General features: G+C 40.3%; 90 protein-coding genes, 9 tRNA genes, 3 rRNA genes and 1 pseudogene (1 of these 103 running past the window's edge). 42 read left to right on the top strand and 61 right to left on the bottom strand.

Going from position 1 to position 115343, the window contains the following annotated elements; genetic code table 11:
• The 3 genes in view from HWV01_RS00520 to HWV01_RS00510 are tightly spaced (at most 8 nt apart) and all read right to left on the bottom strand, a layout consistent with a single transcriptional unit that may run on beyond the window.
• Window positions 1-194, bottom strand: partial view of a DUF494 family protein gene (locus HWV01_RS00520; protein WP_211673614.1) — the beginning only. It extends 283 nt beyond the left edge of the window; the window shows 194 of its 477 coding nt (coding positions 1-194); it begins with the start codon at window positions 192-194; its stop codon lies off the left edge, out of view.
• Window positions 194-1300, bottom strand: a complete 1107-nt coding sequence (gene dprA, locus HWV01_RS00515; RefSeq protein WP_211673613.1) for a DNA-processing protein DprA — start codon at window positions 1298-1300, stop codon at window positions 194-196. The genes HWV01_RS00520 and dprA overlap by 1 nt, the downstream gene beginning before the upstream one ends.
• An 8-nt stretch (window positions 1301-1308) precedes the next feature.
• Window positions 1309-2400, bottom strand: a complete 1092-nt coding sequence (locus HWV01_RS00510; RefSeq protein ID WP_211673612.1) for a LysM peptidoglycan-binding domain-containing protein — start codon at window positions 2398-2400, stop codon at window positions 1309-1311.
• A 105-nt stretch (window positions 2401-2505) separates the two neighbouring features.
• Here HWV01_RS00510 and def point away from each other — a divergent pair, with 105 nt between their 5' ends.
• The 5 genes from def to HWV01_RS00485 all read left to right on the top strand — a co-directional run bounded on the left by def (window position 2506) and on the right by HWV01_RS00485 (window position 8313).
• A complete protein-coding gene (gene def / locus HWV01_RS00505) occupies window positions 2506-3009 on the top strand; it encodes a peptide deformylase (protein WP_211673611.1) in 504 nt (167 codons plus the stop codon).
• A 22-nt stretch (window positions 3010-3031) separates the two neighbouring features.
• The gene (gene fmt, locus HWV01_RS00500) at window positions 3032-3985 is read left to right on the top strand and encodes a methionyl-tRNA formyltransferase (protein WP_211673610.1); all 954 of its coding nucleotides are present in this window, start codon (window positions 3032-3034) and stop codon (window positions 3983-3985) included.
• A 51-nt stretch (window positions 3986-4036) separates the two neighbouring features.
• A complete protein-coding gene (gene rsmB, locus HWV01_RS00495; RefSeq protein ID WP_211673609.1) occupies window positions 4037-5332 on the top strand; it encodes a 16S rRNA (cytosine(967)-C(5))-methyltransferase RsmB in 1296 nt (431 codons plus the stop codon).
• Between the two features lie 138 nt (window positions 5333-5470).
• Window positions 5471-6847 carry a Trk system potassium transporter TrkA gene (trkA, locus tag HWV01_RS00490; RefSeq protein WP_211673608.1) on the top strand — a complete coding sequence of 459 codons (1377 nt, stop codon included), beginning with the start codon at window positions 5471-5473 and terminating at the stop codon, window positions 6845-6847.
• 20 nt (window positions 6848-6867) lie between these two features.
• Window positions 6868-8313, top strand: coding sequence for a TrkH family potassium uptake protein (locus HWV01_RS00485; protein ID WP_211673607.1), 1446 nt, complete (start codon window positions 6868-6870; stop codon window positions 8311-8313).
• A gap of 20 nt (window positions 8314-8333) precedes the next feature.
• On the opposite strand, the gene rmuC is transcribed toward HWV01_RS00485, so the two are convergent.
• Window positions 8334-9692 carry a DNA recombination protein RmuC gene (gene rmuC, locus HWV01_RS00480; RefSeq protein ID WP_211673606.1) on the bottom strand — a complete coding sequence of 453 codons (1359 nt, stop codon included), beginning with the start codon at window positions 9690-9692 and terminating at the stop codon, window positions 8334-8336.
• An 8-nt stretch (window positions 9693-9700) separates the two neighbouring features.
• Window positions 9701-9937 carry a hypothetical protein gene (locus HWV01_RS00475; protein WP_211673605.1) on the bottom strand — a complete coding sequence of 79 codons (237 nt, stop codon included), beginning with the start codon at window positions 9935-9937 and terminating at the stop codon, window positions 9701-9703.
• Window positions 9938-10224: 287 nt separating this feature from the next.
• Here HWV01_RS00475 and HWV01_RS00470 point away from each other — a divergent pair, with 287 nt between their 5' ends.
• Both HWV01_RS00470 and HWV01_RS00465 read left to right on the top strand, forming a co-directional pair.
• Window positions 10225-10605: a TraR/DksA C4-type zinc finger protein gene (locus tag HWV01_RS00470; RefSeq protein ID WP_211673604.1), complete on the top strand. Its 381-nt coding sequence runs from the start codon at window positions 10225-10227 to the stop codon at window positions 10603-10605.
• 153 nt (window positions 10606-10758) lie between these two features.
• Complete coding sequence (locus HWV01_RS00465; protein WP_211673603.1) at window positions 10759-11268, top strand: CreA family protein; 510 nt, start codon at window positions 10759-10761, stop codon at window positions 11266-11268.
• A 58-nt stretch (window positions 11269-11326) separates the two neighbouring features.
• Here the strand turns inward: HWV01_RS00465 and HWV01_RS00460 are convergent, their stop codons facing one another.
• Both HWV01_RS00460 and HWV01_RS00455 read right to left on the bottom strand, forming a co-directional pair.
• Complete coding sequence (locus HWV01_RS00460) at window positions 11327-12046, bottom strand: hypothetical protein (RefSeq protein WP_211673602.1); 720 nt, start codon at window positions 12044-12046, stop codon at window positions 11327-11329.
• Window positions 12047-12207: 161 nt separating this feature from the next.
• Entirely contained in the window at window positions 12208-12447 is a 240-nt protein-coding gene (locus HWV01_RS00455) for a hypothetical protein (RefSeq protein WP_211673601.1), read from the bottom strand.
• 372 nt (window positions 12448-12819) lie between these two features.
• Here HWV01_RS00455 and HWV01_RS00445 point away from each other — a divergent pair.
• A pseudogene (locus HWV01_RS00445) lies at window positions 12820-13380 on the top strand (HDOD domain-containing protein).
• A gap of 70 nt (window positions 13381-13450) precedes the next feature.
• Here HWV01_RS00445 and HWV01_RS00440 read toward each other — a convergent pair.
• The 6 genes from HWV01_RS00440 to HWV01_RS00415 form a co-directional block, all read right to left on the bottom strand.
• Window positions 13451-13527 (bottom strand) — tRNA-Pro (locus HWV01_RS00440).
• Window positions 13528-13531: 4 nt separating this feature from the next.
• A tRNA-Leu gene (locus tag HWV01_RS00435) sits at window positions 13532-13616 on the bottom strand.
• Between the two features lie 79 nt (window positions 13617-13695).
• Window positions 13696-13771: transfer RNA gene (locus HWV01_RS00430), tRNA-His, on the bottom strand.
• 5 nt (window positions 13772-13776) lie between these two features.
• Window positions 13777-13853: transfer RNA gene (locus HWV01_RS00425), tRNA-Pro, on the bottom strand.
• 211 nt (window positions 13854-14064) lie between these two features.
• Window positions 14065-14140, bottom strand: a tRNA-His gene (locus HWV01_RS00420).
• A 40-nt stretch (window positions 14141-14180) separates the two neighbouring features.
• Window positions 14181-14257, bottom strand: a tRNA-Arg gene (locus tag HWV01_RS00415).
• A gap of 261 nt (window positions 14258-14518) precedes the next feature.
• On the opposite strand from HWV01_RS00415, the gene HWV01_RS00410 reads away from it, so the two are divergent.
• Entirely contained in the window at window positions 14519-14938 is a 420-nt protein-coding gene (locus tag HWV01_RS00410) for a cytochrome c5 family protein (protein ID WP_211673599.1), read from the top strand.
• Between the two features lie 174 nt (window positions 14939-15112).
• Window positions 15113-16447, top strand: a complete 1335-nt coding sequence (locus HWV01_RS00405; protein ID WP_211673598.1) for a GGDEF domain-containing phosphodiesterase — start codon at window positions 15113-15115, stop codon at window positions 16445-16447.
• A 30-nt stretch (window positions 16448-16477) separates the two neighbouring features.
• Here HWV01_RS00405 and rep read toward each other — a convergent pair whose 3' ends face one another.
• From rep to rpmB, 3 genes are all read right to left on the bottom strand, one after another.
• On the bottom strand, window positions 16478-18493 hold the full coding sequence (rep, locus tag HWV01_RS00400; protein WP_211673597.1) for a DNA helicase Rep: 2016 nt from the start codon (window positions 18491-18493) through the stop codon (window positions 16478-16480).
• A 124-nt stretch (window positions 18494-18617) separates the two neighbouring features.
• Window positions 18618-18773 carry a 50S ribosomal protein L33 gene (gene rpmG, locus HWV01_RS00395; RefSeq protein ID WP_045108636.1) on the bottom strand — a complete coding sequence of 52 codons (156 nt, stop codon included), beginning with the start codon at window positions 18771-18773 and terminating at the stop codon, window positions 18618-18620.
• An 11-nt stretch (window positions 18774-18784) separates the two neighbouring features.
• Window positions 18785-19021, bottom strand: a complete 237-nt coding sequence (gene rpmB, locus HWV01_RS00390) for a 50S ribosomal protein L28 (protein ID WP_006030956.1) — start codon at window positions 19019-19021, stop codon at window positions 18785-18787.
• 348 nt (window positions 19022-19369) lie between these two features.
• On the opposite strand from rpmB, the gene HWV01_RS00385 reads away from it, so the two are divergent.
• Together HWV01_RS00385 and csdE are read left to right on the top strand one after the other, a co-directional pair.
• A complete protein-coding gene (locus HWV01_RS00385; RefSeq protein WP_211673596.1) occupies window positions 19370-20590 on the top strand; it encodes a cysteine desulfurase in 1221 nt (406 codons plus the stop codon).
• Between the two features lie 68 nt (window positions 20591-20658).
• Complete coding sequence (gene csdE / locus HWV01_RS00380) at window positions 20659-21084, top strand: cysteine desulfurase sulfur acceptor subunit CsdE (protein ID WP_211673595.1); 426 nt, start codon at window positions 20659-20661, stop codon at window positions 21082-21084.
• Between the two features lie 59 nt (window positions 21085-21143).
• Here csdE and HWV01_RS00375 read toward each other — a convergent pair whose 3' ends face one another.
• On the bottom strand, window positions 21144-22355 hold the full coding sequence (locus HWV01_RS00375) for an acetyl-CoA C-acetyltransferase (protein ID WP_211673594.1): 1212 nt from the start codon (window positions 22353-22355) through the stop codon (window positions 21144-21146).
• 272 nt (window positions 22356-22627) lie between these two features.
• The gene (tcdA, locus tag HWV01_RS00370) at window positions 22628-23416 is read right to left on the bottom strand and encodes a tRNA cyclic N6-threonylcarbamoyladenosine(37) synthase TcdA (protein WP_211673593.1); all 789 of its coding nucleotides are present in this window, start codon (window positions 23414-23416) and stop codon (window positions 22628-22630) included.
• 617 nt (window positions 23417-24033) lie between these two features.
• Between tcdA and HWV01_RS00365 the strand changes: the two genes are divergently transcribed.
• The 9 genes from HWV01_RS00365 (at window position 24034) to HWV01_RS00325 (ending at window position 34562) form a co-directional block, all read left to right on the top strand.
• Window positions 24034-25479, top strand: coding sequence for a YfcC family protein (locus HWV01_RS00365; protein ID WP_211673592.1), 1446 nt, complete (start codon window positions 24034-24036; stop codon window positions 25477-25479).
• Window positions 25480-26252: 773 nt separating this feature from the next.
• Window positions 26253-27473: an arginine deiminase gene (arcA, locus tag HWV01_RS00360; protein ID WP_211673591.1), complete on the top strand. Its 1221-nt coding sequence runs from the start codon at window positions 26253-26255 to the stop codon at window positions 27471-27473.
• Window positions 27474-27500: 27 nt separating this feature from the next.
• Window positions 27501-28412 (top strand): carbamate kinase, encoded by a 912-nt coding sequence (arcC, locus tag HWV01_RS00355; protein WP_211673590.1) that lies wholly within the window; start codon window positions 27501-27503, stop codon window positions 28410-28412.
• Window positions 28413-28491: 79 nt separating this feature from the next.
• The gene (argF, locus tag HWV01_RS00350) at window positions 28492-29496 is read left to right on the top strand and encodes an ornithine carbamoyltransferase (RefSeq protein ID WP_211673589.1); all 1005 of its coding nucleotides are present in this window, start codon (window positions 28492-28494) and stop codon (window positions 29494-29496) included.
• Between the two features lie 289 nt (window positions 29497-29785).
• On the top strand, window positions 29786-30715 hold the full coding sequence (gene pyrB, locus HWV01_RS00345; protein WP_211673588.1) for an aspartate carbamoyltransferase: 930 nt from the start codon (window positions 29786-29788) through the stop codon (window positions 30713-30715).
• A gap of 15 nt (window positions 30716-30730) precedes the next feature.
• Entirely contained in the window at window positions 30731-31195 is a 465-nt protein-coding gene (pyrI, locus tag HWV01_RS00340) for an aspartate carbamoyltransferase regulatory subunit (RefSeq protein WP_211673587.1), read from the top strand.
• A 153-nt stretch (window positions 31196-31348) separates the two neighbouring features.
• A complete protein-coding gene (locus HWV01_RS00335; protein ID WP_211673586.1) occupies window positions 31349-31828 on the top strand; it encodes an arginine repressor in 480 nt (159 codons plus the stop codon).
• Window positions 31829-31927: 99 nt separating this feature from the next.
• Window positions 31928-32677: a glutathione S-transferase N-terminal domain-containing protein gene (locus HWV01_RS00330; RefSeq protein WP_211673585.1), complete on the top strand. Its 750-nt coding sequence runs from the start codon at window positions 31928-31930 to the stop codon at window positions 32675-32677.
• A 646-nt stretch (window positions 32678-33323) separates the two neighbouring features.
• Window positions 33324-34562 carry a RidA family protein gene (locus HWV01_RS00325; RefSeq protein WP_211673584.1) on the top strand — a complete coding sequence of 413 codons (1239 nt, stop codon included), beginning with the start codon at window positions 33324-33326 and terminating at the stop codon, window positions 34560-34562.
• 316 nt (window positions 34563-34878) lie between these two features.
• Here the strand turns inward: HWV01_RS00325 and ilvC are convergent, their stop codons facing one another.
• A complete protein-coding gene (gene ilvC, locus HWV01_RS00320) occupies window positions 34879-36354 on the bottom strand; it encodes a ketol-acid reductoisomerase (protein ID WP_211673583.1) in 1476 nt (491 codons plus the stop codon).
• 352 nt (window positions 36355-36706) lie between these two features.
• On the opposite strand from ilvC, the gene ilvY reads away from it, so the two are divergent.
• The 3 genes from ilvY (at window position 36707) to HWV01_RS00305 (ending at window position 38607) form a co-directional block, all read left to right on the top strand.
• The gene (ilvY, locus tag HWV01_RS00315; RefSeq protein ID WP_211673582.1) at window positions 36707-37585 is read left to right on the top strand and encodes an HTH-type transcriptional activator IlvY; all 879 of its coding nucleotides are present in this window, start codon (window positions 36707-36709) and stop codon (window positions 37583-37585) included.
• A gap of 89 nt (window positions 37586-37674) precedes the next feature.
• Window positions 37675-38286, top strand: a complete 612-nt coding sequence (locus HWV01_RS00310) for an LA_2272 family surface repeat-containing protein (protein WP_211673581.1) — start codon at window positions 37675-37677, stop codon at window positions 38284-38286.
• A gap of 84 nt (window positions 38287-38370) precedes the next feature.
• On the top strand, window positions 38371-38607 hold the full coding sequence (locus HWV01_RS00305; protein WP_067050897.1) for an accessory factor UbiK family protein: 237 nt from the start codon (window positions 38371-38373) through the stop codon (window positions 38605-38607).
• Window positions 38608-38703: 96 nt separating this feature from the next.
• Here HWV01_RS00305 and HWV01_RS00300 read toward each other — a convergent pair whose 3' ends face one another.
• The 11 genes from HWV01_RS00300 to ilvG all read right to left on the bottom strand — a co-directional run bounded on the left by HWV01_RS00300 (window position 38704) and on the right by ilvG (window position 52883).
• Complete coding sequence (locus HWV01_RS00300; RefSeq protein ID WP_211673580.1) at window positions 38704-39780, bottom strand: potassium channel family protein; 1077 nt, start codon at window positions 39778-39780, stop codon at window positions 38704-38706.
• 6 nt (window positions 39781-39786) lie between these two features.
• Window positions 39787-40653, bottom strand: a complete 867-nt coding sequence (locus HWV01_RS00295; protein ID WP_211673579.1) for an alpha/beta fold hydrolase — start codon at window positions 40651-40653, stop codon at window positions 39787-39789.
• A 151-nt stretch (window positions 40654-40804) separates the two neighbouring features.
• The gene (locus tag HWV01_RS00290; protein ID WP_211673578.1) at window positions 40805-41647 is read right to left on the bottom strand and encodes a 23S rRNA (adenine(2030)-N(6))-methyltransferase RlmJ; all 843 of its coding nucleotides are present in this window, start codon (window positions 41645-41647) and stop codon (window positions 40805-40807) included.
• A 330-nt stretch (window positions 41648-41977) separates the two neighbouring features.
• Complete coding sequence (ilvA, locus tag HWV01_RS00285; protein ID WP_211673577.1) at window positions 41978-43543, bottom strand: threonine ammonia-lyase, biosynthetic; 1566 nt, start codon at window positions 43541-43543, stop codon at window positions 41978-41980.
• A gap of 163 nt (window positions 43544-43706) precedes the next feature.
• Entirely contained in the window at window positions 43707-44990 is a 1284-nt protein-coding gene (locus HWV01_RS00280; RefSeq protein ID WP_211673576.1) for a dicarboxylate/amino acid:cation symporter, read from the bottom strand.
• A 497-nt stretch (window positions 44991-45487) separates the two neighbouring features.
• Window positions 45488-46486: a glucosaminidase domain-containing protein gene (locus tag HWV01_RS00275; protein WP_211673575.1), complete on the bottom strand. Its 999-nt coding sequence runs from the start codon at window positions 46484-46486 to the stop codon at window positions 45488-45490.
• Between the two features lie 62 nt (window positions 46487-46548).
• Entirely contained in the window at window positions 46549-47664 is a 1116-nt protein-coding gene (gene ald, locus HWV01_RS00270) for an alanine dehydrogenase (protein ID WP_211673574.1), read from the bottom strand.
• Window positions 47665-47945: 281 nt separating this feature from the next.
• Complete coding sequence (ilvD, locus tag HWV01_RS00265) at window positions 47946-49793, bottom strand: dihydroxy-acid dehydratase (protein WP_211673573.1); 1848 nt, start codon at window positions 49791-49793, stop codon at window positions 47946-47948.
• A 143-nt stretch (window positions 49794-49936) separates the two neighbouring features.
• The gene (locus HWV01_RS00260; protein ID WP_211673572.1) at window positions 49937-50866 is read right to left on the bottom strand and encodes a branched-chain amino acid transaminase; all 930 of its coding nucleotides are present in this window, start codon (window positions 50864-50866) and stop codon (window positions 49937-49939) included.
• A gap of 114 nt (window positions 50867-50980) precedes the next feature.
• The gene (ilvM, locus tag HWV01_RS00255) at window positions 50981-51238 is read right to left on the bottom strand and encodes an acetolactate synthase 2 small subunit (protein WP_305793994.1); all 258 of its coding nucleotides are present in this window, start codon (window positions 51236-51238) and stop codon (window positions 50981-50983) included.
• Window positions 51225-52883 carry an acetolactate synthase 2 catalytic subunit gene (gene ilvG, locus HWV01_RS00250; protein WP_211673571.1) on the bottom strand — a complete coding sequence of 553 codons (1659 nt, stop codon included), beginning with the start codon at window positions 52881-52883 and terminating at the stop codon, window positions 51225-51227. Before ilvG ends, ilvM begins: the two co-directional genes overlap by 14 nt.
• 498 nt (window positions 52884-53381) lie before the next feature.
• On the opposite strand from ilvG, the gene HWV01_RS00245 reads away from it, so the two are divergent.
• The 3 genes from HWV01_RS00245 to HWV01_RS00235 all read left to right on the top strand — a co-directional run bounded on the left by HWV01_RS00245 (window position 53382) and on the right by HWV01_RS00235 (window position 57989).
• Window positions 53382-54899, top strand: a complete 1518-nt coding sequence (locus HWV01_RS00245; protein WP_211673570.1) for a YifB family Mg chelatase-like AAA ATPase — start codon at window positions 53382-53384, stop codon at window positions 54897-54899.
• 74 nt (window positions 54900-54973) lie between these two features.
• Window positions 54974-55876 (top strand): acyltransferase, encoded by a 903-nt coding sequence (locus HWV01_RS00240; RefSeq protein ID WP_211673569.1) that lies wholly within the window; start codon window positions 54974-54976, stop codon window positions 55874-55876.
• A gap of 451 nt (window positions 55877-56327) precedes the next feature.
• Window positions 56328-57989, top strand: a complete 1662-nt coding sequence (locus HWV01_RS00235; protein ID WP_211673568.1) for an AMP-binding protein — start codon at window positions 56328-56330, stop codon at window positions 57987-57989.
• Window positions 57990-58060: 71 nt separating this feature from the next.
• On the opposite strand, the gene HWV01_RS00230 is transcribed toward HWV01_RS00235, so the two are convergent.
• The 8 genes from HWV01_RS00230 to HWV01_RS00195 all read right to left on the bottom strand — a co-directional run bounded on the left by HWV01_RS00230 (window position 58061) and on the right by HWV01_RS00195 (window position 68626).
• Window positions 58061-58684 carry a thiol:disulfide interchange protein DsbA/DsbL gene (locus HWV01_RS00230; RefSeq protein WP_211673567.1) on the bottom strand — a complete coding sequence of 208 codons (624 nt, stop codon included), beginning with the start codon at window positions 58682-58684 and terminating at the stop codon, window positions 58061-58063.
• A 51-nt stretch (window positions 58685-58735) separates the two neighbouring features.
• Window positions 58736-59725 carry a serine/threonine protein kinase gene (locus HWV01_RS00225; protein ID WP_211673566.1) on the bottom strand — a complete coding sequence of 330 codons (990 nt, stop codon included), beginning with the start codon at window positions 59723-59725 and terminating at the stop codon, window positions 58736-58738.
• A gap of 160 nt (window positions 59726-59885) precedes the next feature.
• Complete coding sequence (gene ccoG, locus HWV01_RS00220) at window positions 59886-61292, bottom strand: cytochrome c oxidase accessory protein CcoG (RefSeq protein WP_211673565.1); 1407 nt, start codon at window positions 61290-61292, stop codon at window positions 59886-59888.
• A 303-nt stretch (window positions 61293-61595) separates the two neighbouring features.
• Window positions 61596-63023 (bottom strand): PLP-dependent aminotransferase family protein, encoded by a 1428-nt coding sequence (locus tag HWV01_RS00215; protein WP_211673564.1) that lies wholly within the window; start codon window positions 63021-63023, stop codon window positions 61596-61598.
• A 172-nt stretch (window positions 63024-63195) separates the two neighbouring features.
• The gene (locus HWV01_RS00210) at window positions 63196-65349 is read right to left on the bottom strand and encodes an FAD-dependent oxidoreductase (RefSeq protein WP_211673563.1); all 2154 of its coding nucleotides are present in this window, start codon (window positions 65347-65349) and stop codon (window positions 63196-63198) included.
• A gap of 183 nt (window positions 65350-65532) precedes the next feature.
• A complete protein-coding gene (locus tag HWV01_RS00205; protein ID WP_211673562.1) occupies window positions 65533-66246 on the bottom strand; it encodes a metallophosphoesterase in 714 nt (237 codons plus the stop codon).
• Window positions 66247-67054: 808 nt separating this feature from the next.
• Complete coding sequence (locus HWV01_RS00200; RefSeq protein ID WP_211673561.1) at window positions 67055-67654, bottom strand: Yip1 family protein; 600 nt, start codon at window positions 67652-67654, stop codon at window positions 67055-67057.
• Window positions 67655-67741: 87 nt separating this feature from the next.
• Complete coding sequence (locus HWV01_RS00195; protein WP_211673560.1) at window positions 67742-68626, bottom strand: LysR family transcriptional regulator; 885 nt, start codon at window positions 68624-68626, stop codon at window positions 67742-67744.
• Window positions 68627-68756: 130 nt separating this feature from the next.
• Between HWV01_RS00195 and HWV01_RS00190 the strand changes: the two genes are divergently transcribed.
• The 3 genes from HWV01_RS00190 to lysS all read left to right on the top strand — a co-directional run bounded on the left by HWV01_RS00190 (window position 68757) and on the right by lysS (window position 70993).
• Window positions 68757-69089, top strand: a complete 333-nt coding sequence (locus HWV01_RS00190; RefSeq protein ID WP_211673559.1) for a multidrug efflux SMR transporter — start codon at window positions 68757-68759, stop codon at window positions 69087-69089.
• Window positions 69076-69414 carry an SMR family transporter gene (locus HWV01_RS00185; RefSeq protein ID WP_249185407.1) on the top strand — a complete coding sequence of 113 codons (339 nt, stop codon included), beginning with the start codon at window positions 69076-69078 and terminating at the stop codon, window positions 69412-69414. The genes HWV01_RS00190 and HWV01_RS00185 overlap by 14 nt, the downstream gene beginning before the upstream one ends.
• Before the next feature lie 67 nt (window positions 69415-69481).
• The gene (gene lysS, locus HWV01_RS00180) at window positions 69482-70993 is read left to right on the top strand and encodes a lysine--tRNA ligase (protein ID WP_211673558.1); all 1512 of its coding nucleotides are present in this window, start codon (window positions 69482-69484) and stop codon (window positions 70991-70993) included.
• A 66-nt stretch (window positions 70994-71059) separates the two neighbouring features.
• On the opposite strand, the gene pdxY is transcribed toward lysS, so the two are convergent.
• The 13 genes from pdxY to HWV01_RS00115 all read right to left on the bottom strand — a co-directional run bounded on the left by pdxY (window position 71060) and on the right by HWV01_RS00115 (window position 86561).
• On the bottom strand, window positions 71060-71920 hold the full coding sequence (gene pdxY / locus HWV01_RS00175) for a pyridoxal kinase PdxY (RefSeq protein ID WP_211673557.1): 861 nt from the start codon (window positions 71918-71920) through the stop codon (window positions 71060-71062).
• Between the two features lie 98 nt (window positions 71921-72018).
• Entirely contained in the window at window positions 72019-74154 is a 2136-nt protein-coding gene (gene cadA / locus HWV01_RS00170; RefSeq protein ID WP_211673556.1) for a lysine decarboxylase, read from the bottom strand.
• Between the two features lie 102 nt (window positions 74155-74256).
• Window positions 74257-75582 (bottom strand): cadaverine/lysine antiporter, encoded by a 1326-nt coding sequence (gene cadB / locus HWV01_RS00165; protein ID WP_211673555.1) that lies wholly within the window; start codon window positions 75580-75582, stop codon window positions 74257-74259.
• Window positions 75583-76107: 525 nt separating this feature from the next.
• On the bottom strand, window positions 76108-77703 hold the full coding sequence (gene cadC, locus HWV01_RS00160; RefSeq protein ID WP_211673554.1) for a lysine decarboxylation/transport transcriptional activator CadC: 1596 nt from the start codon (window positions 77701-77703) through the stop codon (window positions 76108-76110).
• A 460-nt stretch (window positions 77704-78163) separates the two neighbouring features.
• Window positions 78164-78240 (bottom strand) — tRNA-Asp (locus tag HWV01_RS00155).
• A 60-nt stretch (window positions 78241-78300) separates the two neighbouring features.
• Window positions 78301-78416, bottom strand: a 5S ribosomal RNA gene (gene rrf / locus HWV01_RS00150).
• 125 nt (window positions 78417-78541) lie between these two features.
• A 23S ribosomal RNA gene (locus HWV01_RS00145) occupies window positions 78542-81433 on the bottom strand.
• A 220-nt stretch (window positions 81434-81653) separates the two neighbouring features.
• Window positions 81654-81729 (bottom strand) — tRNA-Ala (locus tag HWV01_RS00140).
• 24 nt (window positions 81730-81753) lie between these two features.
• Window positions 81754-81830 (bottom strand) — tRNA-Ile (locus HWV01_RS00135).
• Between the two features lie 77 nt (window positions 81831-81907).
• Window positions 81908-83452: ribosomal RNA gene (locus HWV01_RS00130) — 16S ribosomal RNA — on the bottom strand.
• The 16S, 23S and 5S rRNA genes sit together here with 3 tRNA genes alongside, the layout of an rRNA operon.
• Window positions 83453-83931: 479 nt before the next feature.
• On the bottom strand, window positions 83932-84447 hold the full coding sequence (gene hemG / locus HWV01_RS00125; RefSeq protein ID WP_211673553.1) for a menaquinone-dependent protoporphyrinogen IX dehydrogenase: 516 nt from the start codon (window positions 84445-84447) through the stop codon (window positions 83932-83934).
• Window positions 84448-84461: 14 nt separating this feature from the next.
• Window positions 84462-85919 carry a TrkH family potassium uptake protein gene (locus HWV01_RS00120; RefSeq protein ID WP_211673552.1) on the bottom strand — a complete coding sequence of 486 codons (1458 nt, stop codon included), beginning with the start codon at window positions 85917-85919 and terminating at the stop codon, window positions 84462-84464.
• Between the two features lie 21 nt (window positions 85920-85940).
• Entirely contained in the window at window positions 85941-86561 is a 621-nt protein-coding gene (locus HWV01_RS00115) for a YigZ family protein (RefSeq protein WP_211673551.1), read from the bottom strand.
• A 497-nt stretch (window positions 86562-87058) separates the two neighbouring features.
• Between HWV01_RS00115 and fadB the strand changes: the two genes are divergently transcribed.
• The 6 genes from fadB (at window position 87059) to yccS (ending at window position 96213) form a co-directional block, all read left to right on the top strand.
• Entirely contained in the window at window positions 87059-89203 is a 2145-nt protein-coding gene (gene fadB / locus HWV01_RS00110) for a fatty acid oxidation complex subunit alpha FadB (protein WP_211673550.1), read from the top strand.
• 21 nt (window positions 89204-89224) lie between these two features.
• Entirely contained in the window at window positions 89225-90394 is a 1170-nt protein-coding gene (gene fadA / locus HWV01_RS00105) for an acetyl-CoA C-acyltransferase FadA (protein WP_211673549.1), read from the top strand.
• A 158-nt stretch (window positions 90395-90552) separates the two neighbouring features.
• On the top strand, window positions 90553-91266 hold the full coding sequence (locus HWV01_RS00100; protein WP_211673548.1) for a response regulator: 714 nt from the start codon (window positions 90553-90555) through the stop codon (window positions 91264-91266).
• Window positions 91256-92719: an ATP-binding protein gene (locus tag HWV01_RS00095; RefSeq protein WP_211673547.1), complete on the top strand. Its 1464-nt coding sequence runs from the start codon at window positions 91256-91258 to the stop codon at window positions 92717-92719. Before HWV01_RS00100 ends, HWV01_RS00095 begins: the two co-directional genes overlap by 11 nt.
• 2 nt (window positions 92720-92721) lie before the next feature.
• Complete coding sequence (locus HWV01_RS00090; RefSeq protein WP_211673546.1) at window positions 92722-93990, top strand: ABC transporter substrate-binding protein; 1269 nt, start codon at window positions 92722-92724, stop codon at window positions 93988-93990.
• 45 nt (window positions 93991-94035) lie between these two features.
• Window positions 94036-96213 (top strand): YccS family putative transporter, encoded by a 2178-nt coding sequence (yccS, locus tag HWV01_RS00085; RefSeq protein ID WP_211673545.1) that lies wholly within the window; start codon window positions 94036-94038, stop codon window positions 96211-96213.
• A 6-nt stretch (window positions 96214-96219) separates the two neighbouring features.
• On the opposite strand, the gene HWV01_RS00080 is transcribed toward yccS, so the two are convergent.
• Entirely contained in the window at window positions 96220-98070 is a 1851-nt protein-coding gene (locus tag HWV01_RS00080) for a beta-ketoacyl synthase (RefSeq protein ID WP_211673544.1), read from the bottom strand.
• A 190-nt stretch (window positions 98071-98260) separates the two neighbouring features.
• On the opposite strand from HWV01_RS00080, the gene HWV01_RS00075 reads away from it, so the two are divergent.
• Both HWV01_RS00075 and HWV01_RS00070 read left to right on the top strand, forming a co-directional pair.
• Window positions 98261-99238 carry a GlxA family transcriptional regulator gene (locus tag HWV01_RS00075; protein ID WP_211673543.1) on the top strand — a complete coding sequence of 326 codons (978 nt, stop codon included), beginning with the start codon at window positions 98261-98263 and terminating at the stop codon, window positions 99236-99238.
• 64 nt (window positions 99239-99302) lie between these two features.
• A complete protein-coding gene (locus HWV01_RS00070; RefSeq protein WP_211673542.1) occupies window positions 99303-99497 on the top strand; it encodes a (2Fe-2S)-binding protein in 195 nt (64 codons plus the stop codon).
• On the opposite strand, the gene bfr (HWV01_RS00065) is transcribed toward HWV01_RS00070, so the two are convergent.
• The 3 genes from bfr (HWV01_RS00065) to HWV01_RS00055 form a co-directional block, all read right to left on the bottom strand.
• Complete coding sequence (gene bfr, locus HWV01_RS00065; protein WP_045112324.1) at window positions 99494-99961, bottom strand: bacterioferritin; 468 nt, start codon at window positions 99959-99961, stop codon at window positions 99494-99496. The two genes, HWV01_RS00070 and bfr (HWV01_RS00065), sit on opposite strands and share 4 nt — an antisense overlap.
• Before the next feature lie 40 nt (window positions 99962-100001).
• Window positions 100002-100475, bottom strand: coding sequence for a bacterioferritin (bfr, locus tag HWV01_RS00060; RefSeq protein WP_045112325.1), 474 nt, complete (start codon window positions 100473-100475; stop codon window positions 100002-100004).
• Between the two features lie 119 nt (window positions 100476-100594).
• Entirely contained in the window at window positions 100595-100798 is a 204-nt protein-coding gene (locus HWV01_RS00055; protein WP_211673541.1) for a hypothetical protein, read from the bottom strand.
• 153 nt (window positions 100799-100951) lie between these two features.
• Here HWV01_RS00055 and tusA point away from each other — a divergent pair, with 153 nt between their 5' ends.
• From tusA to glyS, 3 genes are all read left to right on the top strand, one after another.
• The gene (gene tusA, locus HWV01_RS00050; protein WP_211673540.1) at window positions 100952-101200 is read left to right on the top strand and encodes a sulfurtransferase TusA; all 249 of its coding nucleotides are present in this window, start codon (window positions 100952-100954) and stop codon (window positions 101198-101200) included.
• A 204-nt stretch (window positions 101201-101404) separates the two neighbouring features.
• Complete coding sequence (gene glyQ, locus HWV01_RS00045; RefSeq protein WP_045112710.1) at window positions 101405-102316, top strand: glycine--tRNA ligase subunit alpha; 912 nt, start codon at window positions 101405-101407, stop codon at window positions 102314-102316.
• A gap of 8 nt (window positions 102317-102324) precedes the next feature.
• Window positions 102325-104397 (top strand): glycine--tRNA ligase subunit beta, encoded by a 2073-nt coding sequence (gene glyS / locus HWV01_RS00040; RefSeq protein WP_211673539.1) that lies wholly within the window; start codon window positions 102325-102327, stop codon window positions 104395-104397.
• Between the two features lie 148 nt (window positions 104398-104545).
• On the opposite strand, the gene HWV01_RS00035 is transcribed toward glyS, so the two are convergent.
• On the bottom strand, window positions 104546-105955 hold the full coding sequence (locus tag HWV01_RS00035) for a hypothetical protein (protein ID WP_211673538.1): 1410 nt from the start codon (window positions 105953-105955) through the stop codon (window positions 104546-104548).
• Between the two features lie 5 nt (window positions 105956-105960).
• Window positions 105961-107580 carry an AAA family ATPase gene (locus tag HWV01_RS00030; RefSeq protein ID WP_211673537.1) on the bottom strand — a complete coding sequence of 540 codons (1620 nt, stop codon included), beginning with the start codon at window positions 107578-107580 and terminating at the stop codon, window positions 105961-105963.
• Window positions 107581-107914: 334 nt separating this feature from the next.
• Between HWV01_RS00030 and HWV01_RS00025 the strand changes: the two genes are divergently transcribed.
• On the top strand, window positions 107915-109192 hold the full coding sequence (locus HWV01_RS00025; RefSeq protein WP_211673536.1) for a valine--pyruvate transaminase: 1278 nt from the start codon (window positions 107915-107917) through the stop codon (window positions 109190-109192).
• Between the two features lie 119 nt (window positions 109193-109311).
• Here HWV01_RS00025 and gyrB read toward each other — a convergent pair whose 3' ends face one another.
• Genes gyrB through dnaA form a run of 4 tightly spaced genes read right to left on the bottom strand, consistent with a single transcriptional unit; the run spans window position 109312 to window position 115343 of the window.
• Entirely contained in the window at window positions 109312-111729 is a 2418-nt protein-coding gene (gene gyrB / locus HWV01_RS00020) for a DNA topoisomerase (ATP-hydrolyzing) subunit B (RefSeq protein WP_211673535.1), read from the bottom strand.
• Between the two features lie 23 nt (window positions 111730-111752).
• Window positions 111753-112838 carry a DNA replication/repair protein RecF gene (gene recF, locus HWV01_RS00015; RefSeq protein WP_211673534.1) on the bottom strand — a complete coding sequence of 362 codons (1086 nt, stop codon included), beginning with the start codon at window positions 112836-112838 and terminating at the stop codon, window positions 111753-111755.
• Window positions 112839-112844: 6 nt separating this feature from the next.
• Window positions 112845-113945 (bottom strand): DNA polymerase III subunit beta, encoded by a 1101-nt coding sequence (dnaN, locus tag HWV01_RS00010; RefSeq protein WP_211673533.1) that lies wholly within the window; start codon window positions 113943-113945, stop codon window positions 112845-112847.
• A gap of 15 nt (window positions 113946-113960) precedes the next feature.
• On the bottom strand, window positions 113961-115343 hold the full coding sequence (gene dnaA, locus HWV01_RS00005; protein WP_045112335.1) for a chromosomal replication initiator protein DnaA: 1383 nt from the start codon (window positions 115341-115343) through the stop codon (window positions 113961-113963).

The raw sequence follows: 115343 nt of genomic DNA, 5'->3' as shown, positions 1-115343 counted from the left end.
ACTTGCAGATGAGTTTGAACCCCACCACTTCGTAATTCGACTAAGTTTTCAATCCATGTAATTGCTTTATGAATTTCAGCTTCAGCAAAACCAACCTTAATTAACTCACCGAGTAAGTCATCTCGATCAACTAAGAACTCAGATTCATTTTGTTCATAAAAGTTTTCGAAAAGATAAATAAGTATATCTAGCATTAGCCCCTCCGTTGCGATCTCACATAACCACCGGGCACAACACTCACCCAATTATCAAGTTCAAGTTCAATTAAACTCGTTAATACTTGGCTAACAGGTTGTTGGCTGTGCTCAGCAATAATATCTGCTGTCGTTACTTCATAACCGACACTATCTAAGATAATTTGATTTGGCAATGAAACAGTCTCAGGAACAGCACTGAATAGGTCTGTTTGCTCAGAATTCGTACTTACATTTATATATGTGAGTTCATCGGTAATATCACTAATTTGAGTAATTAGCTTTGCCCCTTGTTGGATCAAATAATGACAACCTGCTGCCATCGGATTATCAATGGCGCCAGGCAAAGCAAAGACTTCACGGCCTTGCTCTACGGCATAACGAGCTGAAATTAATGACCCGCTGTTTAATGCAGCCTCAATGACCACAACACCAAGTGAGAGGCCACTAACAATGCGATTACGACGGGGAAAGTGTTCCGGTCTCGCTTGAGTAAAAGGGCTAAACTCGGAAACTAACGCCCCCTGTTCCCTAATCTGTTGTGCTAATTTCTGATGACGCTTAGGATAAATATTGGCTAAACCAGTACCTAAAACTGCAATAGTATGCCCTTTCGCTGCTAATGCACTACGATGACATTCACTATCAACACCAATCGCAAGACCACTGGTAACCACTAGTCCTTCTTGCACTAATTCGACGGCAAAACTATGTGCATGCCGCTTGCCATAATAACTTGGATCTCGAGTACCAACCATGGCGATTTGTGGTTTCGATAATAACTCAACATTACCTTCTACATACAAAAGTAAGGGTGGAGAACCAATATTTTTTAATGTCAGTGGATAATCATTTGAGGTAATAGGGATAAGATAACGTTCAGGTTGATCCGCAAGCCAATTTAAGGTGTTCTCAATAGCCAGCCAATCAGGGTTTAGAATGCTCTGTTGCTGCGCTGTATCCAAACCAAGTGATTGTAGATACAGAACAGAACCAGTAAATAATCTAGTTAACGATGTTTTTTTCAATAACCTTAGCGCCCTACTACCACCAATTTGGGGGACGTCGTATAGTGCTAACCAATATTTATCTTGCTCATTAACCATTATTTATCTCATAAGTTGCTTACCTTATCATTCAGTTTAATCACTTGTGAGCTATGTGTAATAAGTGCAAGGCTGACTTTGTCGTAAACTTTGAACACCATCATTTCTCCGATCCGTTCATCTGGGAGCTGTAACTCATTTTTGTCAGAAAAAAGTTTATCATATTGATTAATTTGATCGTCATAATTAAAGTCAAGGTCTTGTTCACGACGAATTATCGTCTTACCGCGTTTTAATACCGCAAAAACATCGCCAGCACCTACACTATCACGCCAACCTCGATTAATGATCACCACATCGTTTTTACCAATAGTATTGTATTTTTCATCCGCAGCGACAATGACACCATCACTCGCTAATTGAAAATTACGCGGCTGAAAATACACCGGTAAGCGATCTTGCTCCGGCATAGGGAGTAATCGATCACCTTTACGCGCCTCTTTCGCACTTTTTAAAATTGATAATTTCGCTGGAATCGTTTCCGTTCCAGTATTCACAACGCGAGCAATGGCTATAAACTCCACTTCGTTACCTAATTTTTCATTAGTAACAGGGTCGATATAAATACGACCGCGGCGATAAATACCATATTGACCCGGTTTTAAAGAACTGGATGCAAAAATACTATGGCCAACAATGAATGTCGTATTACCGTCATTATTGCCTAAGATCACAGGGGCATGTTTTAATTTTTCATCCGCTGCGACATAATCACGACTTAAAAAAGAATTAATCAATTTTAACGGTATAGTCGGTATTGCTCGACTGCCTTTTAATTCAGGTCGCGCTTTAGGAGAAACTTTTAAGATACGCTTGCGCATATGATTACGTACTAAGCGAGGTTGGCCATCAACAAAGATTAATTGTAGTTTATCGCCGGGATAGATAAGATGCGGATCATCTAAAGCAGGATTAGCATCCCATAATTGTGGCCACAGCCACGGGCTTTGCAAATATTTGCTCGAAATATCCCAAAGCGTATCACCTTCTTTGACGATGTATTCAGTGGGGTATTGGTTTTTTAAGTTTAAGCTATCAGCATGCGCTAAAAAAGGTAAAATAGCGGCTAAAGCAAAGATCAAACGACGTTTTATGGACATATCCTTTCCTAATTGTTGTTTGAACGCTTATATTTATAGTGATTATTGTAACGTTTTACGTCAAAATTAAGCGTTATTTGAATCCATTCAAAATAAGAAAGTACCATGGCTATATTAGAAGTTTTACATTTTCCTGATGATCGATTAAAAAAAATTGCTCAACCTGTGCAGGAAATCACACCAGCGACACAAATCATCATCGATGACATGCTCGAAACCATGTATGCAGAAGAAGGTATTGGTTTAGCCGCTGTACAAGTTAATATTTTACAACGTATTGTCGTTATCGATGTGTCAGGAACACGCGATGAGCCTCTAATCCTTATCAATCCAGTCCTCACCAACAAATTCGGTGAGACAGGTATTGAAGAAGGTTGCCTATCGGTACCAGAATCACGCGCTTTTGTGCCACGCGCAGAAAGTGTAACAGTGACAGCATTAGACCGTGATGGTGATGAGTTTACACTAGAAGCCCATGATTTATTAGCGATTTGTTTACAGCACGAAGTGGACCACCTAAACGGTAAACTCTTTATTGACTATCTATCACCGCTAAAACAGCAAAGAATTCGGAAAAAGCTCGAAAAGCTAGCTCGTAAAGATAAATAAGAATACAAAATAGGAATTAACCTTGACCAAACCATTACGCATTATTTTTGCCGGCACCCCTGATTTTGCCGCAAAACACCTCTCTGCATTACTAAATTCAGAGCATAAAGTGATCGCGGTATATAGCCAGCCAGATCGCCCCGCAGGTCGCGGAAAAAAATTAAAACCAAGTGACGTAAAACAACTCGCAGTTAGCCATGACATTCCTGTTTATCAGCCTGTTAGTTTACGAAATGAAGAAGCACAACAAGAATTGGCAGCCCTAAACGCCGATTTGATGGTCGTTGTTGCTTACGGTTTGATCCTGCCACAAGTCGCGTTAGATACACCGCGCTTAGGTTGTATCAATGTGCATGGTTCACTATTACCAAGATGGCGTGGAGCAGCACCAATCCAACGTGCAATCTGGGCCGGAGATGCTGAGACAGGCGTCACTATCATGCAAATGGATATCGGTTTAGATACAGGAGCCATGCTACACAAAGTAACTTGCCCAATCGCGGATAATGAAACCAGTGCCAGTTTATATGACAAACTTGCCGAGCTTGGCCCACAAGGTCTATTGGAAACATTAACGCAGATCAGTAACAATACCGCAGTAGCTGAAGTGCAAGATGATGAACAAGCAAACTATGCGGCGAAACTGAGTAAAGAAGAAGCAAACATCGATTGGACACAATCAGCTGTTGCTATCGAACGTCAAATCCGCGCATTTAATCCTTGGCCTGTGAGTTACACACAAATTGCCGAGCAAAATGTGAAAGTTTGGCAAGCAAATGCGAGTGAAGATGTGACAGACGCACAGCCTGGCACGGTTCTAACCGCAACAAAACAAGGCATTCAAGTGGCAACAGGGAATGGCATATTAACGTTATTAAACCTGCAACTTGCGGGCAAAAAAGCCATGCCAGTTCAAGATATACTAAATGCTCGTAAAGAGTGGTTTACTGTTGGCCAATTACTAAATTCTATTTAATACCTATGACCGCTTAATAGTATTAAGCGGTTTTACCTCGGATACATATATATGAAAACCAGAGCTAGCGCTGCAAAAGTACTTTACCAAGTTGTTGATAGAGGTCAGTCATTGACGACAGCCTTACCAATTGCTCAGCAATTATTACCAGCCAAGGATCGTGCTTTACTACAGGAGATCTGTTACGGCGTATTGCGCTGGTTACCACGTCTTGAATTTATTAGTCGCCAATTAATGAGCAAACCATTAACGGGCAAGCAAAGACCCGTGCATTTCTTAATTCTGGTTGGCTTATATCAATTAAAATTCATGCGTATTCCAGCACATGCTGCAGTAGCTGAAACCGTAAACGCGATTAAGGTATTAAAATCACATAAACTCAGTGGGCTGGTGAACGCTATTTTACGTAATTACCAGCGCCAACAAGATGATCTAGAAAGCCAAGCTGACGGTAATGACGCGTGTAAATTCGGTCACCCAGGCTGGTTAATAAAACGCATTAAAGCCGCTTATCCAGATCAATGGCAAGATGTATTAATGGCCAACAATGAACGTCCGCCAATGTGGATACGAGTTAATCAGCAACATCATAATCAAGCTGATTATCGAACATTGTTAGCAACGGACGACATCACCGCAGATATCGTAGATAGTGCGGATTCAGCATTACGTTTAGAGAAGCCGACTGATGTTTACAAACTAGCTGGTTTTGCAGAAGGTCATAGCTCAGTACAAGATGGCGCGGCGCAATTTGCGGCGCAATTCTTAGATGCACAACCAGGCGAATTGATTCTTGATGCTTGTGCAGCTCCAGGTGGTAAAACAGCGCACATTTTAGAGCGCCAACCAGCATTAAAGCATCTCGTTGCAGTTGATTTTGATGCTACCCGTTTGAGTCGGGTACAAGAAAACTTAACCCGTATGCAATTAGAAGCAGAGCTTATCCACGGCGATGCGAGTAAGCCAGAAGATTGGTGGCAGGGTGATAAGTTTGATCGCATTTTATTAGATGCACCTTGTAGTGCAACGGGCGTTATTCGTCGTCATCCCGATATCAAATGGTTACGTCGTGATAGCGACATTGCACCATTAGTCCAATTACAGTCTGAAATTTTAGATGCCATGTGGCAGCAACTTAAACCTGGCGGCACATTATTATATGCTACCTGCTCTATTCTACCGGCAGAAAACAGCGAACAAATCAGTTCGTTTGTTGATCGAACTCCCGATGCAACGCTGATCCCATTAACAGCCGACAGCGACAATCCAGCATCAAGCTGGCAGATCCTACCCAATACCCAAGGCATGGATGGCTTTTTCTACGCGAAGTTACAAAAAAAAGCATAAGTGAATAGTCTCTATAGCCAACTGATTGATTAGTATCATTTGGCTATAAACCATTGGCGTTATTCAACTTTAGCTTAAATAAGCGTAGAATAGTATTATCAAAACAGATCACGACAATTTTATTTGGTGCGAGGTTAAATGAAAATTATCATTATCGGGGCAGGCCAAGTCGGCGGCACGCTGGCTGAAAACTTAGTAGGTGAGAATAATGACATTACTATTATCGACCGCGATGGCGACAGCTTAAGAAACTTACAAGATAAATTTGACCTGCGCGTTGTTGAAGGCCACGGCGCCAATCCAGACGTACTACGTGAAGCTGGCGCACAAGATGCAGATATGTTGGTGGCAGTGACCAACAATGATGAAACCAATATGATCGCTTGTCAGATCGCTTACACCATGTTCAATACCCCAAATAAAATAGCTCGGATCAGAAATGAATCCTATCTTAATAACAAAGAAACCCTGTTTAATAATGGCGCTATTGCAGTGGACCATTTGATCGCACCTGAGCAGCTAGTGACCGACTATATTAAACGCCTCATCGATTATCCGGGGGCATTACAGGTCGTTAACTTTGCCAATAACAAAGTGGGTCTCGTGGCAGTAAAAGCCTACTATGGCGGTCCATTAGTCGGTAATGCGTTAGCGGCATTACGTGAACATATGCCCAATGTGGAAGCCCGCGTTGCTGCTATCTTCCGCCAAGGCAAACCGATCCGCCCACTGGGTACAACGATTATTGAAGCCGATGACGAAGTATTTTTTGTTTCTGCAAGTAATAATATTCGCGCCGTGATGAGTGAATTGCAAAAACTGGAAAAACCGTATCGTCGTATTATTATTGCCGGTGGCGGTAATATTGGCGCTGCATTAGCGGGTCGTTTAGAGCGTGATTACTCAGTCAAATTGATTGAGCGTAATATCACCCGTGCCGAAAAACTATCAGAAATGCTTAATAATACCATCGTATTCTGCGGTGATGCCTCCGATCAGGAACTGCTCAGTGAAGAACACATAGACCAAACAGACGTATTTATCGCCGTCACCAATGATGACGAAGCCAATATTATGTCTGCCATGTTAGCCAAACGGATGGGGGCGAAAAAAGCCATGGTGCTGATCCAGCGCGGTGCTTATGTGGACCTAGTGCAGGGCGGCACTATCGATATTGCCATTTCACCACAACAGGCCACTATCTCTGCGTTATTAACTCATGTTCGTCGTGCTGATATCGCCAATGTCTACTCATTGCGCCGTGGTGCCGCAGAGGCGATTGAAGCAATAGCCCATGGTGATAAATTAACATCGCGCGTTGTCGGTCGAACTGTAGGGAGTTTAAAACTACCAACAGGTACCACCATTGGTGCAATTGTACGTAATGACGCAGTGCTAATTGCTCATGATAACACCGTGATTGAACAAGATGATCACGTAGTGATGTTCCTGGTTGATAAAAAGTTCATCCCTGATGTAGAGAAACTTTTTCAACCCAGTCCATTCTTCTTATAACATGCAAAGAAACTTGTTTAATGGTTAACTTCAAACCCGTATTGTTCATGGCAAGTGTGGTGTTACGCGCGCTTGCTTTATTTATGATTGCACCTTTGGTACTGGCTTTGTCTACCGATGGCCATGGCGCGCCTGAATTTTTCAAATCTATTATTATCACCACCATCGCATCCGGTTTATTCTGGCATAAAGGCCGCTCAAACGTTTTCCGTCTTGGTATACGTGAAATGTTTTTACTGACCACGTGTGTGTGGATAATAGCCTCCGCATTTGCCGCCCTGCCGCTCATGTTGATCCAACATATTAGCTATACCGATGCCTATTTCGAAACCATGTCAGGTATTACCACCACAGGTTCAACCGTACTCTCAAATTTAGATACAACGGCACACAGTGTATTGCTATGGCGCTCGATTTTACAGTGGTTAGGTGGCGTAGGTTTCGTGGTTATGGGGGTAGCAGTCCTACCTTACTTAAACGTCGGCGGTATGCGTCTATTCCAAACAGAGTCATCTGACTGGTCTGATAAAAACACCACCAAAACCCAGCATACAGCGGCTTACGTTATGTACGTCTATTTAAGCTTAACCATACTTTGTTATTTTGGTTACTTAGCTGCTGACATGACGAGTTTTGAAGCCCTCAATCATGCAATGACAACCCTATCGACAGGCGGCTATTCGACCTCAGATCAATCAATGGCACACTTCTCGAACGCAGCGCAATGGAATGGTACCTTCTTTATGTTTTTAGGGGGGTTACCATTTTTACTCTTGATCAGTGCAATTCATCGTCGCGATATCAAAGTACTTATCAATGATGCGCAGATTATCGGTTTTGGAAAGCTAATACTCGTAATGACAATAATGATGTCGTTATACTTGTGGCAAAAAGATGTTTTTGATCTGACCGACGCGATCAGAATTAGTATGTTTAACATAGTATCAATAGTAACATCGACTGGTTTTGGTTTAACAGATTTCGGCACATGGGGTGAATTTACAACAGTCTTGTTTGCTGGCTTGATGTTTACTGGTGCTTGTTCTGGCTCAACATCTGGAGGGATAAAAATATTTCGATTTCAAATCGCCTTCACCTTATTCCGTAAGCAGATGTCACAATTAGTCCATCCGTCAGGAGTATTTAGACAGCACTATAATGGACGTAATGTAAATGATGTTATTGTACGATCTGTGGTTGCTTTTGGTAGTGCATTTATTGCTACAGTTTCGATACTGGCAGCCATACTCAGCATAATAGGGTTAGACCCGATCACCAGTATTACCGGTGCAATCACCGCTGTGGCTAATGTGGGTCCAGGATTGGGCCCTGTCATTGGCCCATCAGGTAACTTTGCTAGTTTACCTGATACCGCAAAATGGGCGCTTAGCTTAGGCATGTTGATGGGGCGATTAGAGATCATGACAGTATTAGTGCTCGTAACCCCTGCATTTTGGAAAAGTTAAAGTATAAGAGTGCTAACTGATTATTCTAATAAGTTAGCACTGCTTTTCTCAATTAACTCAACAGGTAATGGTTTTTTAACTTCGACGCCCAGCTCTACAAACTGCTGCGCTTGTTTAATTAAATTGCCCTTACCTGAACTTAAACGTTTCATCGCTGAATCATAACTATCTTGTGCTTTATCTAACGCTGTTCCCATGTCTTGCATATCATGACTAAATAAACGCAGCTTTTCATAGATCCTGCCAGCACGTTCTGCGATTAATTGTGCATTCTGGTTCTGACGTTCGTAACGCCATAAATTATCAATGGTACGTAATGCAACTAACAAATTGGTTGGACTCACTAACATGATATTATTATCCAGTGCATACTTCATTAAACTTGGGTCAGCTTCTAATGCCGCTATAAATGCCGGTTCTACCGCCACAAACATCAGTACATAATCTAACGTTTTTAAGCCTTGTAACAAGTGGTAATCTTTACGCCCAAGTTCACGAATATGCCCACGAATAGAGGTTACATGCTCCTGTAACGCTTGTTTACGTGTCACTTCATCGTCAGCATTAAAGTAACGCTCGTAAGCCGTTAATGACACCTTAGAATCAACCACAACATCTTTATCTTGTGGTAGATGAACAATCACATCAGGCTGAAAGCGTTTGCCATGTTCATTATTCAAGCTTACCTGAACATCATATTCATGTCCTTCCCGTAAACCAGATTCAGATAAGATCCGCGCTAAAATAACTTCGCCCCAATTACCTTGCTGTTTATTGTCCCCTTTCAGGGCTTTAGTTAAATTAGCCGTTTCGCTAGACATCAATTGATAAACTTGCTGCAAACGAGCAACTTCAGATTGTAAGCTGTGGCGCTCTTTCGCTTCGTTAGAGTAAACATCTTGCACTTGCTGTTTAAATCCTTCGAGCTGCGTTTTTAATGGCGCTAAAAGCAATTCCACACTAGACTTGTTTAGTTCTTTGAAATTGTCGGTTTTACTATCAAAAATTTTATTTGCGAGGTTTTCGAACTGCTGTTGTAAGCGTTGTTCAGATTGTGCTTGCAGTGCCAGTTTTTCTTCGCTAGCCTGGCGTTCAGCCTGTAAACGAATGTCACTTTCACGTAATCGTGACATTAATTTAATTAACTGGTTGTTTTGCGATTCTAATTTTAATTTATTAGCATCATGCTCTTTCTGCAATTGGTCATTAGCATAATTAACGTTATCTAATTGTTGTTCTAATAACTCAACTTCATGATTTAAAGTTTGCATCGATAAGTTGGCTTGCTGAGTTTTACGGATTGCAACGAAGCCAAAAATAATCGCGATACAGCTAACGACAATATACGGAAATATGGGTAACAGAGAATCAAAAGTCATAAGATACATTAACTACGAAAAAAAGAGCTGTGTGACAAGGCGCGATCAAAATAAAACCATACTGCAAGGCAGCCAAGGTAAATAAAGAAAATGATCCACTTATGATAATTAACACCGCTGTCAATGGTGGTAAATGGTACATCACCAATCACACTGTATAACCAAAGAGTCAGCGGAAATAATGCGAAAACCAAAAGTTTCCACATGATCTTTAACGTCGGACGGTGTACAGTTATCGCTTTCATTAACATAGTCCTAAATATCAGCGTAAATAATACTGAAAAGAGATGATGATGTTAGCCTAACCTGCTCAAGATTAAAACTAATCCATTAAGGTTAATCATAATCAGTGCACATTTCATCAAAATAATACGGATTAATTCATTATCCCCCTTGAAACGAGAAAAATTACCCCAACTTGTAATTTTCAGTTATTTTTTGTCAAAATAGGGTTAATCACTCTATATCACGGGCAATTAAAATGTCTATTATGCTAATTAATTATAATCCGAATACGAAATAGGTAATATATATGAGCGATTTTATGAATGAAGGCCAAGTTGCCTATTTCAAAGAAAAACTAGAAACAGAGCAACAAGAGATTTTATCTCGTATTGAAAGCCAATCCACTGACGTCGTAATCTCTGATAGCAATGAAATGGCTGATGAGATAGATCGTGCGGCGATGGAAGAAGCGCATCGTCTTGAATTAAACCGTATTCATCACGATAAACTACACATCAAAAAGATCATCAAAGCACTGCGTCGTATCGACAGTGGCGATTATGGCTATTGTGATACCTGTGGTGACGAAATATCGATTAAACGCTTACAAGCACGTCCTGAATCACGCCTATGCTTAGAGTGTCAGTCAACGAAAGAATTTACTGACCACAGCTTATACCGCCGCTAGTCCTAAGCCCAATCTAATAGCCAACTCTGGTCGTTATCAATAAAATGATCACAGATGGAAAGCAATAATAAACCGATGTTATTGCTTTCCTCATTTATCGTTCCGTATTAATCTGTAATCTCTTTTCACCCAAACCGCCATAGGAATACAGCGATGTTAAAGCTATTGCCAGTCAATTTTAAAAGAATCAGTTTATTGTCACTACTTGTCACCAGTGTTGCATTAAGCGGTTGTAGTGATGATGAATCAGGTAAAATTAGTCTGGGTTTATTCACCACTAAAGATATTAAAATCAACACATTCGTAGATCCAAAGATACCAGGCGTCACTTGCCATGTTAGCCATATTGAAGCTAATTTGGATTTTTCTGATCCGTCAGATATGGGGATTGCATGTCGCCAAACAGGTGAAATTACAGCTGCTATGCTAGCAACAGTTGATATCTCAAAAAGCGGTGAAGTGATCTTTAAGCAATCAAAGAGTATCTTATTTAAATCACTCAAAATCCGTCGTATTTATGATGCTGATAGCCAAAGTCTATTGTATGTGTCGTACTCGACAAAAGAGATTAATGGTAGCTACAAGCATTCATTATCCACCGTACCACTGTGGGCAACCAAAGCATGGCAGCAGCCAACAGCTCTTAAATCACAAGTAAATTAAAAACAATAAAGCCACTGTTGTCAGTGGCTTTACTCGTCAATAGGATAATCTACTAGGGCTAAAATGCAGTTATAACACCCATCCCTATCACTTCAGAAAATAGCAACAATACCGTTGTCAGCGACACTAAATTAGCTGTGTACTCTTGTTTTGTATAGAGAGGAATAGTCCAAATAGCTAACGCCAATAATAAAATAACAGCTCGGTAAATGACGAACTCTTGGATCACCGTCATCTGACTTGAATCGGCATTAAGCGCTGCGACAATCAATAACCCAAGCATCAGTAGTACACTACTCGCGATACCAACAACGGGTAAAATAACATTAAATGCTTGTAATCTATGCTTTGCACGCAACAAGATCACATGCGCAAATACAGCCCCTAGTAGCACGGCTTCTAACAGTAATAACGGCTGCTGCTGTTGCCACAGAACTAATAACCCAGTGATGACAGCAAGCGCAATTGGTAATCGTAACCAAGTACTTGGAATTGCACGTTTACCTTCTAAGCGAGACTGAATTAAATTTTGTATAATACCGATAAATACCGCAATGCCACCAATAATCAAAGTCGGCGCTGTCGCATAGTCTTCAATGCCGATCATTAACCCAAGCGCTAATACAGCCCAAATTGAGATCATATTTTCAGTAATACGCTTACGCTGGCCAGGACACACTTCACCTTTTACTAATACTAATGCTAGGAAACAAGCTGCCGCTATTGGCATCATTACAATGATTGGATAAATTTGTTGGTAGAAACTGATTTCAGTCACGCGAAAACCCTTAGTAATACTAGATTCAATTAAGTTAGGTGCGAGAGTATATCAGTGTCACCTCAAGGTGGTAATCAATAATTAAATGAAAATGCTATTTTGCCAAGGTAATAAAAACAAAAAAAAGCCCATCACTAAAGAATGGGCTTCACCTACTTATTTTAAACTTTTTTACCATGTTCTTGCTCTGAAATTAATGGTTCAACACCTAATATACGAGAGAGCAAATCGACTTCATTCAAACTCTCATCACTAAGTTGTACATTCACTAGCAGCGATTCAAATCGACTCTGCTGTAATACTTCCGAAATTCCCGTCATACCACCGGCTGTTTTCAACAACGATGAAATAACCGTATTCGCCCCAGTTTCCCTTTTTTCTATATCTAGTTTCCCATCCATAACTCCCCCTCATAGCTCCCTAACTATCCCTGGTTTCTATCCCTTAGAAATATATTCCAGTCATATAAAACCACATTCACTTACTCAGGGAAATAACCAAATAATGAGTTTGAGAGGTAAAACGGATAAATGACCAAGTGTCTTATCAGCACTGAGAATAAATGTGAACTCTGCGCTAATAAAATATATTATATTAATTCTTTAGCATTAACTTCATTCTAATCATCGCTATATATCCAAAATCACAATGACAGGGAGTCACAGTGTGAACGTCGAATATTTATTCTCGAAACTGAAACAGCCACCCGTTATACCGCAATTATTACAAGAAATGATGACAAGCTTTAATCAAACAAATATCGGCTCGATAAGATAGCCAGCAGCCTAACGAATAGTTTTAAGCATGAAAATAATTTTGATATCTGTGAATTTTGGCGTAATTCTTTTCAAGTCGCGCAAATAGCCAAAGCTATAGCTAGCAAAATCCACTTGGATCAAGAAATCATTTTTACGTGAAGTTTAATGCATAACATTGGGGAGTTACTGATCCAAAGTGCATTACCAGAAGAAGCGAGTCTAATCGCTCTCAGTCAAGCACAGGGACAAAGCCGTATTGAAGCCCAACGCGCTATTCTCAGTTTTGATTTTACTGATGTAGGCCTTGAGTTCGCAAGACAATGGCATTTTACTGACGCCTTTGCAAATGTAATACACCAACAACTCGATCCTCTCTCATGTGAGAAAATTTCAAATGAAGCAGTGCTTATTCGCCTTGCCGTCTTTGTCAATTTTGCAACCAATGCAGGCGTGCCAGCACAGATGATCATACACCGCTTTCCACAAGCGCTTGCGCAACATTTAAATATCGACCCAGAAGTGTTACTTATGCAACTCAAAGCGGTACAGCAGCAAGGTAACGAATTGACAGAATGATTAATGCAGGACGTAGCGTAGAGTTTCAGAAACGAAAAAAGCCTGCTCATTGAGCAGGCTTTTCGAATAGTGGTCGGTGATAGAGGATTCGAACCTCTGACCCCCTGGTCCCAAACCAGGTGCGCTACCAAGCTGCGCTAATCACCGAACATGGTGCGGAAGGAGAGACTTGAACTCTCACACCTTGCGATACTAGAACCTAAATCTAGCGCGTCTACCAATTCCGCCACTTCCGCACAATTTTTCTACTTGCTAGCAGGTAACTCTAACAAGGGTGATAACTCAATTCTAAAAGAATATCTATGTTATCGAATATGGGGCGACTGAAGGGATTTGAACCCTCGACAACCGGAATCACAATCCGGGGCTCTACCAACTGAGCTACAACCGCCATAGTGGTCGGTGATAGAGGATTCGAACCTCTGACCCCCTGGTCCCAAACCAGGTGCGCTACCAAGCTGCGCTAATCACCGAACATGCTCATTAGAATGCATCATTCTTAACAAGTGTGCGCATTATAGATATTGTGTGTAAGTCTGCAAGTCTTTTTAACCAAAAAACGATTTTTTTATCATTTTCAATTAAATCGGAATAAAAACAAACAGTGCCAGTGCAAAAAACAATCAGAACAAATTAATTAACTTACTGAACTGTATTTACCTGTGCATGTTCAACTAAATGCAATGGGGCGACTGATGGGATTTGAACCCACGACAACCGGAATCACAATCCGGGGCTCTACCAACTGAGCTACAACCGCCATTAACCATTTAATTGCACAACCACTATAATAACTATAATGGTGCGTCCGAGAGGAGTCGAACCTCCGACCTCACCCTCCGGAGGGGCGCGCTCTATCCAACTGAGCTACGGACGCATGAGCAATATACTACGTCCAACGGCGAACCTCGTCTAGGCAAATCAGTTAATTCAACATGAATATGTTGCATAATTACAACGCCTGTATCTTTTATAACCAACTAAAAGCACTATCGAACTGAGGAAAATGCAACAAACACTGTTACAACTATTTAACCTAAGGCTTGGTAAGGATATAATGATTCGCAGTAGTAGGGATTTATTATAACAAAAGTCAACCATAGACTGACAATACCATTATTAGGGAGCTAAAAAGAGCATGTATAAATTACGAAATATTCTAATCACTTTATCAGCATCATTGCTATTTGCATTTACCGTAAACGCAAGTCACAACTCTGCGGAATCAGTTGCAGAAAGAATTGCCCCTGTAGGTCAAGTATACTTACCAGGTGAACTGGCTCCAGTAGTTGCGAAAAGCACTACACCTGCAGAGCCACGCTCAGGTGAACAAATTTATACAACTACTTGTAGCATGTGTCACGGCAGTGGCCTTGCTGGTGCTCCGATTAAAGGTAATGCGGATCAATGGGGACCTCGAATTGCAAAAGGTAAAGACACGCTTTATCGCCATGCAGTCGAAGGCTTAAATGGCGTAATGCCTCCACGTGGTACTTGCGCAACGTGTTCTGATGACGAATTACAAGCTGCCGTTGATTACATGATCCAAGGCCTGTAACACAAAAGATAAATAATGTTATAACAACGGGATGACCTTAATTATCCGATTATAACCCAGTCGTTCTTCGATAAAGCCACTCATTTTTTAGTGGCTTTTTTTTGACCCTCAGTTATCCACTGCTAGACTTTATCACTATAAGACTTAGTTTTTTCGTTATTAAAGACCATTAGGATGTCGACAGTGAACAAGGATCGTCTATCAAACCAGCACCAGCCAAGCAGCGCCAAACTTATCGGTCTCGCGCTATCGAGTTCATTACGGACACAGCGAGCCTTATTTTTAACACAGCTAAAATCAGCCTCACAACAACTACAACAAACCCAACAAAGTTTTGTATTATTACTGATTAAAATTGATAACATAGCTGATGTAGAACAAAATTTTGGTAGTGAACTCAGCAATAAACTCATTACAATTATTCGTCACCATTTACAATTATTAACCTCTAGTAACGACTGCTTGGTTAACTTACAAGGCGATGAGTTTGCCTTATTAAAGACGGATATAGTAGATGCGGATAGCGCTATCAGTCTCGCTAAAAAGATCCAATCACAGTTCCGTTTTAGCTTTCAGGTAAGTAACTATAAAATTCTCTGCAGCTGCAGTATTGGAATTAGTTTACAGCAGGCCCCCCACTCTGTGAGTCAAGTATTGAAAGACGCAGATATCGCCCTGAAAATGGCGCAGCAGCAAGGTCTCGGTCAATACCATCTATCGACAGCGTTACCCGTACCAGCTGAAAATACCATGGCTATATTGCAACAAGAAAAACTCACTCGCGCTATTATTAACAATGATATTCTGCCGTATTACCAACCTATTATTCAGCTTAACAGTAATCAATTAGTCGGTTTCGAAGTCATAGCCCATTGGCAAGAAGAGCATCAAGACAACAGTTTTATATCTTTCGCCGAACGTACCGATATTATTATCACTCTTGATTTACACATTATGTATCAAGCCTGCTTACAATTAAAAAAGTGGCATGATTCGCATCCTAATAATCAACAAATCATGTTAGCAATGAACTTATCCGTCAAACATCTCATTCTTGAAGGCGCTATTGAACATTTAATTTTTATTATTCAACAACAACAGATCCCACCACATCGTCTAGTATTTGAATTCAGAGAACATGAGTTTATGGCTCACAATGAATTTGCCATACGCGCGTTAGAAAAATTACGCCAAATAGGGGTGCAAGTAGGATTAGATAACTTTTGTACAGGCTTTAGTTCTTTGAATGAATTTTTCAAATATCCGATCGACTTTGTAAAGATAGACAGCAGTTTTACCAATCGTATGCTTATGTCTAAAAAAGATCTGTCGTTGATTCGCGTAATTAGAGATATTAGCCACGATATGGGCTTTAAAGTCATTGTTGAAGGAATTAGCAATCCTCAGCAGCATGCTAAATTAATCGAGCTTGGCTGTGAATTTGGTCAAGGCAGTTATATTGCTCAGCCAATGGACTATACGCAGGTTGATCGCTTATTAGAACTCTAATAAGCGATCTTTTATTTAGACTGTCCTCAGCTACTTGTTAAAAAGGGCTCTTAAGTTTGCAACTCCACGTTTGCCTTTCTCTTGCTTTTCAACGGGCGAGTCTGGTTTTTTACGTAGGTCCCATTCCAGATCATCTTGCGGCAATTCAAGCAAGAAGCGACTTGGCTCGGGTTTCACGACTTCACCAAATTGACGGCGCTCTTTGCATAACATCATGAACAATACTTTTTGTGCTCGAGTGATCCCCACATAGGCTAAACGACGTTCTTCTTCGACGTTTGGATCGTCATCAATGGAACTTTGATGCGGTAAAATTCCCTCTTCCATACCGACCATGAATACATAAGGATACTCCAGCCCTTTCGAAGCATGGTAAGTCATTAGCTGTACTTGATCGGAGTCATCTTCTTCTTCATTGCGTTCGAGCATGTCACGTAACGTTAAGCGGGTAACCACTTGTGCCAACGTCATCTCTTCATCGAGATCATCCCCTTTGAGCATTTCTGTAACCCAACGATATAACTCTGATACGTTCTTCATGCGCATTTCAGCGGCTTTAGCACTAGGACTGGTCTCATACAACCAGTCTTCATAATGTATATCACGTACCATATCACGCACAGCATCGATACTATCACTACGCTGTTCTTGATCCGCTAACTCAACTAGCCAACGGGTAAAGCCACGAACGGCAAGTAAACCACGTCCAGTGAGGGTTTGTTCTAAGCCCATTTCAAAGCTGGCAGCAAACAAACTGATATTACGCATGTTGGCGTAATTACCTAACTTTTCTAATGTTGTCGGACCAATCTCACGACGTGGTACATTCACCACACGTAAAAATGCATTATCATCATCTGGATTCACTAACAAACGCAGATAAGCCATCATGTCTTTGATTTCAGCACGTGAGAAAAATGATGTACCGCCGCTGATTTTATACGGTATACGGTTGGTCATTAAGGCTTTTTCAAATAACCGTGATTGATGGTTACCACGGTATAATATCGCATAATTTTTATATTCACTGCGTGCCATAAATTTATGTGCTAATAGTTCTGATACTACTTTTTCCGCTTCATGTTCTTCATTTTTGGTGGTAAACACTTTAATCGGATCGCCATACCCAAGTTCACTGAATAAGCGCTTATTAAACTCATGCGGATTGTTATCAATTAAAATATTTGCAGCTTTAAGAATTCGTTGCGTCGAGCGATAGTTTTGCTCTAGCTTTACCACTTTCAAACCAGGAAAATCTTTTTGCAATAACGTGAGATTTTCAGGACGCGCACCACGCCACGAATAGATAGACTGATCATCGTCACCTACAACGGTGAATTTAGCACGCTGGCCTACAATTAGTTTCACCAACTCATATTGACTGGTATTGGTATCTTGATACTCATCCACTAATAAATAGCGGATCTTATTTTGCCAGCGTTCGCGTACTTCGTCGTTTAGTCGTAACAACAAAGTTGGCATCATGATTAGATCATCAAAATCTAAGGCGTTATACGCTTTCATATGGCGCATATAATCGTCATAGCACTGGGCAAATAATTTATCTTGGGGCATTTGCGCACGGGCAGTTGCTTGTGGCGGTAATACCAACTCATTTTTCCAATTCGAAATAGCGCTACGTAATAGGTCGATAAGCTCTTTATCTTCTTCGAGCGTCTCTTGAGTGAGCTCTTTTAATAAGGCGAGCTGGTCTTGATCATCAAACAGTGTGAATGCTTGTTTAATGCCTAAATTTTTATATTCTTTACGAATAATATTTAAACCTAAGGTATGGAACGTCGATACCATTAAGCCTTTTGCTTCTTTTTTACCTAATGTTTGAGCAATACGCTCTTTCATCTCACGCGCCGCTTTGTTGGTAAAAGTTACCGCAGCAATATTCTTGGCCTGATAACTGCAATTTTGCACTAGGTGAGCAATTTTGGTGGTAATAACACGTGTTTTACCACTGCCTGCACCAGCGAGTACTAGGCAAGGGCCAGAAATATATTTAACAGCTTCATCCTGACGGGGATTCATTTTCATAGCGACAACACCAGACTAAAACATTAAGAAAAGAAGTAGATATTAGATTGTAGCAAAATTAACATAAAAAAATGCCAGTTATAAATAACTGGCATTTTTTATACATTGAATACGCAATCAAGAATTACTTGATTTTGCCTTCTTTGTACATAACGTGCTTACGAATAACAGGATCAAATTTTTTGATTTCCATTTTTTCAGGCATGTTTTTTTTGTTTTTATCAGTGGTATAGAAGTGACCTGTACCAGCAGATGAATTCAGACGAATTTTATCGCGCATAATATAGCTCCTTAAACCTTCTCACCACGGGCACGCATTTCAGCAAGAACTGAATCGATACCCTTTTTATCAATAATACGCATACCTTTACAAGTAAGACGTAATTTTACAAAGCGGTTTTCGCTCTCAACCCAAAAACGGTGTGTATGTAGGTTTGGCAAGAAACGGCGACGAGTGCGGTTTTTTGCGTGAGAAACGTTGTTACCAACAGCTGGTTTTTTACCAGTAACTTGGCATACTTTTGACATAGTGTGCTCCAATAACTTCAAATATAAGTGTCTACATAGTCGCATTTGAAGCTACTAGGTATACTTTTAATGCTCGGTTTATACAGTAAACCCAGACATAAATCAATAATAGTGCAAAATATCACCACCTTTAAACACACAAAAGTAGTGCTAAAAACAAGCATTAACGGTTACTTTTTAATCCAAAGTGAAATAAAACAGTTTAAAACACAAAAAAAAGGCCAAAAAAAAGCAATAAAAATTAAATCATAATAATTGCAAAAAGTATTTCAATTCGCCTAAATGTACAAATGCGAAACCCTTTTTTTCAGGTTATAATCCCCACACCTTGATAGTGAGTTTACACCAATGCTTAACGATATAGAATTAACCGACCTTAGACAACAGTTTCCCGTATTATCCCAACAAGTGAATGATCACCCATTAATTTATTTAGATAATGCAGCGACAAGTCAAAAGCCCTTGTGTGTTCTCGAGGCGATTAATACCTATTATCGAGACATTAACGCAAATGTACATCGCGCTTCACATGCACTCAGCGCGCAAGCAACATCCGCGTATGAAAATGCCCGTGATATCTGCGCGCAATTTATTAATGCAAATAGCAGTAAAGAAATCATTTGGACCCGTGGCACTACAGAAGCGATCAACTTAATCGCGAACTGCTTAACAACAAAATTTCAAGCTGGGGATGAGATTATCATTTCAACCCTAGAGCACCACGCTAATATTGTGCCTTGGCAGATGCTAGCACAGCGTACAGGGGCGATTCTTAAAGTCATTCCTCTATTGCCATCAACAGATATCGATATGCAGGCTTACAAGTTGTTATTAAGCGATAAAACCAAACTTGTTGCCGTTAGCCATGTATCTAATGCGATTGGCACAGTGAATCCCATTGAAGAGATCATTGCTTTAGCCAAACAAACTAACGCAAAGGTATTAATCGATGGTGCCCAAGCTATTTCACATTGGGACGTAGACGTACAAGCACTCGGTTGTGATTTTTATGTATTCTCTGGGCATAAAATGTATGGTCCCACCGGTATCGGCGTGCTCTGGGGTAAAGAAACGTTGCTTAATCAGCTGCCGCCTTGGCAAGGCGGTGGTGAAATGATTAAAGCCGTCAGCTTTGAACATACAACTTATAACGAATTACCGTTTAAGTTTGAAGCGGGTACACCGAATATTGCCGGGACAATCAGCCTTGCGCGCGCCATGACTTTTCTAAAGAGTTACGATCGGCAAGCGCTGGCAGATCACGAAGCTGAACTACTAGCCTACACCACGGCACAACTCGAAAAAATGCCACGCATTAAGATTATTGGTTCACCTCAACATCGTGCAGGTGGCATCAGCTTCACTATGGGAGACGCCCATAATGGTGATGTGGGTATGCTGTTAGATTTACAAGGCATAGCAGTACGTACCGGTCATCACTGTGCACAACCTTTGATGCAGAGCCTTAACTTATCCGGTACCATTCGTGTGTCACTCGCCATTTATAACACAAAAGCAGAAATAGACTTCTTCATTACAGCATTGAATGAACTGCAAGATTTACTCTAATATCAATAAATAAAAAATTAACTTTATCCCACGAGACTTTATGTCTGGTTGGTAATACAGGAATGATCATGACCGATTTCTCGTCGAGCCCATTTGGTAACGAAATTACCAGTAGCGATGTAATGACTTTATTAACCGCACAAAATGGTTGGCAAAATAAATACCGTCAATTAATTTTGCTAGGTAACAAGATTCCAGCGTTAACAGATGACTATAAAGTAGCAGAAAATCAAATTAAAGGCTGTGAAAGTCAGGCTTGGTTAGCGTTTAGTTGTGACAATGATGAACGACTATGGTTTGGTCTGGATTCAGATGCGCGTATTGTTAAAGGTTTAATGGCGGCATTATTAGCAGCCGTTAATGGTAAAACGCGCGTTGAAATCGCAGCATTTAATATTGATGACTATTTTGCACAGCTTGGTTTTATGCAACAACTTAGCCCTTCTCGTGGCAATGGTTTAAAAGCGGTGATCGCAGCGATCCAAGCTGCCTAATAAACAAGAATATAAGTGGTGTATTGATTAACACCACTTATATATCAACTGATGTCCTACTATTTCTGCAGGTTTTTAACAATCAACGCAGTTCCCATGCCCCCACCAATACACAGTGATGCCAAACCGTAATCAACACCACGTTTTTGCATTTCATGTAATAGCGTCACAGTAATACGACCACCGGAAGCACCCAGAGGATGACCTAAAGCAATAGCGCCACCATTCACATTGGTTTTATCAGCAAACCAGTCCATATCAACATTATGCTCTTGAGTCAGATTAGTCATGACCCCTAATGCTTGTGCCGCAAAGGCTTCGTTTAACTCTAATAATTCTATCTGCTCTAATGACATATCAGCACGTTTTAGCGCTTGCTCAATCGCAGGAACTGGGCCTAACCCCATAACTTGTGGATCAATACCACCTTGACCATAAGCGATTAACTCTGCCATTGGCTCTAAACCGTATTTTTCTACCGCCGCTTCAGAAGCTAAGATAATAGCTGCAGCACCATCATTAATACCAGATGCATTCGCCGCCGTCACCGAGCCATCCGCTTTAAATGCAGGACGTAGTTTAGCTAAGCCTTCAACACTGGTATTGTCTTTTGGATACTCATCCGTCGCAAAGCTTTGCGTTTGACGGCGCACTTTTACTTCAACTGGCACAATCTCGTCAGCGAAACGTTCTGCTGTAATTGCAGCGATTGCTTTATGTTGACTGCCGACTGCAAACGTATCTTGTTGTTCACGGGTTAAACCAAACTGGTCAACAATATTTTCTGCCGTCATGCCCATATGGTAATTGTTAAATACATCAGTCAAACCATCATTAATCATGGAATCAACCATGGTCATGTTGCCCATTTTAGAGCCAAAACGTATTCTCGATGGCATCAAATAAGGAATGTTAGACATACTTTCCATCCCAGCAGCAACCACGATGTCCGCATCACCAGCTTTAATATGTGCCGCGCCGTCCATAATCGTTTTCATGCCACTACCACAGATCATGTTTAACGTATAAGCAGGCACAGTAGCAGGAATACCCGCTTGCATTGCAGCTTGACGACCTGGGCCCATGCCTTGTCCAGCACTAATCACATTACCAACAATTACTTCATCAACGTGCTCAGGATTAACGTTAGCTGCTACTAATGCACCTTTAATTACAGTCGCGCCTAATGTTGCGGCATCCACACCCGCTAAGCTACCGCCAAAACTACCAAGCGCTGTACGTTTTGCTGCAACGATAAATACTTTACTCATACCTTGTGTCCTTACTTGATGTGATCAGTTTTATTTTTCAAACATATGTTTGAATGGTATCACAAGTTATTAACATAACCGAATTTAGCGTCGGTCAAATCAATACCAGCAAAAAACAATATGCCATATTCTAATGAGATTAGATCAGAGATTAATGAAGATGAAAATAGACTTTATATTTTGATAAAACCAGTTAATACGGCTGTATCAACTTGTTAAAGTGGTCTATTAACAACGTAACCTTGTACACGAAACAAGGTTAACTAAGCCGATTAAGCGTTGGCTTTTTCAGCTAATTTTTTCAAGACACGTGAAGCTGCAACCAAACCAAAGCTTGCCGTCACTGCGGTGGAAGCGCCAAAACCACTTGAACAATCCATGCCAGTTGCGCCATCTGCAAAATTCTTAGTCATGCATACTTCCCCATCAGAACTGGGGTAAATGAGTTGCTCCGTAGAAAACACACATTCAATACCAAATTTACGTTTGGTATTTTTAGTGAAGTTATGTAAACGACGCAAGTCAGAACGTACTTTTGCAGCTAATGGATCTTGATACGTTTTAGCTAAGTCAGTCACTTGAATTTGCGTTGGATCGATTTGCCCACCTGCCGCACCAATAGTTATACATTTGATTTTGTTTCGTTTGCAATACGCTAAGAGCGCCGACTTTGAACGTACGCTATCAATCGCGTCAATCACATAATCATAATCTGTACAGAGGTGTTCGCCAATATTATCGGTACTGACAAAGTCATCGATAAGATTAACTACACATTCCGGATTAATGGCATGAATACGCGCCGCCATCACATCAATCTTTTGCTGACCGATAGTGTCTTTTAATGCATGAATTTGACGGTTAGTATTGGTTACGCAAATGTCGTCCATATCAATCAGCGTGATCTTACCGATACCCGAACGCGCTAACGCTTCTGCCGCCCAAGAACCCACACCACCAATACCAATCACACACACATGTGCTTGATTAAAAAACTGCAGTGCTTTTAGTCCATATAAACGTGCAATACCACCAAAACGATTGTCATATTCGGCCGACATACCCTACCCCAAATCAAGCAAAAAACGCATTATACCGATAACAACAGTTAACTACAAAAGGGATAAAACGTTTGATGTAAATCAACTTACATTGAGATTAGTCATTATTAGCGGGTGCATATTTAATTGCATAAAATGAGCAAGTAAATGTCAATTAAAACACTGACTGTGAATGTTTAGCTAAAAAAAGCGCATAATAAAACCACAGCTAATAAAGGGGGGGATTATCAAGCCTTTTCGTTACAGGCTTAACTCATTATTAAATAAAACTTCGCCTCCACCCGCTGCATTTTTCACCCATGACATAATTTTTCAATAATTGAATGAAAATATTCACAAGAAAAACAAAACACTTAAAACCAATGACTTATGCAATACCCGCAACCTTTAAAATGTGATCCCTGAGTAATTATACAAACCCAAACTGCATTATTATTTTAGCTAAATTATCGCCTTAAATTTGGATTAATAATAATGAACATATCATATTTTATTTATAGATACCGTCTATCTCCCACATACTTATTCCACTTTCTATGACATAAAAATCCCAATTCTAATTGCTAAAAATTTAATGTTGTACCCGATATTGGTATAACAAATAGCGAGGATAAAAGATGACAACATCAGCTTTAGATAAAGAAAAAAAAGGCTTTTTTGCTAATTTAACATTCCCATCTGCTTATACGATTCTATTTATACTTATTGCTTTTGTAGCCCTAATGACTTGGATTGTGCCTGCAGGCCAATACGATCGAGTCATGAATGATGACATAGGTAAAGAAGTACCAATAACAGGTACATACCATACTGTTGATAATAATCCACAAGGATTTGTAGACGTCGTTCTTGCACCTATCGATGGTTTTTACGATCACAACACCTATGCTGCTGCGGCAATTGATGTCTCTCTTTTCATTCTTATTATTGGTGGTTTTCTTGGGCTTGTAACAAAAACAGGCGCAATAGATGCCGGTATTGAGCGGGTAACTACACGCTTAAATGGTCGTGAAGAATTGATGATTCCGATTCTAATGGCGCTGTTTGCTGCTGGCGGAACGATTTACGGTATGGCGGAGGAGTCATTACCATTTTACTCACTGATCGTCCCCGTCATGCTTGCAGCTCGGTTTGATTCGGTGGTAGGCGCCGCAACCGTATTACTAGGCGCAGGTATTGGTGTAATCGGTTCGACCATTAATCCATTTGCAACAGTGATCGCATCTAATACTGCCGGTATTCCGTTTACTGATGGCATATTTTTACGTATCGCTACCTTAGCTATCGGTTGGTTAATCTGCGTAATCTACGTCATGCGTTATGCTAAGAAGATCAAAGCAGATCCATCAAAATCGATTATGTTCGATAAGCATCAGGAGCATATGGTTCATTTTTTAGGAAATAAATCAGATGAGAAATTAGAATTTACCACAACGCGTAAACTCATTCTAACTATCTTCGTCGCTTCTTTTGCAATCATGATTTATGGTGTTGCAGTGGCGGGTTGGTGGATGGCTGAAATTTCAGGTCTATTCTTAGTCGCAGCCATTATCACAGGTCTCGTCGCTAGAATGAGTGAAGAAGAACTCACATCAAGTTTCATTGATGGGGCTCGCGATCTACTTGGTGTAGCACTCATTGTTGGTATTGCTCGTGGGATCGTAGTGATCATGGACCGAGGTATGATCACTGATACTATTCTCAATTCAGCTGAAATGGCGATCTCTGGTTTATCTGGTATTGTCTTTATCAATGTCATGTATTGGATTGAAGTATTACTTTCATTCTTAGTGCCATCGACATCTGGATTAGCTGTTTTAACTATGCCTATTATGTCTCCATTAGCTGATTTTGCTTCTGTTAGTCGAGATCTAGTTGTAACAGCGTTCCAATCAGCCGCAGGTATTGTAAACTTAATTACCCCGACCTCTGCAGTTGTTATGGGTGGTCTTGCGATCGCCAAAGTACCTTATATTCGTTGGTTAAAATGGGTAGCACCGCTCATCGCTATACTCACTATTTTAGTGATGGCTATGCTCAGCGTAGGCGTCATCCTATCTTAATTTAAAGTTAAATTAGCATCATTGATGATTAAAATACCTTTCCTATCTCAAGGAAGGGTATTTTTTTACCTATATTCCCGTGATCTATAGCCCTCCTTAATATTTTGTAATTCAGTTATCACGACACCTGCCCTTGCCGTTAATAGCCTCATATCTTATATTTTAATTTCACAAATCCACTATAGATTCAAAAGCCAATATTGGCTGCATTAAGCTTAAGCAATCCCACAAAAATTCATGTTGAACATACAAAATAAGACTCACTTTGCACTTCAAACTACACGCAATGATCGACCTTAATAGCGCAAAGCAGCAGAGAATATAGCGTTATTATAAAAACGATGAAAACAGCAAGATCTAAAGCAATAATAACCCCAAATAAAAACATGATCTAACTAGCAAATTAACAACGAAAAACCACCTACCCATTTAGATATATAGTCACTACAACTGCATAAATTTTAACGATTAAAATAGCCCTTTAAAATCAACCAAAAACAAGAATGAGTAAATACTTTAAAATCAAAAACTTAATACAAAAAGTAGACAAAAAAAACTGTATCGCATAATAACAGCAGGATCCTACACGCATAACAAAACACTTTTAAATCAACTGGTTACATATAATTAACAACATGAAAACGTGACTAAGATCGAAGATTGACTGAACCTATATCGTATACTGCACACATCAACTTACAGCATTAAATAGAAACAATAAACTTTCACATAATTAATAGTATTTCATAAACGCTTTAGCGAAGGATAAGATTATGAGTAAATTATATGTAGGTTCTGAAGTCGGTCAATTACGTCGCGTTCTCGTTCACCGTCCAAGACGCTCACTAAGCCACTTAACACCATCTAACTGCCACGACTTATTATTTGATGATGTATTAGCAGTAGAACGTGCAGGTGAAGAACATGATGTGTTTACAAAAACATTGCGCGATCAAGGCGTAGAAGTGTTACTTCTAACTGATCTTCTTGCTGATACATTAGCAATTCCAGAAGCTAAAGATTGGTTGTTAACAAATCAAGTATCTGATTACCGCTTAGGGGCTACATTTGCTAATGACGTACGTTGCTATCTAGGTGACTTACCAAACATTGATCTTGCTAAAATCTTAACTGGTGGTTTGTCTTACGCTGAAATGCCAATGAAATCATCTTCTATGATGCAAGGCATGCACGCTCCAACAGACTTCATCATTAAACCACTACCGAATCACCTATTTACTCGTGATACGTCTTGCTGGGTATATGGCGGCGTTTCTATCAACCCAATGGCTAAAGCGGCTCGTCAACGTGAAACTAACCACGTTCGTGCAATCTACCGCTGGCACCCAATCTTCGCTGGTGCAGATTTCGTTAAGTACTACGGGCATGAAGAAAAAATGTACGACAACTCTACAATCGAAGGCGGCGACGTACTGGTTATTGGTAAAGGTTCAGTACTTATTGGTATGTCTGAACGTACCACTCCACAAGGTGTTGAACAACTAGCATCAGGCCTATTCAAGCACGGTCAAGCAAAACAAATTATTGCAATGCAGCTTCCTAAGCACCGTTCTTGTATGCACTTAGATACAGTAATGACACACCTAAGTGAAGATACATTCTCTGTTTACCCTGAAGTTGTAAGTAAAGACGTACAGTGCTGGAACCTAACTGGCGATGAGTCTGGCGCTGTTAACGTGAAAGAAGAAGGTTACTTCGTTACAGCTATCGAAAAAGCACTAGGCGTAGGCAAACTAAACCTAATCACCACTGGCGGTGACAGTTTCACAGCAGAACGTGAACAATGGAATGATGCCAATAACGTATTAACGGTAAAACCTGGTGTCGTCATTGGTTATGAAGGTAACTCTCACACTAACGAAAAATACGACAAAGCAGGTATCACAGTTCTACCAATTCCAGGTGATGAACTCGGCCGTGGTCGCGGTGGCGCTCGCTGCATGAGCTGCCCAATTGAACGTGACGGTATCTAACAATTTAATTCACTGAGATAAATCATTATGACTAAAAAAACTGTTGTTGTGGCATTAGGTGGGAACGCTTTATTACGTCGTGGCGAGCCATTAGAAGCTAAGATTCAACGTCAAAACATAGCAACGGCTGCCAAAGCCATTGCTGAAATAGCCAAAGAATATAATGTTGTACTCGTACATGGTAACGGCCCTCAAGTTGGTTTACTGGCACTACAAGGGCTGGAATATAAAGCTGTAAACCCTTATCCACTTGATGTTTTAGGCTCTGAAACTCAAGGTATGATTGGCTACATTTTAATGCAGGAACTTAAAAATATACTGCCTGAACAGAATGTATCTTGTTTACTCACACAGATGAGCGTTGATCCCAATGATCCAGCATTTGCAGATCCAACAAAACCGATTGGTCCAGTTTATGCCGAAAAAGAAGCGCGTGAATTAGCTGAAAAACATAACTGGATTATCAAGCCAGACGGAGAATATTTCCGCCGCGTAGTACCAAGCCCACAGCCGACAGGCATTATTGAAAATGATGCAATTGCAGCCTTAATTCAACAGCAGCATTTAATCATCTGTACTGGCGGTGGTGGCATTCCAGTAAGACATGAAAATGGCAAGTTAGTCGGTGTAGAAGCCGTTATCGATAAAGATATGTCAGCAGCTTACCTCGCCAGACAACTACAAGCAGACGCATTGTTGATCCTAACGGATGCAGATGCTGTATTTATTGATTGGGGCAAACCAACCCAAACAGCACTACGTGCAACAACGCCCTTTGAGTTAGCACAACATAGCTTTGATGCGGGCTCTATGGGACCAAAAATTGAGGCCTCTTGTGAGTTCATTAAACAAGGTGGCAAGTTTGTCGGAATCGGTGCTTTAGATGCGGGCTTACGCATCTTGAAAGGCGACGCTGGTACCAACATAACGGCAGATTAATTCGTTTCAATATATCAAGAAATTCGCGGCTACATAGCCTACGCAGTAGCCGTCAACCTAATTATAAAAGGATAACATTATGTCTTTCAATCTACGTAACCGTAACTTCTTAAAATTACTTGATTTCACGCCACGCGAAATCCAGCACATGCTTGAATTATCTGCAGAATTAAAAAAAGCGAAATATAACGGTTATGAACAACCGCGTTTAACTGGCAAAAACATTGCACTTATTTTCGAAAAAAGCTCAACCCGTACACGCTGTGCTTTCGAAGTTGCCGCACACGATCAAGGCGCTCAAGTAACTTACCTCGGTCCTTCAGGTTCACAAATCGGCCACAAAGAATCAATGAAAGATACAGCGCGTGTTTTAGGCCGCATGTACGATGGCATTGAATACCGTGGTTTTGGTCAAGAAATTGTTGAAGAACTTGGTGCTCACGCTGGCGTACCTGTATGGAATGGCTTAACAACTGAATTCCATCCGACCCAAATTCTAGCTGACTTCTTAACAATGCAAGAGCACGCTCTAGGCAAGCAGTTACATGAAGTTGCTTTCGCTTATCTGGGTGATGCGCAAAATAACATGGGTAATTCATTATTAGTGGGCGCCGCTAAAATGGGTATGGATATTCGTCTTGTGGCACCAGAAGCATTTTGGCCTAATGCAGAACTTGTCGCTCAATGCCGCGAAATAGCAGCAGAAACAGGCGGTAAAATCACTTTAACTGAAGATGTTCAAGAAGGTGTGCAAGGTTGTGATTTCCTTTATACCGATGTTTGGGTATCTATGGGTGAATCAAAAGACGCTTGGGATGAACGTGTAAAAATGATGACTCCTTATCAAATCAACATGGACATGATCAAAAAAACCGGCAACCCGCATGTGAAATTTATGCATTGCTTACCAGCCTTCCACAATGATGAAACAACTGTCGGTGCCGAAGTAGCTGAGAAATACAATATGAAAGGACTTGAAGTTACTGAAGAAGTTTTTGAATCAAAACATTCTATTGTTTTTGATGAAGCTGAAAACCGTATGCATACAATCAAAGCTGTAATGGTTGCAACGCTAGGTCAATAATTAAATTATTAACCATTTAAATCAAAAGCATGTATGCAATAGCATACATGCTTTAACACTACATAATTATATCTGCTAATTCGTAATACAGATGTACTGAATATTTTAGGAAGCAAAATATGACATCATTATTTAGTATAAATTTATCCCTCAATAAGCATCACTCACGATTAATTTTATTATGTAATGATTAAAAAAGTCTTCTTTATAGAGGACTTTTTTTTACTTGTTTTTTACAACAATAGGTACTTACTTTTATAGTAAGTACCGATATAAGGACGGAGATACCATGAACAATACCTTGTTTAGAAAACATATCATTTCTATACCAGAACTAAATAGATATGATCTAGAACTAATTGTGGATACTGCAAAAAAGCTAAAAATAGACCCCAATCCAACATTACTAAAAAATAAAGTAGTTGCGAGCTGCTTCTTTGAACCATCAACACGAACGCGTTTGTCATTTGAAACAGCCGTGCAGCGATTGGGCGGCACGATCGTTGGTTTTGACAATGCTGGCAATACCTCATTAGCGAAGAAAGGCGAAACATTGGCTGACTCAGTACAGGTTATCGCATCCTATGTAGACGCTTTTATCATGCGCCACCCACAAGAAGGTGCAGCGCGCTTAGCATCTGAGTTTTCTAATAACGCGCCAGTGATTAATGGTGGTGACGGGTCTAACCAGCATCCAACCCAAACCTTGCTCGACTTATTCAGTATCTATGAAACACAAGGTACCCTAGATAACCTAAATATCGCCTTTGTTGGTGATCTAAAATACGGCAGAACCGTGCATTCACTTACTCAAGCGCTGGCGAAATTTAATAACACCAAACTGTTCTTTATCTCACCCGATATTTTAGCCATGCCTGATTATCTGTTACAAGAATTACGCGATGCTGGTATCCAGTACAGCTTGCATAGCGACATTGAAGATGTGGTAGATGATCTTGATGTGCTGTATATGACTCGAGTGCAAAAAGAACGCTTTGACGAATCAGAATATGCGCACATGAAAGCAGCCTTCATCCTTACTGCCGATATGTTAAAGAATGCACGAGATAACCTTAAAGTGCTGCATCCTTTACCGCGTATTGACGAGATCACAGTCGACGTAGACAAAACCAAACATGCTTACTACTTTCAGCAAGCTGAAAATGGTGTTTATGCCCGCGAGGCGCTACTTGCTCTTGTCCTTAACGAACAGTTTTAATTGGGAGATAACCAGATGATTAAAGAACACCAGTTACAAGTTGAAGCGATTAAAAATGGCTCTGTCATTGACCATATCCCTGCTAATTTAGGTATCAAAATATTAAAACTATTTAACCTAAAAAATACAAATCAAAGGGTTACCATCGGTCTAAATTTACCATCATCAGCACTTGGTCATAAAGATTTAATTAAAATAGAAAATGTATTTCTCAATGAAGATCAAGCCAACCAGTTAGCATTATATGCCCCCCATGCGACAGTAAACCAAATCGAAAACTATGAAGTTTCAAAAAAATTGAAGCTAGCTTTACCTCATGAAATCGCTGCGGTGTTTGCTTGTCCAAATAGTAATTGTATTACCCATAATGAACCCGTAGATAGCCACTTTGCTGTTGTGGAAACTCAAGAGACTGTACGATTAAAATGTAAGTATTGTGAGAAAGTATTTTCACGTAAAATCATGACTGAATGTAATTAAAAGAATCTCGATTATAATCCTGTAAAAGAAGACTTATACGGGATTATTTACTGAACAAATACTATATATCCCACATAACACTAAGAACTTAATAGACTTAACACAAAAAAGAATATCTAATTGTAGGTATAAAGTTAATCCATCGAGGTATGAATGAATAATACTGAACAATCTACCGCCTGTCATTGTGACATAACCGATGCATGTAAAAATCTACTTAAAATAGAACGATTTCATACTCAAGATGATATTCGCCAACGGCTAATTAGGCTTGGTTATCAACATATTAATCAATCGACAGTATCAAGAATGTTATCGCGATTAAATGTAATAAAAGTGACTGATGCTTATGGTAAAAAAATATACCGCTTACCCTCGGAAGGGAAATCTCAACATACTGATGTATCAGTCTCAACCAAGATTGAATTTATCACACATAACCAATTGGTTGTTGTTATAAAAACGCCTCCTGGTTGTGCTCAACTCATTGCTCGTGTACTTGACCTGAATCCACACCCAGAAATATTAGGCTCGGTAGCCGGTAACGATATGGTCATGGTAGCACCTAAAAGTATCCATAGAATCGAAAACTGTGAGAACGTTGTTAAACTACTTCTTGACCAACCAAACTAATTATCTTTATTTATTAGATTATTAACTCCTGTGATTAATCTAATAGATCTTTCTAAAAATAGTACCTAAACTGATTATTTAGCTGAACGGATTTACGCTATGTTTGATCTACTGACTTCTACTCTGGCTTCACAAACCCGCTTATGGGCGGGTACCAAAGCGGCAAAAACCACGATTAATGAGCAAGATCCGTTAATCATGTATGACAACGAAGCCGACCCACTGTGTCGCTTAGTACGTGAAGCTATTTCAGAATTAAATCTTGATGTACTTATTATTCCCTGCCCCAAAGGCGGAGAGCGTCACAAGCAACAGCTACAAGAAATGTACAGCACAGATAAAATTCCATTCTTGATTGATAAGAACACCCAGATCATCTTAAACTCTGCGTCTGAGATCATCAGTTATTTATACAAGCATTATGCGAATAGCAGCGCACCGATTCGGTTACGCGCGAATATTTTTAATTATGCCAGCTCAACCAGTGCATCGCTGATCCGTTGCAACGCAGGTAATACTAAAAAGCCAGCATTGGAACCAATCGATCCATTGGTATTATACAGTTTTGAAAGTAGCCCTTATTCACGTCCTGTTCGTGAGACGTTATGTGAATTAGAACTGCCGTATTTATTGGTTAATTTAGGTAAACAACAATTTGGCGAACTCGGCCCTGCAACAAGACGCTTAAACCTAGGTGAATACAGCCCGTTACCAGAAACTAAGCGCAGTGCATTTTTTGCCGAACACGGCACAGTACAGGTCCCTTTCTTAAAAGATCCCAATACCGATGTGGATATGTTTGAGTCAAAAGCAATTGTGAAATACCTCATGAAGACTTACGCCATTTAGGCAGTTCTAAACCACGCGTTAGCATGTATCGTAATTGATATACATGCTAACGACCCACAACAGCAGATCAAACACAGATAATTCCCCCGCTTTAAGCCCAACATGTCACATCTCATTTTCAATATTAAAGTTCATCTTCAGTTATGTGCTCTTTCTGAATAAGTAATAAGTGAATAAGTGAATAACCAGTCATTTATCCATTTCCTCATACCGTGAAAGATAAGCACTCGATCTTAGTATTAACTGGCTAATTTATCGCTTTCCAGCCCCCCGCAGACAAATAACTTCGCGCCTAAAAATATGATCAAGTTAGCAAATTATCAAAAACAACAACCCACTACTTTATGTATAGATAAGCAATTAACCTGCATAATATTTAGCAAGTTAAATCATCGACCTAACAACAACAATTTTTTATAAAATCAAATTTAATAGAATCAATAATTTACAAAAAAACACTATTTTAAAATTGTTAGAAACCCATAACAAAAATAGAACCACGCATAACAAAACACATTTAAATCAACTAGATACGAAAATCAAAATAATTCACTTTGTGATTAAGTTCAAAGATTGTTCATCCCTATTACGTATACTCGAGCCAACAACATCAAACCATACTCGTATCAAATAGGACAAATATCATATGAATAACATCATCATAAAAGCGTCACGAAACACTGAAACTGCACCACAAAATACACTATCAACACAAACTGTCGCTTTTTCGCATTACAATAATATTTCAGCGCAATTACCGCTAGATCCTAACACCGGTGAAATTGTCGTGGGCAATATAAAAGATCAGATAAAGCAGTGCTTAACGAATATTAAAGCCATTGTAGAAAGTACCGACCATGTGATGGATGATGTAATTAAGCTCACGATCTTCCTGAAAAATATCTCAGATATGGACGCTGTAGACGAAGTTTATGCAACATTCTTCCAAAGCTACCTTCCGACACGGACGACGGTAGCCGTTGCGGCTTTACCTATGAATGATGCTTTAGTACAAATTGAAGCGCTGATTTCCAACGGTGAAGGTACTGTGCCACAAGCTCCTTGCGATCTTATAAAACTAGCAAGAAATACTGAAAATGCGCCAATAAGTGCGACCTCTACACAAACTGTCGCTTTTTCTCATTACAACAATATTTCATCTCAGTTACCTATCGATGTAAAGACCGGTGAATTGGTAGCAGGTGGTATAAAAGAGCAGGCATCACAGTGCTTAAACAACATCAAAGCCATTTTAGAAAGCATTAACCATGATATGAGTGATATAGTTAAAACCACTATATTCCTTAAAAACATCGCAGATGTTGAAGCTGTCAACGAAGTTTGTGCCAAGTTTTTCCCAAGCTATGTACCTGCACGATCAGTAGTTAACGCTTCCGATTTACCTATGGACGCTTTGATACAAATTGATACATCGGTGTCACACGGAGATGGTACTCCACCACAACGTCCTGAAGACACTCGTTTGCTAGTTATAGAAGCAAGCAATACAGAAAATGCACCTAAAATGCCATATTCACACACAGTCGCGTTTTCTCATTACAATCATGTTGCAGGTCAATTGCCTTTAGATCCAAAAACCAATTCAATGGTAACTGGAGATGTGAAAGCACAGGCTGCGCAATGCTTAAACAACATTAAAGCAATTCTAGAAAGTATTGATCACGTTATGGACGATGTCGTTAAAGTAAATATCCAACTTAAAAATATCGCAGACATTGATGCTGTAAATGAAATTTACACAGTATTCTTTAACAACGATCTTCCAGCAAGAACAGTAATTGGCGTTACAGCTATCCCTATGGATGCTTTGGTACAAATTGATGCTGTTGTTTCTAACGCTGAAAGTACACCACCACAAGCATAACAGGCATTAATTACCGCTGAATAATTCTTCAATTACGATAAATTAAATTCAGCTTACAAAGATAGAGTCAGTTTTTATTATTGGCTTAAGGTGAGAGTCTGGAAAGGATTCTAGATTCACTTTTATCTCAAGTTAATATTTCCACCAAGTCTACGTAGTGAATATCAACCCCCTGCAGTTTAAACCGTCCCTCACTTTAAGTTTTTCCAATGTAAAGATCCCTGTAATCATCTAAAATTTAAACACAAAAAAGCCCGGTAAACATAATCATGCTTACTGGGCTATATCAACTAAACCTTGATACTTATATCAGGTATTAGCCAACAATTTTCTTCATGTCTGACATGTAACCACGTAATTTCTTACCGATAGCTTCTACAGGGTGATTACGAATTTCGTCGTTAACTTCGATTAAACGCGCATTATCAACGCCGTTTGATTCAGCAGAGAATGCAGAACCCATTAGTTCAGTTGGTAATGCATTTACGTATTCACGTAGTTGTGGTCCCGCTTCGTGAGCAAACAGGTAACAACCGTATTCAGCTGTATCAGAAATAACAACGTTCATTTCATATAAACGCTTACGGGCAATTGTGTTCGCAATTAGCGGCGTTTCATGTAGTGATTCATAGTATGCAGACTCATCAACGATACCTGATGCGACCATGCTTTCAAACGCAAGTTCAACACCCGTTTTAATCATAGCAACGAATAATGTACCGTTGTCGAAGAACTCTTGCTCGTCAATCACGATGTCTGATTCAGGGTAATTCTCAAAGGCAGTTTCGCCAGTCTCTTTACGCCATTTAAGTAGGTTCACATCATCATTTTTCCAGTCAGTCATCATCGTTGATGAGAAATGACCCGTAATGATGTCATCCATGTGCTTTTCGAATAATGGGCGAAGTGTTGTTTTCATTTCTTCAGCCATATCGAATGCTTTAAGTTTTGCAGGGTTCGATAGGCGATCCATCATGTTCGTGATACCGCCATACTTAAGTGCTTCAGTGATGGTTTCCCAACCGAACTGAATTAGTTTACCTGCGTATGCTGGTGATTTACCGTCAGCAACCATTTTGTCAAACGCAAGAATTGCACCGGTTTGTAACATACCACATAGGATAGTTTGCTCACCCATCAGGTCAGATTTAACTTCAGCAACAAACGAAGACTCAAGTACACCCGCGCGATCGCCACCCGTTGCAGAAGCGTATGCTTTTGCAATTGCTAGGCCATTGCCTTTAGGATCATTTTCAGGGTGAACAGCGATCAGTGTCGGTACACCAAAACCACGTTTGTATTCTTCACGAACTTCAGAACCTGGGCACTTAGGCGCAACCATTACTACAGTAATGTCTTCACGTACTTGCATACCTTCTTCAACGATATTGAAACCGTGAGAATAAGACAGCGTTGAACCTTGCTTCATTAGCGGCATGATAGTTTCAACTACATTCGAATGCTGCTTATCAGGTGTAAGGTTAAGAACTAGGTCTGCTTGTGGGATCAAATTCTCATAAGTATCAACAACGAAACCATTTTCTGATGCATTTAAGAATGACTGACGTTTTTCTGTAATCGCCGCAGCACGTAATGCATAAGAAATGTTAAGACCCGAGTCACGCATGTTTAGACCTTGGTTTAGGCCTTGTGCACCACAACCCACAATAACAATTGACCAGTCTTTAATGAAGTTACAACCGTCAGCAAACTCACTGCGATCCATAAAACGACATTTACCAAGTTGCTCTAACTGCTGGCGTAAGTTTAAAGTGTTAAAATAATTAGCCATGTTGCTCTCCATGAGAATTTTGTAATTTGAATGCGCTATCACCACTCCAGTGATGCTCTACCACTCACTATATGCTAAGTTACACATTGCTGGAAATGATATATTTACAATATAGTATTGCAATAAACGCAACATTCGCATTTATATACAAGATCGCCGTTCGAACCTGGTGTTAAAACAAAGAAAATACCAAACCAGTAAAATTTAAACCCGACTATAAATATAAATACAGAGTTTTAGACTAAATTATTCCATTATAATTAATTACAATGTCTTACACTTAAACTCATTATTATCATTAATGATTGCACACAGAAAATAACAATTAAGTCCACTAAGAATAAGGTGAAATATGGATATTCGTTCACTACAACTTTTTTTACATTTAGCGACCACTTTACATTTCGGGAAAACGGCAGAAGCGATGCATGTCAGTACATCAACACTGACCCGCACCATGCAGCGTTTAGAAGAAGCGGTTGGCAGCCAAATATTCGCCCGAGATAATCGCTCAGTTGCATTAACTGAAAGTGGGAAACGACTACAAAGCTTCGCCCAACAAACTCTCGAAAACTGGACACAACTGAAAGCAGACCTGAATAATCACAGCGGCGAACTTGATGGTGAGCTTACAATTTTCTGCTCAGTGACCGCTGCCTATAGTCATTTACCACCAATTCTCGATAAATTCCGCTTATTGCACCCCAATGTTGAACTAAAACTGATTACCGGAGATGCAGCGATGGGCATGCAACTGGTTGATGAAGAAAGAATTGATATTGCCATTGCTGCACATCCAGACCAAATATCGAATCGATTAAAATTTGTCGAGATTGCAAAAGTACCGCTATCAATCATAACCCCGGTGATTTCCTGCCAAGTTCAACAGCAAATTATGCAAGATAATATTAATTGGAATGCCGTGCCTTTTATCTTACCTGAGCACGGGCCAGCACGTAAACGAATTGATAAATGGTTTAAACAAATGAAAATCAAGCCGAGTATTTATGCCACGGTTGCGGGTCATGAAGCCATTGTCAGTATGGTAGCATTAGGACTTGGGGTCGGTATTGCCCCCGCAGTTGTCGTTGATAACAGTCCCGTCAGAGACCGTGTATTAACCTTCGAAAACAGTAATACAATAGATCCATTCGATCTCGGTTTATGCTGCCAGCGAAAACGCTTTGACGAACCTTCGATTGCAGCCTTTTTTAGTATGATTAATCATTGATTTGTCATAAATTATTATTAAGAATAACAATAGCGTTCCGTTATAATAGGGATCTACTCTTCTCTCATCATTGTTACTATGGAGTTTTCATGGGTTTCAAAAAAATAGGCATGGCAATACTAGTCACTTTAAGTCTAAGCCAAACAGCGGTCGCCAATGAGGTGCCAGCACAATTTTCCACGGTCGGCCTCAATGCACCAAAGAGTCAGGATGTTAATGGTTTCCGTTTCTCATTATTCCATGGTCAAACAGAAAAAGTACAAGGCTTTGATATGGCTGTATTCGGTTTATCTGAAGTCGATAAACTCGACGGCGTAAGTTTTAATTTATTGCTTGGTGCAAGTAAAGTAAACGAGGAATTTTCAGGAGCATCATTTGGTTTATTTAACTGGCATCTAGGTCAAGATACCGGTTTTAACATGGCCCTTGTGAATAATACGAGCCATGTAAAAGGCGTCAATTTAGCCATGGTTAATTTATCAAAAACAGTGGCTGGCGCCAATATAGGCTTAATTAACTATAGCGACCGGTTATCTCTTGTTGATTTTGGTGTGATGAATTATGCGAAAACGACTAAGTTTCAATTTGGTCTGTTCAACGTAACAGAAAACTTACAAGGTTTACAGATTGGTTTATTAAACTATGCTGAAAATGGGGTGGTAAAAATATTACCCCTAATCAATTTTAAGCGATCATTTTAGGTCGATTAATCGATAATTAAAATGCTAGACTAACATCAAACTAAATTAACGAATAGTTAAACTCACTCCGTAATTAGGTGCCGTATGATCAAGCCACAAAAATTAGAAGAAATCGCGAAGCAAATACATGACTCACTACCAACGGGTGTCAAATCGTTAGGTACCGAAGTAGAAAAAAAGATCCATCAAGTATTGCAATCACAACTAAACAAGCTTGATCTGGTTAACCGTGAAGAGTTTGAAGTACAAACCAAAGTACTATTGCGTACGCGTGAAAAATTAGCAGCACTAGAAGCACGTTTAACAGAACTAGAAAAATAGTACTTAGGCCTGATACTGTTAACGATGATCATTGTTAACAGTATCAGGCACGAACTCAAATTCCGTTATAGCTCACTTTTAGTTCCCCATACCTGCCTACTTATCTATTTTTAGCAATAATACATCGACCCAATTTATCTCGTGCTTACGGATACGTTCATTGGCGATATAATGTAATACCTGTCCACACCGAAGCTGTGTTTCCATGGCCGGATTTAATTTAAACCCAGTGCCTTTTTCATCGTCAGCAATTGCCATCAGCGTCATGCTATATTTCTCTCGCAGAGGCTGAAAGATATCACCCACCGTCATTTCCGGCGCATTCTCTAATGTTAAGCAATATAATGTTGCTTCATCAAGCGTAGAAAACAATTGTTCATGGACAATACTGGCACCGGGCGATTGCATCGTTCGTACTAAAATTTCGGCATGGCGTGAACTTGCACATTCGACATTGGGACAATGTGCACGCAGCAGATCAGCTTTACTTTCCTCATGAAAATAAGCACTGATATGCGCCTGTTTTGAGGCATGTGATGAAGCACTTAATGCCATCGATAGCGTCATTTCATCATTTTCACCATCAACAATAATAGAACTCGCCTGTGCGATCGCAATACGCGCTAATTCATCACGATCGGTGAAAGATTCTAGTTTGGCAAACTCCACATCCAGCAGTTGTGGAAACGGATGGTTCATATCACGCTCTACACACAAAATTATCTTGCGTTTATACCGCTTTTTATCGGCAAGAATCAGATCTAAAATCCGTTTAGTGCGATGCGCACGCCAGCCTAAAATTAAAATATGGTCGCTATAAGTACTAAAATCTTTTTTTCCGTTCATACCTTTCCTTGCTAGTGCCACGATTGCTTGCGTGGTTTTACCAATCGCGGCACCAAAAATTAATAACCCAAAAGGGATCTGTACCAAAGCGACAACAAGTTGACCATGTGCTGTCGTCGGTGATAAATCACCAAAACCAACCGTGCTAATCACCACGACGGTGTAATAGAAAAATGTCAGCGGTTCAATTAACGTGCTTTCACCCGCTAACCATAACAATCCCCATACGACAGCTAAATAACTACAAAAAATAAAAAATAGATTCGCCCAACGCAGTTCAGCAGTGAGCTTGCGTAACGCTAGGCTAATTAATCTAGATATATACATATTGACCTAATGCTTATTAATGGCTAAGTGCTGGCGAATAAGCTCAGCCGTTTTCAACGGTTGCTCTAACGGGAACAAATGCCCACCGTCCACTTCAACCAATTTAATGTGTGGCTGCTTACGTAATAATCGAGCGACGGTTTCTGTCGATAACGTATCAGAATCATGACCTCTGAACACCACTGTATTTGTGGTTAAGCTTTTAATGCTCGACCAAGCCCAAGGTATCGTCTGATAAATGGTTGCTTCCCATTCTCGACTATAGCTAAGTTTAAACCCGTCGTCGGTTTCGTACAAACCTTCGGCCATGTAATCAGCTAATACACTGTCAGAAATATTTTTAAAACCACGTACTTTACGGTGAAAATCAAAACCTTGCTGAATATTAGAAAATGTATTTTGACGTCTTAATGTTTTTTCGACCAGTGGTAATCTTTTACGTAAGCAGTAAGGTAAATTACGCATAACCCAAATCATATGAGGAGCCAAAATAACCGGGTCAAGGAGAATCAGTTGTTTGACTTTTTCAGGTTCGCGTACCGCACAAATGAGACTAATCAAACCACCCATCGAATGGCCGACTAAGGTAATAGGCTCAGGTTGCGCGGCAACAAAACGGCAAGCGTCATCGATCATTAATCGCCAATTATCAAAATCATCCGGAACCGGTAATGGCCATAACGGACGCTGGTAAACGGCGCTGACTTTATATTCATCGGTAAGTGGTTGTAACATTTGTTGATACATAGCGGGCGGAAAACCATTGGCATGAAAAAATACCAAATGCTCTCCTTCCCCACCTATATATTTAGAGGGTAATCCTTCAGCGACAAAGCCCTGTGCTGATAATTTTTCTGCGATCCATTGCTTCATAATCAACCTATTGTACATGTGAGACTAATTCTTTGTATTTATTTTATAATCCTTTAAATTTCAAACTAGATGAATAAACACTGTCTAAGTAATTCTTACGTCAGTTAGAATTACGATATCCTTCGATATCGTAATTCTATATTACATTTACTTATTCTGGAACTAACCATTCAAGGCGGAAAAATGCGTTTTTATCTTGCGCTAATTCTTCCGTTAGCCAAGGCAGTAACTCTTCCATTTGAGCAACCAATTTCCACGGTGGATTAATGACAACCATACCTGTACCAGTCATACCACGTTCTTCAGTATCACCTTTTACGCATAATTCGATCACTAAAATCTTTTTAATGCCGGTGCCAACAAAGTCACGCATAAGCCGATCAATAGTGCGACGTTCAATAACCGGATACCAAAGTGCATAAGTGCCTGTTGCAAAACGGCGGTAAGTCTGTGCGATCTCCTGCACTACCTGACGGTACTCAGTTTTGATTTCATAAGATGGATCAAGCAGTACTAAACCACGTTTATTGCGTCCAGGTAGCAAGGATTTCAGCCCTTCATAAGCATCTTTCTTGTACACGCGCGCTTGACGATCACCAGCAAACTCTTGCTCTAATAATTTTACATCCGCAGGGTGTAATTCCGTCATTTGCATACGATCTTGTTCACGTAATAATAAACGCGCAACTAATGGTGATCCCGGGTAATGCTTCAGGGTAGACGTGTTATTTAACTGCTTAATCATATTTAAATAAGGGATTAATGGCGCAGGTACTTCACCTTGTTGCCAAATTCGAGCGATACCATCAACGTATTCAGCTGTTTTTTCTGAATGTGCACTCGATAAGCTATAACGACCCGCGGCAGAATGGGTATCGTGATAAATAAAAGGCGTATCCTTTTGTTTTAACGCTTCTAAAATCAATACTTCAACCGTGTGTTTAAGTACATCAGCAAAGTTGCCAGCGTGAAAGCTGTGGCGATAGCTCAGCATAATATTTCCAATATAAAATGATAAATTAATTGCGGTAAAGGGTAGCACTGTTTACTTAAACTAGGCTATTTATTCTATCTTTCAAGTGCCCAATAGTCTGCTTCATTCATACTTTCGTTAAGTTTTCAGTTGTTATAGTGGTTAGCTAAGTTCAGCGGTATACATACTGTTTCATTAATCTAACCAAAGGACACGGCCATGCAGCAAGGAGAGGAATTAGGCGCAACCATGACTCGCGTAATTTTTACAGCGATGTAGACCGAGAAACACCACTGAGAATTTATTCATTCTCAGTGGTGGAGATGAGTAAGTTTGACCCACCGAGATTATCTAGTGCGCAAGAAAAAACTTATACGCAGGATTGTTAGTTTCTTCTTTATATTGATAACCCAACTTAACTAAATATGCTGAAAAAGCTTTCATCTCTCCATCTGGTAGCTCAAAACCCGTTAATACTCGACCATAAGCAGCACCATGGTTACGATAATGAAATAAGGTAATATTCCAATTCATACCTAGGGTTAATAGAAATTTTTGTAATGCTCCCGGATGTTCAGGGAATTCAAAGCTAAACAAACGTTCTTGCAAGTCTTCAGCAGGACGGCCTCCAACCATATAACGTACATGCTGTTTGGCCATTTCATCTTCAGATAAATCAACCACTGGATATTTTGCATCTTCCAGCTGTTTAATGACGGTCGCTAATTCCGCAGTACCTTGCGGTGTACGTAAGCCGACAAAAATATTTGCCGCGGCACGATTAGAATAACGGTAGTTAAATTCAGTCACGGCGCGATTGCCTATTAATTCACAGAACTTCAAGAATGCACCAGGACGTTCAGGGATAGTCACCGCAAGCACCGCTTCCTTCTTCTCTCCATATTCACTACGCTCTGATACATAACGTAATGAGTGGAAGTTAACATTCGCACCACTTAAGATCGACGCCATGTTCTTATCACGTAAACCGTTTAATTCAGAATATTTTTTTAATCCCGCCAGCGCTAATGCGCCCGATGGTTCTGCAATTGCACGGGTATCTTCAAAAATATCTTTTAACGCCGCACAGATCTCATCACTGCTCACCGTGATAACATCATCGATAAATTCATTACAAAGGCGGAATGTTTCAGTACCAATCCGCTTTACCGCCACACCATCGGCGAAAATACCCACACGGTCAAGCGTAACGGGTTCACCCGCATCTAATGCCGCGCGTAAACAGGCTGAGTCTCGCGGCTCAACACCGATCACTTTAATTGATGGTTTTAATTGTTTGATATACACAGCAATACCCGCAGCAAGACCACCGCCGCCAACAGGTACAAAAATATAATCTAAATGGGAATTTTGTTCTAGCAATTCACGCGCAATAGTACCTTGCCCCGCGATCACATCCGGATCATCAAACGGTGGGATCAAGGTATAACCTTCTTCTGCTGAAAGTTTCTTAGCATGATTTGATGCTTCATCAAAACTATCGCCATATAAACAAACGTCGGCACCAAAACCACGCACCGCACTCACTTTAATATCAGGGGTAATAACTGGCATCACAATGATGGCTTTAATACCCAGTTTCTTCGCAGACAGCGCAACACCTTGGGCATGATTGCCTGCAGAAGCAGCAACGACACCGCGTAATTTTTGTTCTTCAGATAATTGCACCAATTTATTAAATGCACCGCGTAATTTAAACGAGTGCACGGGTTGACGATCTTCACGTTTAAGAAGAATACTATTACCCAAACGTTCAGATAATTTTGTTAATGGTTGTAACGGGGTGACCACTGCAGCTTCATAAACCGGTGATAACAGGATCTTACATAAGTATTCACTTGCTGTAAGTTGTGATTGGGGTTGTTGGGGCTCGTTATTTGTCACTCGATCATCCATTGAAATATAACTGACAAGTTAACGCATTGACATGCAATCGTTAACGCTATGATTTAGTTATAACAACAATCGAAACAGATAAAAAGGTTTAACTCAGGATAACTTTTTACCGGAAATAAAAAAGGGAGCATTTCGCTCCCTTTTAACTATTTATATTAATTGATTACGCTGTTTGAGCTACTGTATTTGTTTCTTCAGATGCATGTGCTATTTCAAGGTTTAGTTCACCCTCACTCTTAGCAACAATCGTATTAACCGCTGTATCACCGATTACGTTAGCAGAAGTACAGAACATATCATTGATACGGTCAACCGCAGCAATAATAGCGAGTGCTTCAACAGGTAGACCAAGTTGTGTTAGTAACACACCGATCATCACGATACCGCCACCAGGTACACCACCTGCGCCAACAGATAGTAGTAGGATAGTTAGCCCCATAGTGAACATATCAGTAACTTGCAGTGGTGTGCCGTATGCGTTGGCAGCAAATACTGTCGCAATTGAGATGTAGATAGATACACCAGACATGTTCATTGTAGCGCCCAATGGAACACCAAAACCCGCAACTGTTTTCGATACACCAATCTTATCCGTAAGGGTACGCATAGTTACCGGGATTGTTGCGTTTGAGCTTGCTGTCGATAGTGAAAATAGGAACTGTTCACGAACTTGGCGACGGAATGTAGCTGGACGGATACCCGTTGTTGCCCATACCGCTAGTGGGTATACAATTAAGATCCATACTAAAAGCAATGCTACAACCAGACCCACGTAACTCGCTACTGAAGCGAGCGTTGCGCCATCAAGCGTCGCACCTAATTGAATCATTAACGCGAATACACCAAACGGGGCAAAGCTCATGATTAGGCTAACAAGTTTCATCATGATGTCATTCGCGATTTGGAATGCATTAACCGCTGGACCACCTTTTTTGTCTAGTGCTTGAATTGCCAGACCAGTGATGATTGCCATGAAGATGATTTGTAACATGTCACCAGAAGCAAATGCTTGTATCGGGTTACTTGGTACGATGTTAACAATCATTTGACCAATATCAGGTGTTTCTGTTGATGTTAGATGTACCGCAGTACCACCTAATTCAGCAAGGTTAGCACCAACACCTGGTTGAACAATCATTGCCACAATAAGTGCAACTGTGATTGCGATTGCTGTATTAGCGAGGTAAAGGAAGAACGTTTTACCACCTAAGCGACCAAAACTTTTAATGTCTTTCAGTTCACATACACCACATACAATAGAGATGAAAACTAATGGCACAACCATTAATTTAATCAGTGATACAAACATAGTACCGACTGCAGTAGCTGCACCGACAAAATATGTATCAAGGAACGATCCTGCACCAAAGCCATACTGAACGATAGTACCCAGTAACAAGCCCACAAACAGGGATATAAATATTTTCGAACTTAGTGATTTATCCATAACAAACTCAGCCTTTCAATTATCATAGTAGTGTGTGTTTTTTTGCTTATTATATTATTTTTATATTTTTACAATTCTTTGCACTTCAAGATTTGATGATTGGAGAGTATTACAACTCTATTGACGAAGGGAAGCAGTTCAATCATCTAGCAACAGGAAAGTCGAGGTGGGTCACATATCCAAGTACTTTTGTACATTTTACGACTACGTAACATCTACGTAATCATCAAAAAAATCCACTTTAAATTAAGAAACGTCAACTTTAGCGTCTTAAAACCGACAAAAACTCTCAACTACTCAAAAATAGGCATTGTATCGATAATGGAGAAAATAGAAAAACCCAACATATTTTAACAAACATAGTGATTTATATCGTAAATTTAACTTAACCTCACACTTATGAACCAACAGTGTTAAAAATGAAAGTATATTAAATAGAGTGGTGGTGAAAAAAGGCACTCAGAAAGGCTTTGAGCACCCCAAAATATATCAGCTGATTATTCTGCCACAGATTGTTTTATTGGTTCTTCTGGCATAACGGTGACATTTTTAGCATTATCCATAGCCTTGTTAGGTTCAACTATTGCTGAATCACTATTTTTCGTTTCAACAATAGTTAAGTCCGGCGTTAAAGTAATTGTTTCCGGTAACTCAACCTCTTCTTCTGCAACCATTTCTGTCACCACAGGTTTCGGTGCTGCACATAACTGATAATCCGTATTTTCATTATTTCGCCAGAACTGGCGGTTGTGACGGATCATTGCCCGAACTTCTGTAATGTACGCCTCTTTTCTTTCCGAGTAATTAATCAACCCAGCCGCGAGTGCACAGGCATTAATGACATCGCCATTTTTACGTAATTCAGAACGAATCTCACGTAGCAGCAAATAACTTTGGTTTCTATTAATATTGCGGAAATACGAACGAACAGACTCCTCGATCGAGTCAAAGCTTGCCACTTCATGCGCAGCCCCTTGCTCGCGTTGATTTGGTACAATCCCACAGCCTTTGCTAAAGCACCACTGGCCAAAAAAGTTATGTCCAAGTTTAGCAAAGCGTGATGTGCCCCAAGCCGTCTCATTAGCCGACTGACTAAATACCAGTTCTTCAGGGATAACATCAACGTGTAACAATAACGTATTAATCAAGGCATGATCATTATTAGCGGTCACTTTATACATACTCGCCATATCTTGTAGTTGTGCTTGATCTTGCGCTGTTAATGTTACTTTAGCCTGCCATTGAGTTAATAGCGCACGCTCTGCTAATACTTCAGCAGTAACGGTATCAAATGCGGGTTGTAGATAATTAAAGAATGCGGTTTTCTTGGCGGTGGCATCATTAAACGCAGCAAAGTCTGGCACATCTGACCTTTCTACTTCAATAGCATCATCAGACCTTTCGACTTCAATAACATCATCTGATGTAAGGACGGTATAGAGACCGAACAGAGCCAGCCCAGTAAGAAGGAGTAAAATAGTTATTTTCTTTTGCATATAAAAAAAGCACCATTAATAAATAATGGTGCTAATTTAACACGTTATTGCAATAAGCTAGATTATAAAATCATGCTCTTTGGTGCAACGAACGGTAAGTTATGTGCTTCAGCAACATCTTGAACAGTTACTTGACCAGCGATAACGTTTAAGCCGTTTAGTAGGTGCTCATCTTGTAGCAATGCTTCTTTCCAACCTAGATTAGCAAGCTTGATGATGTACGGAAGTGTTGCATTGTTTAATGCAAACGTAGATGTTTTCGCAACAGCACCAGGCATGTTAGCAACACAGTAGTGTACAACGTCATCAATGATGTAAGTTGGGTCTTGGTGTGTCGTCGCGTGTGAAGTTTCGAAACAACCACCTTGGTCAATCGCAACGTCAACAACAGCAGCACCAGGCTTCATGCGTGAAATTAGGTCTTTAGTTACCAGTTTCGGTGCAGCTGCACCAGGAACTAATACCGCACCAATCACTAGATCAGCTTCTAATACATATTTTTCAATTGCATCGTGTGTAGAATAAACTACTTTCAAACGGCCATCGAATTGATTGTCGAGATTAGCGAGTACAGTAAGGTTACGGTCTAACATAGTTACGCTAGCGCCCATACCCACAGCCATTTTCGCTGCATTCATACCAACAACACCGCCGCCGATAACAACAACGTTTGCAGGAGCAACACCCGGTACGCCACCCATAAGAAGACCACAACCACCTTGTGATTTTTCTAATGCTTGTGCGCCAGCTTGAATCGACATACGACCAGCAACAGCAGACATAGGTGCAAGTAGCGGTAAGCCACCGTTTGCATCAGTTACTGTTTCGTAAGCGATACAAACTGCATTACTCTTAATTAGGTCTTCTGTTTGTGCTAGATCAGGTGCAAGGTGTAAGTAAGTGAATAACACTTGGCCATCACGTAGCATTGCACGTTCAACAGCTTGTGGCTCTTTTACTTTCACAATCATGTCTGCAGTTGCGAAAACTTCAGCAGCAGTTGTTAATATTTTTGCACCAACAGTTTCATAATCGCTGTCGCTAAAACCAATACCAGCACCAGCAAATGTTTCAACATAAACTGTATGGCCATGTGTAATAAGCTCTCGTGCACTTGCAGGAGTCATACCTACGCGATACTCATGGTTTTTAATTTCTTTAGGTACGCCGATAATCATATGCTATTTACTCCGATATATGGTTTATTTAACTGGCTGAGAAAAGCTTCTCGATATATAGGTGCAGTATAGACGCAGAAGTGCAGAATTAATCACTAAAGATCTATCTAATTTTAAGAAAATTTTATATAAGATTTGTTAAATTGATGTTGAACAGAAGATAATTTTTTCTGTGAGCAAGATCGCCCTCAAAAAAAGGGCCTAGCAGTAATCATAGTCGATTATCACTGAGCCCTTGATATAGATCATGGTGAATTGTTAGATAATACTAACGAGGTAGGTTAAATCAGATTTCTATCGCGTACAGCACCTTTATCTGCACTTGTCGCGAAGTGACCATAGATACGTAATGCTTGTGTTACTTTTCGTGCTCGTATCTCAACAGGTTTCCATGCTAATTCACCGCGGCTTTCCATTTCAGTGCGACGCGCAGCAAGTACATCATCAGCAACCACAAGATTCATCGAGCGTTCTGGAATATTAATATCAATAATATCGCCATCTTCAACCAGACCGATCAAGCCGCCACTTGCCGCTTCAGGTGAAGCATGACCAATAGACAAGCCCGACGTACCGCCCGAAAAACGACCATCAGTAATAAGCGCACACGCTTTACCAAGTCCCATCGATTTCAGATAACTGGTTGGATATAGCATTTCTTGCATACCTGGACCACCTTTCGGTCCTTCATAACGAATAACAACCACGTCACCGGCTTTGATTTCACTGGCTAAAATAGCACTTACCGCAGAATCTTGGCTTTCAAATACCCGTGCAGTACCTCGGAATAATAAATTATCATCCGCGACACCTGCGGTTTTAACCACCGCGCCATCAATGGCAATGTTACCCGTTAATATCGCAAGACCACCTTCTTGACTGTAGGCGTTTTCGATTGAACGGATACAACCGTTAGCACGATCATCATCGAGTGAATCCCAACGACAATCTTGGCTAAAGGCCTTAGTAGTACGAATACCTGCTGGTCCAGCCGAATACATTTTTTTCACATCTTCAGATTCAGTCGTCACAATATCAAATTTAGCTAACTGATCAGCCATGGTCATGCCCATGACAGTCATGTTGTCTGTATGCAATAAACCGGCACGGTTCAACTCACCCAAGATAGCCATTACGCCACCGGCGCGATGCACATCTTCCATATGATAGAGCGGCGTTGACGGAGCTACTTTACATAACTGCGGTACTTTACGTGATAATGCATCCATATCCGCTAAGCTATAATCGACTTCGCCTTCAATTGCAGCGGCAATTAAATGCAATACTGTATTGGTTGACCCTCCCATGGCGATATCTAGCGTCATGGCATTTTCAAATGCGTCACGATTAGCAATATTACGCGGTAATACTGATTCATCATTTTGCTGATAATAACGTTTACACAGGTCAACAATACGACGGCCTGCATTTAAAAACAATTCTTCACGATCGGCGTGGGTTGCTACTAATGAACCATTACCCGGTTGTGATAGCCCTAATGCTTCAGTTAAGCAGTTCATTGAGTTAGCAGTAAACATACCCGAACATGAACCACACGTTGGACATGCGCTACGCTCTACTTTTTCAACATCTTCATCTGACACATTTTTATCTGCGCCCATAACCATGGCATCCACTAAGTCTAACTTAATGATCTGATCTGATAATTTAGTTTTACCGGCTTCCATCGGACCACCGGAAATGAAGATAACCGGAATATTAAGACGCAATGCCGCCATTAACATACCGGGGGTGATCTTGTCGCAGTTAGAAATACACACAAGTGCATCCGCACAATGAGCATTAACCATATATTCAACAGAGTCTGCAATCAGATCACGTGAAGGTAAGCTATACAGCATGCCGTCGTGACCCATAGCAATACCATCATCAATCGCAATGGTATTAAATTCTTTAGCGATACCGCCAGCTTTCAAAATTTCGCCTGCGACTAATTGCCCCATATCTTTTAAATGGACGTGCCCAGGAACAAACTGGGTAAATGAATTAGCAATAGCAATAATTGGTTTGCCGAAATCTTCTTCTCGGGTACCGGTTGCACGCCACAAGGCGCGAGCACCAGCCATATTACGGCCTTCGGTAGATGTTGCAGAACGCAGTTTAGGCATCGGTTCTCTCCATGAAACAAAATAAACAGTAAATATAAAGGAGGCAAATCTGCGCCTCACCTTAATAATCAAATCGACTCATCGTCGTAAGTAGGTGTTAACAACACCTACTTATATATATAGCAGTAATATAAATAGAACGGTTAGCTTGGATCCGTCACATAATCCAACCAGCCCCACTTATCTTCACTCTGACCTTTAATCAAAGCAAAATAAGCTGTCTGTAGTCGCTCTGTAATTGGGCCACGTTTACCCGTGCCAATGTCAATACGATCAACGGAACGTACTGGAACCACTTCAGCAGCCGTTCCGCACATGAACATTTCATCTGCTAAGTACATGGCTTCACGAGCAATCGGTTCTTCACGCACTTCATAACCAAAGTCGCGCGCCAGTACCATCAAGGTATTACGGGTTAAACCCGGTAAGATACATGCCGTTGTCGGCGGAGTATGGATCACACCATTTTTCACGAAGAACAAGTTCTCACCCGCACCTTCAGAAATAGTGCCATTCACATCCAATGCTATACCTTCTGCGTAACCATGACGTTTCGCTTCAGATGAGATCAGTTGTGATGATAAATAGTTACCACCGGCCTTTGCGCCAGTTGGGATGGTATTAGGTGCTAAACGATTCCAAGAGGTAACACAAACATCAACGCCTTGCTCTAAGCTTTCGTCGCCCAAGTAAGCGCCCCAGTTCATTGCTGCAACAAGCGCATCACAAACGGTTGATTTTGGTGTTAAACCCAGTCCAACATTACCAATATAAGCCAGTGGACGTAAGTAAGCATTGGTAAGGCCATTGGCTAATACCGCATCTTTACAGGCTTGTTCTATTTCTTGCTTTGAATAAGGAATGCTCCAGCCGTAAATTTTGGCTGAATCAAATAGACGTTGAACGTGTTCTTTCAAACGGAAAATAGCGGGACCTTTCGGCGTATCATATGCTCGAATACCTTCAAATACCGAGGAGCCATAATGCAATGCATGCGTAAATATACTCACTTTGGCCTGAGATTCTGGTACCATCTTTCCATTAAACCAAACTTGCTGTTCAGTATTCGCCATAATCGCTTCTTCCCTTATGCTGTAATTTTGTATTATTTTAAATAACGCCAGTTCTTGCATCCTGTAATTCAATGCAAACCAGCGCTGTCAATAAAGTGTTATATTTCAGTACGGCTATATTGTAGTGATGTGCTGAACGCTTACTTTACTCACATCAAACAATTTTTCTAACTGTTTATAGAGTAGATCAATACCGCGCTCACCAGATACTGTAACCGTAATCTTTATGCTATTGCAATCATTCATTTGTACCGAATTCATGCTACTAATGCGAAAGCCTCGATGACGAATAACACGTAATATTCGCTCTAAAATTTCGAGTGTGTTGGTGGCTTCAATCACCACTTCATGTACTTTTTTAGCACTCATCATATTGCTCCAACATATCACCGTTATTAACCCCAGGTGGCACTAATGGCCAGACATTTTCTTGCTCTGATATTTGTACATGCAAGAAATACGCACCATCACTGGCCAGCATACGATCCATCGCTGGTTGCACTTGTTCTTTAACCACCACAGTTTCGCCTGGAATACCACATGCCGCTGCTAACGCCACAAAATCAGGGTTATCATCGAGAATAGTTTGCGATAAACGGCCATCAAAAAACAGAGTTTGCCATTGACGCACCATACCAAGACGTTGATTATCGATTAATACAATTTTCACTGGTAATTTAGCCCGGTTGATCGTCGCTAACTCTTGGATATTCATCATAATAGAACCATCACCCGTGACCACAACCGGCATCGCATCAGGACGCGCTAGTGCCGCACCAACGGCCGCCGGTAATCCAAACCCCATGGTGCCAAAACCAGCACTGGATAATAAATTTTCAGGTTGAGTAAATGTCATATGTTGCGCAGTCCACATCTGGTGCTGACCAACATCGCACGCAACAAGATGGTCTTCAGGTAAACTGGCAGACAATTGTTTCAATAACAAAGGGGCATAGATAGCAATGCCGGGATGATCATAACGAAAAGCGGTGTCGACTTTCATTTCTAAGGTATGTAATCGCCAAGGTGCAATATCCAAGGTCATTTTTAACGCCGGTAGAATGAGTTTTAAATCAGTTGTGATGGCAACGTTTGCTACCCGTAACTTATTGTGTTCACACGCATCAATATCAAGGTGGATAACTTTAGCATTTGGGGCAAACTCATCAAGTTTACCAGTCACTCGATCATCAAAACGCGCTCCGACCGCAATCAACAGATCACTTTCTTGTACTGCTAAGTTAGCCGCTTTTAGGCCATGCATCCCTAACATACCCAAATAATAAGGATGTTCAGGATCGGCGCTGCCTATGCCTTTTAATGTACTGACCATCGGAATATCTAATGCTGCCGCTAATTCACGTAATTCAGTTACCGCATTCGCCATGCCGACACCACCACCGACATACAATACTGGTTTTTTAGCCGCATGTAATAATGCACGAGCCGCAATAACCTCTTCATCAACCAGGCCATCTAACGGAGGTAACACAGGTAATTCAGATACCGTCTCACACGCCATTTCTGCCAGCTGAATATCTTTAGGAATATCAATTAATACTGGACCAGGACGGCCAGTTGTCGCAATCGTGAATGCTTCAGCAATAATTCGATCTAAGTCATTTTGATCTTCAACCAAAAAACTGTGTTTGGTACATGATAACGTCATACCAAGAATATCCACTTCTTGGAACGTATCCACGCCAATCAAGGCGCTCGGCACTTGCCCTGTGAACGCAACAACAGGGATCGAATCAGCCATTGCTTCCGCTAAGCCTGTCACTAAGTTAGTAGCACCTGGACCTGAAGTCGCAATACAGACTCCGACTCTAGCACCAGCACGCGCATAACCCAACGCAGCCATAATTGCGCCTTGTTCATGTCGTGCTAATAAATGCGCTACACCACCATCATATAACGCATCATACAATGGCATGATCGCACCGCCAGGATAACCAAATACTTGGGTTACCCCCTGTTTACGTAAAGCATTTACAATAAATTCAGTTGCTTTCATTAATCCACATCCCTTTAAACATCATTCTTGTAAACCGTTAAACGCCAAACAAAAAAAAACCCCGGTTATCTACCGAGGTTTTCTTATTGCTGGATTAAGCTTATTTTCGCTTAGCAGTAAGTCCCCGGCTTGGTAATTTAATAATTACCACCAGAATGCTGACCACAATAATAAGACGCGAAATAAACCCAAACATATAACTAATCCAACAATTCTATAAAATTTTTATGATTCATTATTAGCATGGTGAATTTATTTAAGCAAGCCTTTAACCGCGCATAAAATAACTCAAACAACCAAATAAATGCACGCGAACAATTCAAAATATTGGAAAGCAAACAAATTATAGTTTAAAAATTCACATATGACAGACATCACAAAATAGACTGTGGCAAATAGGCCTTGCTTAAGGTTTTAAAATAATCCACCTAATTCAAGCATGCTTATTGTTAATTACACTAGGGTATAAATACAATCATAAATAGCCAAGGATGATGAATGAATTTAGCCGTGATCTATAGCCGTGCGATTTTAGGTATCAACGCGCCTTTAATTACCATAGAAGTACACATCAGCGAAGGACTACCAGGATTTACCATTGTCGGCCTACCAGAAACATCAGTGAAAGAAGCCAAAGATCGCGTGCGAAGCGCCTTAATGAATTCTAATTTTGTGATGCCAGCCAAACGGATCACCGTCAACTTGGGACCTGCCGACCTACCAAAAGAAGGCAGCCGTTATGACTTACCGATTGCTATCGCGATTTTAATCGCATCACAACAAGTCACGACTAATCGACATCAGCAATTAGAATTTATTGGTGAACTCTCTTTATCCGGTAAATTACGCACTTGCCGTGGCACAATCCCGAGTATAATCGCGGGTAAAAAAGCCCAACGCAGTACTATCATTCCCTTTGATAATGGCCATGAAGCAGCGCTTATCGACAATGCCACTTGTTTCACAGCTATGGATTTACAACAGGTATGTACACATTTAACGGATCAACAAAAATTACCCTCCGCACAACGAGCAACAGCCGAAACCATAACATCAGCAAACCAACACGATATGCAAGACATTATCGGCCAGCAAAGTGCCAAACGAGCCTTAGAGATCTGTGCAGCAGGTAATCATAATTTATTGCTGTTTGGTCCTCCCGGGACAGGTAAAACCATGTTGGCCAGTCGCTTAACCAGTATTCAACCTGATATGACTGAACAAGAAGCTCTCGAATGCGCAGCGATAAAATCCATTAGTGGCGGCGAGTTTGTTGCCCAAGATTGGTGCCGTCGCCCTTTTCGAACCCCGCACCATACCTCCTCGGCGGTCGCGCTAGTCGGTGGCGGTCGAAACCCGAGACCGGGAGAAATAACTCTCGCGCATAATGGCGTGTTATTTTTAGACGAACTGCCAGAATACCAGCGTAAAGCACTCGACTCTTTACGCGAACCTCTAGAAGCAGGACAAATCACAATCTCCCGGGCCAACCAACAAGTCGACTTCCCCGCTAATTTCCAATTAATAGGCGCACTAAACCCATCACCTTCAGGCTATTACGACAATAATAAATTTGGTAGCAACAATAGCCAAGTGGCAAAATATTTAAGCAAGTTATCAGGACCCTTCTTAGACCGCTTTGATCTGACAATTGAAGTCCCCGCATTACCAAAGGGCAGTTTAACGGAGCAAGGGCAGCGCGGTGAAAACAGTGAACAAATTAAACAAAGGGTAAGTGCAGCACAAATAATTCAACGACAACGCAGCAATAAATTAAACGACGCTTTGACCAGTAAAGAGATTGAATATTATTGCCCACTACAACATCAAGATGCGATATTTTTAGAACTGGCCATTGATAAAATGGGTCTATCTACGCGGGCATTTCATAAGATAATCAAGGTCGCTCGTACCATTGCAGATTTAAATAATTGTATAGATATCAATAAATCCCACCTACTTGAAGCACTCTCCTATCGAGCCATGGACCGCTTATTACAACAAATAAATGTTTAATAATTTCAGTTTTTGTTTGGCATAACGTGATGATAGTTTTATCATTTCATCTCACATCACACCAAGGCCATATTATGTTATCGACATTCACGCAAAAGGTGGCAGGCGCCATTGCATTTATCTGTTACCTGTTAAATACCCTATTTTGGTTGATCCCTATTGTTATTTTTTCGCTGTTAAAAAGTATGATTCCGTTTAAAACTGCACAAAAAATACTGAATCATTTACTTGATGGCTGTGCTTCAAACTGGGTATCTGTGAACGGGATAACCCAACAACTAATTGGTAACCCAAATATCCAAGTAAATGGTGCAGAAGGACTATCATTAAATAAGTGGTACATGGTCATTTCAAATCACCAATCTTGGGTTGATATTCTAGTTTTGCAGCGAGTACTGAATGGTAAGATCCCGTTTCTAAAATTCTTCTTAAAAAAAGAACTTATCTGGGTACCTTTTTTAGGTCTGGCTTGGTGGGCACTCGACTTTCCATTCATGAAACGCTACAGCAAAAAGTTTTTGGCAAAGAACCCGCACATGCGTGGTAAAGACATTGAAACAACTAAAAAAGCCTGTGCAAAGTTCAAATATAAACCCGTCAGTGTCATGAATTTTGTTGAAGGGACTCGCTTTACTCAGCATAAACACAACCAACAAGCATCAACATTCAGTCATTTATTAAAACCTAAAGCAGGGGGTATCGCCTTTGCTCTCGATGCGATGAATGGCCAGCTTGATACCCTTGTCAACGTGACGATTTACTACCCGCAAGGTATTCCAACTTTTTGGGAATTTATTAGCTGTCAGGTACAACAAATCCAAGTACAAATTACCACACAAGAAATTAATGCAAGTTATATGGGCGATTATCTCAATGACAAAACCTTCCAGACTAATTTCCAGCAATGGATAAATGAATTATGGATAAATAAAGATCTGGAATTAGAAGAACTTAAGCAGGCACAGTTAAATGATTAATTTTCTACCCTCGTTCGTATTAATGGTAATAAGTACTGCATTAGTTGTTATTCGCGTTGACGCTATTTAGATTACACTCAAACGACAAGATGGCGTAAAAATCACCGTAAGTTTAAGCTACCATTTCATAATGGACAACCAATGACGGAAGCTTAACCGCCGCCTAAAGGCAACAAAACCACAACACACCAGCAATACCCACGCAACAACAATAACAATTAAGCCTACAATATTATAATCATGATTTTGTGGGCTACTTCATTGTTATTTTAAAACGCCCCAACAAAATAACGCTTTAGGGGTAATAAAAGGCATAAAAACTGCCAAAAATAGAGTATTGATTCTAAAATGATATTGAGATCTCACTTTTGCTTTAATCTTAAACGGAACAAGGTGTAACATGCTATAACTGTTAAGGCATTGTTGCATTAATCTTTTTTTGGGACCACATATGAGCACATTAGCACTAAACTTAAACACACCTCTCGATGCCTTATTGCACTGGGAAAAGCATCGTGCCAATGAGGTATATTTACGCCAACCTATTAATGGGACATTTCACGAGTTCACATGGTCTCAAGTTGCTGACCAAACAAAACGTATTGCTCAAGCATTGCAATCACTTGGATTAGCACCGGGTGATAAAATAGCGATCCTGGCAAAAAATAGCGCCGAATGGTTTATTAACGATTTAGCAATCATGTACGCTGGTTATATAAGCGTACCAATTTATTCAACAGCAAACGCGAAAACCATCAACTATGTATTAGAGCACAGTGAAGCAAAAGTGCTGTTTATTGGTAAGTTAGATAACTATCAAAGTCTAGAAGGAAAACTGCCTGCAGACGTGATTACAATTAGTTACCCTTATGAGACACTTGATTGTCAATATAAATGGAATGATCTGCTAGAGCAACACCAGCCATTAGCAACACCAGCACACATCAACCTTGAAGACTTAATGTCAATTATTTATACCTCAGGTAGTACTGGTAATCCAAAAGGCGTAATGATCACGTTTGCTGCATTCAAATCGGCATCAAAAAATATTGTCTCTAGCTTAGGCTTTGTTCCAGGCGACAGATTACTGTCTTATTTACCACTCGCACACATTACTGAACGTGTTTATATTGAAGGTAGTAGTATTTATGCTGGTGAAGGTGTGGTTTCCTTTGTTGAGTCACTTGATACCTTCGTGAGTAATATTCAGTCTGTAGAGCCGACGCTGTTCATTTCTGTACCACGTCTATGGACTCGTTTCCAAATGGGTGTATTGCAAAAAATGCCCGCACATAAACTTAACTTCCTACTAAAAATCCCATTCGTTAATGGTTTAGTAAGAGCTAAAATTAAACGTGGTCTAGGTTTACAGCATGCACGTATGCTTGGCTGTGGTTCCGCGGCAGTATCACCAGCATTATTAAAATGGTACGAACGCCTTGGTTTAAATATTACCGAAGCATGGGGCATGACAGAAAACCTCGCTTACGGCACATTAAACCACCCGTTCAACTCACAAAAAATAGGTACCATTGGTAAACCAGGTGCGGGGGTTGAACTGAAAATCTCTGAGATTGGCGAAATTTTAGTGAAAGGTGATGGCCTCATGACTGGTTATTACAAAGATGAAGCACAGACCAAAGAATCATTCGATGAAGAAGGTTACTTCAAAACTGGTGATAAAGGTGAAATTGATAGCAATGGTTATGTGAAAATAACCGGGCGAGTAAAAGACATCTTCAAGACTTCAAAAGGTAAATACGTAACACCAGTGCCGATAGAATGTAAGTTTGGTGAGAATCCAAATATTGAGCAGATCTGTATTACCGGTACAGCCTTAACACAACCAGTTGCATTGGTGGTTCTATCACCAGAAGCGCGTGAACTAGGTCAAGAAGCGATGACAACTAACCTTGAAGAAACACGCCAGCATATTAATAAATCATTAGAATCACACTCACGCATTGGTCATATCATTGTTTTAAAAGATGAATGGACAGTGGATAATGGTTTATTAACACCAACACTTAAATTTAAGCGTCATGAACTAGAAAGTCGCTTTAAACCTTTCTACGAAGAAAACCACCAAGATAAAATTGTTTGGGAAAAGTAAGCTAGAATATTAATTCGAATAAAAAAGGACGCAGTCGCGTCCTTTTTTAATACCTAAAATCGAGCCATAAATTAATTCGTTTTTGCTGCTAGGTATTTAATCAGTTCGGTTAGCTTAACGTTGAACTCTTCACCACGCGCTTGAATACTGCCCATGTTAATTTGGTATTTACCATTAACGATTAATGCAGGTACACCACGGATATTCTTCTTAGCCGTATTTTTATCCATGCGTGCTACTTTACCATTCACAGCAAAACTATTCACTGCGGCATCAAATTTCTTGCCATCGATACCTGCGTCAGTAAATACTGTACGGATATCATCACGACCAGAGAAACGACGCTTTTGATCATGAATCGCAGTAAAGATAGCAGGTGACATTTGACCTTCAACATTCAACAACTCTGCAGTCGCAAATGCTTTTTGCATTTCAATACCCATTTCACGACCAATAAAAGCAACGTGATTTTTTTCTACTTTAATATCGGTACCAGCAAGACGTTTTGTAACATCTGTCATGATAGGTTCGAATTTACTACAATGCGGGCAAAAATACGAAAAGTATTCAGCAACTTGTGGTTTTGATGTTGCCTGCTCTGAAATCACATCATAATGCACACCTTCTTTAAACTGTGTGGCATTCGCAAAGGGTAAAAATAGTATTGCTGTGATCAATATAAATAATTTTTTCATTATTTTTCCTTACTGAAAATTTAAATTAGACATTATTAACTGTACAAAAAATTAGTAATTAGGAATGAGAGATAACGGCGACTTTTGCATATTATCAATCTGTTCATGTAAAAATATGACCTGCTGTTTCCAATACAGTTCATCTGTAAACCAAGAAAAATGACGACTAAAAGCAGGATCATCCCAACGTTTAGCAATCCATCCCATGTAGTTCATCATACGCATCGCACGTAGTGGTTCAATTAGCTTCAGCTGTTTTGGATCAAAAGAACAGAATTCTTCATAACCTTCTAACATCACTTCCAATTGTAATAATTGTTCATGGCGATCACCGTGTAACATCATCCACATATCTTGTATCGCAGGTCCTTGACGACAATCATCAAAATCCAATAGTGTGACCTTATCACGCCACAATATATTTCCCGCATGCAAATCACCATGTAAGCGAATTAGCTGATGAGAATCAGGCTTATATTTCAACGTAATTTCTTTTTCCAACGCATCATAAACATCAAAAAATGATGTTTCTAATTGCTTAGGTACAAAATTATTCTGTTGCAATATCAGCTTTGGGGTTTGCACAAACTCGGCGATCGATAATGTTGGTCGATGCAAGAATGGTTGCTTGTTAGCTAATTGATGAACGCGACCCAAGTTACGTCCAACCGATTCCAGTGCATCTAAGTTATCCACTTCAATAGGACGACCACCTGTACTTGGAAAAATAGCAAAGCGGTATCCCTGATAAATAAATAGACTACAACCATCAAATTGTAACGGTGCAACAACATCGATATCAGCTGACTTTAACTGTAGAGAAAAATCGTGTTCTTCTTGGATCTGTTCATCACTCCAACGAACAGGGCGATAAAACTTAACCACAAAGCGTTTACGATCTTCATCTAGAAATTGAAACACACGATTTTCATAGCTGTTTAATTCCAACAACCCCGAATCAACACGGATACCGGTAGATTCTATCGCATCCAACATAAGGTCAGGGGAAAGCAAACTGTAATCAACAGGTAGGTCTGTCATTTTTTATTTCCTAAAATACGAGTACCTATATCCAAATAACTATCATAGACGTACAACAGATCTTAGATTGGATACAATAATAGCAAGCCCAGTATAACTGGGCTTGCTACTTACTTTAACTTACATTGATTATAAAGCTATTTATAGTTTATTGCAGGCACTATAATTTGCTGATAAAACGACTTTGTTGAGTAAAAACATAATGCTCATTACCCTGTTCAGTAATCACAAAGTTTATTTTAATCACAGGTTGTTTCAAATCATACGGGTCAATGGCTAAACTCACTGGCTGCACGAATAATTCACCCGGCAATACTTCAATTTCACGGGGGCCAAACCACTCATGATCAGGAACGTCGATAACAGATAAACTGTATTTTTGGGTGAATGATGTCTTATTGATAATCTTAAGTGTATAAGTATTTTCAATATTGCCGTCGGAATTTTCACGATATAATGCATTTCGGTCACGAATAATATCCATTTGTACTGGCGAAATACTCATTACACTCGTAGCAAACATTACCGTCATGAGTGTCATTACGATACCGTAACCCACTAACTTGAATCTACTTTTCTGATGAGGCTTATTATTTAGGTCATTCTCAGAGGTATAACGGATCAACCCTTTCGGATAGTTCATTCGCTCCATCGTTTGATCACACGCATCGATACAAGCACCACAGTTAATGCATTCATACTGTAGACCGTCACGAATATCAATACCTGCAGGACATACTTGAACACATAAATTACAGTCGATACAATCACCTAAGCCTTTCGCTTTATAATCTGTTTTACGTGAACGAGGACCTCGTGATTCACCACGATTAAAATCATAACCGACAATCAATGTATCGGTATCAAACATAGCAGATTGGAAACGTGCGTATGGACACATATGGGTACACATAATACTGCGCATCCAGCCAGCATTACCATAAGTACAAAATGCAAAAAACAATACCCAGAAGTACACAATACCACTCGCCTGAAGAGTAAAAAATTCAGTATAAAGGTCAATAATAGGCACAAAATAAGCCATAAATGCGAGCCCAGTAAACAGTGAAAAACTTAACCATGCGGTATGCTTAAGCACTTTCTTCTTTACTTTATCTGCCGTTGTAGGGCCTTGATTCAACTTCAAACGTTTATTTGCTGAACCTTCAATTTTCTCTTCAAACCAAATGAAAATAAATGTCCAAATAGTTTGTGGGCACATAAAACCACACCATACTCGCCCGAGGTAAGCGGTAACAAAAAATAATGCGAATGCGCCAACAATCAGAAGCAAGGCTAATAACATGAGATCTTGAGGGAAAATCGTTAAACCAAAAATATGAATACGTTGTTCAACGATATTTAATAGGATCGCCTGATGCCCGTCCCATTGGAACAAAGGTAATGCTAAAAACAGCACCATAAAAAACCAGCCCACGTATTTTCTCAATCGCTGAAATACACCACTCATATTCCTTACGTAAATATGATTATCAGGACCGACGTTGGTATATTTAGGCTTAACTTTAGGGGTTATATCTTTTATATTTATGCGTTCTTCAGACATTACATGCTCCTTATTTTTATATCTTCAATTATATCAAAGAAGCTAAATAAGTCGCTATAATCCTCTGACTTATCTCACGCTTATTAATTTAATCAAACACTTATCACAATAGAAAAACTTACAGACTGGTTTGAAAGTAAGTTCACATCGCGCCAATTATTTTATCTCTTAATGGATATGATTATTTATAAACTAGCGGAGGTATTGAAACACAAATAAGGCCTGTAAGCATAGTACAGATCAGTACTAAACTGCCCTATAACAGATACTTTCGTTATAAATAGATACTAGAACAGTTTTTATTTACATTGGGTATGAAGTAATGCACTTAGCTAAGGTAATTAGCGCTTGGCGTATTTGGTCAGTAAGTAAATAGGAACAATTAATCCGCATGCAGTTTTTGTATTTACCATCACTTGCAAACAAGGTTCCAGGTGCAATACTGATATTATGATTATCCAATAGGATTTTAAGTAACTCACCGGTATTTATATCATCAGGTAAAACAACCCATAAAAAATAACCGCCGCTAGGTCGCGTGATCTTCGTTTCCGCAGGGAAGTATTGCTCAATAGCATGTTGCATTTGCTGCTGCCGAGATTCGAGCTTGCGCCTTAACCTACGCAGATGAATATCATAACTGCCATGTAAAACAAATTCAGCAAGCGCTAACTGATTCGGCACAGCGGCAGAAAGTGTTGTCATCAATTGTAGTTGCTCGATTTGTTTCGCATAGCGACCAGCAACTACCCAGCCGACTCTAAAACCAGGGGCTAAACATTTTGAAAATGATGAACAATGTAATACTAATCCTTGCTCATCATACGCTTTAATTGGTTTCGGTTTACGTTCTGAAAAATATAGCTCACTGTAAACATCATCCTCAAGTAAAGGGATCTGTTTTTCCGCTAATAGATTTCGAATCGATAATTTATTTGCTTCAGGCATCGATGCACCAAGCGGGTTTTGATATTTACTCATTAACCAGCACGCTTTAATATCATGTCGATTTACAGCTGTTGTTAGTGCGTCTACTGATATACCCAACTGTGGGTCCGTCGCAATTTCAACGGCCTTAAGTTGAAGTCGCTCTACCGTTTGCAAAACACCATAAAAAGCCGGAGATTCAATCGCAACAGTATCTCCGGGTTTAGTTACCGCCATAAGACTCAAACCCAACGACTCCATCGCCCCAGACGTGATCACGATGTCATCAATTGACACGTCAATGCCATCACGGATATAACGCTTGGCAATTGCGCGGCGTAATGCCACGCTACCAGGCGGAAGCTCTGTCACCGCACTGTGTGCAGGCATAGTTTTAATGGTTTTCGCGAGTGTTTGACCTAACTGTTTCAGTGGAAATAAAGCAGGATCCGGGAAAGCAGAACCCAAAGGAACGATATCAGGACGTTTACAAGCGGTTAGCACTTCAAAGACATGCTCATTGATTTTTATCGAACGGTTGATCATCTGAGGGATAAGTGGCTGCGGTATTGCGAGACGGTTAAGATGCGCAGCAACAAAATAACCAGAGCGAACCTTGGCATAGATCCAGCCTTCCGACTCTAATAGCTCATACGCTTTTAAAACAGTCATCGGACTAATGTTTTGAATTTTACTCATCTTACGAATCGAAGGAATACGATCACCTGGTAACCATATTCGTTGTTCAATTTGCAATTGAATTTCAGCAGCTACCGCATGATAGCGACTTTTTTGTAAGAGCATGAATTATTATCTACCTAAATCTATCTACCTAAATCTATCGACCTGAAAACATAGCAAACAACCCGTAGTACACTAAAGTCGATTAAGTACGAGTTATTATATACGATCTTTTTATAACTATACTATCTTCTCAATCCAGACTCGCCACCTCAACAACGATCCATTACAGATATTAGTTTTTACGCATATAATGATGAAACTTCTCAACCCAGGCGAGTAGCTTTTCCGGACTGTTATTGCGTTTCCAATTACCCGCAACATATTTATTTGCTTCGCTCATGGTTGGATACGGATGGATCGTACCCAGCACTTTATTCAGCCCCAATTTATATTTCATTGCTAGCGTATACTCCGCCAGCAATTCACCAGCATGAGTAGCAACGATAGTCACACCAAGAATTTTATCGCTATTTGCTGCGGTAATAACTTTAACAAAACCCTTAGTTTCACCATCAGTAATCGCACGGTCGAGATCATCAATCTCATATTTTGTCACTTGATAAAGTAACCCTGCTTGTTTGGCTTCATTTTCATTTATACCAACGCGAGCCAATTCAGGGTAAGTATAAGTAACCGCAGGAATAACACGGTAGTCAGTGGCGAATTTCTTCACCGAGCCAAATAAGGCATTTACCGCGGCATACCAAGCTTGATGCGCCGCGACATGGGTTAGCTGATACGGCCCAGAAACATCACCAACCGCATATATATTTGGGATCGATGTTTGTTGGAATTCATTAATCTCGATGAGACCGCGATCCGTAATGACTAAATCTAACGCCTCTAAGCCAAATCCGTGAATATTAGCCTGACGCCCTAGCGCTAAAAATACCTGATCAAACGCAATGGAATCGCCATTCGATAATACCGCACTATATTGACCATCTTCATTCACAAAGCGCTCAACTTTATTACCTAACAATATAATGACACCATCCGCTTGCAACTCGGCTTGCACGACAGCAACAGCATCGGTATCTTCGCGACCCAGTAATTGTCCCGCCATTTCAACTTGTGTAACGCTTGAACCCAAACGAGCAAAACTTTGTGCGATCTCACAGCCGATAGGACCACCACCTAATACTAATAAACGACTTGGTTGTTCAGTTAATTGCCAAAGTGTATCCGACGTTAAATAGGGTACATCTACTAATCCTGGAATTGACGGTACAATAGGACGCGCCCCAGTTGCTACAACGATACTTTTTGTTGTTAATATCTGTCCACCAACCTGCACACGCCAGGGGTCAATAATACTAGCTTCAGCCGTAATGCATTCGACCCCCATCGCCGAATAACGCGCAATAGAATCATGCGGCTCAATGGCCTTAATCACATTCTGAATACGCCCCATCACATTTTCAAAATTGATATTTTTAATTTCAGCATCGATACCAAACTCATTCGCACGACCAATTTCAGCGACTGCATGCGCACTACGGATCAGTGCTTTAGAAGGTACACATCCCGTATTTAAACAGTCACCACCCATTCGGTGCTTTTCAACTAAGGTTACTTTTGATTTAACCGCTGCAGCAATATAAGCGCTAACCAAGCCACCGGCTCCAGCACCAATAATGATCATATTACGATCGTATGATTTTGGTTTATCCCAACGCGCATAGCGCTTTCGCTGAGTAAACATCGCTAACCCACGTTTCGCAATCCAAGGAAAAATAGCTAAGAGTACCAATGCACTTAATAACGACGGTGAAGCGATACCAGATAAACTATTGAGTTCACTTAGTTGCGTACCAGCCCATACATAAACTGCCGTACCAACTAACATACCTATTTGGCTAACAAGGTAGAAATTACGAGTACTAATTTTAGTTAATCCCATTAAGATATTGATTAAAAAAAATGGAAATACAGGGATCAAACGCAATGAGAATAAATAAAAGTTACCTTCTTTTTCCATACCTTTATTAATCGCATCTAAACGGGCGCCAAACTTCTTTTGCACGTAATCGCGTAGCAGATAACGGCTAACTAAAAAAGCCAGCGTAGCACCAATAGAACTAGCAAAAGAGATCAGTAACAAGCCATAACCAAAACCGAATAACCCACCGCCAAGTAACGTCAGTAACACTGCGCCAGGTAATGAGAACCCCGTTATCAGCACATAACTAATAAAAAAAACTAACATAGCGAATACTTGATGCTGGTTAATATACTCACCAGAGGTTTGCTGCAACGCTTTGATTTGTTCCAGAGAAGCATATTGGTTTAAATCAAGTCCATACCACAATGAAAACACAGTAATAATCACTGCAATTATAATTTTTTTACTATGCGATTTTTGTTCACTATTATTAATAGCCATGTGGCATCATCCTTGCTTTAATTGGTTATTCAATCTTATCGTAAGTTTAATCTTGAATAATCACAAAAGTCTCACGACTACCTGTTATTTCTATATACAACTCTTGCTCAGTAAATGTCTCTTAGAGTATCTAGACACTATCAACACCTTGTGTTTGCTTTGCTACAGAGCCCTATTTCCATTTCAATACGTTTTAATATATTGAAATGTACTCTTCTGATTTTTGTATTCTAGAATCAGCGCTCCTGTTCTATTTGTTCGCATGAATTCATCGAGGGTTAAATCAAATCCATAAGCAGTTGATGGTGACATCGTTTGTTGAAATATACTGTGTTTATTATGGTTAAAATCATGACCATGTCCGCATATTATATTCACACAGTTTTTATTTAGCTTATTAATAATATCATCAACATTTTCAATACCAATTTCATTAAACCATTTAGAGTTACTTACTTTTAGTATTGGATGGTGTATTAATATTGTTACTTCTTTCTTTCTTGACTCTTTTTTTATTTTAGACAAGTCTTTATTTGATACTCGGCCAGACCCAAGCATCATTAATCTGTTTATGGGCTTGTGGCTAGAGTCAATAAATAAATACGTCATCCCATCGATGCTAACCTTTTCTTTTATAAGAATATTACTCCCAGAAAAAGATTTTCTCATCAAATTTATATCGTCATGATTTCCTGCTATTGCGTACACTTTAGCATTTGGTATATATTCATTTAAAATATTCTTGAAATTATTATATTTTTCTATAGATGGAGAGGTGTATATATCACCCATAACAAATAGAAACTTACAATCATCACCAATTTTCATTAATGCTTTAATTAAATGCGTTTCATTTTCCGTATTACCCAAGTGGCAATCACTTATAATGTGAATCATTTTGCTCCTTTATTTTGAAATTAAAACCATGTTACATGGGAACAACAAAGCTTGAAATCGCACTTTTAATTATGCCGTAGTTACGAATAATCTTTGATGCGTTGGTCTCATCCACTAGACATGACTCGACGAATTTACGTTTTTCTAGAACAGGCTTCAGTTGAGTGCATATTTAAGCACCCAACGGTTTAACATTGATTGGGAAAATGGATTATGTAGTCCTAGAAATTGATTGTCATAATGCCTCTTAGAATATCGAAACATTATCAACACGTTGGTTTACTTGCTCAGTTTTGCCACATAGTTCCCAAAAGCCCCCAAAAAATAAGACTTAACTCACACCGAAGATACAGTTTAATAAATCCATGGCAACAAAAATAACCAGCTCGCAGCGCTGGAAAAATGGTAAAACTATATTAAACGAAGAAGAAATTGAGCAAGTTATTGAGGTATTGTTTGATCAACAGTGAAAATATTCGGTGAATACTAACGCGTGGTGCATGATCAGCGTTAGCCAAATGTTATTTTACAGAATCAATAGACTCATCAATTTAGCCTAGTATAGGAAAATGCCACTAGACTAAACGAATAGACTACAAAATTTTTATTTTTTGTAATCTAAGATGATAAATGAAAATATATGTATAGGCGTGGGGCTAGCTAATTTAGCGTTTATAATTTTAACGAGTTGAATGATAGCCGTGATCAAGTGATAGTATTTGAGCATAGTACATCAAATAAACACGATAAAAATAACAGCGATGCATGTTCATCCCCTCATCGCTGTTATGCAAAACTGTTTATCCAATTAAATAATAAATTGTGGACCGAATCCAAAGCTCCACATAACAACAGTGATCCCCATTGAAGCCACAAACAATACAAGCCCAACTGTTAATAAAGATGACGCATAAATAAAGCCACGTTCTTCAGTAATATGCATAATAATCGGCACGCCGGTATATAGAGCCCGTACCGAAAATGCGACCCCAACTAATAGAGCTAACATGATCACCCAAGCAACAGGGATCAAAGCTGCGATACCAGTAATAAAAATAGGGGCAGCAGTATATGTAGTTAGCTCTAGCGCTTGAGTAAAGCTGGATGATGATCCAAAGTTACCCGCCATCCATTGCACAAACAGCGAAAACGTTGCCACAATAGCAATACTCACAATAACCATACCGACAGCCATTATCCCTGCACTGGAGGAAGATAAATAGGTTGTATCTCCAAAGCCAAGCTTCCAGCCTGTCACTGTCGCGGTATACCATGCAGATATAGCAGGTATTAACGCAAAGAAGAACAGACTTACTACTACCGATAATAAAGACTCATGGTGCGTATCAATATCAATCCATTCATCCTTGGGTTGTACGTATAAACCCCATAAGTGTTTTACTAACATCAGCTAATTCCTTAATGTAAGAGTTTCATTAAATTAAGTATTAGCGAATATATTGAGATTGCCAGTTACGCAACTAACAATTAGTAATTAGTGTGACTCAGTAATCAAGTAGTGCTCAATTTGCTCTGCAATCCAATCTGTCACAGCGCCACGACAAAAGTCTACCCCGGTAACTTCGCCATAAATCTCCCAACTCATCGACTTTTTATAACGAAGTACTTTAAGTGTTTCACTTCTAAGCTGATCCGTGATCAAAGGAGCCGGTACTTTAGCCCAGCCAACGCCATTACATACCGCATCACGCAAATATTCATAAAATGTTAAACCGATATAACGGTGGCTAATCGAAGTCTCAACAGTTAATAAATCATCCATATAAGCCAATACAATCTCGGTATATAAAGCCAAATCATTACTCGTTAAACGACTACCAATAGTATGCAATGGGTGATCCGCAGCAGCGACCACCATCATTCTAAGCTGACCCAATTCACAGCGTACATGCCGTTGATAATCATGAGTATCCGAGATCATCCCGTAAGCAATATCAACTTTGTTATTTTCCACATAAGCGATTAATTCCGGTGTAGGAGCGGCATACATAGATAAGGAAGTTTGTGGAAATTTCTTTTCTATTTGGCTAATCAATTGATTCCAGAATTTCTCCGGTAAAGCATCATCTCGGGCGATACGTAAAGCAGATTCCGCGCCAGCTAAATAATGAGCACATTTAGCATGCACCCCCTGAGAAAGGTGAAGTATACGCTGACAATCAGCAACGATATTTTCACCTATATGGCTTAATTCAATTTTATTACCACTACGTAATAGCAAATCCACACCTAACTCATCTTCAAGTGCAAGCAGTGCGGCGCTAACTGTAGAACGGCTTTTACCAAGCTTTATGGCCGCTTCAGAAATAGACCCAGTTTTAACCGCCAACAAAAACATCTCTATTTGTATTAATCTCATAACAACCCTTAGTGACGAAATAAACGACGCTGAGCGATTTCATCTTTTTAATAACCAGCGATACACTTAAACCCATAGTAATTAAATAAGAAATTAATTACAGCATTATTAATACAAATAGGGACTTTTTATGTATCACAGCATGATGCTGTTTTTCGCCATTATTGCTGAAGTCGCAGGCACTATTTCCATGCGTTACTCAGCTGAAAACAACCCAGTAATGGGTACGGTAGCGATGATTGTATTAATAGGGATATCTTATTTTTTATTATCTAAAGCAATCCAAAAAATTCCATTAGGAGTGGCTTACGCAATTTGGGAGGGGGTTGGGATCTTGCTCATTACAGTAATGAGTAATTACCTGTTTGATGAAATTATCACTCCCGCTAAGATTTTCGGTGTTGGCTTGATCGTCGCTGGACTTATATTTATTAACACAGATGAAGGACATGATGATGAATAATGCAGAACTCATACACATCCTATTCTTGTGTTTTTCCATATTGTTAGATATCACCGCAAATTACTTTTTAAAATTATCAGATGGTTTTAAAAATAAATTACCAGGTGTATTTGCAATTGTACTGGTTGCAATGGCATTCATCAGCCTAGGTCAAGCGGTACAGTCAATCCAACTATCGATTGCCTATGCGACTTGGGGCGCTGGCGGTATCGTTGGCACCCTACTAGTCGATAAGTATATGTTTGGCGAAACGATAGGACGTCGCAGCCAAATAGGCGTACCACTGTTAATTTCAGGCATTGTGGTTCTGCAATTTTCACACTAAACGTAATAATTAACTCAACAATAAATCATATAACATGAATTAATATATAAAAGATAAGAGGCTATATATGTCGGAAACCATTCAAAATCCAGAAATCGATTTTCAAAGTGAGGTTGCACAACGTCGTCAAAAATTGGCAGACTTACGTAACCAAGGTAATGCTTTTCCTAATAGCTTTCGCCGCGATGCGATCTCAAATGAACTGCTAAATAAATACGATGATAAAAGTGCAGATGAGTTAAATAAATTACAAGTTACGGTAAAAGTAGCTGGTCGTATCATGACACGTCGAATAATGGGTAAAGCAAGTTTTGTAACGCTACAAGACATGGGTGGTAAGATACAACTATATGTAAGCCGCGATAACCTGCAAGAGAATTTCTATAACGAGCAGTTTAAAAAATGGGATATTGGCGATATTGTTGGTGCTGAAGGTACATTATTCAAAACCAAAACTGGTGAGTTAACGCTTAACTTAACCAATATCGAACTGCTGACAAAAGCGCTACGACCTCTGCCAAACAAGTTCCACGGCTTAGCAGAACAAGAAACCCGTTATCGCCAACGTTATCTCGATTTGATCGCCAACGAAGAAGCACGTAATACATTTACAATTCGCTCTCAAGTTGTGACAGGGATCCGTAATCTATTAAACAAACATGGTTTCATGGAAGTGGAAACCCCTATGATGCAAGTGATCCCTGGTGGTGCCTCTGCCCGTCCATTCATAACACGACACAATGCTTTAGATATGGATATGTATTTACGCATTTCACCAGAACTTTATTTAAAAAGACTTGTTGTTGGCGGTTTTGAACGTGTATTTGAAATTAACCGTAACTTCCGTAACGAAGGTATTTCAACACGCCATAACCCAGAATTTACCATGCTTGAATTCTACATGGCTTATGCAGATTACAATGATTTAATGACTTTAACTGAAGAAATGCTACGTATATTAGCACTCGATATTCTTGGTTCGCCAATGGTACCTTATGGTGATCTAACATTTGATTTTGGTCAGCCTTTTGCAAAAATAGGTATGAAAGACTCAATACTGAAATACAACCCAGAGATCCGTGCAGAGCAACTTGCAACATTAGCGGCAGCAACTGAATTAGCAGAAAGCCTGAATATTAGAATTGATTCAAGCTGGGGAATAGGTCGTGTGATCACCGAGATTTTCGAAGAAACAGTAGAAGAAAAATTAATTCAACCAACCTTTATTACAGAATATCCAGCAGAGGTATCACCGTTAGCACGTCGTAATGATAATGACCCTCTTATTACAGATCGCTTTGAGTTCTTTATTGGCGGTCGTGAAATTGCGAACGGCTTCTCAGAGTTAAATGATGCTGAAGACCAAGATGCACGCTTTAAAGAACAAGTACAACAGAAAGAAGCGGGTGATGACGAAGCGATGTTCTATGATGAAGATTATGTAACTGCACTTGAGCATGGTTTACCACCAACGGCAGGACAAGGTATAGGTATCGATCGTTTGGTCATGCTATTTACCAATAGTCATACTATTCGTGACGTAATTTTATTCCCAACATTACGTCTACAGAATAAATAATACACGAGTATTAATACAAGCAAGGTAGCCTTAGGTTGCCTTGTTTACCATATCTAATCCGTCAAATTACAATACTCGTGCTTTGACTTTAATCGTAGGATGAGCAATTTTCTGTTGCGCCGCAATTAACTCTAATTCATAACTGTTCTGTTTAAACGTTTCTTGCAATACAGAATCAACAATAGCATTCGTCAATTCAAAAGCATGCACAGCTGTATGACCAGCTAATAAATTAGCTAACATCACGCCACTAATTAAATCACCGACACCAACTGGCTGGCGAATAAAGTCATACAAAGGACGAGTAATGTGGAAGTAACCATCAGCCGTCGCTAACAACATTTCAAACTGACTTGCAATTATACCTGCTTTACTCAAATGCTTAACCAATACAATCTTTACGCCTTGGTCTAATAACAAAGAACATGCTTGCTTCACCTGCTCTATGTTCTCTATTTTCATATCCGTCAGCGTTTCTAACTCAAGTAAATTTGGCGCTATGACATCTGCTTTTGGCAATGCGTGATATTTGAAAAAATCCATGACTTCAGGTACAACAATGCAGCCCTTTTCAGGATGACCCATTACCGGGTCACAAAAATATAAAGCATCAATGTTATGCTGTTTAGCTTGATCTACTGCATAAAGTACTTCCTTGCCTTGTGTGGCTGAGCCGAGGTAGCCACTTAATACAGCGTCACAACTTGATAAGCTGTCAATATTGACTAAGCCATCAACTAGACTCTTAATTTGATCAACTGGCATTACCATTCCTTGCCACCCTTGCTGATACTGGGTGTGGTTCGAAAACTGTACCGTGTTAATCGGCCACACCTCAACCCCCATTCTACGCATAGGAAAAACGACAGCACTATTACCCGCACAACCAAATACAACATGAGATTGAATAGACAAGATAGATTTCATAAATAATACCTTAACAAGAAATATAAAAGAGGGCATAAAACCCTCTTTGGTTGAATCATCAATAATATTAATTTATAGATAAAATGGTTAAATGCAACCTAATCTTGCTTTAAAACCTTCACTGTATAGCTACCATCTGCTTGATGGTATAAACCATGAATATCGGTTTCAAAACCAGGGAACTCTGTACCAATTTCACACAGCATTTCTAAGAAATCTAATACTGGGCGCGATGTCTCAGTGATCATCTCACCAGGTAATACAAGTGGCACACCAGGAGGATAAGGCAGGATCATATTAGCATTTACACGATTAACCATCTCTTCTAGCTTCACTTCTTCAGTGTGGCCACGTAACTCTTCTTGCCACGCCGCATTCGGTGTTATTTTAAGTTCAGGTAATACATCAAAGGCTTTAAACATAAGCTCTGGCAGTTTGAATTTCTTCATCATGTCATGAATACCTTGAGCTAAGTCTTGGATTTTCATGTCTTCATAGAACTTTGGATCTTCAGCATATAACGTAGGGATGAAGTTTTTCACCGTTAAGTTTAAATCAAAACCACGTTTGAACTCAGTTAGAGCGCGTAATAATGCCAATGACTTCGCTTTATCAATACCAATCGAGAATAGGAATAACAGGTTATATGGACCTGTTTTTTCTACCACAACACCACGCTCATCCAAGAACTTAGCCACTAATGACGCAGGGATACCCGTTTCAGCTAGGTTGTCATCATCCATTCCGGGAGTTAACAACGTTACTTTAATTGGATCTAAGTACATGTGGTCTGCATCGATATCTTTAAAGCCGTGCCAAGTGTCTTTTGGATCTAGATTCCAACACTCGGTTTTTTCAATATCTTCTGGTTGCCATACATCAAAGAACCAACCTTCTGTTTCTTTTTCAAGGCGTTTAACTTCTTTACGGAAACGAATGGCACGATCGATAGAATCTTGCATTAATTTTTTACCTGTATTACCACGCATCATCGCTGCTGCAGTTTCAGTTGACGCCACAATAGAATATTGTGGCGACGTTGAAGTATGCATCATATAGGCTTCATTGAATGTTTCTTTATCAATGTCGCCTTTAATGTGGATCATCGATGATTGTGAGAATGCAGCCAATAGTTTATGGGTAGATTGTGTTTCATAGAACACTTTACCAGGCATCGCTTCACCACTCATACCGCACTTACCTTCGTAAATGTTATTGAAGTTAGTGTAAGGAACCCAAGCACTGTCAAAGTGGATAAATTTAGTATCCAATGTTTCTTTAATATATTGGGTGTTATATAGCAAACCATCATAAGTAGAATTAGTTACTACTGCATAGTTTGGCATAACGGCATTTGGTGTAGCCGCTACTTTAGTTGCAATCACGTCACGACTGAATTCACTTTGTGGAATACCACCTAAAATACCGTACGCGTTACGCGTTGGACGGAAGTAGATTGGCGTAATGTCACTCATCATTAATAAGTGAGTCAGTGACTTATGGCAGTTACGGTCGATAAGCACCGTGCTACCAGATGGCGCAGAGAACATACCGACAATCTTGTTTGCAGTCGATGTACCGTTCGTCACAATATAAGAGTGATCTGCGTTAAATGTTTTCGCAATGTACTCTTCAGCTTCTTTATGTGGACCTGAATGATCAAGTAATGAACCAAGCTCTGGCATCGACACTGATACGTCAGCTTTAAAGGCATTTGGACCATAGAAATCATAGAAGATACTACCTGCAGGGCTACGTTGGAACGCCGTACCGCCCATGTGACCAGGAGTACAGAATGTATATTTACCTTCTTCAACATAGTTAAACAACGCTTTTGTGAATGGAGGCATTAGTTCACCTTTGTACTTCTCAATCGCTTGATTTATTTTTAACGCGATATCATCGCTCATTCCTAGCGCGTATTCGAAGAAAGATACATTCAAACGCAACTCAGTTAATGATACATCAAGGGCCGATTGCTCATTAGCAAAAGTAAATACTGGTAATTTTTCGTTTACCGCATTGATTTGTTCACAAAGGGTTAGCGGGTATTTATCCCAATCAAAGATCGCGCCACAGATACGAGGATTCATTTCGATCATTTTAATCAAATCGTTGTCATCAACAGGATAAACAACCTGATAACCAGCTTTTTCTAAAGAAGCATGTAATTGACGAATAGGCTCTTCTTTAAAGAACACACCCATGTGGTTTAAAATAGCAATAATGTTCATTTGGAAATCTCCAAGACGAATGAGGGCGCTCGCTATCATTTGATAGAGATTAGAGAGCGCCTAAAATTAATTAAAAGGGTTTATTGAAATTGATTATTCAGATTAAGCAGTTTTAGATATCGCAGCAGGCTGAGTTTGAGAAAGACCTTTCTTCTTGCCGTAGAAAACAAGAATGATAAGCGAGACAAGGAAAGTACCTGTTAATGCAGAACTTTCTGCTCCAGCGAGGGCGATTAGACAAAATACACACGCAATGCCAGAGAAAAACATCACGAAGATATTACGTGTGGTCATGCTTTCTAGACGGATTAAGTTAACGCTTGAATAAAAGTAAGGCAGCATAGTGAGTAGCACTGCAATTGTAGTGAGCTGATTGAATAAATCGCCGGTATTTGATGAGCCACTAAACATAGTGATGAATGCCATCAAGAACGTCATCTTAATTGAAGCCAGTACTAAACCTTTCTTAGCAACACCAGATTTGTCCGTTTCACCATAAACAGCAGGAAAGTTACCATCAGCAGCAGCACGTTTACCGGCTTCACCAACCAACATCATCCATGAACCTAGCGATGTGAAACAAGCAAGCGCAGTAAATGCAGCAACAAACGGTGCAGACCAACTACCAAAAATAGACGTAGTAGCAAGAGCAAAAGGTGCACCAGAAGCAGCGACTTCAGCAGCAGGGAACATACCGGCAATAACTTGCGTAGATAAGATATAGATAACACCAGCTAACGACGTACCAAGCATTGTAGCTAACGGCACTGTGCGTTTAGGGTTTTTAACCATACCTGAGGACACGGCTGCAGATTCAACACCAACGAATGACCATAAACAAATAAGTACAGCACTAATAATGGCGCTTGAATCACTACCAGATGACACATTCCAATTCTGGCTGTAAACCGTGGTATCAAAATGAGCCCAACCGACTGTAGCTGTACCAATCACAGGGATAAGAATAAGTACAAGACCTAATGTGCATAAACGGCTAACCCAAGTACCACCAAGTAAGTTGATGAAAGTAAATATCCATACCGATGCAATGGTTGCGATAGCGGCTGGAATTGGACTTGATAAAATAGGGAAGAACACGGAAAGATAAGAAACACCTGTAATAGCAATCGCTAAGTTACCAATCCAGTTGGCGTGGTAATAAAGCACACCCGTTTGAAAGCCAAGTACTGGCGCAACATCACCAGCGTAACCAATCGGTCCACCTTCTTGTGGGTCTTTTGTCGATAAACGCGCAAATACAAAGGCTAAACTTAGCGCACCAACCAAACAGATTATCCAGCTAAATATAGATACCGAACCGACAGCAGCTAAAGAAGACGGTAACAATGCAATACCACTGCCCATCATGTTCCCGGCAACAACACCAGTACAGGCAATTAAGCCAATTTTTTTTGTATTAGATGACATCTCATCTCCCAAATTTTATCAAGTAGAGCAATATGCTCAGTAAGCAAACCAGTGATTAAATGGTGATATTGCCGAGAGAAAAAATGAGTCTCAGCAGGCCACCTGAATTTCTAATTGCAGGTTACGTTGAATGAGAGAGAAAAAAATAAAGGTAAAATGAACAATAAAATCATTAGGAAATTAAGCGAAGTTTATATATTCATTATAATAAAACCAATTTTTAACGATTAAAAACAACATCTTACGATTAACCAGATAAAATAGGTTTATATTTTCGAAAAAGTATATTTATAAAGATTAAATATGATGCTTATTAACCAAACACCAACTTATGGATGATGATCAAAAAGCTAAAACTTTAGATTAGTAGTATTTATATGCAGAATTACAACAACAGAAAGGTAATATTGGCAGTGAGGATAGTGAGGTATAAATAACGGTAACGAATAATAGTTAATAGTTGCATGCCAAGCACTTTATCGTAGATACAAAAAAGCCCCTGACAAGCAGAGGCTAAAAGTTAACTTATATTAGTTTGATAGAATTAAGGTTCATTGCCTTATGCATAAAAATGGCAATTGTCTCAAGGTTACTATGGAATGCCAGATTGGAACTTAACTGATAAGTTCCGATGGAAGTATCAATGTAAAAAGCCTGAGTATAAGCATCACCAGCACTATCAAGATTGCCACTTAACTCGGATAACTTCCCAGTAATTATGTAGTATAAAGAAGAACGACGATCCTTCCCCGCCAGTTGAATTAAGCGATTTGCTTTTGATTCCTCCCCTTTAAGTAAAGCTTGCAAAGCAAACGCTTCATATTCTCTTGCAAGTAATAGCCTATTACTAATATTCGCTTCATTTGCTAATAAATCATCACTTGATTGCTTAATTTCTTTTACCAAATCAGCTGTTGGCAATAATGAAGATAATACATTGTAGGCAATATAACGTTCGGCAAGTACTAATCTAGCATTCGGTTTTTCCATAAGTATTTCTTCAAATAGGTTAATACCTTGTTTAAATAAAACAGGATCGACTTGATTAGTATAATGATTAGCAATAATCAATTTCGTTAATAGGCTCTGTTCTTTAGGTAAGCCAACCATTACATTGTCAAGTTGTTGTTGTGTCGGATTTATGTGTAGAGCAGTCATAAGATCCGAAGATGCTTGACGCAAATTCATATACATATCACCATCTGAAATGGGATACTGCTTACTAAATATAATTCTATTCGACGCATAATTTCGATAATTGATATCTAAGTAAGACAGACCTTGTTGCTTATCAACTCTGACACTAACCAATTTTCCCGGTAATATACCTTTTGTAAAGGCTGTCTTTTTTAATTGCACACGATAATCACTAAGCATTAATACATCTGACATCAATTTTTGACTAATGCCATCAGCGAGCTCCTCACTGGTGATATCTGAATTCTGACTGCCATAATAACTAAACTCAATAACTTGTGTATCTAATGCTTTAGTAATTTCGGGCTGGCTTTGTACATACGTGCACAGAACAATAATACAAATTAAAACAGATAATAAGAAAAAATCAAATAACTGAAATTTATAACGCTGATAGAAAGTAAGCTCTATACTACATTTTGCTTCAGCAGCGACGGTGTGATTAGAGATATGCGTAACTGCACGTGTTAATGGCCCAGCTGGAAACACGGTTATGGATTGTTCGCAGTCAAACTCAGTATCTTTATCTAAACTTTTTTCGTCATCAATAATTACGCCTGTATTCTTGCCTTCAGAGATAAGTATACGGGCATCATCACTAGTTAGTTTTATTGTGTCTGCGACTAACCTATATCCACGTTTAGGGACAGTAGCAATAAATCGTTCGCAATCAACACGCCCATCTTTTAATATTTTTCGCAGCTCAAAAATAGACTGTGTCACCACTTGGTCACTAACAATAGCACCATCCCATATGTGCTCAATCAGCTCTTCGCGTCCAAAGACTTCACTCGGTGACAATGCTAAAAAGGATAATAAATTAACCAAACGGGGTTCAACTGTTACTTCTCTTCCTTGTCGGTACAGTTTATTTTCTTCAACAATCAATATCCAATTACTGATTTGAAAACATAAACCATTCATAACAAATTCCAACATTTAATATTATCAAAGCAAGATATCACAGTTCTATTTTCCGTCAAATATAGTGAGAATGGTCATTTAGACACGATTAAAATAACTTTTAACTAATAATCGATTATCATGATATGAGTATTAAAACAGCGAGCTGCATAACTTTTCTATCATCTTAATGCATTTTGAATGATGTGACTTATGTCGCTTAAAAGTACATGTTGGGGCATTGTATTTAACTTGCATATTCTATATTAATCATCCTTTTTAGGGGTTAGATCAATAATAATCTTATATTAAAGTAACAAAAACTTAGAGATTTATAATCTTTAAGTTTCAGGGCTTCGTTGCTATAACGAAATGGAGATAATCAAGAGAAGATACAAACACCCGGTGCCAGGTGTTTTTGTGCCTGAATTTCAGGCACAAAAAAAGCCTGAATCTTTCGATTCAGGCTTTCGTTGTTTGTTGGCGGAGTGGACGGGACTCGAACCCGCGACCCCCGGCGTGACAGGCCGGTATTCTAACCAACTGAACTACCACTCCGCACAATCTGTGCTAATGTTTCCATCAGTCTTAATTTATAGTCTCTCGACGTTGTTTGGCGCTTGGCGATGCCCTACTCTCACATGGGGAAGCCCCACACTACCATCGGCGTTATTACGTTTCACTACTGAGTTCGGAATGGGATCAGGTGGTACCGCAACACTATGGTCACCAAGCAAATTTGGTTTGCTTTCAAGTTGTATCTTTAAAATCTGAAAAGCTATAAATAAAGAAGTCTTTAAAACATAAAGTGTTCTGTCTATTCTTAAGTCGTATTTCAATTAATCATACTTTAATTTGTATGGTTAAGCCTCACGGGTAATTAGTACAAGTTAGCTCAATGCCTCACAGCACTTACACACCTTGCCTATCAACGTTGTAGTCTCCAACGGCCCTTCAGGGAGCTTAAAGCTCCAGTGAGAACTCATCTCGAGGCCTGCTTCCCGCTTAGATGCTTTCAGCGGTTATCAGTTCCGAACTTAGCTACCGGGCAATGCTATTGGCATAACAACCCGAACACCAGTGGTTCGTCCACTCCGGTCCTCTCGTACTAGGAGCAGCTCCTCTCAATTCTCAAACGCCCACGGCAGATAGGGACCGAACTGTCTCACGACGTTCTAAACCCAGCTCGCGTACCACTTTAAATGGCGAACAGCCATACCCTTGGGACCAACTTCAGCCCCAGGATGTGATGAGCCGACATCGAGGTGCCAAACACCGCCGTCGATATGAACTCTTGGGCGGTATCAGCCTGTTATCCCCGGAGTACCTTTTATCCGTTGAGCGATGGCCCTTCCATTCAGAACCACCGGATCACTAAGACCTACTTTCGTACCTGCTCGACGTGTCTGTCTCGCAGTTAAGCTGGCTTATGCCTTTGCACTAACCACATGATGTCCAACCATGTTTAGCCAACCTTCGTGCTCCTCCGTTACTCTTTGGGAGGAGACCGCCCCAGTCAAACTACCCACCAGACACTGTCCGCAACCCCGATAAGGGGCCTACGTTAGAACATCAAACGTACAAGGGTGGTATTTCAAGGTTGACTCCACATCATCTAGCGACAATGCTTCAACGTCTCCCACCTATCCTACACATGTAGGTTCAATGTTCAGTGCCAAGCTATAGTAAAGGTTCACGGGGTCTTTCCGTCTAGCCGCGGGTACACTGCATCTTAACAGCGATTTCAATTTCACTGAGTCTCGGGTGGAGACAGCGTGGCCATCATTACGCCATTCGTGCAGGTCGGAACTTACCCGACAAGGAATTTCGCTACCTTAGGACCGTTATAGTTACGGCCGCCGTTTACCGGGGCTTCGATCATGAGCTTCGACCTAAGTCTAACCCAATCAATTAACCTTCCGGCACCGGGCAGGCGTCACACCGTATACGTCATCTTTCGATTTTGCACAGTGCTGTGTTTTTAATAAACAGTTGCAGCCACCATTTCTCTGCGACCAACAATAGCTTACGGAGCAAGTCCTTCACCATCATTGGCGTACCTTCTCCCGAAGTTACGGTACCATTTTGCCTAGTTCCTTCACCCGAGTTCTCTCAAGCGCCTTAGTATTCTCTACCTAACCACCTGTGTCGGTTTGGGGTACGATTCTCTTATATCTGAAGCTTAGAGGTTTTTCCTGGAAGCCGGGTATCAACTACTTCATCTCCGTAGAGACTCGTCATCAGTTCTCAGCCTTAATGTACGCCCGGATTTACCTAAGCATACAGCCTACAACCTTAAACATGGACAACCATCGCCATGCTAGCCTAACCTTCTCCGTCACCCCATCGCAATATAAGTGAGTACAGGAATATTAACCTGTTTCCCATCGACTACGCCTTTCGGCCTCGCCTTAGGGGTCGACTCACCCTGCCCCGATTAACGTTGGACAGGAACCCTTGGTCTTTCGGCGTGGAGGTTTTTCACCCCCATTATCGTTACTCATGTCAACATTCGCACTTCTGATACCTCCAGCAAGCTTCTCAACTCACCTTCGACGGCTTACAGAACGCTCCTCTACCATGCAAGAACAAGTCTTGCATCCGTAGCTTCGGTGGTATGTTTAGCCCCGTTAAATCTTCCGCGCAGACCGACTCGACCAGTGAGCTATTACGCTTTCTTTAAAAGATGGCTGCTTCTAAGCCAACTTCCTGGCTGTCTGAGCCTTTCCACATCGTTTCCCACTTAACATACACTTTGGGACCTTAGCTGACGGTCTGGGTTGTTTCCCTTTCCACGACGGACGTTAGCACCCGCCGTGTGTCTCCCGCGATTGAACTTATTGGTATTCGGAGTTTGCAAAGGGTTGGTAAGTCGGGATGACCCCCTAGCCTTAACAGTGCTCTACCCCCAATAGTTAGACGCGAGGCGCTACCTAAATAGCTTTCGAGGAGAACCAGCTATCTCCCGGTTTGATTGGCCTTTCACCCCCAGCCACAAGTCATCCGCTAATTTTTCAACATTAGTCGGTTCGGTCCTCCAGTTGATGTTACTCAACCTTCAACCTGCCCATGGCTAGATCACCGGGTTTCGGGTCTAATCCCAGCAACTATTCGCGCAGTTAACACTCGGTTTCCCTACGGCTCCGCTATTCGCTTAACCTTGCTACTGAAATTAAGTCGTTGACCCATTATACAAAAGGTACGCAGTCACAGAACAAGTCTGCTCCCACTGCTTGTACGTATACGGTTTCAGGTTCTATTTCACTCCCCTCACAGGGGTTCTTTTCGCCTTTCCCTCACGGTACTGGTTCACTATCGGTCAGTCAGTAGTATTTAGCCTTGGAAGATGGTCCTCCCATATTCAAACAGCATATCACGTGTGCCGTCCTACTCGATTTCACAGTAAGGTCGTTTTCATGTACGGGACTATCACCCTGTATCGTGAAACTTTCCAGAATCTTCCACTAACTTCCAAACTGCTTAAGGGCTAGACCCCGTTCGCTCGCCGCTACTAAGGGTATCTCTATTGATTTCTTTTCCTCGGGGTACTTAGATGTTTCAGTTCTCCCGGTTCGCTTCGTAACGCTATGTATTCACGTTACGATACTCTACAAAGTAGAGTGGGTTCCCCCATTCGGAAATCTGTGGATTAACGCTTTTTATCAACTCCCCACAGCTTAACGCAGATTAACACGTCCTTCATCGCCTCTGACTGCCTAGGCATCCACCGTATACGCTTAGTCACTTAACCATACAATCTAAAGTCGACCGTACAATTGAAATAACTAGGTATTATCTAGTTTTTTTCGCCTCAAGAATACTCAAGAACACTATATTGTTATTGCCGAAGCAATAACGTGTTTTAAGAACTTCTTTATTTATTCAGCTTTCCAAATTTTTAAAGAGCAATTTGCTAAAAAGCAAAGATAAGCATTAAGCTTGCTTAGCTTTGTATTTTAACAACTATGATGTGGTGGAGCTATGCGGGATCGAACCGCAGACCTCCTGCGTGCAAGGCAGGCGCTCTCCCAGCTGAGCTATAGCCCCACATCATAGAGTTCGTAAGAAGATTGGTAGGACTGAGTAGATTTGAACTACCGACCTCACCCTTATCAGGGGCGCGCTCTAACCAACTGAGCTACAGTCCTATCGCATTTCTTACATGCTTTTCAACTTTCTATTCAAGCAATTTGTGTGGGCACTTACAAAAATTAACAACTTTACGTAAGGAGGTGATCCAGCCCCAGGTTCCCCTAGGGCTACCTTGTTACGACTTCACCCCAGTCATGAACCACACCGTGGTCATCGCCCTCCCGAAGGTTAAGCTAATGACTTCTGGTGCAGCCCACTCCCATGGTGTGACGGGCGGTGTGTACAAGGCCCGGGAACGTATTCACCGTGACATTCTGATTCACGATTACTAGCGATTCCGACTTCATGGGGTCGAGTTGCAGACCCCAATCCGGACTACGACGCACTTTATGGGATTCGCTTACCATTGCTGGTTTGCAGCCCTTTGTATGCGCCATTGTAGCACGTGTGTAGCCCTACTCGTAAGGGCCATGATGACTTGACGTCGTCCCCACCTTCCTCCGGTTTATCACCGGCAGTCTCCTTAGAGTTCCCACCATTACGTGCTGGCAAATAAGGATAAGGGTTGCGCTCGTTGCGGGACTTAACCCAACATTTCACAACACGAGCTGACGACAGCCATGCAGCACCTGTCTCATAGTTCCCGAAGGCACCAATTCATCTCTGAAAAGTTCTATGGATGTCAAGAGTAGGTAAGGTTCTTCGCGTTGCATCGAATTAAACCACATGCTCCACCGCTTGTGCGGGCCCCCGTCAATTCATTTGAGTTTTAACCTTGCGGCCGTACTCCCCAGGCGGTCTACTTAATGCGTTAGCTTAAGAGCCCAGTTCTCAAGGAACCAAACTCCGAGTAGACATCGTTTACGGCGTGGACTACCGGGGTATCTAATCCCGTTTGCTACCCACGCTTTCGCATCTGAGCGTCAGTTACTTGCCAGGTGGCCGCCTTCGCCACTGGTATTCCTTCAGATCTCTACGCATTTCACCGCTACACCTGAAATTCTACCACCCTCTCAAGAACTCTAGTTTGCCAGTTCGAAATGCAGTTCCCAGGTTGAGCCCGGGGCTTTCACATCTCGCTTAACAAACCGCCTGCATGCGCTTTACGCCCAGTAATTCCGATTAACGCTTGCACCCTCCGTATTACCGCGGCTGCTGGCACGGAGTTAGCCGGTGCTTCTTCTGCGAGTAACGTCACAGTAGTAAAGTATTAATTTACTACCTTTCCTCCTCGCTGAAAGTACTTTACAACCCTAAGGCCTTCTTCATACACGCGGTATGGCTGCATCAGGGTTTCCCCCATTGTGCAATATTCCCCACTGCTGCCTCCCGTAGGAGTCTGGACCGTGTCTCAGTTCCAGTGTGGCTGATCATCCTCTCAGACCAGCTAGGGATCGTCGCCTTGGTGAGCTCTTACCTCACCAACAAGCTAATCCCACTTGGGCTCATCTAGTCGCGAGAGCTTTCAAGAAGAGGCCCCCTTTCACCCGTAGGTCGTATGCGGTATTAGCAGTCGTTTCCAACTGTTGTCCCCCTCGACTAGGCAGATTCCCAAGCATTACTCACCCGTCCGCCGCTCGACGCCAGAATAGCAAGCTATTCTTCGTTTCCGCTCGACTTGCATGTGTTAAGCCTACCGCCAGCGTTCAATCTGAGCCATGATCAAACTCTTCAATTAAAAGTTTTTGACTAATCGCCTAAGCGATTAAGTCGGCTCAATGAATTCTGTACTTCAACAACAAACCGAAGTTTGTTGTTTATAAAACCAAATCTTTCGATTTAATTTAATGTTCACAATTACATTGATATAATTTTTGGTCATTATATCTCTGCAAGTGCTCACACAGATTGCTTGAATAAATTATTAAAGAGCATTGACACTGGCGTCTTTCGCCGTAGTCAGGCTGCGTATTCTACGCAAACCTAATTTGAAGTCAAGCATATATTTATGCTTTATTCAGGACGTTTAAAAAGTAACCGAAGTCGATTTGTAAACACCTTACTGAACGACGTTTCCGTGTCAGTGGGCGCTATTATAGATAAAACGATTTGATAGGCAAGCATTTAAGCGTCAATAATTACAAACACTATTACATGAGCGATTAACCAACAACCACTGATTAAATTTAATGCTAAACGCCAATGTGTCGCTCTAATCTATAATGTTTTCGCAAAAGACTTCACTTTAGCCCAATCAGTAAACTCAATATCTTTCGTCTTATCAGTACTACCACCAGTTATTTTCATAATCAACTGGATAATAAGTGTTTGCCACCAATTATATTTTGAATATAACAATGCGCCAGCAAATACAGCTTGCTGCTTGGGTACCCAATTCGACTTTTCTAAAAATGCCTGCATATATGCATTCGTTTCAGGGGTATTCTTTTCAGCTTTTCTTGCAGTTAAGTTAACACAGAAAAAACTATTCTCTTTTGCTTCAAGTTCTGCTTTATGTGCAGCAACAAATTGATAGAGCTTTTTATTCAAATGACCATAACGCACAGAGGCACCGATAACTACTTTATCAAAAATACCCATATCAAGATGCTGGCATTCTTCAAGGCTCATAACTTCACATTGATACTTATCGGCAATAGACTCCTCGATAGCTTTAATTATCTTTAAGGTTTGACCATCAACGGTAGAATACAGAACTAACATTTTTTTCATTTATATGATTCCACTTAACTACGCCAGAAAGCTGGAGTAAATAAAATTAATAAGGTAAAGACTTCTAAACGACCAAATAACATAGCAACAACTAATATCCATTTTGCACTGTCATTAACGTCACCAAAATGTACCGCAACTTGTCCAAGTCCCGGCCCTAAGTTATTTAGTGTTGCAACCACTGCAGAAAAGGCCGATAGCTCATCCATACCCGTCGTGATCAATGCCAACATACAAATAATAAATACCAAGGCATAAGCGGAGAAAAAACCCCAAACCGCATCGATAACACGATCGGGTAATACTTTTTTCCCTAATTTAATCTTATATACGGCACGAGGATGCACTAAACGTTTCATTTCACGCATACCTTGTAAATAAAGTAATAGGATACGCACCACCTTCATACCACCACCAGTAGAGCCGGCACAACCACCAATGAAACTCGAAAACACAAGCAGTACAGGTAAGAACAATGGCCAATTTTGGAAACTGGTCGTCGTAAACCCAGCAGTTGTTGAAATTGAAACAGCCTGAAAAACCGCTTTGTCTAACGCCAGTTCAGGGGACTCATAAACACCTTTAGACAAGAGAATAAAAAAGCAAATAGCCACAAGTGTAAGTTGTACAAATAAGAATGTACGTAATTCCGGATCATGTAAGTAAGCGCCAGGTTTAAAACCTTTAATTGAGAATGCGGCAAAATGCAGTGAAAAATTCATCCCCGCAATAATTAAGAACACCACAGTGATCATATTAATAACCGAACTATCAAAATGGCCCATACTACTATCGTGTGTAGAGAATCCACCGATTGCAATAGTCGAAAAGCTATGCGCAATAGCATCAAAAATAGTCATCCCAGCCAGCCAAAACGCCATTGCGCAAATAACTGTAAGGCATAAATAAATATACCAAAGTGCTTTTGCAGTTTCAGCAATACGGGGGGTCATCTTAGAATCTTTGACTGGGCCGGGGGTTTCTGCACGATAAAGCTGCATACCACCGATACCTAAAACAGGTAATACGGCAACAGCAAGTACAATAATACCCATACCACCTAGCCATTGTAAAAACTGGCGATAAAACAGCAATGCTTTAGGTAACTCATCAAGTCCAACAATAACGGTTGCACCTGTTGTCGTTAAACCAGAGAAAGATTCAAAGAATGCACCAGCGACACTGAGATCTGGTTGCTCAGAAAGAATAAAGGGTAACGCACCAACACTCCCCAGAACCGTCCAAAACAAAACTACAATCAGGAAACCATCTTTGGCTTTTAATTCTTTTTTATAATTGCGGTTTTGGTACCATACGATACTGCCTAACGTGACACAAAAAGCAAACGAATTAATGAAGACGAGACCACCACCATCCTTATATATTGCGGCGATCAGTGCAGGGAATATCATAGTCACACTAAAGATGGTAACTAATATCCCAACAATTCTTAAAATTGCCCTGAATTGCATTATTATTTTTATCCCTAAATATTAATCGACCACTTTGACATTAACTTGGCCATTCGTTTTGTTTTTAACCGCAATAATAAACGCTTGCGCATGCCTTGCATCAACATCAAGCTGCATTATTACTTGTTCACCATATTCGGCATGTTTTAATTTACCATTATATACTGAAAATAAGCGCTCTATTGCGGCTATTTGAGCATAATCACAAGTTAAATTAAGTTCTGTATATATAAAGCATTCAATAGGATCAATCAATTTTAATACTTGTTGTACACCGCCTGCATATGCACGCGCTAACCCTCCAGTACCTAATTTAATTCCACCATAATAACGTACAACAACTGCGGTCATCTCCCCTACGTCACTGCCCATTAAGCAATGAAGAATAGGCTTACCCGCGGTACCTGAAGGTTCACCGTCATCACTAAAACCATATTGTTGCCCGTCACTGGGACGTCCAGCAACAAATGCCCAACAATGATGACGCGCATCAGGGTGTTGCGCTTTAATTGTCCGAACAAATTGCTCGGCTATTTGGCGTCCTTTAGTTGGTGCTAGATAAGTAATAAAACGGCTTTTTTTTATTTCTTCAGTATATTCATAGGCCTGTTCTAAAACAAAATAAGGGCTATTCGCTATCATTTAAATCCTGTGTATTTGGTGCGGGTGAGATACTCATCGCTATTCTACTGTTATATGTCTGTTGATAATAGCAGGTTCAGGATCACAAACTTTAAAAGTTAAGTGTTAATGAATTTTTTTTTATTAAACATTCATCAACAAACATCCAACAATTAAAAACAGTTGTAAGCCGAACCGTTTGGAGCACATTAAGCCACAAAACAAGCATAAAACAGAGTTAACAACCAAACGCGAACTTAAACTAAGTACCTAGCGCTAACTTGAAAGACAAATAGCTTATTTTACTAGTATTGCCACCCCCTTAATCCTTACCAGCAACTATACTACTTATTGAATATATTAGCGTAACCACCTCGACAAAAATTTAAACAGTCGTTTAAAATAAGTGTTGAAATATTGTTAGATTATCGACAGAATGAGATCAACCAGTGCCCTACATAGCTGGTAAATAGCAAACGGAGCTGATGATCACCATCGCTTTAGCAAGGAGAAACGTAATGATTTACCAAGCCGAACAACTCTCGGTCACTCTATTAGAAGATGGCATCGCAGAATTAAAATATGACGCGAAAGGCCCAGTTAATAAATTTGATCAAGCAACATTACAAGCATTAACTGAAGCTGTAAAAGTATTACAGACTAATTCAGACATTAAAGGACTAATTCAAACATCAGGTAAAGGTGCATTCATCGTTGGCGCCGATATCACTGAATTCCTTGAACTCTTTAAACTACCTGACGCTGAATTATTAGGTTGGTTGGAACAAGCAAATGCAGTATTCAATGCCATTGAAGACCTGCCATATCCAACAATCTCTGCAGTAAACGGGCATGCACTTGGCGGTGGTTGTGAAGCAATTCTTGCAACAGACTTCCGTGTAGCAGACACCACAGCACGTATCGGTTTACCTGAAACTAAATTAGGTATCATGCCTGGTTTCGGTGGCACAGTACGTTTACCACGTCTGATCGGTGCTGATAATGCCGTTGAATGGATCACAACTGGTAAAGATTATAAAGCACCTGCTGCCCTTAAATTTGGCACTGTAGATGCGGTTGTAGCACCAGAAAAATTACGTGATGCTGCACTCTCTATGATTAAAGATGCGATTGCAGGAAAACTTAACTGGCAATCACGTCGAGCGCAAAAACAAGCACCATTAGGTTTAAATAAAATTGAAGCAACAATGAGCTTCTCTACTGCACTTGGCATGGTATACGCGAAAGCAGGTAAACATTACCCAGCACCAACAGCGGCAGTGAAGACAATTCAAGCAGCAGCAAGAATGGACCGTACCGGTGCTCTTGGTGCAGAAGCAGCAACATTCATTAAACTTGCTAAAACAGATGCAGCACAAGCACTCGTTGGCTTATTCCTAAGTGACCAAGCATTAAAAGCTGGCGCGAAGAAAGCGGCAAAAGCAGGTAAAGCAACAAATAAAGCAGCCGTACTTGGCGCTGGTATCATGGGTGGCGGTATCGCTTACCAATCAGCAGTGAAAGGTACGCCAGTTATCATGAAAGACATCAATGATGCTGCACTTGATCTTGGTATGTCTACGGCATCAGGTTTATTAACAACGCAACTTAAGCGTGGCCGTATTGACGGTACTAAATTGGCTAAAGTTATTTCTTCAATCACACCAACGCTAAGCTATAACTCAGTTGATGAAGCTGACATTATCGTTGAAGCGGTTGTTGAGAATCCAAAAATTAAAGCTGCTGTACTGGCTGAATTAGAAGACAACGTAAGTGCTGACACAGTCATCACTTCAAATACGTCTACTATTCCAATTAATGTACTAGCGAAGAGCTTAAAACGCCCAGAACAATTCTGTGGTATGCACTTCTTCAACCCTGTGCATAAAATGCCATTAGTCGAAATCATCCGTGGTGAAAAATCATCTGATGAAACAATTGCGACTACAGTTGCATACGCAGCGAAAATGGGCAAAACGCCTATCGTTGTAAATGATTGCCCTGGTTTCTTCGTTAACCGCGTATTATTCCCATACTTCTTTGGCTTTTCAAAACTAATCGCTGATGGCGCAGATTTTGTAGCTGTAGATAAAGTTATGGAAAAAGAATTCGGTTGGCCAATGGGTCCAGCATACTTGCTAGACGTTGTTGGTATTGATACAGGCCACCATGCTGCAGCTGTGATGGCTGACGGTTTCCCTGAACGTATGGCTAAAACAGGCAAAGATTCTATCGATGTTATGTTTGAAGCAACACGTTATGGTCAGAAAAATGGTGTTGGTTTCTACTCTTACGCTAAAGACCGTCGTGGTCGCGTACAAAAAACACCGGATGCAAAAAGCTATGAGCTGCTTGCTGAAGTTGCAAGCGAAAAAGCTGATTTCTCGAAAGATGACATTATCGCTCGCTGTATGATCCCAATGATTAACGAAGTTGTTCGTTGTCTTGAAGAAGGTATTGTTGCTACTCCAGGTGATGCTGATATGGCACTTATCTATGGTATTGGCTTCCCTCCATTCCGTGGTGGTGTATTCCGTTACTTAGATACTATCGGTCTAGATAAATACATTGAATTAGCAGATTCATTTGCTGATTTAGGACCACTTTACCAAGTAACTGATGGCTTGCGTCAACGCGCAGCTGACGGCAAAACTTTTTACTAAGACACGAACGAGGATAATAAAATGAGAGATGTAGTTGTAGTCGATTGTCTACGTACACCTATGGGTCGTTCTAAAGCCGGTGCATTCCGTCACGTTCGTGCTGAAGATCTATCTGCAAAATTAATGAAAGGCTTGCTTGACCGTAACCCTGAAGTTGATCCAAATGACATCGAAGATGTTTATTGGGGTTGTGTTCAGCAAACACTAGAGCAAGGTTTTAATATTGCCCGTAATGCTTCATTACTTGCTGGTATCCCAATCACAGCAGGCGCAACAACCGTTAACCGTCTATGTGGCTCATCGATGCAAGCTATCCATGATGCTACGCGTGCTATCGCAATGGGCGACGGCGATGTGATGATCATTGGTGGTGTTGAGCATATGGGTCATGTTCCAATGAACCACGGTGTTGATTTCCATGTTGGTCTTGCAAAATCTACTGCGAAAGCAGCGGGTATGATGGGGCTAACAGCTGAAATGCTAGGTAAATTACACGGCATTACACGTGAGCAACAAGATGCATTTGCAGTTCGTTCTCACAAGTTAGCACAAGCAGCGACAGAATCAGGTCGTTTCAAACGTGAGATTCTACCAATTGAAGGTCACGATGCTGATGGCATTTTAAAGTTGTATGATTTTGATGAAGTGATTCGTCCAGAAACATCAATGGAAAGCCTAGGTAATTTACGTCCAGTATTTGATCCTGTAAACGGTACAGTAACAGCGGGTACGTCATCTGCATTATCAGATGGTGCTTCTGCAATGTTACTTATGTCTGCGGACAAAGCCAAAGAACTAGGTCTTAAGCCTCGTGCTCGCGTTGTATCTATGGCTGTTGCAGGTTGTGATCCATCAATAATGGGTTACGGTCCAGTACCAGCAACAAAGAAAGCACTTAAGCGTGCAGGTCTAACCATTGACGATATCGATGTATTCGAATTAAACGAAGCATTCGCAGCGCAGTCTTTACCTTGCGTTAAAGACCTTGGCTTAGAAGATGTTGTTGATACTAAAATTAACCTTAACGGTGGTGCAATCTCATTAGGTCATCCTCTCGGTTGTTCTGGTTCTCGTATCTCGACTACGTTAGTGAACGAACTTGAAGTACAAGGCGGTAAATATGGTTTAGCGACGATGTGTATCGGTCTTGGCCAAGGTATCGCGACTATCTTTGAGCGTATCGAAGACTAATAACAACAGTATAAAAAATACGGTTAGTTAATCTATATCAAGCCAACTATGACGATAGTTGGCTTTTTTATGTTCTTCTTAAAATGTTCTTCTTGAAATTTCCCCCTCCAAGCGGTTCAATACACATTCGCAATGTAAATAATGGACTGGGACTGGGCATGAGCACCAAAAAGCAAATATTAGTAGTTGACGATGACGTTGAGATCAAAGAGTTACTCAGTGAATATCTCGAACAAGCTGGATTTTCAGTGCTTACGGCCGGTGAAGGTAAAGAAATGCAACGCGTTTTAGCTACCAATACGCCCAATCTGATAGTCTTAGATGTGATGATGCCAGGTGATGATGGTTTTACCTTATGCCAAAAAATTCGCCGAACCTCACAAGTACCTATAATCATGTTAACAGCAAACTCAGATGAAGCAGATCGTATTGTCGGCTTAGAAATTGGCGCAGATGATTACATGGCCAAACCTTTTAGTCCACGAGAATTGCTGGCTCGAATCAAAGCCTTATTACGCCGCTCAAATTACACTAAGCCAACCCAAGGGCGCTATTTTGTGTTTGCTCATTGGAAGCTTGATACATTAACGCGCCAATTAATTAATCAACATGATTGCAGTACAACAGAACTGTCAGGCAGTGAATTCAATATGTTAAAACTGTTTGTGACGAACCCAAATCAAGTACTAAGTCGTGATGCCCTTTCGGATGCTACCCGCGGGCGAGAAGCGCTGCCCCTTGAGCGAGGTATCGATATACAACTGAGTCGATTACGTCAAAAACTAGGAGATAATAGTAAAAGTCCGACCTTAATTAAGACCATCCGCGGACGTGGTTATGTATTGATCACCGAAGTCTCTTATGACGATTAAAGAGCATATTTACCGCCAGCTACCCAGCTCTTTAGTCTCTAGAATGTTATTACTGACACTATTATCAATAGCCACCGCGCAGTTAATTTCAACCAGTATTTGGTATAATTTTAGTAAAGATAAAGAACTCGAAGGATTAAAAAATACCGCGGAAAGCATGGCTCAAAATATAGCTTCGACCGCAACCTTCTTTAATTCCTTACCCTTGCAATATCGTCACATAGTATTAGAACAGCTACGCGATTTTGGTGGCAGCCGCTATTTTGTGTCATTAAATGAAGTCGAAATTAACATCGTTCCCGTTGCCAACAGTGAAATGAAACGTGTGGTACTCGATGAATTTCAGCGTGTACTCGGTAATAAATTGGGTAATAATATCGTCATTAAAACGGAATTTTCTCACCCAAAAACCTTACACGTATTAAACAACGATATCCTATTATCCGAATTACCCCGTTCTTGGGCGCACTACTCACTCACGCTAGAACCGTTAAATCCACCCGTATTAGTGATACAAATGATGTTAGCACCTGATGAATGGCTATATATCGCCGCATTGCTACCAGCACCTTATGTATCCCTTAATGATAAATTGGTAAGTAATGATCAACTGTTTTTCATCTTTCTTATCACCGCTAATTTAATGTGGATGATCTACATATTAGTGCGCTGGCAAACCAAACCACTTAAAAAATTGGCGGCAGCAGCTGCGACATTAAGCCAAGATTTAGACCAACCTCTGCTTGAAGAAAAAGGCGCATCGGAATTAGTGATTGCCACTAAAGCATTTAACCGTATGCACTTGCGAATAAAGCGTTATATTGACGATCGAGAACGTTTATTTCGTTCTATCTCTCACGATTTAAAAACCCCTATCACGCGATTGCGCTTACGGGCAGAGTTACTCAATGACGATGCAAAAACAGCGAAATTCAATAATGATCTCGACCAATTAGAAATGATGGTTAAAGGCGCACTACAATGTGTGAAAGATACCGATATTCACGAAAACAGTGCACCCATTGATATCCAAGAATTACTGTATGAGATCACGGAACATCATAATAGCAGCACAGAAAAAGTTACTTTCGCATTCCCAAAGGTGAGTGCTCGCTATCATGGAAAACCCCTTGCTATAAAACGCTGCTTAACTAACCTGGTTGAAAATGGAATAAAATATGGCGAGTTCTTACACCTTATCGTCGAACAACAGCAAGAGCACATCGTCATTTGTCTGATTGATTCAGGCCCAGGTATTCCAGAAGATATGTTAGAAGATATTTTTACACCTTATACACGAATAGCTCAAGATAGCGATGGTTCAGGGTTAGGTTTAAGTATTGCTCGCAGTATAGCGAGTGCCCATGGCGGTACACTCACCTTACACAATCGAGAAAATTCAGGATTAAAAGTGATCTTACGACTCCCGCATAAACCATCATCACGGATATAATAATGAGCTCCATCATCAGTAATCGCATCCAACGACTCTTTATACTACTGAGTGTTTTATTCACTTCCCCTGTAATAGCAAGCCAAGTAGAAGTATTGCATTGGTGGACATCTGGTGGTGAACTAGATGCGCTCAGTGAGCTGCAAAGTAAAGTCGAAGAAACCGACAATACCTGGCTCGACTTTGCCATTAAAGGTGGCGGTGGTAATACAGCCTTAACAGTATTACGTTCGCGGGCTGTATCAGGTAATCCACCGACAGCGGCGTTAATCAAAGGCCATAATATTCAAGAATGGGCAAAACTGGGGTTTCTAACCTCATTAGACGACATTGCTAAACAAGAACAATGGGATGCCAAGCTCCCAGAGTTTATTAAGCCAGTAATGAAATACCAAGGGCATTACGTAGCAGTACCAATTAATATTCATCGTATTAATTGGTTATGGTTCAATGAAACAATTTTTAACAAAGCAAATATTGCAATTCCTCGTGATCTCGCAGAGCTTATCACGACATTACCACAGCTTGAAGCCGCGGGTTACTTACCGATCGCTCATACATCTGAACCTTGGGCTGATGCGATTTTATTTGAGTCGATCAGTTTATCCATTTTAGGAGCTGAGCTATATAAACAGGCTTTTGTCGAACTTAATCCACAAGTATTAGCATCACCGACAATGATCCGAGCCTTTGCTAAATTACGTACTATATCGCTATTCATCGACGAAAATGCCAAAAATAGAACTTGGGAACAATCCACCAAACTCTTAATTGAAGACCAAGCAGCAATACAAATCATGGGTGATTGGGTAGCAGGTAAATTACTCCAAGAAAAGCAGACATTAAATACCAAGATCCGCTGTATTCCCTTCCCTGGCACTGAAGGTATATTTAGCTATAACATTGATAGTTTCGCTTTTTTTAAATTAAAAAGTGTATCATCAGAAGTAAAACAAGCGCAAAACACCCTAGCAAGTATCATATTAACACCGGAATTACAGCGTGACTTTAACGCAAAAAAAGGTTCACTGCCGATTATTGATACCACTAATAAGGGTAGTTTTAATGCTTGTACGCAGCAGGCATACCAAGACTATCAACAAGCAACCCGAGACAACACATTAGTGCCGACCTTTTCTCAAGCTATGGCAACGACAACCTATGTGCAGTCAGCAATTACAAGGGTAATCAGTAGTTTTATTTATGATAAAAGTATTACTAATGAAGCGGCAGTAGTACAACTCGCCAATGCCATTAAAGCAGCACAGTAAAACACGAACAACGTGAACACTATTTTTATAAGGGACTAATCACGCATGCTACAGCAATGGCGAAAGCTGACTTATTTAACAGCCAACAGTAATTTTTTTATTGCGCTAAAAGCATTTTTAGCATCAATAACCTTATTGATCCCTGGCTATTTTCTCGAATTATCGGCCTTTTCAGTCACTGCCGTACTCGGCATTGTGGCCGCGGTAATTTCAGAAGGTGATGACAGTATTAAGCAGCGTATTATTAATAGTTTACTGGCGTTACTTTGCTTTGCAGTCTCCTCATTATTAGTCAGCCTGCTATTCCCTTATCCTTTATTTTTTTTAATTGGCAGTTGTTTATTTAGCTTTGCGATCATCATTCTTGGTTCCTTAGGTAAACGCTATGTCACCATCAGTTTTGCGACGTTGATGATTGCAGTTTATACAATGCTAGGACTAAGCCATGATGCTGAATCTGCAGCCGTACTCACTACTGAATTCGAATTTAATCCTTATTCTTTACTTCTTATTGCCGGTGCGGCTTGGTATTTTATTATCTCGACAGTCCTGCTTAAGGTAACTTTATATAACCCGATCAGAGAGCAACTAGCTGACATTTATTTTTCACTGGGTCTATACCAACAAGAAAAAGCCAAATTCTTCTCACAAGAAAAACATGATCATAAAACCATTCGCCATACTTTATCGACGTTGAATATTAATATCGTCAATGCCATGTCCGCATGTCGCACCAACATTGACTATCATATGGATAGAAGTCTATCTCATGAACTTCAGCACTTGATACACCTTTATCAAGAAGCGCAAGAACTCCATGAAAAAATGACATCTAGCCATTTTCATTATGATTCACTCAAGCGTAATTTAAATAACAATTTGATTATCAGCGGGTTTGAGCAGGTGTTAAAACAACTGGCCAGTGCTTGTAAACAAAGAGCTAATGCAACGCTATACAAGCAAGCTTATGCTCATGATAATGGCCTGACTTGGTCATTGGCTATTTTAAAACAAGAATTGCTGACATTAGAAAAGTCTGTGGAATGGCAACTCTTTGGACCGCTAAAATTATTGTTTCGTAATTTACGCAAGGCTGATGAGCTATTAATTAATAGCGAGCCCACAAGTGAGCATGAATTCTTAGTCATGGCGCCACGTGAGCGATTATCAATAAAGCAACGACTCACTAACGCATTACACTTATCCAGCCCAGTGTTCCGCCATGCAATTCGCTTAACCATAGGTATCGCATTAGGAATAGGGATTATTTTTGCTTCTGATCTACATGGCTATTGGGTGGTGTTGACGACATTATTTGTGCTTCAGCCCAGTTACAGTGCAACTCGACTTAAATTAAAACAGCGTATCTCAGGTACGTTGATGGGTATCATCATCGGTGCTATTTTACTCTACCTATTCCCGACAGAACGTAGTCAGTTGTTATTGTTAGCAATATCGGCATTTTTGTTCTTTTATTATTTACGTAAAAATTACAGCCGCGCGGTTACCTATATAACATTACTGGTATTACTGGCCTTTAACGTGCTTTACCAACAAGGTTATATCGTTACGATCCCACGCATAATAGATACCTTAACGGGTTGTAGTATTGCCTACCTACTGGCTAAGTTAGTACTGCCAAACTGGCAATATAAGCAGTTCCCTAAGTACTTGGTCGAAGCGATCACCGCTAATCAGGCTTACTTTCACGAGATAATTAATCAATATGTCTCAGGGAAAAACAATGAATTACCGTATCGCGTTTCGCGCCGTAAAGCCTATGTAGCAGATAGCCACTTAACAGCCTCTTGGAAAGACATGCAGGTAGAGCCTAACGATAAGCGGCATAAACTGAATCATGTTTACGATATATCTCGTCGTAACCATGCCATGTTATCGGAATTATCTGCATTAGGCGTACACAGAAATAAAATTATTGATGTGAGATTACAGCAAGACCTACGCTTAGTGGAGCAAATGATTACCCGGGCTTTAGCACAAACGAAAAACACTATTTTATCGCCAATCAATGACGATAATTTTTATATTAGTGAGCTTGAGAGGTTACTCAAACGCTATAAAAATGATGATAATAAACATACGCTATTATTAATTCAGAAGTTGAAACAGATAGAAAAAATTACTGAAGAGTTGCAAATAATGGCTGATGAGATGAATCTAATTTCAGATACTCCTGCACGTAGTAACGTGCAAGAGTCATGAATGTGATTAACTATAATCGTGGTACGGATTAATTTGAGCTAACTTGATGGCGTTTACAAAGCCTTGTAAACGCACTTCTTCAGTAGTTATATTCACACCGCTTTCGTCAATCACCGCATTGCCAAATTCATAACGGATATTTTCATCGCCAAAGCAAGCCTTGTTATCATTAGTTTGAGCCGTTTTTTGGATCTTATTATTTTTTTCATGATAAGCGCTTACTACCGACTTACCGTATTTAGCTTCGAGCATGGTTAATGTTTGCTGAGGTGATAACACCAAACCACTGGCATTATTACCGCCAAAGCCTTTGGCATTCAGGATCACCGCTTTCATTTCTTGACCTTTATCACCAACAAACTTGTGATCAGTTAAGATATTTAAATTGGCCTGATGTACGTCACCGGCAATATGATCAATGGTTTTAATCCCAGGGATCCAGCCATGCTGCCAAACACCGAGTGAGGCGACTAATTGATCACCTGCAGCCGCGCCCATAGAATGACCGACATAAGATTTAATTGCCGTCACAGGCCAGCTTTTAATATTAAAACTGGTCGCGACTTCACTCAAAATATGGCTTTCAGTCACACGATTTTGTGGTGTTCCGGTACCATGCGCCTGTACAAAAGTATGTTGTAAACCTGCTTCACCTAAAATTGCTTTCGCTAATGCGGTGGCTTTTGCGACAGTCACATAATTACCAATACCCGGCGCTGAAATTGACTTTTTATTGGCATCGGCATTAATAAATACATCGGCAACAGAGCCATAAATAGACACACCCAACTCTAATGCCAGTTCATCATCCATCAACACCACAAATTGCGCTGACTCAGCCATCGTAAACCCGGCATTCGATGAAAATGGACGACAGGCGCGGCGATTATCAACCGTATCACTGTTATCCAATGCTTTTAACTGATCATCTTCAGCTAAGGCCCCCATCACGCGGAACCCTTCCATGACTCCAGTTTCAACAGGTGCTTCAGCGTTGCCCACTATAGCAACTTTTGACTTGCCAGACTGAATATCTAACATCCCCTGACGTAAGTTATATAGGAAACTCGCACAAGCCCCCATGTTGGTGCCGGTAGTACCAGCACTGTTGATCACATAACTATTAATGAAATCCGCAGGCATTTCGGCTAACGCCATTGCCATCATTTTCGAGCTGACACGACCGCCTTTAAAATAAGCAGAAAGCATACCACCAAATGAATTTTCATCTACTTGACCGAGTGCACTTCCCGCATAGACAGATACTTCATCAGGATTAATTAATTTGAGAATATCATTCCAATCAACACCTAATGAATTAAGCGCATCAGAGGCACCATAAACCGTTAGTTTTAAGCCGCGAGGATGCGAACGTGAATTGTATAATTTATCTAAATCAAAGCCCGTTGGAATATTACCGGCACTTGATACTGGGTAAGTAATGGTGTCATGAACTAGCGCCTCAAATTCACCTTCAACAACAACTTCAACTGTTTTATTATCAACGTCGGTAAGTGACCAATTAGCTGGAATGGTCTGTGGTAATTTAGACTTTTTTAATTGAAATGTGATTGGCGCGACACTTGGCGCTAATTTAGCTTTACGCTGAAAAGGCACTGCTTCAGGAACAAATGTAGTGGTACGGCGCACTAACGTACCCGCTTTAATCTGGGTAATAATGTCAGTATTAATATCGTGAGTATCTAATTCCATACGCTGCGCAAGGTCTTGCCAAGTACTGGCCATGACATCTTCTTTCAGGACATCACACACTAGACGCTTATAACTGTGGAAACCAGAACTACGTCCGGCTGCATTAATTCCACCTAAACCAACAATTAACGGTAACTTTGCCATTTTATTACATCTCAATTCAAATCTCAGCTATTGCTAGATAGTCTAGCAAGTTATACTAACAATACACTTTCAACTGTGCCAATAACCCTGACTGTTATGCCAATGAAGATTTTAATCCTATAAAATCAAGGTACAGAGCCATAAACAAATAGATATACTAAGTTTAGAACGAACAGAATTGGAGTTTGATATGAAAATTGGGTTTGTACTTTATGATAAAGCATTAGTCACAGGGATCTCCTTAGCCGCGGAAATGCTATCCGGCGCCTCTCGCTTACGCGACCGAAAAACCCAGCATCAAGATCCGTTAGAAATAAAATTAATCTCGACCAGTTTAGAGGCTAAATCACTCACCGCAGGGTTACGTTTACAACCTGACCTAACTTTTTCCTGCGAGCAAGAATTTGATCTTGTTATCTTTCCACCTATGTGGGGTAACCCTTTAGTATCAATAATTAAACAGAAAGAAATCATTCCTTGGTTGCATAGACAATATAACCAAGGCGCAAAAATACTATCGACGGGTACCGGTGTTTGCTGGTTAGCAGAAGCGGGATTACTTGATGGATTACCAGCCACAACACACTGGTATTTTTACGATCAATTTAGTCAACAGTACCCACAAGTAAAACTCAATCGTCAAGCCTCTATTACTGCCGCAAATGGCTTATATTGTGCTGGTAGCATTAACTCACAATCGGAAATGATGCTGTTTTTAATTAATGAAATGTTTGGAAAAAAGATCGCGAGTGTGATTGAAAATCATTTTTCCCATGAAATATCACGTACTCAACAACAGCCTTTCTATCAAGTTGGTGGCCAAGTACAATTTGATGAATCGATTGCCTTAGCACAGGATTGGATGCAACGTAACATGGCAAATAGCATTACCAATCAAATGATCGCCGATGTTTGTCAGTTACCGCTACGCACCTTCAATCGCCGCTTCAAAGAACAAGTAGGACAAACCCCAAATCAATTTCTGTTAACACTGAGATTAGAGACCGCACAAGTGTTATTACGGGATTTTGGCTTAACGATCTGCGATGTAGCAGAACAAGTAGGTTTTCGTGATGCATATTATTTCAAAAAAAAATTCCAGCAACACTTTGATATGGCTCCAAAACAATACCGAGAAATGGTGAAAGCCAAAGTTTTCGCCGTTTAACGGCTTGATAATCATTCTCATTCATATTAACATCGTCATAAATTCAAGCCCAAACTGGTTATTTATGTACGTATGTATTTGTCGCGGTATTACCGATAAACAGCTGATAAAAAGCATTGATGAAGGTGCTACAACAATGAAAGAATTAAGTACTGAGCTTGGTATTGGTAATCAATGCGGCAAGTGCTGTCAATGTGCGAAGAAGGTATTACACCAAACTAGACTCAAGCAAGCACAACAACAGCCACAGGTAGCCTAACTACATTGAGATTGTAAATAGTTGTCTAAGCCCTCATGGCCGATCAGATATTGCTGACTCTCGATCCAGTCAATTTGTTCTTCAACTTCTTCTAAGATTTCAGTGGCTATATCACGACTGACAAAATCATTACTTTTTTCGCATTCTTCAATCAAGGTTTGTAGTACCACGCGAATACTCAACTCCAGCTCAATATTCAGTTGAATCATTTCAGCAGCCTCTTCACCGATAGCTAACCGACCTAAGTCTTGTAAATTCGGCAACCCTTGCAAAAATAAAATACGATTAATAAGTTTATCTGCCTGCTTCATTTTTAAAATAGACTGTTTGTAGTCCGCTTTATCCAATCCCTCTAAGCCCCAATTTTTATACATTCTGGCATGTAAAAAATATTGATTGATCGCAACCAGCTTACAACCTAGCGCCTTATTTAATAACATGATGATATTTGTATTTCCTTGCATAACCGCCTCCTGAACGATGAATGTGGTAATACGATAAGAATTAAGAGCCCATATGCGACTGGATATAATTAGATAAACTGATTTTTTTAATCAACCCTAACTGCTGCTCTAACCAGTAAACATGATCTTCTTCAGTATCAGCCAGTAATGGCAACAATACTTCCCGGGTTTGATAATCACCTTCTTCCTCGCACACTTTAATACCAGCACGTAATCCACCAACAACTTCCATTTCCAATACCAGATCATTAGTCAGCATACTCGTCACATCACTGCCAATTAATAAATCCCTGCGATCTTTTAAATTCGGTCGACCCTCAAGAAATAGAATACGTTTAATGAGCGCGTCAGCATGCGTAATTTCTTCTTCCATTTCATGGCTGATCCGTTCATATAATTTTTCTAATCCCCAATCCTGGTACATTCGAGAGTGGGTGAAATATTGATCAATTGCTGCTAATTCATTGTGTAATAACCCATTAAGGGTCGCGATAACCTTACTGTTGCCTTTCATCATAAACTCCAATAAACAGGTAGTAGAGTTAAGCTTAGATAACAATCACAGTTTTACCATTACAAGGTGGGAAATTACGAGTTAGATAACAAGACAGAGGGCGATCGCCCTCTGTGAATTTATTCTTTATCATCGTCGTGTTTGGCTTTATCTTCTTCAACAAAATAATCACTTAATTCCACCCAAACTGCTATCCCAACAATACTCAGCACCCCTAGCCACGTACCGGTATCAGCAATAGGAACTTCCATAAGCATGATTAATAAAGCAAAAAAAGCGATTGAAGAATATACTTTTAGTCTGCCACTGGCTTGTAGTAACATACACACTCCTTGTTGATGGTTACTTAAGAGCGCAAGATGATGTCTCGCGTTCATTAACAATTTAACAACATATTGGTAATTTACCAATATGTAATTACGATCACTCACTAATATTAGTCTATTAACGTATATTGACCACATAGAGAAAGCCTGATGAACCCATTATTTTCCGATCCAGAACATGAACTAGATGCCCTCGGTTTACGCTGTCCAGAACCTGTAATGATGGTAAGAAAAACAGTGAGAAAACTAGAGGATGGTCAAACGTTATTGATACTTGCAGACGACCCCGCGACAGTACGTGATATCCCAAGTTTCTGCCAGTTTATGGATCACACCCTAGTGGCTAGCCAGACAGAGCACCTACCGTATCAATACCTGATCAAAAAAGGTGTAAATTAGTCACTCAATATACGCGAATATCAACACTGCATATTCGCGAGCCCTCTATCCCTAGCCAGATTTTCTGCCGAACCCTTGCTAACCTAGCTCGAATACTTGAAAAAACCACACTAACAATACGAAATATTGTAATTTATCCTATATTCATATCTGCGCAGCAGGTATACTTTAATGATTATTTCTTTGCTTTATTGTGCAGATATCATGTCAAAATATAATGTTAAAACCTTTCAAGGGCTGATCCTAGCACTGCAGGATTACTGGGCTCGTCAAGGTTGTGCGATTGTACAACCATTCGATATGGAAGTAGGTGCCGGCACCTCTCACCCAATGACGTTTTTACGCTCATTAGGTCCAGAGCCAATGGCTTATGCTTACGTTCAACCATCGCGTCGTCCAACTGATGGCCGTTATGGTGAAAATCCAAACCGTTTACAACACTACTACCAGTTTCAAGTAGTGCTCAAACCATCACCAGCTAATATCCAAGAATTATACTTGGACTCGCTGAAAGAAGTTGGTCTTGATCCATTGGTTCACGACATCCGCTTCGTTGAAGACAACTGGGAAAACCCAACATTGGGTGCCTGGGGTCTAGGTTGGGAAATCTGGCTAAACGGTATGGAAGTATCGCAGTTTACATACTTCCAAGCAGTTGGTGGTCTTGAATGTAAACCAGTTACAGGCGAAATGACTTACGGTCTTGAACGTCTTGCTATGTACATCCAAGAAGTAGACAGCGTATATGACCTAGTGTGGACAGACGGTCCTCTAGGCACTGTTAAGTATGGTGATATTTTCCACCAAAATGAAGTTGAGCAGTCTACTTACAACTTCGAGCATGCAAATGTGGATTTCCTATTTACTCTCTTTGATGAAAGTGAAAAAGAAGCGCAAAAGCTATTGGATTTAGAAGTGCCACTACCGCTACCAGCATACGAACGTATTCTTGATGCTGGCCACGCATTTAATATGCTAGATGCACGTCATGCAATCTCTGTGACTGAGCGTCAACGCTATATTTTACGTATCCGTACCCTTTCTAAAGGTGTTGCTGAAGCGTATTACGCATCTCGTGAAGCGCTAGGCTTCCCGCTATGTAAAAAAGACAAATAGGAAGTAGCATGGCAACTGAAAATTTATTAATCGAGATTGGTACTGAAGAATTACCACCAAAATCGTTACGCACATTAGCAGAAGCATTTGCGGCAAACTTCCAAGCTGAGCTAGACAAAGCAGGTTTAGAATTTGCTGACGTTAACTGGATGGCAGCACCACGTCGTTTAGCATTAACAGTAACAGCGCTTGCAGACGCTCAAGCTGACAAAGTAATTGAAAAACGCGGTCCTGCGATTTCTGTTGCATTTGATGCCGATGGTAATGCAACGAAAGCGGCTCAAGGTTGGGCACGCGGTAATGGTATTACTGTTGAGCAAGCTGGTCGAATTAAAACAGACAAAGGCGAATGGCTACTTCATAAGTCAGAAGTAAAAGGTCAACCAACACAAGCTCTTGTAGCCGACATGGTAGCGACGTCTTTGGCTAAACTACCTGTTAGCAAGCCGATGCGTTGGGGTTCTAGCCCAATTCAATTCATTCGTCCAGTACATACAATTACGATGTTATTTGGTGCAGAAGCCCTTGAAGGCGAAATCTTAGGTATTAAAGCAGCACGAACTATTCGTGGTCACCGTTTCCTAGGTAAAGGTGATTTTGAATTACCACACGCTGACAACTATGTAGATTTACTTGAAGATCATGGCATGGTAATGGTTGATTACGAACGTCGTAAAGATGTAATTCGTAAGCAAGTAATTGCGGCTGCAAACGAACACGGCGGTGTTGCTGAAATCGAAGAAGACCTCCTCGAAGAAGTTACGTCTTTAGTAGAATGGCCAGTAACATTAGTGGGTAACTTTGAAGAACGTTACCTCGACGTACCAGCGGAAGCTTTAATCTACACGATGAAAGACAACCAAAAGTACTTCCCAATGTTAAGTACAGACGGCGAGCTTTTACCTAAATTTATATTTGTTTCAAACATCATCAGTAAAGATGTTAGACAAGTAATTGAAGGTAACGAAAAAGTTGTACGCCCTCGCCTAGCAGATGCTGAATTCTTCTTTAACACAGATAAGAAACGGTCATTAGAAAGTCGTCTTGCTGATCTAGAAACTGTTTTATTCCAAAAACAACTGGGTACGTTAAAAGAAAAATCACAACGTATTGCTAATTTAGCGGCTGCTATTGCAGGTAAAATATCAGCAAATACAGAGCATGCACAACGTGCAGGTCTACTCGCTAAAGCTGACTTAATGTCAGACATGGTTGTAGAATTTCCTGACGTGCAAGGTGTGATGGGCATGCACTATGCGCGCAACGATGGTGAAGCAGAAGAAGTAGCAGTAGCACTAAACGAACAGTACATGCCTCGTTATGCTGGTGATCGCCTACCTGAATCATTAGTTGCTTGTTCAGTCGCACTTGCTGACAAACTAGATACACTAGTTGGTATCTTCGGTATTGGTCAAATCCCTAAAGGTGATAAAGACCCGTTTGCACTTCGTCGTGCTGCGATTGGTACATTGCGTATCATTATCGAAAAAGACTTACCACTAGATCTTGTCGATTTAGTTGATACAGCAAAAGTACTCTTTGGTGACAAGCTATCAAACCAAAATGTATCAACTGATGTTGTTGCATTTATACTTGGCCGTTTCCCTGCATGGTACAGAGATGTTGGTATCAGTGTTGATGTAATTCAAGCAGTATTAGCTCGTCGTCCAACTAAACCTGCTGATTTTGATAAGCGTGTTAAGGCTGTCAATCACTTCCGTAGTTTAGATGCTTCTGCAACATTAGCAGCAGCGAATAAACGTGTTGGTAATATCCTAGCTAAGTTTGAAGGTGAACTAAACTCAGTGGTTGATGCATCACTGCTTCAAGAAGATGCTGAAAAAGCACTGGCTTCTGCTGTTGATGCTAAAGTGGAATTACTTGCGCCATTATTTGCGGCCGGTGATTACCAACAAGCATTAACAGAATTATCAGAACTACGTGAAGTTGTAGATACATTCTTCGACAACGTAATGGTAATGGCTGATGATGAAGCACTTAAAATTAACCGCTTAACATTACTAAATACACTGCGTAACCAATTTTTAAATGTAGCGGATATTTCTGTATTACAGAAGTAACCCTTAATTAGAATTTGTAATAGCAATAAAAAAAGCCAGTATCTATGATACTGGCTTTTTTATTACCTCGATGACAAGGTCAAAATAAAAACGGTAACAGGTAACAAAGCCGCAAATAATATCGAACATGTTCCACGTGGAACATCGCCTATTTTACTTTCTTCAACCGCCCTGTTAAACCCGCTGAATAACGCCAAACGTGATCAAATATTTTCATCAACTCAGGATTACCTTGCGGTGATAATGAAATAGCATGATAACGATTTTTCTGTGCTTTAATTGCACGTACTTTATCTGCCAAATACGTTGGTAACTTCTGTGCTATAAAATCAGAAATAACTAAAGTATCCGCATTTTTATATTGTGCCGAACTCATCAATTCAAGTGACTTTTCGATTACAGGTTGCAGGTCTGTACCACCACGAAAGCTTGATGACAAGAAAGTTAGCATCGTCGATAAGCTGGTACTTTGCGTTACTGGAAAGGTGATCACTTCATTAGAAAACATCATCAAGTAGCATTGACGTCGTTGCTCAAATGCAACTTGCAACAAAGCATAACAAATCGATTTGGCAGTCAGTTCAGGAAAGCCTTGCATCGATGTTGAGCTATCAACACAGATAATAAAAGGCCCGCCTATTTGCTCATCAGCATCGGTAATATCATGATACTGCGTTATTTTTTTATACTGTTGCAGCGCGCCTTGATACTGATAAGTCAATAAGTGGCGCTCTACATAGCGTTTATAAAAGATGATCTCTAACTCAGGAAACGTTAAGTTAACCGCTTCGGTTTGCAGCATCCGTGAGATTTCATCACTGTAGGTAACGCCTTGCATATCATCTGGAACATTATCTTGATAGCTATTATCCAATACCCAGGTTTCATAACTGTTCGGTGTTTCTTCCGGGTTAATGTGTGCAAGCGCCATGCGTCCGAGCTCAGAGGCAATTTGTTTAACTTCTTTGTTCTTACGTAAATTAGCAGCATAACGTTGCAGCAACTTGGTATCTAAATGGGTCAACTTACCTTTAGCCAGATCCCATAAACGTTCACCATTGCACAATAAATCACGGTCGAGCACATCTTCTAATTGTTCAATCGTTTCTTCACGCTCGGCTAATTCGATCAATAACTGTTCCCGCTTTTCTTCGATTAAACGGTTTTGTTCTTGATACATCATTAACTCAATTACTTGCTGCCAGCTATCTAAAAAAACGGCAAAGAACACATCATCCTGCATATTTCTATTTTGCTGATAGATAGTTAATCCAGTTTGATAAAATGACGAGTCGGCTTTTATCTTACTCAGAATACCTTCAACTTTATTTCTAAAGTCACTCGGACTCAATAATCTTGCCGTCTCGCACAAATGGACCTCATTGCTCAAACCAGCAGGTAATGGCATATCCGCTAATAAGGTCGTGACCTGCTGCTTCCAATCATTAATGTAAGCCAGTTTAATATCACTGGTTACTCGATTATTAGCAGTAATGTCTAACAGAGCATCATCAACTAATTGTCGAATAGCTGGGTTTTGATTATAAGACTTAGCCATGCCTATTAGCCTTGTTCAAACAAACGTGCAATTGCATTCAAACGATCTAATAGCGACGCTTTATGCTGCACTAAGTTATTCAACTCTAATGATAATGAACCAAGACTGGTTGCGACATCATCCATAAAGTCGTCACTGACAAAAATATTATGGTTAGTTAAGCTAAACTCTCGTTGGCTTTTCTTCAACTTATCCGCTATCACCGTGATCTCTTTATCTATCTCAGCTAGAGGTTGTAACCAGTTTTCATCAATATTCAGCGTAACATCCGAAACTATAACGGCAACCGGAATACTTTTATTGGCAAAGTTTTGGACTTGTAAATGCTGATTAGCATCGACAGAAAAGTTTAACCAAACATCGTTACGGTGATCATTCACATAGCCTTTTACTAAACAAGAGCCTGTTCTTATCTGTTTTTGGAAATCATCCAAACCAACATGTACCCACTTTGCGGTTTCTTGTGAGCCCTGCTCTAATACATCGTACTCACCCAATAATGCAATCTTACATAAACCCGGAATACCATTTAGACTCGACTTCCGCACAAATTCACGATCTAACTTATAGCGTAATTTGGTTAATAGCACATCAGAGATCAAACGAGTCGCAAAGCGATCAATGAACTCAGCATCAAGTTTAATCAATCGATTCTTGATACTCGCTAACGCAGAATTCACTTCATCTTGGTCACAGAAACGCTTACTGGCAAATTGGTGAGTGGCTTCGATAATGACATCTCGCGATTCCAGGTCATGCCAAATACAATCTTTAAGAATAAATAAATCGGTTTCTGTTACTTCATCACGACCATTAAAATAAGCACAGGCTTGCAACAGACGCATTGATTTTTTCCAACGACGATCAGAGACATAAACGGGTTCAACAATCATCTCACCACTGGTATTGCGTTGCTCTAAAAATAACTTAAGCTCGTAAATTATCTCAAAACAATGCTCACTGAGACGTACTTGGTTAATCTCGTTTTGCCAAAGTTCGAACTCATCATTACTCACTTTTACGATCTTATCGTTTATTTGGCGTAATGGTTTCTGAATTAACATCGCTTTGAAATTTCGCTTATCTTGAATAGGCTCTAAATATAGACGTAGTAACATACGATCATATAAGGCTTCCAAGCCTGAATCAGCACTCGGTAATTCATTTGATGCCGAAACAATAACCCGCATGGGTACTTTTTGATGTTCAATACCATTATGGAAGGTACGCTCATTAATTACGGTTAATAAGGTATTTAAGATCGCAGGTCCCGCTTTCCAAATCTCATCGAGAAACACTACTTCAGCTTCTGGTAAGTAACCTTTAGTTAAACGTACATATTTACCTTCATCCTTCAGCGCCTTAATTGATAGTGGGCCAAAGATCTCTTCAGGTGTTGAAAATCGCGTCATTAAATATTCGAAGTAACTTTCATCTTCAAAAATTTCAATCATACGTTTCGCAATCAAACTTTTAGCAATACCCGGCGGCCCTAATAAAAACACACTTTCACCACTTAAGGCGGCTAATAAACATAATCTTATGGCATCTCGGCGTTCATAAATACCATAAGAAAGATGATCTATTAGTGTTTCAATACGTTCTGATAACAAATTTCTTTGCATAGGAATAAGCTCTTCCTGCCTCTTTAAAGGCTATTATTGTAATCTTGGAGTTCAACCTTACCTTATCTGTCGCGGACAATAAATACATAATGAGTAGAGTGTTTTTTTTATTATTACAGCTTTGATATTCAGTACTTTTGGCTATAAGCGCAGCCTGTTTTAAATGATGTTCCACGTGGAACATTGTCAATATCGATAGCACTAAAACCCTTATGTTTCACGTGAAACATTCCCAGTAATAAAAATAAATTTGCATCTCTCATACTATCGACAACCGCGTCAAGTTCAGCTATGTTGGTTGTTTACCCTTTAAATAATTACAAGAAGTGCTGATATGGAATTCTCATTGTTTGGTCAAAGATTTACTCAATTCTCAGGGATCACGCAGCTAATGCATGATCTAAATGAAGGTATTCGCAGCGGTGATGATGTCATCATGCTCGGAGGTGGTAACCCTGCTCAAATCCCTGAGATGCTGAAGCGCTTTAACAGTGAAGCACAACAATTATTAAGCAGTGGTGATCTGGTTGCAGCAATGTCTAACTACGATGGTCCACAAGGAAAGAACAGTTTCACCACAGCACTTGCTACATTATTAAATAAAACCTACGGCTGGGAATTAACCGATAAAAATATAGCCCTAACTAATGGCAGCCAAAATGCCTTCTTCTACCTATTCAATTTATTCGCAGGTGACTTTTCCGGTAATAAGAAAAAAAAGGTATTGTTTCCATTAGCTCCGGAATACATAGGTTATACAGACACAGCACTGAGCGATGACTTTTTTGAGACGGTGAAGCCTAAGATTGAATTACTCGATGGTGGTTTATTTAAATACCATGTTGATTTTGACAACCTCCATATTACCGATGATATTGGTTTAATCTGCGTATCGCGCCCAACCAATCCAACCGGTAATGTATTAACCGATGAAGAAATGCAACGTCTTGATGCACTGGCCAAACAGCATAATATCCCCTTACTAATAGATAACGCTTATGGCACACCGTTTCCAAATATTATATTTGAGCCAGTAGAACCTATTTACAACGACAATACCATCTTATGTATGAGTCTTTCAAAACTCGGCTTACCCGGCACCCGTTGCGGTATCGTGATTGGTAATGAAGAAGTCATCTCCGCAATCTCGAACTTAAGCGGTATAATTAACTTAGCACCTGGTAGCTTAGGGCCAATGCTGGCACAAAACCTTGTTGAGTCTGGTGACATCATTAGCTTAAGTGAAAATGTGATCAAGCCTTACTATTATGCCAAAGCACAGCAAGCCGTGACTTGGTTACAAGACAGTATTACCGATGAACGCTTCCGAATTCATAAACCGGAAGGCGCTATCTTCTTATGGTTATGGTTCGAAGATCTGCCTATCAGCAGCCAAGAACTGTATGAGCGCTTGAAAACACGTGGCGTTCTCATTGTATCGGGTCATCATTTTTTTCCTGGTCTAGATGAAGAATGGCGTCATACCGATGAATGTATCCGCATGAACTATTCGCAGCCAGATGAGGCTGTACAACGAGGGATCAAGATAATTGCCGAAGAAGTACAAAAAGCTTACGCTGAAATGGTAGTAATAAGTACAGCAACCGCTTAATCTTATCGAATAAGTTTGCAGTAAACGGTTGCTATACTTATCTGAATTATATAATAAAAATCAACAGATACAAAAAAGGAGCCACTAGGCTCCTTTTTAATACATTCAATATAACAAGATTAGAAATCTAAGTTAGCTACTTTTAATGCATTTTCTTCGATAAATTCACGACGCGGTTCAACATGATCACCCATTAAGGTTGTGAATAATTGATCGGCTGCAACAGCATCTTCAATACGCACTTGCAACATACGACGCGTTTCAGGATCCATGGTTGTTTCCCATAACTGACTAGGGTTCATTTCACCTAGACCTTTATAGCGTTGGATATAACTACCACGTTTCGATTCAGCCATTATCCAATTTAGTGCATCAACAAAGCTCGTTACTTCGCGACTCTTCTCACCACGTTTAATATAAGCGCCTTCTTCAAGTAAATTAGCGATACCTAAACCAGTCAGTGTCGCGTATTCTTTTGACTTAAAGAAACCAGGCGTAAAGTCATAGTTCGTATCTAAACCATGTTGACGGATAGACAGCACAGGATAGAATAACTGACTTTCTTCATCTTGTGCAATACGTGCAGAGTACAAGGTACCCGACATTTCTTTCGCGGTTAACGTGACAATGAGTTCTTCAGCCCATGCCGTCGTTAGCGCTTCATCTGCCTGCATCTCAGTGGTTAACGGTGATTGATAAATCATTTCGTTAGTGAACACTTTTGGTAAACTACGATTTAGCTTCGCCATTAATGTTTCAATCTTACGGTAACCATTAACTAAATCTTCTAATGCTGCACCTTGAATAGCTGGCGCATCTGGATTAACAAACAAGCCAGCACCATCTAACGCGATAGTAGTAAGGTATTGAGTTAAGTCGGCATCATCTTTGAGGTAACGTTCTTGTTTACCTTTCTTCATTTTATACAACGGTGGCTGAGCAATATAAATATAACCACGTTCAATCAATTCCGGCATTTGACGGAAGAAGAAAGTCAACAATAAGGTACGGATGTGTGAACCATCGACGTCGGCATCGGTCATGATAATGATTTGATGATAACGCGTTTTATCCGGGTTATATTCATCACGACCAATACCACAACCCATCGCTGTGATTAAGGTAGCGACTTCTTGTGATGATAACATTTTATCAAAACGGGCTTTTTCTACGTTTAAGATCTTACCTTTTAACGGTAGAATTGCTTGGTTTTTACGATTACGCCCCTGCTTAGCTGAACCGCCAGCAGAGTCACCTTCCACAATATAAAGTTCAGAAAGTGCCGGATCTTTTTCCTGACAATCCGCAAGTTTACCTGGCAGACCAGCTAAATCTAATGCACCTTTACGACGAGTCATATCACGTGCTTTACGTGCAGCTTCGCGCGCACGTGATGCATCGATAATTTTAGTCACAACAGTTGATGCTTCTTTCGGATTCTCTAGCAAGTATTCAGCTAGCTTTTCACCCATAGCTTGTTCTACGGCAGATTTAACTTCTGAAGACACTAATTTATCTTTAGTTTGTGAAGAGAACTTAGGATCAGGTACCTTCACAGAAATAACAGCAGTTAGACCTTCACGGGCATCATCACCAGTAGCAGTCGACGACTTGGCTTTTTTCAAGAAGCCTTCTTTTTCCATGTAGTTGTTTAACGTACGCGTTAATGCACCACGGAAACCTGCAAGGTGAGTACCACCATCGCGTTGCGGAATATTATTGGTAAAGCAATAGATACCTTCCTGGAAACCATCGTTCCACTGCATCGCAACTTCAACAGTAATCCCGTCTTCACGTTCAACCGAGAAGTGAAATGCGTCTTTGTTGATTGGTGTTTTGTTTACATTTAAGTAATCAACAAATGCCTTGATGCCACCTTCATAAACGAAATGATCCGATTTACCGTCTTCACGTTCATCAATTAATTTAATTGAAACACCTGAGTTTAGGAAAGATAACTCACGTAAACGTTTTGCTAAAATATCATAATGAAATAATGTATTGGTGAAAGTCTCATGACTAGGCCAAAAGCGTAATTCAGTACCCGTTGTATCAATATCACCAATCACTGCGATCGGTGCTTGTGGTTCACCATGACGATAAATTTGCTGATGGATATGACCGTGGCGATGAATGGTTAATTCTAATTTTTCTGATAATGCATTTACAACAGAAACACCTACACCGTGTAAACCACCAGATACTTTATACGAATTATCATCGAATTTACCACCGGCATGCAGTACCGTTAAAATAACTTCGGCAGCAGAAACCCCCTCTTCTTCATGAATATCAACCGGAATACCACGACCGTCATCACTAACAGATACAGAACCATCTTCGTGTATCGTTACTACAACATCAGTACAATGACCCGCTAAAGCTTCATCGATAGAGTTATCTACAACCTCAAATACCATGTGGTGCAAACCTGAACCATCATCAGTATCACCAATATACATACCGGGGCGCTTACGCACCGCGTCCAAGCCTTTCAGTACTTTAATACTTGAAGAGTCGTAATTATTTTCAGACATAGTTAGCTCTCGCGCCTTTATATTTAAAATTCAATTAATTTGCCATGTTCCACGTGAAACATTTTACAGCTTTCTGTTAAAAGAGCTGTTACCTGACTTTTCTCAATAGCCGTAACAAATACTTGAGCCTTACTCTCAATCAGATACTGCGCCAGCAACTTCCGTTTACTGTCATCAAGTTCTGAGGAAAAGTCATCGATTAAAAAAGTGCATCGCTTATTGCTATGCTGACTTAAAAAAAGTCCCTGACTTAATCGCATTGCGCACACAGCCAATTTAAGTTGACCTCTTGATAAAATATCGTGTGCCGGTACTCCGTTCGCTCTAATTCGGATATCCGCTTTTTGCGGACCTAAGCTAGTGTAACCTAACTGTTGATCACGCATAAAATTTTGTTTTAATAATTCAGCTAACTCGATACCACTATCCCATCCTTGATAATAGCGAATATCAAATTCATACTCGGGTAAGAAGTCTGCCAAGGCAGATTTAATTATCGGATTAAGCTGTTCAAGATAACGACTGCGCATCTGCGCAATAGTAGTCCCTTGAACTGCAAACTCCTTATCCCAATATGCTAGCTCAGCATAACGCTTGCCCGATTTTAAAATAGCATTACGCTGTTTTAATAATCGCGTCAACTTTGCCCATGTAGCAAAAAATTCTGGTTCCATGTGGAACACTCCCCAATCAACAAATTGTCGACGTAATTTAGGGCCACTTGAAAGTAAGGTAAAACTTTCAGGATGAATTAATTGTAACGGTAATATGCCGGGTAATTCTGCTAACCGTTCTGCTTTTTGTCCGGCAATTTTTAATTCTGTATCACTGTTTTTTGATTTCTTTAACCCGATAGTGGTGATCTGTTCATCGTTTAATCGCTGCTGACATTGCGAAAATAAAATGAAATCCTTCTCACCATGTTTCACAACGCGACTGGTTAAGTGAGTGCGAAAAGAACGCCCTAACCCCAAGTAATGAATCGCTTCAAGTACACTTGATTTACCACTGCCATTCTCACCCAGAATAATATTAACACCCACACCCGGTTGCATGGATACTTGTTTAATATTTCTAAAATCAGTGATATTTAGCTTAACCAGTCCCATCTAAACTTATAACCGCATTGGCATAACAACATACAATGCTTGATCAGATTGTTCATCTTCAATCAAGGCACTGCTGTTCGCATCTAATAATGACATTTTAACTTTGTCACATTTAAGCGTGTTTAATACGTCTAATACATAACTTACGTTGAAGCTAATCTCTAACTCATCGTAGCCAAACTCAACATCAAGCAACTCTTCAGCTTCTTCTTGCTCTGGGTTATTAGCCGTAATCTTAAGTAGACCTTGGTTCATATTCAGACGCACACCACGGAATTTTTCATTCGATAAAATAGCGGCACGCGAGAAGGCTTGTTTCAATTCTTCACGACCAGATATTAACATCTTATCGGCATTTTTTGGTAATACCCGACGGTAATCAGGAAAACGACCATCAACCAATTTACAAGTAAAAACAAAACCGCCGGTGATAGCACGAATGTTATTACTACCTAACTGAATCTTAACCATGTCTTCTTCACTGTCTAACAAGCGCACTAATTCAAGTACACCTTTACGCGGCACGATAACTTGCTGCTGCGCGAGATTAGCATCATGCTGACAACTTGCCACAGCTAGGCGGTGGCCATCGGTTGCGACAGTTCGTAGTACATTACCTTCAGTTTCGAATAACATACCGTTAAGATAATAACGTACATCCTGACTTGCCATTGAGAACTGGGTATTATCAATCAATCGACGTAATGAACCTTGCAGCAGTTCAAATTCAATATCGTTATCCCAATCTTCAATATTTGGAAATTCTGTTGCAGGTAACGTTGATAAAGAAAAACGGCTACGTCCTGATTTCACCACAATACGATCATTCGCATAATTGACTTGAATTTGTGCACCATCAGGTAACCCTCGACATATATCCAGGAATTTTTTCGCAGGCACAGTAGTACGGCCTTCACTGTACTCACCTTCAAGACTAACTTGACCAATTAACTCGACTTCCAGATCAGTACCTGTTAACGATAATTTACCATCTTTGGCATCAAGTAATATATTACCTAAGATCGGTAAAGTTGGACGGTTACCCAAGGCACCCGATACCAACTGTAGCGGTCGTAATAATGCTTCGCGATTAATTGTAAACTGCATTTAATATAACCTTTTTTACGACGATAGTGTTCTGATCAAATTAGAATAATCTTCTTTAATATCGTGATTTTCTTCTTTCAGTTGCACGATCTTACGACAAGCATGTAATACCGTAGTATGGTCACGGCCACCAAACGCATCACCAATTTCCGGTAAGCTGTGATTGGTTAATTCTTTGGCTAATGCCATAGCTACTTGACGTGGTCTGGCGACAGAACGACTACGACGCTTCGACAACAAATCGGCAATTTTAATCTTATAATATTCTGCAACTGTCTTTTGAATATTATCAATGGTCACCAGTTTTTCTTGCAGTGCTAATAAATCACGTAATGCCTCTCGGACAAAGTCAATATTAATAGCACGACCCGTAAAGTTAGCATTCGCGATCACTCGATTCAATGCCCCTTCCAGCTCACGTACGTTCGAACGTAAACGTTTGGCAATAAAGAACGCTACTTCATCGGGTAAATGAATGTTACTTTCAACCGCTTTACGCATTAAGATGGCAACACGAGTTTCCAATTCTGGTGGTTCAATGGCAATAGTTAAACCCCAACCAAAACGAGATTTCAATCTATCTTCAACACCATCAATCTCTTTTGGATAACGATCGGAAGTTAAAATAATCTGTTGGTTACCTTCAAGTAAGGCATTAAAAGTATGAAAAAATTCTTCTTGTGAACGTTCTTTCTTAGCAAAAAATTGAATGTCATCAATCAATAATGCATCAACACTGCGGTAATAATTTTTGAACGCTTCAATGGCATTGTTCTGTAATGCTTTAACCATGTCCTGAACAAAACGCTCAGAGTGCATATAGATCACTTTGGCATTAGGTTTTTGCGCTTTAATACCATTACCAACTGCGTGTAATAAATGCGTTTTACCTAAACCTGTGCCACCGTATAGAAATAACGGGTTATAAGCACCACCCGGATTACTCGCTACCTGCTGTGCAGCTGCACGTGCTAATTGGTTTGACTTACCTTCAACAAAGTTGTCGAACGTATACGTTAAATTCACATTGCTACGGTGATTAATTGTCGGCTGCTGTGGTGAGCTAGATTCCCACGGGTCCAGTGCTGGTCTTGAGATCACTTTTTGAGTCACTACACGATCAACCTTGGTAGTCGTTTGTGTTACCTTCGTCGCTTTACCACCAATATCAAAACGTAAGATAGGTGCATCTGCACCACAAAACTCATCGAATAATGCCGTAATTGAATTAAGGTATTTGTCTCGAACCCAATCAAGTACAAAACGATTCGGAGCATACAAGGTGAGAGTACTGTCGGTAAGTTCAGCTTTCAGTGGGCGTAACCACATACTGAATTCAGTAGAGGAAAGCTCATTTTGTAAGCGCGAAAGGCACTGCTGCCAAAGAGAAACGGACAC

This window comes from Moritella sp. 5, from assembly GCF_018219455.1.
Classification (GTDB): domain Bacteria; phylum Pseudomonadota; class Gammaproteobacteria; order Enterobacterales; family Moritellaceae; genus Moritella.
The sequence above is the reverse complement of the archived record's forward strand: the minus strand, read 5'-3'. Positions and strand labels throughout refer to the sequence as shown.

What these genes read in the sequence shown, in the direction of transcription:
- dprA (WP_211673613.1), bottom strand. Translation starts at nt 1,300, where the DNA reads ATGGTTAATGAGCAAGATAAATATTGGTTAGCACTATACGACGTCCCC.
- HWV01_RS00510 (WP_211673612.1), bottom strand. Translation starts at nt 2,400, where the DNA reads ATGTCCATAAAACGTCGTTTGATCTTTGCTTTAGCCGCTATTTTACCT.
- def (WP_211673611.1), top strand. Translation starts at nt 2,506, where the DNA reads ATGGCTATATTAGAAGTTTTACATTTTCCTGATGATCGATTAAAAAAA.
- rsmB (WP_211673609.1), top strand. Translation starts at nt 4,037, where the DNA reads ATGAAAACCAGAGCTAGCGCTGCAAAAGTACTTTACCAAGTTGTTGAT.
- trkA (WP_211673608.1), top strand. Translation starts at nt 5,471, where the DNA reads ATGAAAATTATCATTATCGGGGCAGGCCAAGTCGGCGGCACGCTGGCT.
- HWV01_RS00485 (WP_211673607.1), top strand. Translation starts at nt 6,868, where the DNA reads ATGGTTAACTTCAAACCCGTATTGTTCATGGCAAGTGTGGTGTTACGC.
- rmuC (WP_211673606.1), bottom strand. Translation starts at nt 9,692, where the DNA reads ATGACTTTTGATTCTCTGTTACCCATATTTCCGTATATTGTCGTTAGC.
- HWV01_RS00475 (WP_211673605.1), bottom strand. Translation starts at nt 9,937, where the DNA reads ATGAAAGCGATAACTGTACACCGTCCGACGTTAAAGATCATGTGGAAA.
- HWV01_RS00470 (WP_211673604.1), top strand. Translation starts at nt 10,225, where the DNA reads ATGAGCGATTTTATGAATGAAGGCCAAGTTGCCTATTTCAAAGAAAAA.
- HWV01_RS00465 (WP_211673603.1), top strand. Translation starts at nt 10,759, where the DNA reads ATGTTAAAGCTATTGCCAGTCAATTTTAAAAGAATCAGTTTATTGTCA.
- HWV01_RS00455 (WP_211673601.1), bottom strand. Translation starts at nt 12,447, where the DNA reads ATGGATGGGAAACTAGATATAGAAAAAAGGGAAACTGGGGCGAATACG.
- HWV01_RS00410 (WP_211673599.1), top strand. Translation starts at nt 14,519, where the DNA reads ATGTATAAATTACGAAATATTCTAATCACTTTATCAGCATCATTGCTA.
- HWV01_RS00405 (WP_211673598.1), top strand. Translation starts at nt 15,113, where the DNA reads ATGTCGACAGTGAACAAGGATCGTCTATCAAACCAGCACCAGCCAAGC.
- rep (WP_211673597.1), bottom strand. Translation starts at nt 18,493, where the DNA reads ATGAAAATGAATCCCCGTCAGGATGAAGCTGTTAAATATATTTCTGGC.
- rpmG (WP_045108636.1), bottom strand. Translation starts at nt 18,773, where the DNA reads ATGCGCGATAAAATTCGTCTGAATTCATCTGCTGGTACAGGTCACTTC.
- rpmB (WP_006030956.1), bottom strand. Translation starts at nt 19,021, where the DNA reads ATGTCAAAAGTATGCCAAGTTACTGGTAAAAAACCAGCTGTTGGTAAC.
- HWV01_RS00385 (WP_211673596.1), top strand. Translation starts at nt 19,370, where the DNA reads ATGCTTAACGATATAGAATTAACCGACCTTAGACAACAGTTTCCCGTA.
- csdE (WP_211673595.1), top strand. Translation starts at nt 20,659, where the DNA reads ATGACCGATTTCTCGTCGAGCCCATTTGGTAACGAAATTACCAGTAGC.
- HWV01_RS00375 (WP_211673594.1), bottom strand. Translation starts at nt 22,355, where the DNA reads ATGAGTAAAGTATTTATCGTTGCAGCAAAACGTACAGCGCTTGGTAGT.
- tcdA (WP_211673593.1), bottom strand. Translation starts at nt 23,416, where the DNA reads ATGTCGGCCGAATATGACAATCGTTTTGGTGGTATTGCACGTTTATAT.
- HWV01_RS00365 (WP_211673592.1), top strand. Translation starts at nt 24,034, where the DNA reads ATGACAACATCAGCTTTAGATAAAGAAAAAAAAGGCTTTTTTGCTAAT.
- arcA (WP_211673591.1), top strand. Translation starts at nt 26,253, where the DNA reads ATGAGTAAATTATATGTAGGTTCTGAAGTCGGTCAATTACGTCGCGTT.
- arcC (WP_211673590.1), top strand. Translation starts at nt 27,501, where the DNA reads ATGACTAAAAAAACTGTTGTTGTGGCATTAGGTGGGAACGCTTTATTA.
- argF (WP_211673589.1), top strand. Translation starts at nt 28,492, where the DNA reads ATGTCTTTCAATCTACGTAACCGTAACTTCTTAAAATTACTTGATTTC.
- pyrB (WP_211673588.1), top strand. Translation starts at nt 29,786, where the DNA reads ATGAACAATACCTTGTTTAGAAAACATATCATTTCTATACCAGAACTA.
- pyrI (WP_211673587.1), top strand. Translation starts at nt 30,731, where the DNA reads ATGATTAAAGAACACCAGTTACAAGTTGAAGCGATTAAAAATGGCTCT.
- HWV01_RS00335 (WP_211673586.1), top strand. Translation starts at nt 31,349, where the DNA reads ATGAATAATACTGAACAATCTACCGCCTGTCATTGTGACATAACCGAT.
- HWV01_RS00330 (WP_211673585.1), top strand. Translation starts at nt 31,928, where the DNA reads ATGTTTGATCTACTGACTTCTACTCTGGCTTCACAAACCCGCTTATGG.
- HWV01_RS00325 (WP_211673584.1), top strand. Translation starts at nt 33,324, where the DNA reads ATGAATAACATCATCATAAAAGCGTCACGAAACACTGAAACTGCACCA.
- ilvC (WP_211673583.1), bottom strand. Translation starts at nt 36,354, where the DNA reads ATGGCTAATTATTTTAACACTTTAAACTTACGCCAGCAGTTAGAGCAA.
- ilvY (WP_211673582.1), top strand. Translation starts at nt 36,707, where the DNA reads ATGGATATTCGTTCACTACAACTTTTTTTACATTTAGCGACCACTTTA.
- HWV01_RS00310 (WP_211673581.1), top strand. Translation starts at nt 37,675, where the DNA reads ATGGGTTTCAAAAAAATAGGCATGGCAATACTAGTCACTTTAAGTCTA.
- HWV01_RS00305 (WP_067050897.1), top strand. Translation starts at nt 38,371, where the DNA reads ATGATCAAGCCACAAAAATTAGAAGAAATCGCGAAGCAAATACATGAC.
- HWV01_RS00300 (WP_211673580.1), bottom strand. Translation starts at nt 39,780, where the DNA reads ATGTATATATCTAGATTAATTAGCCTAGCGTTACGCAAGCTCACTGCT.
- HWV01_RS00295 (WP_211673579.1), bottom strand. Translation starts at nt 40,653, where the DNA reads ATGAAGCAATGGATCGCAGAAAAATTATCAGCACAGGGCTTTGTCGCT.
- HWV01_RS00290 (WP_211673578.1), bottom strand. Translation starts at nt 41,647, where the DNA reads ATGCTGAGCTATCGCCACAGCTTTCACGCTGGCAACTTTGCTGATGTA.
- ilvA (WP_211673577.1), bottom strand. Translation starts at nt 43,543, where the DNA reads ATGGATGATCGAGTGACAAATAACGAGCCCCAACAACCCCAATCACAA.
- HWV01_RS00280 (WP_211673576.1), bottom strand. Translation starts at nt 44,990, where the DNA reads ATGGATAAATCACTAAGTTCGAAAATATTTATATCCCTGTTTGTGGGC.
- HWV01_RS00275 (WP_211673575.1), bottom strand. Translation starts at nt 46,486, where the DNA reads ATGCAAAAGAAAATAACTATTTTACTCCTTCTTACTGGGCTGGCTCTG.
- ald (WP_211673574.1), bottom strand. Translation starts at nt 47,664, where the DNA reads ATGATTATCGGCGTACCTAAAGAAATTAAAAACCATGAGTATCGCGTA.
- ilvD (WP_211673573.1), bottom strand. Translation starts at nt 49,793, where the DNA reads ATGCCTAAACTGCGTTCTGCAACATCTACCGAAGGCCGTAATATGGCT.
- HWV01_RS00260 (WP_211673572.1), bottom strand. Translation starts at nt 50,866, where the DNA reads ATGGCGAATACTGAACAGCAAGTTTGGTTTAATGGAAAGATGGTACCA.
- ilvM (WP_305793994.1), bottom strand. Translation starts at nt 51,238, where the DNA reads ATGATGAGTGCTAAAAAAGTACATGAAGTGGTGATTGAAGCCACCAAC.
- ilvG (WP_211673571.1), bottom strand. Translation starts at nt 52,883, where the DNA reads ATGAAAGCAACTGAATTTATTGTAAATGCTTTACGTAAACAGGGGGTA.
- HWV01_RS00245 (WP_211673570.1), top strand. Translation starts at nt 53,382, where the DNA reads ATGAATTTAGCCGTGATCTATAGCCGTGCGATTTTAGGTATCAACGCG.
- HWV01_RS00240 (WP_211673569.1), top strand. Translation starts at nt 54,974, where the DNA reads ATGTTATCGACATTCACGCAAAAGGTGGCAGGCGCCATTGCATTTATC.
- HWV01_RS00235 (WP_211673568.1), top strand. Translation starts at nt 56,328, where the DNA reads ATGAGCACATTAGCACTAAACTTAAACACACCTCTCGATGCCTTATTG.
- HWV01_RS00230 (WP_211673567.1), bottom strand. Translation starts at nt 58,684, where the DNA reads ATGAAAAAATTATTTATATTGATCACAGCAATACTATTTTTACCCTTT.
- HWV01_RS00225 (WP_211673566.1), bottom strand. Translation starts at nt 59,725, where the DNA reads ATGACAGACCTACCTGTTGATTACAGTTTGCTTTCCCCTGACCTTATG.
- ccoG (WP_211673565.1), bottom strand. Translation starts at nt 61,292, where the DNA reads ATGTCTGAAGAACGCATAAATATAAAAGATATAACCCCTAAAGTTAAG.
- HWV01_RS00215 (WP_211673564.1), bottom strand. Translation starts at nt 63,023, where the DNA reads ATGCTCTTACAAAAAAGTCGCTATCATGCGGTAGCTGCTGAAATTCAA.
- HWV01_RS00210 (WP_211673563.1), bottom strand. Translation starts at nt 65,349, where the DNA reads ATGGCTATTAATAATAGTGAACAAAAATCGCATAGTAAAAAAATTATA.
- HWV01_RS00205 (WP_211673562.1), bottom strand. Translation starts at nt 66,246, where the DNA reads ATGATTCACATTATAAGTGATTGCCACTTGGGTAATACGGAAAATGAA.
- HWV01_RS00200 (WP_211673561.1), bottom strand. Translation starts at nt 67,654, where the DNA reads ATGTTAGTAAAACACTTATGGGGTTTATACGTACAACCCAAGGATGAA.
- HWV01_RS00195 (WP_211673560.1), bottom strand. Translation starts at nt 68,626, where the DNA reads ATGAGATTAATACAAATAGAGATGTTTTTGTTGGCGGTTAAAACTGGG.
- HWV01_RS00190 (WP_211673559.1), top strand. Translation starts at nt 68,757, where the DNA reads ATGTATCACAGCATGATGCTGTTTTTCGCCATTATTGCTGAAGTCGCA.
- HWV01_RS00185 (WP_249185407.1), top strand. Translation starts at nt 69,076, where the DNA reads ATGATGATGAATAATGCAGAACTCATACACATCCTATTCTTGTGTTTT.
- lysS (WP_211673558.1), top strand. Translation starts at nt 69,482, where the DNA reads ATGTCGGAAACCATTCAAAATCCAGAAATCGATTTTCAAAGTGAGGTT.
- pdxY (WP_211673557.1), bottom strand. Translation starts at nt 71,920, where the DNA reads ATGAAATCTATCTTGTCTATTCAATCTCATGTTGTATTTGGTTGTGCG.
- cadA (WP_211673556.1), bottom strand. Translation starts at nt 74,154, where the DNA reads ATGAACATTATTGCTATTTTAAACCACATGGGTGTGTTCTTTAAAGAA.
- cadB (WP_211673555.1), bottom strand. Translation starts at nt 75,582, where the DNA reads ATGTCATCTAATACAAAAAAAATTGGCTTAATTGCCTGTACTGGTGTT.
- cadC (WP_211673554.1), bottom strand. Translation starts at nt 77,703, where the DNA reads ATGAATGGTTTATGTTTTCAAATCAGTAATTGGATATTGATTGTTGAA.
- hemG (WP_211673553.1), bottom strand. Translation starts at nt 84,447, where the DNA reads ATGAAAAAAATGTTAGTTCTGTATTCTACCGTTGATGGTCAAACCTTA.
- HWV01_RS00120 (WP_211673552.1), bottom strand. Translation starts at nt 85,919, where the DNA reads ATGCAATTCAGGGCAATTTTAAGAATTGTTGGGATATTAGTTACCATC.
- HWV01_RS00115 (WP_211673551.1), bottom strand. Translation starts at nt 86,561, where the DNA reads ATGATAGCGAATAGCCCTTATTTTGTTTTAGAACAGGCCTATGAATAT.
- fadB (WP_211673550.1), top strand. Translation starts at nt 87,059, where the DNA reads ATGATTTACCAAGCCGAACAACTCTCGGTCACTCTATTAGAAGATGGC.
- fadA (WP_211673549.1), top strand. Translation starts at nt 89,225, where the DNA reads ATGAGAGATGTAGTTGTAGTCGATTGTCTACGTACACCTATGGGTCGT.
- HWV01_RS00100 (WP_211673548.1), top strand. Translation starts at nt 90,553, where the DNA reads ATGAGCACCAAAAAGCAAATATTAGTAGTTGACGATGACGTTGAGATC.
- HWV01_RS00095 (WP_211673547.1), top strand. Translation starts at nt 91,256, where the DNA reads ATGACGATTAAAGAGCATATTTACCGCCAGCTACCCAGCTCTTTAGTC.
- HWV01_RS00090 (WP_211673546.1), top strand. Translation starts at nt 92,722, where the DNA reads ATGAGCTCCATCATCAGTAATCGCATCCAACGACTCTTTATACTACTG.
- yccS (WP_211673545.1), top strand. Translation starts at nt 94,036, where the DNA reads ATGCTACAGCAATGGCGAAAGCTGACTTATTTAACAGCCAACAGTAAT.
- HWV01_RS00080 (WP_211673544.1), bottom strand. Translation starts at nt 98,070, where the DNA reads ATGGCAAAGTTACCGTTAATTGTTGGTTTAGGTGGAATTAATGCAGCC.
- HWV01_RS00075 (WP_211673543.1), top strand. Translation starts at nt 98,261, where the DNA reads ATGAAAATTGGGTTTGTACTTTATGATAAAGCATTAGTCACAGGGATC.
- HWV01_RS00070 (WP_211673542.1), top strand. Translation starts at nt 99,303, where the DNA reads ATGTACGTATGTATTTGTCGCGGTATTACCGATAAACAGCTGATAAAA.
- bfr (WP_045112324.1), bottom strand. Translation starts at nt 99,961, where the DNA reads ATGCAAGGAAATACAAATATCATCATGTTATTAAATAAGGCGCTAGGT.
- bfr (WP_045112325.1), bottom strand. Translation starts at nt 100,475, where the DNA reads ATGAAAGGCAACAGTAAGGTTATCGCGACCCTTAATGGGTTATTACAC.
- HWV01_RS00055 (WP_211673541.1), bottom strand. Translation starts at nt 100,798, where the DNA reads ATGTTACTACAAGCCAGTGGCAGACTAAAAGTATATTCTTCAATCGCT.
- tusA (WP_211673540.1), top strand. Translation starts at nt 100,952, where the DNA reads ATGAACCCATTATTTTCCGATCCAGAACATGAACTAGATGCCCTCGGT.
- glyQ (WP_045112710.1), top strand. Translation starts at nt 101,405, where the DNA reads ATGTCAAAATATAATGTTAAAACCTTTCAAGGGCTGATCCTAGCACTG.
- glyS (WP_211673539.1), top strand. Translation starts at nt 102,325, where the DNA reads ATGGCAACTGAAAATTTATTAATCGAGATTGGTACTGAAGAATTACCA.
- HWV01_RS00035 (WP_211673538.1), bottom strand. Translation starts at nt 105,955, where the DNA reads ATGGCTAAGTCTTATAATCAAAACCCAGCTATTCGACAATTAGTTGAT.
- HWV01_RS00030 (WP_211673537.1), bottom strand. Translation starts at nt 107,580, where the DNA reads ATGCAAAGAAATTTGTTATCAGAACGTATTGAAACACTAATAGATCAT.
- HWV01_RS00025 (WP_211673536.1), top strand. Translation starts at nt 107,915, where the DNA reads ATGGAATTCTCATTGTTTGGTCAAAGATTTACTCAATTCTCAGGGATC.
- gyrB (WP_211673535.1), bottom strand. Translation starts at nt 111,729, where the DNA reads ATGTCTGAAAATAATTACGACTCTTCAAGTATTAAAGTACTGAAAGGC.
- recF (WP_211673534.1), bottom strand. Translation starts at nt 112,838, where the DNA reads ATGGGACTGGTTAAGCTAAATATCACTGATTTTAGAAATATTAAACAA.
- dnaN (WP_211673533.1), bottom strand. Translation starts at nt 113,945, where the DNA reads ATGCAGTTTACAATTAATCGCGAAGCATTATTACGACCGCTACAGTTG.